Annotated in this window: 112 protein-coding genes (2 of these 112 only partly in view); 106 read left to right on the top strand and 6 right to left on the bottom strand. The window is 44.2% G+C overall.

The window, feature by feature from the left end; genetic code table 11:
* From GON05_RS19950 to GON05_RS19545, 82 genes are all read left to right on the top strand, one after another.
* Positions 1 to 273, top strand: partial view of a flagellar basal body-associated FliL family protein gene (locus tag GON05_RS19950; RefSeq protein ID WP_157321239.1) — the 3' portion only. Its footprint begins 213 nt before the window's first position; 273 of the gene's 486 nt are visible here — the last part of the coding sequence; the start codon falls outside the window, past its left edge; its stop codon occupies positions 271 to 273.
* Between the two features lie 36 nt (positions 274 to 309).
* The gene (gene fliM, locus GON05_RS19945) at positions 310 to 1308 is read left to right on the top strand and encodes a flagellar motor switch protein FliM (RefSeq protein WP_127451064.1); all 999 of its coding nucleotides are present in this window, start codon (positions 310 to 312) and stop codon (positions 1306 to 1308) included.
* Positions 1298 to 2578: a flagellar motor switch phosphatase FliY gene (fliY, locus tag GON05_RS19940; protein WP_157321236.1), complete on the top strand. Its 1281-nt coding sequence runs from the start codon at positions 1298 to 1300 to the stop codon at positions 2576 to 2578. Before fliM ends, fliY begins: the two co-directional genes overlap by 11 nt.
* A 24-nt stretch (positions 2579 to 2602) precedes the next feature.
* The gene (locus tag GON05_RS19935; RefSeq protein ID WP_127451060.1) at positions 2603 to 2965 is read left to right on the top strand and encodes a response regulator; all 363 of its coding nucleotides are present in this window, start codon (positions 2603 to 2605) and stop codon (positions 2963 to 2965) included.
* A gap of 102 nt (positions 2966 to 3067) precedes the next feature.
* On the top strand, positions 3068 to 3643 hold the full coding sequence (locus GON05_RS19930; protein WP_185157232.1) for a flagellar biosynthetic protein FliO: 576 nt from the start codon (positions 3068 to 3070) through the stop codon (positions 3641 to 3643).
* Entirely contained in the window at positions 3640 to 4413 is a 774-nt protein-coding gene (fliP, locus tag GON05_RS19925; protein ID WP_157321232.1) for a flagellar type III secretion system pore protein FliP, read from the top strand. The genes GON05_RS19930 and fliP overlap by 4 nt, the downstream gene beginning before the upstream one ends.
* A gap of 26 nt (positions 4414 to 4439) precedes the next feature.
* Positions 4440 to 4709, top strand: a complete 270-nt coding sequence (fliQ, locus tag GON05_RS19920; protein WP_157321230.1) for a flagellar biosynthesis protein FliQ — start codon at positions 4440 to 4442, stop codon at positions 4707 to 4709.
* A gap of 12 nt (positions 4710 to 4721) precedes the next feature.
* A complete protein-coding gene (gene fliR, locus GON05_RS19915; protein WP_157321228.1) occupies positions 4722 to 5519 on the top strand; it encodes a flagellar biosynthetic protein FliR in 798 nt (265 codons plus the stop codon).
* Between the two features lie 14 nt (positions 5520 to 5533).
* Complete coding sequence (gene flhB, locus GON05_RS19910) at positions 5534 to 6628, top strand: flagellar biosynthesis protein FlhB (RefSeq protein ID WP_181646152.1); 1095 nt, start codon at positions 5534 to 5536, stop codon at positions 6626 to 6628.
* Between the two features lie 21 nt (positions 6629 to 6649).
* Complete coding sequence (gene flhA, locus GON05_RS19905) at positions 6650 to 8683, top strand: flagellar biosynthesis protein FlhA (protein ID WP_157321226.1); 2034 nt, start codon at positions 6650 to 6652, stop codon at positions 8681 to 8683.
* Positions 8680 to 9996 (top strand): flagellar biosynthesis GTPase FlhF, encoded by a 1317-nt coding sequence (gene flhF, locus GON05_RS19900; protein ID WP_157321223.1) that lies wholly within the window; start codon positions 8680 to 8682, stop codon positions 9994 to 9996. The genes flhA and flhF overlap by 4 nt, the downstream gene beginning before the upstream one ends.
* The gene (locus GON05_RS19895; RefSeq protein WP_157321221.1) at positions 9993 to 10862 is read left to right on the top strand and encodes a MinD/ParA family protein; all 870 of its coding nucleotides are present in this window, start codon (positions 9993 to 9995) and stop codon (positions 10860 to 10862) included. The genes flhF and GON05_RS19895 overlap by 4 nt, the downstream gene beginning before the upstream one ends.
* 48 nt (positions 10863 to 10910) lie before the next feature.
* A complete protein-coding gene (locus GON05_RS19890; protein ID WP_157321219.1) occupies positions 10911 to 12023 on the top strand; it encodes a protein-glutamate methylesterase/protein-glutamine glutaminase in 1113 nt (370 codons plus the stop codon).
* A gap of 54 nt (positions 12024 to 12077) precedes the next feature.
* Complete coding sequence (locus GON05_RS19885) at positions 12078 to 14150, top strand: chemotaxis protein CheA (RefSeq protein WP_157321217.1); 2073 nt, start codon at positions 12078 to 12080, stop codon at positions 14148 to 14150.
* 27 nt (positions 14151 to 14177) lie between these two features.
* On the top strand, positions 14178 to 14639 hold the full coding sequence (locus GON05_RS19880; RefSeq protein WP_157321214.1) for a chemotaxis protein CheW: 462 nt from the start codon (positions 14178 to 14180) through the stop codon (positions 14637 to 14639).
* Between the two features lie 36 nt (positions 14640 to 14675).
* A complete protein-coding gene (locus GON05_RS19875) occupies positions 14676 to 15263 on the top strand; it encodes a chemotaxis protein CheC (RefSeq protein WP_157322246.1) in 588 nt (195 codons plus the stop codon).
* The gene (locus GON05_RS19870; RefSeq protein ID WP_127451035.1) at positions 15260 to 15754 is read left to right on the top strand and encodes a chemotaxis protein CheD; all 495 of its coding nucleotides are present in this window, start codon (positions 15260 to 15262) and stop codon (positions 15752 to 15754) included. Before GON05_RS19875 ends, GON05_RS19870 begins: the two co-directional genes overlap by 4 nt.
* Entirely contained in the window at positions 15754 to 16188 is a 435-nt protein-coding gene (locus tag GON05_RS19865) for a hypothetical protein (protein ID WP_157321212.1), read from the top strand. Before GON05_RS19870 ends, GON05_RS19865 begins: the two co-directional genes overlap by 1 nt.
* Positions 16189 to 16207: 19 nt before the next feature.
* Complete coding sequence (locus GON05_RS19860; protein ID WP_157321209.1) at positions 16208 to 16996, top strand: FliA/WhiG family RNA polymerase sigma factor; 789 nt, start codon at positions 16208 to 16210, stop codon at positions 16994 to 16996.
* Positions 16997 to 17029: 33 nt separating this feature from the next.
* Positions 17030 to 18439 carry a DUF342 domain-containing protein gene (locus GON05_RS19855; protein ID WP_157321206.1) on the top strand — a complete coding sequence of 470 codons (1410 nt, stop codon included), beginning with the start codon at positions 17030 to 17032 and terminating at the stop codon, positions 18437 to 18439.
* A 19-nt stretch (positions 18440 to 18458) separates the two neighbouring features.
* Positions 18459 to 18782 carry a hypothetical protein gene (locus tag GON05_RS19850; RefSeq protein WP_157321203.1) on the top strand — a complete coding sequence of 108 codons (324 nt, stop codon included), beginning with the start codon at positions 18459 to 18461 and terminating at the stop codon, positions 18780 to 18782.
* A 41-nt stretch (positions 18783 to 18823) separates the two neighbouring features.
* Positions 18824 to 19393, top strand: a complete 570-nt coding sequence (locus GON05_RS19845; RefSeq protein WP_157322244.1) for a hypothetical protein — start codon at positions 18824 to 18826, stop codon at positions 19391 to 19393.
* Positions 19386 to 19895, top strand: a complete 510-nt coding sequence (locus GON05_RS19840) for an MltG/YceG/YrrL family protein (RefSeq protein WP_157321201.1) — start codon at positions 19386 to 19388, stop codon at positions 19893 to 19895. The genes GON05_RS19845 and GON05_RS19840 overlap by 8 nt, the downstream gene beginning before the upstream one ends.
* Before the next feature lie 235 nt (positions 19896 to 20130).
* Complete coding sequence (gene rpsB, locus GON05_RS19835; RefSeq protein WP_127451023.1) at positions 20131 to 20829, top strand: 30S ribosomal protein S2; 699 nt, start codon at positions 20131 to 20133, stop codon at positions 20827 to 20829.
* 111 nt (positions 20830 to 20940) lie between these two features.
* Complete coding sequence (gene tsf / locus GON05_RS19830; protein WP_157321198.1) at positions 20941 to 21591, top strand: translation elongation factor Ts; 651 nt, start codon at positions 20941 to 20943, stop codon at positions 21589 to 21591.
* Positions 21592 to 21678: 87 nt separating this feature from the next.
* The gene (gene pyrH / locus GON05_RS19825) at positions 21679 to 22404 is read left to right on the top strand and encodes a UMP kinase (RefSeq protein ID WP_127451020.1); all 726 of its coding nucleotides are present in this window, start codon (positions 21679 to 21681) and stop codon (positions 22402 to 22404) included.
* 3 nt (positions 22405 to 22407) lie between these two features.
* On the top strand, positions 22408 to 22962 hold the full coding sequence (gene frr / locus GON05_RS19820; RefSeq protein ID WP_157321196.1) for a ribosome recycling factor: 555 nt from the start codon (positions 22408 to 22410) through the stop codon (positions 22960 to 22962).
* Positions 22963 to 23056: 94 nt separating this feature from the next.
* Positions 23057 to 23800, top strand: coding sequence for an isoprenyl transferase (locus GON05_RS19815; RefSeq protein ID WP_157322242.1), 744 nt, complete (start codon positions 23057 to 23059; stop codon positions 23798 to 23800).
* A gap of 86 nt (positions 23801 to 23886) precedes the next feature.
* Positions 23887 to 24681: a phosphatidate cytidylyltransferase gene (locus GON05_RS19810; RefSeq protein ID WP_157321193.1), complete on the top strand. Its 795-nt coding sequence runs from the start codon at positions 23887 to 23889 to the stop codon at positions 24679 to 24681.
* 24 nt (positions 24682 to 24705) lie between these two features.
* Positions 24706 to 25851 (top strand): 1-deoxy-D-xylulose-5-phosphate reductoisomerase, encoded by a 1146-nt coding sequence (locus GON05_RS19805; protein ID WP_157321191.1) that lies wholly within the window; start codon positions 24706 to 24708, stop codon positions 25849 to 25851.
* A 172-nt stretch (positions 25852 to 26023) separates the two neighbouring features.
* The gene (gene rseP / locus GON05_RS19800; protein ID WP_127451012.1) at positions 26024 to 27283 is read left to right on the top strand and encodes an RIP metalloprotease RseP; all 1260 of its coding nucleotides are present in this window, start codon (positions 26024 to 26026) and stop codon (positions 27281 to 27283) included.
* 22 nt (positions 27284 to 27305) lie between these two features.
* The gene (gene proS, locus GON05_RS19795; RefSeq protein ID WP_157321188.1) at positions 27306 to 28754 is read left to right on the top strand and encodes a proline--tRNA ligase; all 1449 of its coding nucleotides are present in this window, start codon (positions 27306 to 27308) and stop codon (positions 28752 to 28754) included.
* 68 nt (positions 28755 to 28822) lie between these two features.
* Positions 28823 to 33133 carry a PolC-type DNA polymerase III gene (locus GON05_RS19790; protein ID WP_157321185.1) on the top strand — a complete coding sequence of 1437 codons (4311 nt, stop codon included), beginning with the start codon at positions 28823 to 28825 and terminating at the stop codon, positions 33131 to 33133.
* Between the two features lie 219 nt (positions 33134 to 33352).
* Positions 33353 to 33817: a ribosome maturation factor RimP gene (gene rimP, locus GON05_RS19785; RefSeq protein ID WP_309491758.1), complete on the top strand. Its 465-nt coding sequence runs from the start codon at positions 33353 to 33355 to the stop codon at positions 33815 to 33817.
* A 36-nt stretch (positions 33818 to 33853) separates the two neighbouring features.
* Positions 33854 to 34951, top strand: a complete 1098-nt coding sequence (nusA, locus tag GON05_RS19780; RefSeq protein ID WP_157321183.1) for a transcription termination factor NusA — start codon at positions 33854 to 33856, stop codon at positions 34949 to 34951.
* A 30-nt stretch (positions 34952 to 34981) separates the two neighbouring features.
* Positions 34982 to 35296 (top strand): RNase P modulator RnpM, encoded by a 315-nt coding sequence (gene rnpM, locus GON05_RS19775; RefSeq protein WP_127451004.1) that lies wholly within the window; start codon positions 34982 to 34984, stop codon positions 35294 to 35296.
* Entirely contained in the window at positions 35286 to 35615 is a 330-nt protein-coding gene (locus GON05_RS19770; RefSeq protein ID WP_157321181.1) for a L7Ae/L30e/S12e/Gadd45 family ribosomal protein, read from the top strand. Before rnpM ends, GON05_RS19770 begins: the two co-directional genes overlap by 11 nt.
* Entirely contained in the window at positions 35605 to 38547 is a 2943-nt protein-coding gene (infB, locus tag GON05_RS19765; RefSeq protein ID WP_157321178.1) for a translation initiation factor IF-2, read from the top strand. Before GON05_RS19770 ends, infB begins: the two co-directional genes overlap by 11 nt.
* Before the next feature lie 6 nt (positions 38548 to 38553).
* A complete protein-coding gene (rbfA, locus tag GON05_RS19760; RefSeq protein WP_157321176.1) occupies positions 38554 to 38913 on the top strand; it encodes a 30S ribosome-binding factor RbfA in 360 nt (119 codons plus the stop codon).
* Positions 38910 to 39911 carry a DHH family phosphoesterase gene (locus GON05_RS19755; protein WP_246239263.1) on the top strand — a complete coding sequence of 334 codons (1002 nt, stop codon included), beginning with the start codon at positions 38910 to 38912 and terminating at the stop codon, positions 39909 to 39911. The genes rbfA and GON05_RS19755 overlap by 4 nt, the downstream gene beginning before the upstream one ends.
* Positions 39908 to 40825 (top strand): tRNA pseudouridine(55) synthase TruB, encoded by a 918-nt coding sequence (truB, locus tag GON05_RS19750; protein ID WP_157321173.1) that lies wholly within the window; start codon positions 39908 to 39910, stop codon positions 40823 to 40825. Before GON05_RS19755 ends, truB begins: the two co-directional genes overlap by 4 nt.
* Positions 40826 to 40874: 49 nt before the next feature.
* Positions 40875 to 41813: a bifunctional riboflavin kinase/FAD synthetase gene (locus tag GON05_RS19745; RefSeq protein WP_157321171.1), complete on the top strand. Its 939-nt coding sequence runs from the start codon at positions 40875 to 40877 to the stop codon at positions 41811 to 41813.
* Positions 41814 to 41976: 163 nt separating this feature from the next.
* Positions 41977 to 42246, top strand: coding sequence for a 30S ribosomal protein S15 (rpsO, locus tag GON05_RS19740; protein ID WP_029195252.1), 270 nt, complete (start codon positions 41977 to 41979; stop codon positions 42244 to 42246).
* A 264-nt stretch (positions 42247 to 42510) separates the two neighbouring features.
* The gene (gene pnp / locus GON05_RS19735) at positions 42511 to 44613 is read left to right on the top strand and encodes a polyribonucleotide nucleotidyltransferase (RefSeq protein ID WP_157321169.1); all 2103 of its coding nucleotides are present in this window, start codon (positions 42511 to 42513) and stop codon (positions 44611 to 44613) included.
* A gap of 162 nt (positions 44614 to 44775) precedes the next feature.
* Entirely contained in the window at positions 44776 to 45831 is a 1056-nt protein-coding gene (locus tag GON05_RS19730; RefSeq protein ID WP_246239261.1) for a polysaccharide deacetylase family protein, read from the top strand.
* Between the two features lie 106 nt (positions 45832 to 45937).
* Positions 45938 to 47194 carry a M16 family metallopeptidase gene (locus GON05_RS19725; protein WP_181646151.1) on the top strand — a complete coding sequence of 419 codons (1257 nt, stop codon included), beginning with the start codon at positions 45938 to 45940 and terminating at the stop codon, positions 47192 to 47194.
* Positions 47181 to 47636 (top strand): dUTP diphosphatase, encoded by a 456-nt coding sequence (gene dut / locus GON05_RS19720; protein ID WP_258567515.1) that lies wholly within the window; start codon positions 47181 to 47183, stop codon positions 47634 to 47636. Before GON05_RS19725 ends, dut begins: the two co-directional genes overlap by 14 nt.
* 126 nt (positions 47637 to 47762) lie before the next feature.
* Positions 47763 to 48662 (top strand): dipicolinate synthase subunit DpsA, encoded by a 900-nt coding sequence (gene dpsA, locus GON05_RS19715; protein WP_157321166.1) that lies wholly within the window; start codon positions 47763 to 47765, stop codon positions 48660 to 48662.
* On the top strand, positions 48659 to 49252 hold the full coding sequence (locus tag GON05_RS19710; protein ID WP_127450986.1) for a dipicolinate synthase subunit B: 594 nt from the start codon (positions 48659 to 48661) through the stop codon (positions 49250 to 49252). The genes dpsA and GON05_RS19710 overlap by 4 nt, the downstream gene beginning before the upstream one ends.
* Before the next feature lie 36 nt (positions 49253 to 49288).
* Positions 49289 to 50326 (top strand): aspartate-semialdehyde dehydrogenase, encoded by a 1038-nt coding sequence (locus tag GON05_RS19705; RefSeq protein WP_127450984.1) that lies wholly within the window; start codon positions 49289 to 49291, stop codon positions 50324 to 50326.
* Between the two features lie 44 nt (positions 50327 to 50370).
* Positions 50371 to 51588 (top strand): aspartate kinase, encoded by a 1218-nt coding sequence (gene dapG / locus GON05_RS19700; RefSeq protein WP_157321164.1) that lies wholly within the window; start codon positions 50371 to 50373, stop codon positions 51586 to 51588.
* Between the two features lie 25 nt (positions 51589 to 51613).
* Positions 51614 to 52477 (top strand): 4-hydroxy-tetrahydrodipicolinate synthase, encoded by an 864-nt coding sequence (gene dapA / locus GON05_RS19695; protein ID WP_181646150.1) that lies wholly within the window; start codon positions 51614 to 51616, stop codon positions 52475 to 52477.
* A gap of 168 nt (positions 52478 to 52645) precedes the next feature.
* Positions 52646 to 54322, top strand: coding sequence for a ribonuclease J (locus GON05_RS19690; protein ID WP_157321162.1), 1677 nt, complete (start codon positions 52646 to 52648; stop codon positions 54320 to 54322).
* Between the two features lie 177 nt (positions 54323 to 54499).
* Entirely contained in the window at positions 54500 to 55240 is a 741-nt protein-coding gene (locus tag GON05_RS19685) for a ClpP family protease (RefSeq protein ID WP_127451156.1), read from the top strand.
* Positions 55237 to 55473 (top strand): YlzJ-like family protein, encoded by a 237-nt coding sequence (locus tag GON05_RS19680; protein WP_157321158.1) that lies wholly within the window; start codon positions 55237 to 55239, stop codon positions 55471 to 55473. Before GON05_RS19685 ends, GON05_RS19680 begins: the two co-directional genes overlap by 4 nt.
* Positions 55474 to 55537: 64 nt before the next feature.
* Complete coding sequence (locus GON05_RS19675; RefSeq protein WP_309491757.1) at positions 55538 to 58102, top strand: FtsK/SpoIIIE family DNA translocase; 2565 nt, start codon at positions 55538 to 55540, stop codon at positions 58100 to 58102.
* Between the two features lie 139 nt (positions 58103 to 58241).
* Positions 58242 to 59048, top strand: coding sequence for a spore cortex-lytic enzyme (gene sleB, locus GON05_RS19670; RefSeq protein WP_157321154.1), 807 nt, complete (start codon positions 58242 to 58244; stop codon positions 59046 to 59048).
* A 99-nt stretch (positions 59049 to 59147) separates the two neighbouring features.
* Positions 59148 to 60428: an EF-P 5-aminopentanol modification-associated protein YfmF gene (gene yfmF, locus GON05_RS19665; RefSeq protein ID WP_157321151.1), complete on the top strand. Its 1281-nt coding sequence runs from the start codon at positions 59148 to 59150 to the stop codon at positions 60426 to 60428.
* Between the two features lie 3 nt (positions 60429 to 60431).
* Positions 60432 to 61721, top strand: coding sequence for an EF-P 5-aminopentanol modification-associated protein YfmH (yfmH, locus tag GON05_RS19660; protein WP_157321149.1), 1290 nt, complete (start codon positions 60432 to 60434; stop codon positions 61719 to 61721).
* Positions 61718 to 62473, top strand: a complete 756-nt coding sequence (ymfI, locus tag GON05_RS19655) for an elongation factor P 5-aminopentanone reductase (protein WP_127450966.1) — start codon at positions 61718 to 61720, stop codon at positions 62471 to 62473. The genes yfmH and ymfI overlap by 4 nt, the downstream gene beginning before the upstream one ends.
* A 93-nt stretch (positions 62474 to 62566) precedes the next feature.
* Complete coding sequence (locus tag GON05_RS19650; protein WP_127450964.1) at positions 62567 to 62818, top strand: DUF3243 domain-containing protein; 252 nt, start codon at positions 62567 to 62569, stop codon at positions 62816 to 62818.
* A gap of 92 nt (positions 62819 to 62910) precedes the next feature.
* Positions 62911 to 63762, top strand: coding sequence for a hypothetical protein (locus GON05_RS19645; RefSeq protein ID WP_157321147.1), 852 nt, complete (start codon positions 62911 to 62913; stop codon positions 63760 to 63762).
* A 120-nt stretch (positions 63763 to 63882) separates the two neighbouring features.
* Entirely contained in the window at positions 63883 to 64626 is a 744-nt protein-coding gene (locus GON05_RS19640) for a DUF3388 domain-containing protein (protein ID WP_379171917.1), read from the top strand.
* Between the two features lie 49 nt (positions 64627 to 64675).
* Positions 64676 to 65554, top strand: a complete 879-nt coding sequence (locus GON05_RS19635) for a helix-turn-helix domain-containing protein (RefSeq protein ID WP_127450958.1) — start codon at positions 64676 to 64678, stop codon at positions 65552 to 65554.
* A gap of 146 nt (positions 65555 to 65700) precedes the next feature.
* Positions 65701 to 66192 carry a YajQ family cyclic di-GMP-binding protein gene (locus GON05_RS19630; RefSeq protein ID WP_127450956.1) on the top strand — a complete coding sequence of 164 codons (492 nt, stop codon included), beginning with the start codon at positions 65701 to 65703 and terminating at the stop codon, positions 66190 to 66192.
* Positions 66193 to 66319: 127 nt separating this feature from the next.
* On the top strand, positions 66320 to 67648 hold the full coding sequence (rimO, locus tag GON05_RS19625; RefSeq protein ID WP_157321144.1) for a 30S ribosomal protein S12 methylthiotransferase RimO: 1329 nt from the start codon (positions 66320 to 66322) through the stop codon (positions 67646 to 67648).
* Positions 67645 to 68232 carry a CDP-diacylglycerol--glycerol-3-phosphate 3-phosphatidyltransferase gene (gene pgsA / locus GON05_RS19620; RefSeq protein ID WP_127450952.1) on the top strand — a complete coding sequence of 196 codons (588 nt, stop codon included), beginning with the start codon at positions 67645 to 67647 and terminating at the stop codon, positions 68230 to 68232. The genes rimO and pgsA overlap by 4 nt, the downstream gene beginning before the upstream one ends.
* A 41-nt stretch (positions 68233 to 68273) precedes the next feature.
* Positions 68274 to 69524 (top strand): competence/damage-inducible protein A, encoded by a 1251-nt coding sequence (locus tag GON05_RS19615; RefSeq protein WP_157321142.1) that lies wholly within the window; start codon positions 68274 to 68276, stop codon positions 69522 to 69524.
* 172 nt (positions 69525 to 69696) lie between these two features.
* Positions 69697 to 70740: a recombinase RecA gene (recA, locus tag GON05_RS19610; protein ID WP_157321140.1), complete on the top strand. Its 1044-nt coding sequence runs from the start codon at positions 69697 to 69699 to the stop codon at positions 70738 to 70740.
* 79 nt (positions 70741 to 70819) lie between these two features.
* Positions 70820 to 71509, top strand: a complete 690-nt coding sequence (locus tag GON05_RS19605) for a regulatory protein RecX (RefSeq protein WP_157321137.1) — start codon at positions 70820 to 70822, stop codon at positions 71507 to 71509.
* Between the two features lie 387 nt (positions 71510 to 71896).
* On the top strand, positions 71897 to 73435 hold the full coding sequence (gene rny / locus GON05_RS19600; protein WP_145656332.1) for a ribonuclease Y: 1539 nt from the start codon (positions 71897 to 71899) through the stop codon (positions 73433 to 73435).
* A 117-nt stretch (positions 73436 to 73552) separates the two neighbouring features.
* Positions 73553 to 74347: a TIGR00282 family metallophosphoesterase gene (locus GON05_RS19595; protein WP_127450942.1), complete on the top strand. Its 795-nt coding sequence runs from the start codon at positions 73553 to 73555 to the stop codon at positions 74345 to 74347.
* A 113-nt stretch (positions 74348 to 74460) separates the two neighbouring features.
* Positions 74461 to 74721, top strand: a complete 261-nt coding sequence (locus GON05_RS19590) for a stage V sporulation protein S (protein WP_028558349.1) — start codon at positions 74461 to 74463, stop codon at positions 74719 to 74721.
* A gap of 125 nt (positions 74722 to 74846) precedes the next feature.
* Positions 74847 to 75788: a dipeptidase gene (locus tag GON05_RS19585; protein WP_157321135.1), complete on the top strand. Its 942-nt coding sequence runs from the start codon at positions 74847 to 74849 to the stop codon at positions 75786 to 75788.
* Positions 75789 to 75993: 205 nt separating this feature from the next.
* Complete coding sequence (locus GON05_RS19580; RefSeq protein ID WP_181646149.1) at positions 75994 to 77742, top strand: 2-oxoacid:acceptor oxidoreductase subunit alpha; 1749 nt, start codon at positions 75994 to 75996, stop codon at positions 77740 to 77742.
* Positions 77730 to 78596, top strand: coding sequence for a 2-oxoacid:ferredoxin oxidoreductase subunit beta (locus GON05_RS19575; RefSeq protein WP_127450936.1), 867 nt, complete (start codon positions 77730 to 77732; stop codon positions 78594 to 78596). Before GON05_RS19580 ends, GON05_RS19575 begins: the two co-directional genes overlap by 13 nt.
* A 95-nt stretch (positions 78597 to 78691) precedes the next feature.
* Entirely contained in the window at positions 78692 to 79261 is a 570-nt protein-coding gene (pduL, locus tag GON05_RS19570; protein WP_157321132.1) for a phosphate propanoyltransferase, read from the top strand.
* Between the two features lie 147 nt (positions 79262 to 79408).
* Complete coding sequence (gene miaB / locus GON05_RS19565) at positions 79409 to 80878, top strand: tRNA (N6-isopentenyl adenosine(37)-C2)-methylthiotransferase MiaB (protein ID WP_397369245.1); 1470 nt, start codon at positions 79409 to 79411, stop codon at positions 80876 to 80878.
* A gap of 29 nt (positions 80879 to 80907) precedes the next feature.
* Positions 80908 to 81375 carry a YlbF/YmcA family competence regulator gene (locus GON05_RS19560; RefSeq protein ID WP_127450930.1) on the top strand — a complete coding sequence of 156 codons (468 nt, stop codon included), beginning with the start codon at positions 80908 to 80910 and terminating at the stop codon, positions 81373 to 81375.
* A 116-nt stretch (positions 81376 to 81491) separates the two neighbouring features.
* Positions 81492 to 82226, top strand: coding sequence for a phosphonate ABC transporter ATP-binding protein (locus tag GON05_RS19555; protein ID WP_157321130.1), 735 nt, complete (start codon positions 81492 to 81494; stop codon positions 82224 to 82226).
* Positions 82223 to 82708 carry a low molecular weight protein-tyrosine-phosphatase gene (locus GON05_RS19550; RefSeq protein WP_157321127.1) on the top strand — a complete coding sequence of 162 codons (486 nt, stop codon included), beginning with the start codon at positions 82223 to 82225 and terminating at the stop codon, positions 82706 to 82708. The genes GON05_RS19555 and GON05_RS19550 overlap by 4 nt, the downstream gene beginning before the upstream one ends.
* Positions 82709 to 82905: 197 nt before the next feature.
* Positions 82906 to 87852 carry a family 43 glycosylhydrolase gene (locus tag GON05_RS19545; protein ID WP_157321125.1) on the top strand — a complete coding sequence of 1649 codons (4947 nt, stop codon included), beginning with the start codon at positions 82906 to 82908 and terminating at the stop codon, positions 87850 to 87852.
* A 50-nt stretch (positions 87853 to 87902) separates the two neighbouring features.
* Here GON05_RS19545 and GON05_RS19540 read toward each other — a convergent pair whose 3' ends face one another.
* Entirely contained in the window at positions 87903 to 88301 is a 399-nt protein-coding gene (locus GON05_RS19540; RefSeq protein ID WP_157321123.1) for a hypothetical protein, read from the bottom strand.
* A 90-nt stretch (positions 88302 to 88391) separates the two neighbouring features.
* Complete coding sequence (locus tag GON05_RS19535) at positions 88392 to 89591, bottom strand: sensor histidine kinase (protein WP_185157231.1); 1200 nt, start codon at positions 89589 to 89591, stop codon at positions 88392 to 88394.
* A gap of 273 nt (positions 89592 to 89864) precedes the next feature.
* Between GON05_RS19535 and GON05_RS19530 the strand changes: the two genes are divergently transcribed.
* The 9 genes from GON05_RS19530 (at position 89865) to mgrA (ending at position 98930) form a co-directional block, all read left to right on the top strand.
* Positions 89865 to 90044, top strand: a complete 180-nt coding sequence (locus GON05_RS19530; RefSeq protein WP_157321118.1) for a hypothetical protein — start codon at positions 89865 to 89867, stop codon at positions 90042 to 90044.
* A 115-nt stretch (positions 90045 to 90159) separates the two neighbouring features.
* Positions 90160 to 91170, top strand: coding sequence for a 2-oxoacid:acceptor oxidoreductase family protein (locus GON05_RS19525; RefSeq protein WP_127450910.1), 1011 nt, complete (start codon positions 90160 to 90162; stop codon positions 91168 to 91170).
* 35 nt (positions 91171 to 91205) lie between these two features.
* Positions 91206 to 93509 carry a thiamine pyrophosphate-dependent enzyme gene (locus GON05_RS19520; RefSeq protein WP_127450909.1) on the top strand — a complete coding sequence of 768 codons (2304 nt, stop codon included), beginning with the start codon at positions 91206 to 91208 and terminating at the stop codon, positions 93507 to 93509.
* A gap of 70 nt (positions 93510 to 93579) precedes the next feature.
* Positions 93580 to 93873, top strand: coding sequence for a hypothetical protein (locus GON05_RS19515; RefSeq protein WP_157321116.1), 294 nt, complete (start codon positions 93580 to 93582; stop codon positions 93871 to 93873).
* 148 nt (positions 93874 to 94021) lie between these two features.
* A complete protein-coding gene (locus tag GON05_RS19510; protein ID WP_157321114.1) occupies positions 94022 to 94975 on the top strand; it encodes a C40 family peptidase in 954 nt (317 codons plus the stop codon).
* A 108-nt stretch (positions 94976 to 95083) separates the two neighbouring features.
* Entirely contained in the window at positions 95084 to 95677 is a 594-nt protein-coding gene (locus tag GON05_RS19505; RefSeq protein WP_246239259.1) for a ribonuclease H-like YkuK family protein, read from the top strand.
* A 170-nt stretch (positions 95678 to 95847) separates the two neighbouring features.
* The gene (locus tag GON05_RS19500) at positions 95848 to 96354 is read left to right on the top strand and encodes an ADP-heptose synthase (RefSeq protein ID WP_157321112.1); all 507 of its coding nucleotides are present in this window, start codon (positions 95848 to 95850) and stop codon (positions 96352 to 96354) included.
* A 24-nt stretch (positions 96355 to 96378) separates the two neighbouring features.
* Complete coding sequence (locus GON05_RS19495; RefSeq protein ID WP_157321109.1) at positions 96379 to 97419, top strand: phosphotransferase enzyme family protein; 1041 nt, start codon at positions 96379 to 96381, stop codon at positions 97417 to 97419.
* A gap of 521 nt (positions 97420 to 97940) precedes the next feature.
* Complete coding sequence (gene mgrA, locus GON05_RS19490) at positions 97941 to 98930, top strand: L-glyceraldehyde 3-phosphate reductase (RefSeq protein WP_157321107.1); 990 nt, start codon at positions 97941 to 97943, stop codon at positions 98928 to 98930.
* Between the two features lie 3 nt (positions 98931 to 98933).
* Here the strand turns inward: mgrA and xerS are convergent, their stop codons facing one another.
* A complete protein-coding gene (gene xerS / locus GON05_RS19485; protein WP_157321104.1) occupies positions 98934 to 100016 on the bottom strand; it encodes a tyrosine recombinase XerS in 1083 nt (360 codons plus the stop codon).
* Between the two features lie 196 nt (positions 100017 to 100212).
* Between xerS and GON05_RS19480 the strand changes: the two genes are divergently transcribed.
* From GON05_RS19480 to GON05_RS19445, 8 genes are all read left to right on the top strand, one after another.
* Complete coding sequence (locus GON05_RS19480; protein ID WP_157321102.1) at positions 100213 to 100722, top strand: RNA polymerase sigma factor; 510 nt, start codon at positions 100213 to 100215, stop codon at positions 100720 to 100722.
* Position 100723: 1 nt separating this feature from the next.
* A complete protein-coding gene (gene rsiV / locus GON05_RS19475; RefSeq protein ID WP_157321099.1) occupies positions 100724 to 101608 on the top strand; it encodes an anti-sigma-V factor RsiV in 885 nt (294 codons plus the stop codon).
* 87 nt (positions 101609 to 101695) lie between these two features.
* Positions 101696 to 101953 (top strand): hypothetical protein, encoded by a 258-nt coding sequence (locus GON05_RS19470; protein WP_157321097.1) that lies wholly within the window; start codon positions 101696 to 101698, stop codon positions 101951 to 101953.
* Positions 101954 to 102041: 88 nt separating this feature from the next.
* Positions 102042 to 103202: an ABC transporter ATP-binding protein gene (locus GON05_RS19465; protein ID WP_246239258.1), complete on the top strand. Its 1161-nt coding sequence runs from the start codon at positions 102042 to 102044 to the stop codon at positions 103200 to 103202.
* Positions 103177 to 103980 carry an ABC transporter permease gene (locus GON05_RS19460; RefSeq protein ID WP_157321095.1) on the top strand — a complete coding sequence of 268 codons (804 nt, stop codon included), beginning with the start codon at positions 103177 to 103179 and terminating at the stop codon, positions 103978 to 103980. Before GON05_RS19465 ends, GON05_RS19460 begins: the two co-directional genes overlap by 26 nt.
* Positions 103964 to 104809 (top strand): ABC transporter permease, encoded by an 846-nt coding sequence (locus tag GON05_RS19455; RefSeq protein ID WP_157321092.1) that lies wholly within the window; start codon positions 103964 to 103966, stop codon positions 104807 to 104809. Before GON05_RS19460 ends, GON05_RS19455 begins: the two co-directional genes overlap by 17 nt.
* Positions 104810 to 104886: 77 nt before the next feature.
* The gene (locus tag GON05_RS39380) at positions 104887 to 105477 is read left to right on the top strand and encodes a DUF3892 domain-containing protein (RefSeq protein ID WP_246239257.1); all 591 of its coding nucleotides are present in this window, start codon (positions 104887 to 104889) and stop codon (positions 105475 to 105477) included.
* 233 nt (positions 105478 to 105710) lie between these two features.
* On the top strand, positions 105711 to 106607 hold the full coding sequence (locus GON05_RS19445; protein WP_157321090.1) for an RNA polymerase sigma-70 factor: 897 nt from the start codon (positions 105711 to 105713) through the stop codon (positions 106605 to 106607).
* Positions 106608 to 106650: 43 nt separating this feature from the next.
* On the opposite strand, the gene GON05_RS19440 is transcribed toward GON05_RS19445, so the two are convergent.
* The 3 genes from GON05_RS19440 to GON05_RS19430 are packed head-to-tail and all read right to left on the bottom strand — an operon-like array spanning position 106651 to position 110382.
* Complete coding sequence (locus GON05_RS19440) at positions 106651 to 107748, bottom strand: GerAB/ArcD/ProY family transporter (RefSeq protein ID WP_157321088.1); 1098 nt, start codon at positions 107746 to 107748, stop codon at positions 106651 to 106653.
* 16 nt (positions 107749 to 107764) lie between these two features.
* On the bottom strand, positions 107765 to 108937 hold the full coding sequence (locus tag GON05_RS19435) for a Ger(x)C family spore germination protein (RefSeq protein ID WP_157321086.1): 1173 nt from the start codon (positions 108935 to 108937) through the stop codon (positions 107765 to 107767).
* The gene (locus GON05_RS19430) at positions 108934 to 110382 is read right to left on the bottom strand and encodes a spore germination protein (protein WP_157321084.1); all 1449 of its coding nucleotides are present in this window, start codon (positions 110380 to 110382) and stop codon (positions 108934 to 108936) included. Before GON05_RS19430 ends, GON05_RS19435 begins: the two co-directional genes overlap by 4 nt.
* A 145-nt stretch (positions 110383 to 110527) precedes the next feature.
* Between GON05_RS19430 and GON05_RS19425 the strand changes: the two genes are divergently transcribed.
* From GON05_RS19425 to GON05_RS19395, 7 genes are all read left to right on the top strand, one after another.
* Entirely contained in the window at positions 110528 to 111007 is a 480-nt protein-coding gene (locus GON05_RS19425; RefSeq protein WP_157321082.1) for a carboxymuconolactone decarboxylase family protein, read from the top strand.
* Positions 111008 to 111079: 72 nt separating this feature from the next.
* Positions 111080 to 111829, top strand: a complete 750-nt coding sequence (locus tag GON05_RS19420; protein WP_157321080.1) for an SDR family oxidoreductase — start codon at positions 111080 to 111082, stop codon at positions 111827 to 111829.
* A 162-nt stretch (positions 111830 to 111991) separates the two neighbouring features.
* Positions 111992 to 112135 carry a hypothetical protein gene (locus GON05_RS19415; RefSeq protein WP_157321078.1) on the top strand — a complete coding sequence of 48 codons (144 nt, stop codon included), beginning with the start codon at positions 111992 to 111994 and terminating at the stop codon, positions 112133 to 112135.
* A gap of 189 nt (positions 112136 to 112324) precedes the next feature.
* Entirely contained in the window at positions 112325 to 113074 is a 750-nt protein-coding gene (locus GON05_RS19410; protein WP_157321076.1) for an SDR family oxidoreductase, read from the top strand.
* Between the two features lie 190 nt (positions 113075 to 113264).
* Positions 113265 to 114260, top strand: a complete 996-nt coding sequence (locus GON05_RS19405; RefSeq protein WP_157321073.1) for an oxidoreductase — start codon at positions 113265 to 113267, stop codon at positions 114258 to 114260.
* A 163-nt stretch (positions 114261 to 114423) separates the two neighbouring features.
* A complete protein-coding gene (locus GON05_RS19400) occupies positions 114424 to 115095 on the top strand; it encodes a succinate dehydrogenase cytochrome b558 subunit (RefSeq protein ID WP_157321070.1) in 672 nt (223 codons plus the stop codon).
* 173 nt (positions 115096 to 115268) lie between these two features.
* On the top strand, positions 115269 to 115343 hold the beginning of the coding sequence (locus tag GON05_RS19395; RefSeq protein WP_157321068.1) for a hypothetical protein. It continues 423 nt past the right edge of the window; the window shows 75 of its 498 coding nt (coding positions 1–75); it begins with the start codon at positions 115269 to 115271; the stop codon falls past the right edge of the window.

Genomic DNA, 115343 nt, shown 5'->3' with positions numbered 1-115343 from the left:
ATTTTGACCAATTTATCAGGCAGCCAAAATTTCATTAAAATTAGTTTCGCATTTGAATTGGAAAACTCAAAAGGCAAGACGGAATTTGACAGTTTGTTAGACTCAGCGGTGAAAGGGACGATCGTTCAAACACTGGGAGATTTAACTAAGGATCAAATCGAAGGAAGCAAAGGGTCAGATAGTTTAACGGCTACGTTAATGAACAAATTAAACCCACTGCTGCACGACGGTAAAATAAAGCAAATTTGGATAACTGATAAAGTGCTTCAATAAATCTGCTATTGATTTTGCTAAAAGGAGGTGACTCTAATGGTTGATGTTTTGTCGCAAAATGAGATCGATGCCTTGTTGGCGGCATTGTCCTCTGGCGAAATGGATGCGGATGAACTTAAAAAAGAAGAGACGCAGAAGAAAGTAAGGGCTTATGATTTTAAAAGAGCTGTACGCTTCTCCAAGGACCATATTCGAAGTTTGACTCGAATTCACGAAAACTTTGCGCGGTTCCTAACCACTTATTTCTCAGCGCAGCTACGTACGTTTGTACAAATTAGTGTAGTTCAGGTTGAACAATTGCCTTACGATGAATTTATTCGTTCGATCCCGAAAATGACCATTTTGAACATCTTTGAAGCGGAGCCTTTAGAGGGTCGGATGGTACTTGAAGTGCATCCCAATGTTGCTTTTGCGATGTTAGATCGTTTGTTAGGCGGTGCAGGTACAACGCCTACGAAGATTAATGCTTTAACTGAGATTGAAACTATTGTAATGGAACGTATTTTTAGCCGGGCTTTCGACAGCCTGCAGGAAGCATGGAAAACTGTTATTGATATTCAGCCTAGATTAGAGGCACTTGAAACAAATCCACAGTTTATGCAGATTGTTTCGCCCAATGAAACGATCGCATTGATCTCATTGAGTACCAAAATTGGTGATACAACAGGGATGATCAATTTATGCATACCGCATGTGGTCATCGAACCAATTATGCCTCGACTTTCTGTGCATCACTGGTTTGTTTCACAGAAGAAGACGAGAGCACCTGAAGAAGTGGAAGCACTTCAATCCCGCTTGGAAAAAACCAAGCTACCCCTCATTGCAGAATTGGGTTCGTCCGAAATTTCCATTCGAGATTTCTTGGGCTTAACGGTCGGCGATGTGATCCCGCTGCAAAAATCCGTCGAAGAATCGCTTCAAGTCAAAGTGGGCGAGAAGCTGAAATATCTCGGTAGCCCTGGTACCTTAAAAGGAAAGATGGCTGTTCAAATTACAGATATCGTAAATGAAGGAGAAGAAGATTATGACGAATAATAGAGATTATTTGTCCCAGGAAGAGATCGATGCTTTGTTGAGACAGTCTTCGGACGATAGTTCAGCCTCTTCTTTTCATGGGTCTCCTCAAGTGGAAGATTTTTTATCTTCCTTAGAACAAGACGCACTAGGTGAAATTGGTAACATCACATTTGGCAGCGCAGCTACAGCTCTTTCTACCTTGCTTGGTAAAAAAGTCGACATCACGACGCCAAAGGTATCGATTATCAGTAAAGATGAATTGCAAGAGCAATTCCCGAAACCACATGTGGCTGTACATGTAAACTATGTGGATGGCTTTGATGGCATTAACCTGTTAGTGATCAAAACGCGCGATGCCCAAGTTATTGCTGACTTAATGATGGGTGGAGACGGTACTGGCGGAGATGAACATCTAAGCGAAATTCATATAAGTGCCGTGCAAGAAGCGATGAATCAAATGATGGGATCTTCTGCAACATCGATGTCTACCATATTTAATCGATTTGTCAATATCTCACCTCCAGGAATCGACATATTAAATTTGTCGAAAGGAGAAGGAAAACTACCCGACGAGGACGTATTTATAAAGATATCGTTCCGACTTATCATTGGCGACCTTATTGATTCTAATATCATGCAATTATTACCTGTTCCTTTCGCCAAAGAAATGGTATCGATCCTCATGGGTGGCGATTCTGATGCTTCGATGGAAGTTGCACCTGCTGCACAAACACCGGCGCCTACACCAGCACCTATGCAGGAAGTACATACACCGCCCCCTGCAGCTGCTCAACCTGTGTATGAGCAACCTATGTATCAACAACAGCAGCCTGTGTATGAACAACCTATGTACCAGCAGCCTATGCAACCACCCATGCAGCCACCAATGGGGCAGCCGATGTATCCGCCGCAGCAACCTATGTACCAGCAGCCACCTGCTTCTTATGGCGGGATGCCAAATCGCAATGTCAATGTCCAACCTGTTCAGTTTGGAAATTTGCAATCAGGTGGATTAGGGCAAACGGATGATACGAACCTGAATTTACTACTGGATATACCGCTCAAGGTAACTGTAGAATTAGGCAGAACACACAAGGTGATTAAAGACATCTTGGAACTCTCCCAGGGATCGATTATCGAATTGGATAAGCTAGCAGGTGAACCGGTAGACATCTTAGTTAACAATAAGCTGATTGCCAAGGGCGAAGTCGTTGTCATCGATGAAAACTTCGGAGTTCGTGTAACCGACATTGTGAACCAGTGGGAACGAATTCAAAAGTTACAATAATTTAATCTTAGGGGGACTTTATTCATGGCTAACCGTATTCTAATTGTAGATGATGCAGCTTTTATGAGAATGATGATTCGTGATATTTTGACAAAAAATGGTTACGAGGTTTGTGGAGAAGCGAATGATGGTGCACAAGCTATCGAAAAATACAAAGAGTTGAAACCGGATCTGATTACAATGGATATTACAATGCCAGAGATGGATGGTATTCAAGCTTTGAAAGAAATTAAAAAGATTGAACCTAGCGCGAAAGTAATTATGTGCTCAGCAATGGGACAACAAGCAATGGTCATTGATGCCATTCAAGCTGGTGCGAAGGACTTTATCGTGAAGCCTTTCCAAGCAGACCGTGTTATTGAAGCTATTAAAAAGACTCTAGGTTAAGCCGTCTTCGTTCGGTCGAGTCTTACATACACCGAAAGGATTGTGGATATGAAAAGACTCTGCTCGAAAAGACTGCTAACAGGCATACTCGGTTTCACCGCAATGTTGTATACAAGGTCCGTCGGTTTTGCTGAAACAGAACCCGGACAAGGACTTCCAACAACGGATTATCCGAGTACCGATCCAACGGGGACGTTTGGTATGATTTTTAAGGTCATATTCTTCTTAATTTTAATTATTCTCCTTTTCTATGTGTTAATTAGATACGTAGCGAAGAAAAATAGAGGAACAATGTTTGGGAACTCAATTCGATCTTTAGGTGGAGTTCCCCTAGGCCAAAATAAATCCATACAAATCGTTGAAATTGGACATTCGCTCTTCGTAGTTGGCGTCGGAGATAACATCCAGCTGTTGGATAAAATCAATGACGCCGATGAAGTAGCATACATCACTGAGCTTCTGATCTCTTCTCAGGATGATCGAATGGGATTCGCATCTGTTAGCAAGTGGATTAGTAAACTGCCAACTAGAAAAAAAGACATCGAAGAAGAAGTAGAAATTAACTCTGCCTTTCAGCAAGTATTTCATGACAAGCTCCAACGTGTAACTAATCGTAATCGAAATGTAGAAGAATGGCTTTCTGATCAAAAACAAAAAGATCGGTTGAATGATGAATGAAACGAAATAAACTAGTTTTTACACTTCTCATTGTGTTGATTTCTGTGTTTCTACTCTCTTTGACAGCATCTGCTGCGGAGACCGATCCTAACAATCCAATTCCAGGTTTAAACGTAAACATTGGGACTGGAGGGACTGCCGGAGGGTCATCTAACACAGTCACACTATTGCTGCTGTTAACCGTTTTGAGTCTTGCACCATCTTTTCTCATTCTAATGACTAGTTTTACACGAATCGTCATTGTGCTCGGTTTCGTCCGTACTTCACTAGGAACCCAGCAGATGCCACCTAACCAGGTTCTAATCGGACTCGCTCTGTTTTTAACCTTCTTTATCATGTCTCCAACTTTGGGAGAAGTGAATCAAGTAGCTCTTCAACCTTATATGAAGGGTGAAATTAATCAAACCCAGGCTTTCGAGAAGGCTTCATTGCCAATGAAGAAGTTTATGTTCAAGCATACGCGTCAGAAGGATTTAAAGTTATTTCTAGATTACACCAAGGCAAAGGCACCTACAGGTGTGGAAGATATTCCGCTAACATCATTAGTTCCAGCTTATGCAATTAGCGAGTTGAAGTCTGCTTTCCAAATGGGATTCATGATATTCATTCCGTTCCTGGTCATTGATATGGTCGTTTCCAGTACCTTGATGGCAATGGGGATGATGATGCTGCCACCTGTTATGATTTCATTGCCGTTTAAGATTCTACTTTTTATCTTGGTAGATGGCTGGTATCTTGTGGTGAGATCATTACTCCTAAGCTATAGTTGAGGATCAAGATATCGGAGGTTTCTGAAATGGGTTCGGAATTTGTAATACGAATTGCTGGTGAAGCTGTTTATACGGTGCTTAAAGCGAGTGCCCCCATGCTTGTCATTGGGCTTGTCGTGGGTCTGATCATAAGTGTTTTTCAGGCGACGACCCAGATTCAAGAGCAGACGCTAGCTTTTGTTCCCAAAATCGTCGCTGTACTGCTGTCAATCCTCATCTTTGGGCCTTGGATCATGAACACACTGGTTGATTTTACGTTCAATTTACTCAACAACCTTTACAAATTCGTTGGATAGGTTGTGAGCGCGATGACATTAGTTTTTCAGGCAATCCCTATTTTTTTGCTTATCTTTTGTCGAATTACATCATTCTTTGTCGTGGTACCGATTTTATCTTCTAGAAACGTGCCGATGATGTTCAAAATCGGTCTTTCCGTATTCATCTCATTTCTAATTTTTGCGAGCATGGGGTTGGATAAGCCCATTCCTATGGATGGTGAATATGTTCTATTGATTATTCGTGAAATGCTGATCGGCATTTTACTTGGTTTTCTTGCCTATCTCTTTTTTTCGGTTATTCAAACCGCCGGTTCTCTGATGGATATGCAAATTGGTTTCAGTATGGCCAGCGTAATAGACCCGCTAACAGGGGCTTCAACGCCAATGTTAGGTAACCTCAAGTATATGATTGCCGTGCTGTTATTCCTTTCATTTGACGGCCATCATTACCTACTTCGAGCGATCATGGATAGTTATAAGTGGGTTCCGTTGGACAACGAGTTGTTTGCTCGAATCTACAGCGGTGGAATTTCTGAATTCCTGTTCCAATCTTTGACCAAAATGTTATATCTTTCGTTTCAGCTTGCTGCGCCAATTATTGCCGCACTTTTTCTAACAGATTTAGGATTAGGGTTGTTAACGAGGGTTGCTCCACAATTTAACATTTTTGTTATCGGAGCGCCGCTTAAAATGATTTTAGGGTTTTTCTTATTAGTTGTTTTATTCCCGGAGTTAATTTCACAATTCCAATCTTTGTTCTCAACTATTTTCGAAAACATGGAGAAGCTGCTTGGGCTCATCAGTGGAACACAGCAACCATCTCCCTAGGCAGGAGGAAAGCCGTGTCCCAACAACGTCGTTTGCAGCTTGATTTACAATGGTTTGCTGGGGAAAAGACGGAGCCAGCTACGGCGAAGAAAAGGCAAGATGCACGCAAGAAAGGGCAAGTTGCGAAAAGTATGGACTTACCCGCAGCACTGATTTTGCTCTTTTCTTTCTTGTCGTTTCTAATGTTTGGCGGATACATGAAAGAGAAGATAATTAACATCTTTCGCAATGTTTATGAGAATGAACTGACGATGGATATTACGGCTAGCAATGTTCACGCACTTTTCGCCGATTTGGTCAAGCAAGGATTTTTTATCTTAGGTCCTATTTTTCTGCTTGCTGTGATTATCGCTTTTATTGCGAATTATGCGCAAGTCGGATTCATGTTTATCGGTGACCCCCTGATGATGAAATTCAACAAGATTAATCCTTTAGAAGGATTTAAACGGATCTTCTCTTTACGAACAGTGATGGAATTTTTAAAGTCTATGTTGAAAATGACCATTATCGGTTATGTTGTTTATACGACGTTAATGGGGGAAAAAGCTAAACTGTTGGGGTTGGGACATGCTCCATTGGAAAGCACATTCTCGTTTATCGCCGCGGTTACCTTAAAGCTAGGTATAAAGATCGGAGCAGTTCTCATTGTGCTTGCCATTTTTGACTATATTTATCAAAAATATGAACATGAGAAAAGTCTTAGAATGTCCAAACAGGACATCAAAGATGAATATAAGAAAAGTGAGGGGGATCCCCTCATCAAAGGAAAGATCCGTTCAAAACAGCGTCAGATGGCTATGCAGAGAATGATGCAGGAAGTTCCCAAAGCGGATGTTATTATTACGAATCCAACTCACTTTGCAGTTGCTCTTAAGTATGATTCCACCAATATGCAAGCCCCTACCGTTATTGCAAAAGGCGCCGATTACGTTGCATTGAAAATCAAAGAAGTTGCCAAAAACAACGGTATTATTACGATGGAAAACAAACCGCTTGCTCGTGCGATCTTTGCACAGGTGGAAATAGGAGACTCAATTCCGGCTGAGCTGTTCCAAGCTGTCGCAGAAGTGTTGGCGTATGTATATAAAATGAAGGGCAAAACGAATTAATAAGAAGGGGGGTACAATCTAATGAGAGTCAAGGATTTGTTCGTTCTTATAGGCATTATTGGTATTGTTTTAATGATGATTGTACCAGTTCCAATCCCTTTGTTGGATTTTCTTCTTATAATTAATATCTCAATTGCTTTAATGATTATCTTGGTTGCCATGAACACGCAAGAAGCCTTGCAGTTTTCTATTTTTCCTTCTCTGCTTTTGATCACTACGTTGTTTCGGTTAGCGCTCAACGTGTCTACAACACGAAATATTTTGTCTCATGCAGAAGCAGGCGACGTGGTCAGAACTTTTGGTTCTTTCGTAGCGCAAGGAAATATCGTCGTAGGATTTGTAGTATTCCTTATCCTTGTCTTGGTTCAATTCATCGTAATTACCAAAGGTTCTGAGCGCGTTGCCGAGGTTGCGGCTAGATTTACGCTCGATGCGATGCCGGGGAAACAAATGAGTATCGACGCGGATTTAAATGCCGGGTTAATTAATGAGGTTCAAGCCAGGGAACGTAGGCAGAAAATTGAGCGAGAAGCTGATTTCTACGGAGCTATGGATGGTGCCAGCAAATTCGTAAAAGGGGATGCTATTGCTGGTATTGTCATTTTGGTCATCAATTTGATTGGTGGCTTTATCATTGGGATGACGATGAAAGGCATGGATTTCTCCGAAGCACTTCAAACCTTCTCAATTCTAACGATTGGGGATGGACTCGTTTCACAAATTCCAGCACTACTGATTTCAACAGCTGCTGGTATCATCGTGACAAGAGCGTCTTCAGAAGGAAACCTAGGTCATGATGTGACCAAGCAGCTAACTTCACAACCTAAACTACTTTATATTGTTGCAGGAACGCTAGTGATGCTGGGGATTTTTACACCGATTCATTGGTTTACGACTTTTCCGATCGCCGGATTGTTGGTTTTCGCCGGATACAAAATGCAAAAGAACTTGGAACGAGAAGCCATCAAAGAAGAACAATTGGTGGAAGAGCAGCAAATCGAGGAAGTGCGAAGTCCTGAAAGTGTTATTTCCTTACTGCAAGTCGATCCGATTGAATTTGAATTTGGTTACGGCTTAATTCCACTGGCAGATACACAGCAAGGTGGAGATTTACTTGACCGGATTATATTAATTCGTAGGCAATGTGCACTTGAATTAGGGGTAGTCGTACCTGTCATTCGCATACGCGATAATATTCAACTGCGCCCGAACGAGTATATCATCAAAATTAAAGGCAATACAGTGGCACGCGGCGAACTACTCCTTAATCACTATCTGGCCATGAGCCCAGGAATAGATGATGATTCAATTTCCGGTATTGAAACAACCGAGCCTGCTTTTGGATTGCCTGCCATCTGGATTGATGAAGTGACGAAAGAGCGAGCCGAGTTATCAGGATACACGGTTGTTGATCCTCCTTCTGTAGTAGCTACTCATCTTACAGAAGTTATTAAGAAACATACACATGAGCTTCTTGGACGCCAAGAAACGAAAGCGCTCATCGACAATGTTCGCGAATCTTATCCTGCGCTTGTGGATGATCTTATCCCTTCCGTATTGTCGATTGGTGATGTTCAGAAAGTGTTGGCTAAGCTGCTTAAGGAGAAAATCTCCGTTCGCGACTTGGTTACTATTCTAGAGACACTTGCCGATTATGGCTCTTATACGAAAGACCCTGAGATCTTGACGGAATATGTCAGACAATCATTATCCAGACAGATTACGCAGCAATTCACGTCATTAGGGGATTCGCTGAAAGTCATTACAGTAGGTCCGTCAGTAGAAAAGAAAATTGCTGATTCTGTACAGCAGTCCGATCAGGGAAGTTATTTGGCGCTTGACCCGTCCTCATCACAAATTATTTATCATCGCGTAAGCGAGCAAGTAAGTAAATTAATTCAATCCGGGCAACAGCCTGTTATTTTAACCTCTCCAACGATTCGTATGTACTTGAGACAACTGCTTGAAAGAACGCTGCAAGATATTCCCGTTTTATCATACAGCGAATTAGAGCCTAGCGTAGAGATTCAGAGCATGGGGGTAGTCAATTTATGAGAGTAAAAAGATATGTCGTTGATTCCATGCCTGATGCGTTACAGAAAATCCGCACTGATTTAGGGAAGGATGCAGTAATTCTTAACACCAAAGAAATTCGCACAGGCGGATTTCTTGGTATGTTTGGCAAGAAAAAGATTGAAGTGATAGCTGCAATTGATAATACGAATTCGAATGCAGTACCGATTGCACCCAAGGTGACACCACAACTTCAGCAACAGAAGCAGCAGCCAGTAATTTCTCAAGTGTATGCGGCAAAGTCACAGCCTCATCAGTCGGATTTTCCGGAAGTTCCGGATGTACTCGTGAATGTTTCAGCAGTAAATGAATCTATTACTGCAAAATTTAGTGCTAATGCACCATCAAATTTTACTCAAACGCCGCAACAAACCTATACACCGGCATCAGTTAATGCGCCTAATAAGATCAGCTACCAAAAAGATGAGCAGCTTATTGAGGAACTTAAACAGATGAAAGAAATGATGAAGAAGTTAACACAAGCTTCGGATGTGTTCGCGCTCCCTGAGCCTCTTCAAAAACTTGAACAGCGATTAAGTGATCAAGAAGTTGACCCGAAGCTAATACGCCAAATTATGGATGAGACTGTCGCTGATTTTCAACTTGCAGATGAGCCGGTGACAGAAGAAAGTGCGTTACAACTGGTGAAAGCTAAGCTGGGGCAAGTTTTTCAGTCCGACCATGGCAAGAAAATTTCACCGAATACGCGTGTTGTTCATTTTGTGGGGCCGACCGGAGTCGGTAAGACGACGACCATTGCGAAATTGGCTGCTGAGCAAGTGCTCAAATATCAACGCAAGGTTGGTTTTATTACTTCAGACACTTACCGTATTGCGGCTATCGAACAATTAAAAACATATGCCACCATTTTGAACGTTCCATTAGAAGTTGTGTTTTCCCCGCAAGATTTAGTAAAAGCATTTCAAAACTTAGAGGACTGTGATGTTATTTTCATGGATACAGCCGGTCGCAATTTTCGTAATGAAATGTATGTCTCGGAGCTTAATTCATTGCTCAAAACTCAAGGCAGCAGCGAGACGATCCTCGTGCTTAGCTTAACAACGAAATACAGAGATATGAGGGCAATTACGAACAACTTTAACAAATTTAAGCTGGATAAAGTCATTTTCACCAAAATGGATGAAACGGATTCTTACGGAGCTATTGTTAATATTGTTCATGAGTTCTCCCTTCAAATCTCGTATGTGACCAATGGTCAGAGCGTACCGGATGACATTACGGAATTGGATGAGCGGCAAATCATTGATTTTTTATTGGAGGAACCTAGAGCATGAAGGATCAAGCAGAAGGGTTACGGAACCTGGTTCAAATTCAGAATGATAAAGGCACAAAAACGACCAGGATTATTACCGTGACTAGCGGAAAGGGCGGCGTAGGGAAATCGAATGTTACGCTGAACTTTGCTTTAGCGCTTCAGTCCCAAGGTTATAAGGTTCTTGTTTTTGATGCCGACTTAGGGCTTGCCAATATTGATGTGCTGATGGGCATTTCCTCTAAGTACAATTTGTATCATTTGTTGAAAAAGGAAAAAACCATTTGGGAAATCATCCAAAAAGGTTCGAATGATTTAGATTTCATCGCAGGCGGCTCTGGTTTTAACGATCTGCTTCGTTTAACGGAAGACGAGCTTGATTACTTTGCTGAGCAAGTTATGCAGCTTAACGGTTATGTGGATTTCATCATTTTTGACACGGGTGCAGGTTTGTCAAAAGAAACATTGAAATTCATTTTGGCGGCTGAGGAAACTTTCGTGGTGACGACCCCAGAACCAACTTCCATTACTGATGCTTATGCCATCATCAAAATGGTTAATTCAATGGGACACGATGTGTCCTTTAAGTTAATTATAAACCGGGTTACGGATCGAAAAGAAGGCAAGCAAACAGCGGACAAAATCGCTTTGGTAGCCAAACAATTCTTAGGCATCCAGGTTCCTACACTAGGTTTTGTGGAAGATGATGTGTCCGTGTCAAAAGCTGTCAAAAAGCAAGTTCCCTTTACCATTGCTTTTCCAAACTCGCTCGCTGCTAGAAGCTTACAGTCGCTTGTAGTCGATTATATCAAAGGTTATCACGTCGTTGATACTTCTTCACCTGGTGTCAAGGGGTTTTTGAATAAAATGATGCGACTTTTGAAATAGGAATTTAGCGAGTTATGTCGAATTAGCACATAAAGGGAGGGGAACACCATGGCACAATATAACATACTAGTTGTAGATGACTCCGTCTTTATGCGAAAAATAATTAGCGATCTGATTTCAGATAATCCTCAGTATAACATCATTGGAACAGCCAAAAACGGACAAGAAGCGATTGACCAAGTGAAGCTTTTACGACCTGATGCCGTCACAATGGATGTAGAAATGCCTGTGATGAACGGGTTGGATGCCCTGCAGCGCATTATGGCAGAGCAGCCAACTCCGGTTATCATGATAAGCTCTTTAACTGAGGAAGGGGCCGCAGAAACGATTAAAGCGCTTGAATGGGGTGCTGTCGACTTTATTCGAAAGCCATCGGGTTCGATCTCATTGGACTTATATAAAGTGAAGCAGCTGCTGCACGAAAAGCTGCAAATGGCTGTTCGAACCAAGTTGAGATCATTTCAGCCTATTCAGCAGCCAACCGTGGCACCTAAAAGTAATTTAACACCACCTCAAGTTAATAAAGTCAGTACGTTGAAGCAGTTAGAAGCAAAAAAAACGAATACAGAGAGTTCACCGAAATTTGAGCATCTTGTTGCAATTGGAACTTCTACGGGTGGACCACGAGCCTTGCACCAAGTGATCTCCAATATCCCGGCAGGGTTTCCTGCTCCAATCCTGATTGTCCAACATATGCCGCCTAATTTCACGAAGTCATTAGCTCAGCGTTTGAACGACATCTCTCAGATTCAAGTTGTAGAAGCAGCAGAGGGGGATGTTCTCAAAACGGCAACGGCTTATGTTGCTCCGGGAGGTTGGCATATGATTGTATACAAAGATTTTAATCATACATACAAAATTAAATTAACAAAAGAAGATCCTCGTTCTGGCCACCGTCCTTCGGTGGATGCCCTCTTTGAGTCCTTGCTTGGCCTGAATGAGTTGAAGAGGCACATCGTCCTGATGACGGGGATGGGTAGCGATGGCGCCAGGGGAATGCTTTCCTTAAGGCAATCGGGTGCAGAAACAACCATTGCGGAGTCTGAAGAAACGTGTGTAGTTTATGGCATGCCTCGGGCTGCCGTAGAGATGCAAGCGGCGATGCATGTACTTCCGCAGCACGGTATTGCTGCCCGCTTGACGCAATGTGTACTTCCTTGATTGATGGAACAATGCAAGCAAGTTACTTAAAGATCCTATTGGAGGTGTGTGGTTTTGGAACTTAGTCAATATTTATCCATGTTTATCGATGAGTCGAAAGAACACTTGCAATCTTTGAATGAGAACTTACTAAGTTTAGAAAGCACCCCTCAAGATATTAGTATTGTACATAATATTTTTCGTTCTGCACATACGTTGAAGGGCATGTCTGCAACAATGGGATTTGAGGACATTGCATCTCTCACACATGAAATGGAAAACGTTCTGGACATGGTCCGAAACAGTAAAATCGAAATGAATGATTTCATTTTTGACTGTATTTTTAAAAGTTTAGATTCCTTAGAATCAATGGTAGAAGACATTATTCAAGGTGGCACAGGAAAAGCGGATGTTACTCCGATTGTCGTATCTCTGCGGTCCATTGTGACTGGAGAATACAAAATAGCTTCAACAACGGTTGTTGCGGCAGTTAAGGAACCTGCTAAAGGCATTGAAGTAGACGAATTTCAATTTTCCATTCTTCAGCAATCCATTGATGCGGGTTTTCTTGTTTTCTACGTAGAAGTTAACGTCAATGAGAACTGTGTACTAAAAGCCGCGCGTGCTTATATGGTATTTGATGCATTGGAAAGAATGGGTGAGATCGTCAAAGCGACGCCATCCGTGCAAGAGATCGAGCAAGAGAAATTCGATCGCTCATTCTCGCTCTATTTTATATCGAAAGTTGATCACGCGACTCTAGAAAAAGAAATTCTTAATGTTTCAGAGATTGAATCTGCTGTAATTATTACGGTTGATTCCGAGTCATTGGTAGAATTATCACGTCCTCGCAGTGAAGTTGAGGCGGCAAGGCAAGAAATCGCTGCTGCAGTAGCAGCTGTAGAGGCGCCAACTCCAGTTGCTGCTGTAGCGAGTACTCCGATTGTGGCGGAACCAGTGGCAGCAGCTAAACCGGCAGCTGGCGGAGCACCTGTTGCAAGCCGTACAATTCGCGTTGATATTGAGCGTCTTGACGCATTAATGAATCTTTTTAGCGAGTTGCTGATTGACCGTGTCCGTTTGGAACAGCTGGCGAGTGAAGTTAAGCGCAATGATTTAACAGAAACCGTCGAACACATGTCTAGAGTAAGCAGCGACTTGCAAAATATTGTGCTTAAACTTCGCATGGTGCCTGTAGACTCTGTATTCAACCGTTTCCCGCGGATGATCAGAGATCTGGCGAAATCACTTGATAAGAAAGTAGATTTAGTGATTACAGGTGCGGAAACGGAGTTAGACCGTACGGTTATCGATGAGATTGGTGACCCGCTGGTCCACTTGCTGCGTAACGCGGTTGATCATGGTATTGAGTCAATCAGTGACCGTTTAGCTGTAGGGAAAAGCGAACATGGAACGATCCAACTTCGTGCCTTCCATAGCGGCAATCATGTATTTATCGAAATTGAAGAAGATGGAAGAGGCATTTATAGAGAGAAAGTATTAAAAACAGCTCTGAAAAATGGACTTGTTACTGCTGAGCAAGCTGCAAAGCTGACGGATAAAGAAGTTTACAACTTACTGTTCGCCTCTGGCTTCAGTACTGCAGAAAAAATTTCAGATATTTCTGGTCGCGGCGTAGGACTTGATGTCGTGAAAACCAAAATCCAAATGCTAGGCGGACATGTGCAAGTGGACTCGAAGCCTGGTGTAGGAAGTAAATTCTCTGTTCAGCTTCCGCTTACACTTTCTATTATTTCGGCTATGTTAGTACGGCTTGGCAGCGAGAAATATGCGATTCCGTTATCCTCTATCGTGGAAACTTCTGCGATTCAGAAGAGTCAAATTCGCAACATCCATGGCAACAAAATGGTGGATTACCGCAAATCCGTTATTCCTCTCGTATCTTTGAGCACATTGTTTGAAGTGCCGGATTTCAATGAGGATCTGGAAGAGGAAACTGAAATTGTGGTTGTTCGCAAAGGGGACAAGCAAGTTGCCTTGATGGTGGATGAATTTATCGGCCAGCAAGAGATTGTTCTCAAAACATTAGGTAAGTATTTAACAGGACTATTTGCGATCTCTGGCGCGACGATTCTTGGAGATGGGCAAGTGGCTTTGATTATTGATCCAAACGCATTGATTAAATAACTACATAATTCTAAGGAGGATCTTACAATGGGAGAAGAAAAAAAAGTAATCGTCTTCGCACTTGGATCGGAAGAGTATGGCGTGGAAGTCGAGAAAGTCAGAACGATTGAAAGAATGCAGCCAATGACACGTGTCCCAAAAGCACCTGAATTCGTTAAAGGTGTGATTAATCTTCGTGGTGTAGTTATTCCGATTATCAATCTGCGCTCACGTTTTGGACTTGAAGAGCAAGCGATTTCTGATGCTTCTCGGATTATCATTGTGTCAGCAGGCGAGTTTGAAGTGGGATTAATCGTAGATTCAGCTAATGACGTGATTGACCTGGATACGGATAACATTGATACTCCACCAGAAATTGTTGGCGGAATCAAAGCGAAATATCTGGATGGAATAGCTCGTGTCGGCGAGGAAAGATTGCTAGTGCTGCTTAATTTAGAGCAGGTTTTAAACCGCGACGAAATTTTACAGTTAGAAAGATTAGGGGACTAACTTGTGGACGTTTTTAGTCAGTTGGCAGATTTTCAAATGGATGTTCTCAAGGAAGTTGGCAATATAGGTGCGGGGCATGCGGCTACCGCCCTATCTACACTATTGGACAAACCGATCGATATGCTTGTACCCAAAGTCAGGATGCTTCCTTTTGAAGAAATTTGTGAAAGTGTTGGCGGGGCTGAGACGGTTGTTCTGGCCATTTTCTTAAGAGTAGAAGGAGACGCTCCAGGAAATATGTTCTTTATCCTCAATTTAGATGCCGCCAAGAATATACTACGGGATCTTATCGGTTTGAAAATTGAAGATCAAGAAGAGTATTCTGAGCTGGAGTTATCTGCTTTAAATGAAATAGGCAATATCCTTGCCGGATCCTATCTTTCTTCTCTTGCTGATTTTACTAACTTGAACATGCAGCCTACAGTCCCAGCATTAGCGATTGATATGGCAGGTGCCATATTAAGTTATGGTTTATTGCAATTTGGTCAAATGGGAGATCAGGCTCTCCTAATCGACACCAAATTTTTGGAAGGGGAAAGTGAAGTACAAGGGCATTTCTTCCTAATTCCTGATCCGGAATCGTTTGGCAAAATATTTTCGGCATTAGGAGTAGATTCTTCATGACCCAAGATAATTTGATTAAAGTAGGCATGGCTGACTTGAATGTTGCTCACCTGACAGGTGTGTTGAAAACAACGGGTCTAGGCTCATGTGTAGGGGTTACGCTTTATGATAGCCGCGCGAAAGTAGCGGGAATGGCACATGTCATGTTGCCATCCTCAGAAATCGCCCGGGAAGGTTCGTTAAACATTGCGAAATATGCGGACACCGCCATTCCTGAGTTAATCTCCCGAATGGAGCAGCTCGGAGCTAGCGTTAATAAACTTGAGGCTAAGCTTGCCGGCGGTGCCCAAATGTTTGCATTCGCAGGAAATAATGATACGATGAGAATTGGCCCGAGAAATGTAGAATCCTGTAAGGAAATGTTGAATAAATACAGAATTCCAATTCGTGCGGAGGATACGGGAGCGAATTACGGTCGAACGATAGAATTTAATAGTGAAACCGGCATTCTAGTCATTCGAAGCGTCCAATTAGGAGTGAAAGAAATTTAATGATGATTGGTACTATTCGACTAAATTTCATAGTAGCAGGCTTGGCGGGTTTATTAACTTTTTGTTTATCGATTGGCAATAATTTATTGCTAACTTCCTGTCTGAAAACGGTATACAGTTTTCTAATATTATTTATTCTTACTTTTGGATTTCGCTGGGTGTTAGGTCTGATGCTTGGGGCTGAACACGCGGCAGGACACGCTCAGCATGCGAATATGACGACAGACTCATCCGTTGGTCAAACTTTGGATTTGACAACCCCAGAAGAAGATGAGGAAACACGTGAACTATTGAAAGCTAATATGGGTAATAAACATTCGCCTTCATCAGCTGACATGCAATTTTCACCACTGAATCCACCTAAGTTAGTCACCAAGAATAATCTGGACCCTGAACAACTGGCTGGTGCCTTAAGGCGAATGTCAGAAGACTAAGGATGGTGAAACGTAAATCATGATCGAACAAAAGCAATCACAACTAGCGAATTTCGACTTATGGAAGCAGTGGAAAGAGGAAGGCTGGGTTCCCGCTAAGCAGGCATTGATTGAGAGTTACTTGCCTTTAGTCGATTATGTTTCAGGACGTCTCGCCATAGGACTACCTAAAAGCGTCTCGAAAGAGGACCTGTCCAGCTATGGCGTGATGGGTCTTATTGATGCCGTGGAGAAATTTGATTATGCCCGCGGTCTTCAGTTTGAAACTTACGCATCCTGGCGAATCCGTGGCTCGATCATAGATGGCCTCAGGCAAGGAGATTGGGTCCCGCGCTCTGTTCGAGAAAAGGCCAAAAAGGTTGAAGATGCTTACCAAAAGCTCGAACAACAGTATCTTCGTTCTGTAACAGATGCCGAAATTAGTGCATATTTACAGGTTAGTGAGCAAGATTTTCAACAGATGCTTCAAGATATTTCAATTACGACGGTGTGTTCGATCGATGATCCAATTCGAGAAGAAGATTCGGAAACGCGGCTTTCATTACTTGTCGATGAGAAAGCGAAGAATCCGGAGTTTCAAGTAAATGAATTTTATTTGAAAGATTCGCTCGCCAAAGCTATTGAACGTTTGACAGAGAAGGAACGTACTGTGGTTTCGTTATTTTATTTTGAGGAACTCTCTTTAAGTGAAATCGCCGAAGTGATGAGCTTATCTCCTTCGCGCATTTCGCAACTACATTCGAAAGCGATTCTTCGTTTAAAGGGCGTACTTAGCCGGTTTAAGAATCAGCTATTCCAGGATACATAACATAAACTTGCTAAAGTTGAAGGGTGGAATTCCATGCTTGAGAGGAACATGCCTTTAGATTATTACATCAGTATTTCCATCTCGGATGATAAATTGTCAGCATTTTTACTTATTAATAATATCGATGATACTTTAAAGTTAACAATTGCTGAGTTGGAAGAATTAACTCGAAAAAACCGTATTGTACATGGCTTGAATCAACCGCTGCTAGCTCAAATAGCTGCTAATCCTAAAGCTTTTTATCAACAAAAAGTTACTATCGCTGTTGGGACGAAGGCAGAGCCAGGCGCTAACGGCTATATTTCTTATACGTTTGATTTGGATGGGAATGACAAAAAACCTCAAGAGCTGGATGACGGCAGGGTAAACTATAAAGAAGTAGTATCTTTAAATAATGTGAAAAAAGGGCAGCTAATTGGACAGCGTTTCTTAGCTACCGAAGGCACCCCGGGACGTGCAGTAACCGGCGAGACGATTTTTACGAAAGCTGGGAAAGAAGCTCGTTTCAAAATCGGTAAGAATGTGATCACAGACGCCGAACAAAAAGCGCTATATGCCTTGATTGACGGGATGGTTGTAAAAACAGATCGAGATAAAATTAATGTATTTCCTGTGTATGAAGTGAATGGGGATGTAGACTATCATATTGGAAATATTGATTTTATCGGTACTGTAGTTGTCCGCGGCAATGTGCTTCCAGGGTTTAAAATCCGTGCTTCCGGCGATATTCGTGTCACTGGGGGCGTAGAAGCCGCAGAGCTTGAAGCGGATGGTTCTATTGAGATAAATGCCGGTATTGTAGGTCAAAACAAAGCTTTTGTTAAAGCCGGGAAAAATGTAAAGAGCTCTTTTATTCAAGATGCGACAGTTGAACTATTAGGGGAATTAAAAGTTTCTCAGAGTATTATGCATTCAACCATTCGAGCTGGTAAAGCTGTAAATTGTAATGGAGCTAAGGGACTCATTGTTGGGGGAACCATACAGGCAGGAGAGCGTGTGACAGCACGTACAATCGGAAACTCGATGTCAACCACAACGGTCATTGAAGTAGGTGTATTGCCGGAACTTCGTAATGAAATGATTCATTTGCGAAATCAGTTGAAGGTTCTTATGGAGAATATGGACAAAACAGATAAAGCCCTCTTATTGCTGGATTCATTGGCTGCTGCCGGTCAACTTACTCCGGACAAACTAGCGATGCGCGTTAAATTGAACCATACGAAGAAGCAAGGTATTGAAGAGCAAAATACGATTAAGGAACGTATCCTTGAGATCGAAAAATCATTAGAAGATTCCGAACAAGCTAAGGTTGAAGTTTTGTCGACCGTTTACGGGGGAACTAAGATTGTTATTGGGCGTTATACGAAATTTATCAAAGATACAACGAATCGAATGACGTTCCGTTTGCATGAGGGAGATATTTCAATGAGTGCTTACGTGTGAGTGAAGGAGTGGGTAAGCGATGAGTTTTAAAGCCATCGATTTACAGTTCGCTGTACACAAGAACGATGAGGCGGGAATTCGTCAAAATCAACTGATGCAGAAACCGCGCCAAGATGAAACGATCTTAGAAAATCAGGCGGCACAGTCAACTGAAAAAGATCGTCAACGCAGCAGTAAGCTTGAAGAAAGCGCCAGGACGGATATCAATGGTCAAGGCGGGCAGAAGCAGCAGATGGCAGAGAGAAAGCCTAGGAACAAAAAAACTTCGTCATCGGCAACTACTGGACAGGAGCATCAATCAAATCATCCATACAAAGGGCATCATATTGATTTATCCTTATAAGGCGTTATTTCATTTAAAGAAAAAGGTGAACATAAGTGGCTATGCAGCCGTGGATGTATGTCGTACTTCTAGGATTGGTCGTGATCGTTTATGCACGTTTTCTGCCTAAGGAACAAATGGCAGCTTCCGGCAAGATGACAGTCGTTCAAGAGATTGAGGAAACGATAGAACACTTTGCCGCAGAGATGGACGAGCAAAATCAATCGCTGTTGGATCTTTTTTCGAAGACGAAACAAGATTATGAGGTTGAACTCGCGAAGCTGGCGGGCAGGCTTGAAACCCTGGAGAAGCAGAAACATGAGCTTTCTCAAGAGTTGACCAAAGTGCATTTCAAAGATCAAGGAAATTCAGTTGCAATTTCTACGATTGGTTTAGAACTCGGTCAACAGGTAGCCGCGGGAGAACCCCAAACTTTGGTTGAAGAATCCATTGTTGCTGAAGATGAGCCAGTCTACGCAGGCTTGAGTATGAAAAGCCGATATGCGGAGCTATTTTCTCTACACGATCAAGGAAAAGGCGTTGAAGCTATCGCGAAGAAATTAGGGATGAATAAAGGTGAGGTTAGTTTGATCTTACAGCTTTCCCGACAGGAGGAGATGACCCGTGCTTAAAAATCGTTCGTATCTTTTAGGAATTGGGACTGGGATCATCGTCGGGGCCTTATTGCTGCAAGTGATGTCTGTTCGGGCAAGCGCACCGGGTAAATCTGGTTTAGCTCTTGACGAAATGGATCCTCAGAAGTTGAAAGAGGAAGCGGCTAAATACTATCAAGTTTTTGATTTAGGCACTAAAATGTATACGCAAGCGGAAGTGGATGCTTCTGTTCAAAAAAAGGTGAAAGAAGAAGCGGACAAACTAGCAGCAGCTAAGCCTCAAGATCAGCCTAAAACAGAGACCGTTGTTAGAACGGTTGTTTATGTACAGCCAAATCTTGATGCAACCGCTGTTAGCGAGCTTCTCGTCAAATCTGGACTGATTACGGACCGCAAAGCATTTGCCACTGAACTCCAAAAGCAAGGCGGAAACACCAAATTGCAAGTCGGCTTCCATGTGTTTGAAGGGCAATTGGATATGCAGCAGGTTGTGTCGAATCTCATAACATCTCAGCAGTAGACGCTCAAATTGATCTTTATTTTGAGGTCTTTTTTTATTGAAACATGCCTATTGTCGCGGGAAAATACGAAATCGACAAAAGGTTGCATAGGGATTTGAGTTGTGGTATATTTATTCACGGTGTTAAAAACTCACGTCAGTCAATTTGTATATTGGTGCTTACATTGGTAAGTTTTATACAAAGATGCGACAGGCGGCGGATACCAAATAAACCATTTTAGAGGAGGGATTGGGGATGGCAGTTATCTCCATGAAACAGCTTTTAGAAGCTGGCGTACATTTCGGTCACCAAACACGTCGTTGGAACCCGAAAATGGACAAGTACATTTTCACAGAAAGAAACGGAATTTACATTATCGATCTACAAAAAACGGTTAAAAAAGTTGAGGAAGCTTACAACTTCGTTAAATCCGTATCTGAAGATAATGGTACAATCCTTTTCGTAGGAACTAAAAAACAAGCCCAAGATTCCGTTGCTGAAGAAGCAGAACGTTGCGGAATGTACTTCATCAACCAACGTTGGTTGGGTGGTACGCTTACTAACTTCCAAACGATTCAAAAACGTATTGACCGTTTGAAAACTCTTGAAAGATGGGAAGAGGACGGTACATTCGAAGTTCTACCTAAGAAAGAAGTTATCATTCTCCGTAAAGAGAAAGAGCGTCTTGAGAAATTCTTGGGCGGAATCAAAAACATGAAATCCCTGCCTAGCGCACTATTCATTATCGATCCACGTAAAGAGCGTATTGCTGTTGCAGAAGCTCGTAAATTGGGTATCCCAATCGTTGGTATCGTTGATACAAACTGTGATCCGGACGAGATCGACTATGTGATCCCAGGTAACGATGATGCGATTCGTGCAGTAAAATTGCTTACAGCGAAAATTGCTGACGCAGTAATCGAAGCACACCAAGGCGAACAAACAACAGCTTAATTTATAGGAATGGGAAAAGGGTGGTTGGAAGGTGTAACAGCCTGTCACCACCCTTTTTTTAAAGTAAGCAAAGGCGTTACATATCAAACCACAAACGGGAGGTTTCTTTCAATGGCAGTTACAGCAGCACAAGTGAAAGAATTACGTGAAAAAACAGGCGCAGGTATGTTGGATTGCAAAAAAGCGCTTGAAGAAGCAAATGGTGATATCACAAAAGCTGGTGAATTGCTTCGCGAGAAAGGTCTTTCCGCGGCAGCTAACAAAGCAGGTCGTATCGCTACTGAAGGCGCAGTAGAGTCTTACATTCACGCTGGAGGTAAAGTTGGTGTTCTGGTTGAGATCAACTGTGAAACTGACTTCGTAGGTAAAACAGAGCAATTCAGAACTTTCTGCAAAGATATCGCAATGCACATTGCAGCGGCTAACCCTTCTTATGTTCGTCGTGAAGAAGTGCCAACAGAAGCTTTGGAGAAAGAAAAAGAAATTCTTCGCAACCAAGCGCTTAACGAAGGCAAACCAGAGAAAATCATTGAAAAAATGGTTGAAGGCCGTATTGGCAAATACTACGAAGAGTTCTGCTTAATGGAGCAACAATTCGTTAAAGATCCAGACAAAACAATCGATCAATTGCTGAACGAGAAAATCGCTGCAATCGGCGAAAACATCTCGATTCGTCGTTTCGTACGTTTTGGTCTTGGTGAAGGCCTTGAGAAAAAACAAGAAAACTTCGCTGAAGAAGTTATGTCCCAAGTTAAACTATAATAGCTCTTTCAAAAAGATGGAACACTTGGTGTTCCTTCTTTTTTAGCCAATAAGTTTGTTTATGCATGGAAACGGAGGTTATACAAGTTGGGTCAACCTTTTTATAAAAGAATAGTGCTCAAATTGAGCGGCGAAGCTCTGGCAGGACAGCAAGGGTACGGCATTGATTCAGAAGTCATTACCTCCATCGCCCAGCAAGTGAAAGACGTTGTTGAATTGAACGTGGAAGTCGCTATCGTAGTAGGTGGCGGTAACATATGGCGTGGAATCGCCGGCAGTGAAAAAGGCATGGATCGTGCAACAGCGGACTATATGGGGATGCTTGCGACCGTCATGAATTCTTTAGCACTACAGGATGCTTTGGAAAATATTGATGTACCAACAAGAGTTCAGTCCTCCATCACGATGCAGCAAGTGGCTGAACCTTATATTCGTAGAAAAGCAATTCGTCACTTGGAAAAGGCGAGAGTTGTTATTTTCGCAGCAGGTACAGGGAATCCATACTTCTCAACAGATACGACAGCAGCTTTGAGAGCAGCTGAAATTGAAGCGGAAGTCATTCTCATGGCCAAAAATAAAGTGGATGGCGTTTACTCCGCAGATCCATTCAAAGATCCAACAGCTAAGAAATTCGAAACGTTGACGTATATGGAAGTTATCAGTAATAATTTAGGTGTCATGGACTCCACCGCTTCTTCCCTATGTATGGATAACAACATCCCGTTGGTGGTGTTCAACATTACAGAAAAAGGGAATATTAAACGAGTGGTCCTTGGCGAGAAAATTGGGACTACAGTTAAAGGGAGTGTCTAATCGATGCCACAAGCAGTGAAAAAGAACGCTGAAGACCGGATGGATAAAGCCATCGGCGCACTTAAAAGAGACTTGACTTCTCTACGTGCTGGTCGTGCTACGCCTTCTTTATTGGATCGTATTCAAGTGGAATATTACGGAGCAATGACACCGGTGAATCAACTTGCGAATTTAACAACACCTGATTCACGTACTTTGCTTATTCAACCATGGGACAAAAGCTCCATGTCCTCTATAGAGAAAGCAATTATGAAGTCTGATTTGGGTTTAACACCATCCAATGATGGTATCGTAATTCGCATTGTGATCCCGGCACTGACAGAAGAGCGCCGTACGGATCTCGTTAAAATGACGAAAAAATTCGGCGAAGAAGCCAAAGTGGCGATTCGCAATATTCGCCGCGATGCGAACGATGAGATCAAAAAGCTTGAAAAAGCTGGGATCTCTGAAGATGAGTCGCGTAAACATCAGGAAGACATCCAGAAGTTTACGGATAAATTCGTAGCCGAAGTTGAAAAAGTTTTGGCTGCTAAAGAAAAAGAAATCATGGAAGTATAAGATAGATATGCCCCCGGGTAGTCGCTGGGGGTTTTTCATCTTTCCCTAGTTGGGAGGAACAACAGTGCTCAAGCGATTTAAGCAATGGTTTGGAATGAAAGATCAGCAAGCATCTACAGCTAGACCAGAAATTGAATTGGACAAAGTGCCAGCGCATGTCGCTATCATTATGGACGGAAATGGCCGCTGGGCAAAACAAAGAGGTTTGCCACGTGTAGCCGGGCATCATTCCGGCATGAAAAATGTTAAGAAAATTACGATGGCAGCTAATGAGATCGGTGTTAAAGTATTGACGATGTATGCTTTTTCAACAGAAAATTGGAAGAGACCCAAGGAAGAAGTGGAGTTTCTAATGAAGCTTCCCCAAGAGTTTTTTCCTTTGGAAATTGAAGAGCTAATCGAGAATAATGTCCGTATCCGCATGACGGGTTGGAAAGATGGTTTGCCTGACTATACGCTAAACGCGATAGAGGGCGCTATCGAACGGACGAAAAATAATACAGGACTCATTTTGAACTTTGCCTTAAACTATGGTGGACGTAAAGAAATGATTGCTGGTGTGCAGGATATGATTCGTGATGTTCAAAGCGGCAAGCTGCAGACCGAAGAACTGGACGAAACTCGTTTTTCATCGTATATGCTTACTTCAGATCTACCAGATCCCGATTTGTTAATTCGCACGAGCGGTGAGTTGAGACTTAGCAATTTTCTGTTGTGGCAATTGGCTTATTCAGAACTTTGGTTTACTGAGGCTTATTGGCCGGAGTTTACAGAATCTTTATTTTTGCAGGCCATCGCGGAATACCAACGCCGTGGGAGAAGATACGGAGGACTGTAAGACATCCTTTCGATTTCTCCTAAACGGTGACGGTTGTTTAACGAATTGCTGCCGGATTTGAAGTTGTTCATCTAGGAGGATTCAACTTGAAACAAAGGATCGTCACAGGCGTTATTGCTGGGCTCGTTTTTATTACGTTATTAGTTTTAGGTGGATACTGGTATGCCGGATTAATCGTATTGCTCTCGATTCTTGGCTACCGGGAATATTTGCAGATGAATGGCTACATGAAGTATAAGTTAACAAGCGCTGTTGGATTAATTGCACTGTTGTACATAACAATACCTTGGAAATTTGTCGGAATCACTTCTCCAATTTCTACAAGTGCGATCATCTGGTTTGCTATGTTTATACTTCTATTTATAACGGTAGCTTCGAAAAATAAAATTACCATTGATCAAGTTTCGGTCATTTTGTTAGGCGTTGTCTATATTGCTTTTGGCTTCTATTATATGATTGCAGCACGTTTAGCGGAGCATGGCTTGTTTTGGACAATCCTTGTTTTCGTTTGTATATGGGCCTCGGATTCAGGCGCCTATTTCGTTGGCTCCAAACTGGGCAAAAACCTTCTGTGGCCGCAAATTAGTCCTAAGAAATCAATTGAAGGCGCAATAGGCGGCGTTGTCATCTCGATGATCGCGGCGTTCATATTCGCTTGGTTTGCTCCGGATTTACTCGGTTTTGGCAAAGCGCTGGCTCTTGGTTTTATTATTGCTGTTGTTGGACAAGTAGGAGACTTGATTCAGTCTGCATATAAGCGTGTTAAGGGAATCAAAGATACGGGAACATTACTCCCCGGTCACGGCGGTGTGCTGGATCGGATGGATAGTTGGCTAATTGTGTTTCCATTTGTTTATTTGATCGGAATAATACCTATGTAATTGTCATGGGCGAGGTGCTTAGTCATGAAACGGATTGCCATTTTAGGATCAACGGGGTCTATCGGTACACAGACCTTGGACATCATTCAACACGCCCCAGAGAAATTTCAAGTTGAAGCTATATCTGGTGGATATAATACAAAGTTATTGATCGAGCAAGTGAACCAGTTTAAACCGAAACTCGTTTCCGTTGCAACGAAGGAGTTGGCACATGAGGTTCAGCTGAGCGTGCCGGCAGGGACGAAGGTTGTACATGGTGAAGAAGGTCTAATTGAAGTAGCCGCGGCGACAGACGCTGATTTAGTTGTTACTGCACTGGTAGGAAGTCAAGGTTTAAAACCCACACTTGCTGCCATAGATGCTGGTAAACACATCGGTCTTGCCAACAAGGAAACTTTAGTGAGTGCAGGGCACATTGTAACCGAAGCTGTACGTAAAAAAGGTGTTGCTGTATTGCCTATTGATAGTGAGCATTCAGCGATTTATCAATGTTTAAATGGCGAGAACATTGCGCAGGTTTCCAAGATTACGATAACTGCATCCGGTGGTTCATTCCGTGACCGTACTCGCGCAGAGTTAGAAGGCGTTACAGTTGAACAAGCTCTACAGCATCCGAATTGGTCGATGGGAGCAAAGATTACAATCGATTCAGCCACGATGGTGAATAAAGGCTTTGAGGTCATTGAGGCGCACTGGTTATTCGACCTTTCCTATGATCAAATTGATGTGTTGATTCATCCGGAAAGCGTCATTCACTCCTACGTTGAGTTTGTTGACAACAGCATTATTGCTCAGCTAGGCAATCCGGACATGCGCGTGCCGATTCAATATGCCTTAACGTATCCTGACAGATTCGTGACACCGACCAAGAAGCTTGATCTGGCTGCAATTGGCAAACTGAACTTCCGCGAAATGGATTATACCAGGTATCCGTGTTTGCGGATGGCATATGAGAGCGGAAGACAAGGTGGAACGACACCGACGGTTTTCAACGCTGCCAATGAGATTGCAGTAGCTCGTTTCCTCAAAGGGGAAATTACGTTTTTACAAATCGAGCAAGTTATTGAAGCAGCTCTTCAGAAGCATGAGTCATATGCCAATCCTGCACTGGAGCTCATACATGAACAGGACCTGTGGGCTAGAGCGTATGCGGAGTCTATTCAATTTTAATGTGTTAAGAGCTTAAGTCAGTGAGTGTGGCTCGGCTCTTTTTTTCTCTGGTTGCAGGTACGTCTAATTCATTCTCCATTGCCGTATACTGTGCTAAACAGGCATAGCTTGTATTCAGCGGTTCAATAATGGTAATCTAAGAACATGCTGTCCATGAAGGAGGAAATACGACTTGTCAGCCATAGAAGTTGGATTGAAAGTTATTTTGATGTTTTTCATTCTTGTATCGATTCATGAATGGGGTCATTTTTACTTTGCAAAACGCGCAGGCATCTTAGTTAGAGAGTTTGCCATCGGTTTTGGACCCAAGATTTTCTCATATAAAAAAGGGGAAACTCGGTATACGCTTCGCTTACTGCCCATCGGTGGTTTTGTTCGTATGGCCGGAGAAGATCCGGAAATTGTTCAAGTGAATCCTGGACAAACCATTGCTATTAAATTGAATAAACAAAATGAAGTCTCCTCCCTTTTTCTCGATCAATTAGACCGCCGATCCAATGTCATTTTGGGTGTTGTGGAACATATCGATCTTGAAAGAACACTTCAAGTTTCACTCGATGTGGATGGAGAAAGAGTAACCTATCCCGTCGACCGAGAAGCGATGATGGTTACCAAGGGAGTTGAAACACAGATTGCACCGTATGATCGGCAATTCGGATCGAAAACCGTTGGTAAGCGAGCGATTGCGATTGTAATGGGACCTGTGATGAACTTTCTTTTGGCGATCGTGTTATTCCTAATCGTTGTCATCATGTCCGGTGTCTTTACGAATGTAAAGCTGGATTCCGTGCTTGCGGGCAAGGCAGGAGAGAAGGCCGGGTTGCAAAAAGGCGACATTATCATTTCGATTGATAATCAGCCGATTGGCAGTGACCGCGAGAAGCTGGTAACGACGATTCAATCATCTGCTGGGAAGCCAATGACTTGGGTCATTGACCGCGCCGGGAATCCGCTCACTTTGCAAGTAACACCAGAAACGGAAGCAGGATCAGGCAAACTAGGTGTTGTGATCTCAGGAGACCGGAGAAGTGCTTCATTCAGTGAAGTAATAACTGGAACCTATGAGCAAGTTGTTGGGACAACAATCGGAATCGTAACGGGTTTGCAGAAGCTAGTGATGCTGCAATTTAAACTTGATGATTTAGGCGGTCCGGTTAGAACAGCTCAAGTATCTGCCCAATTTGCCCAAATGGGAATCACTGTTTTCCTCTCGTGGATGGCTACATTAAGTTTATATCTCGGGATATTTAATCTTCTGCCGATCCCTGCTTTGGATGGAAGCAGATTATTGTTCATGGGACTAGAGGCGCTTCGCGGCAAGCCAATTGATCCGAATCGTGAGAGTATGGTTCACTTTGTTGGGTTTGCGCTGCTTATGCTGCTTATGGTAGCTGTAACGTATAATGATATTTTACGTTTAATTAAGGGATAGTTCTAATGATCTAGGAGGGTTTATGTCAAACGATAAGCAGTTTGTTAAAGAGATTACACCACAGGGAGAAGATTTCTCCCGTTGGTACATAGATGTGATCAAAAAAGCGGATCTGATGAGCTACTCTCCAGTACGCGGATGTATCGTGTTTAAGCCGGACGGCTACGAAATTTGGGAAAACATTCAACGCGAGTTGGACAGCAAATTCAAAGAAACAGGACATCGGAACGCCTATTTCCCTTTATTTATCCCAGAAAGCTTTTTCCAAAAGGAAAAAGAGCATGTAGAGGGCTTTAATCCGGAACTGCCATGGGTTACAGAAGCAGGCGGGGAGAAACTGGAAGAACGCTTGGCGATTCGCCCTACTTCCGAAACGATGATTGGACATATGTACTCCGAGTGGATCAATTCCTATCGTGATTTGCCTTTGCTGATCAATCAATGGGCGAATGTGGTTCGTTGGGAGAAACGTACGTTGCCATTCCTGCGTACAACGGAATTCCTATGGCAGGAAGGGCACACGGCACATGAGGATGAGCAGGATGCACGTCGTGAAACAATGCAAATGTTAGACGTGTATCGTCAATTTGCAGAAGATTTCTTGGCGATTCCGGTCATTGTTGGCCAGAAAACGCCTTCTGAGAAATTCGCTGGCGCAATTGATACTTTCTCGATTGAAGCGATGATGAAAGACGGAAAAGCTGTACAAGCGGGTACCTCTCACTACCTAGGTACGAATTTCGCTGTTGCATTTGATATCAAATTCCTGGATCGTGAGAATCAGCATCAATTTGCACACACCACATCATGGGGCGTAAGTACGCGTCTAATCGGGGCGTTAATCATGGTTCATGGAGATGACAGAGGTTTGGTTCTTCCGCCAAAAGTCGCTCCAACGCAAGTTATCATGATTCCAATCGGTCCTCCAAAAACGCGGGATCAAGTTATCGCACGGGTAGACGAGCTATACGCTGATCTTAAAAAAGAAGGTGTCCGTGTGAAAGTGGACGATCGCGCTGATCAAAGCCCTGGCTGGAAATTCAATGAATATGAAATGCGCGGCGTACCGATTCGTGTTGAATTGGGACCACGCGATATGGAGAACGGACAGGTTGTTCTTGTGTCCCGAGTAAGTGGAGAGAAGAAAACCGTGCAACAAGCGAATTTTGTCGAAGAAGTTCAAAATTTACTTGCTGAGATTCATCAGCAGATGTATGATAAAGCCAAGCAGTTCCGTGACGAGCACTACATTGCCGTGGATTCTATCGATGAATTCAAAACATTCCTGGAAACAAAACGTGGTTTTGCTTTAGCTGGATGGTGCGGTTCCAATGCATGCGAGGAACAAGTGAAGCAAGAAACAGGTGCGACAAGCCGCAATATTCCTTTCACACCTACAGAAACGAAGTCAACATGTTTGGTTTGCGGCGATGCTGCGAAACATACGGTCGTATTTGGCCGCAGTTACTAATTACTACAATAAGGGCAAATGGAGGCAAGTCATCCATTGCCCTTCGTATTTTTATGGGGAGGCTGTTCATGAGTAATTTGGCGGATAAACGGAATCGCTTTGAGCTTTTGATGCAGCAAGCTGAGATTCCTGCCGATATCGTGCGATCATTTTTTACAGAAGGCTATATCGATCAAGTAGAGATTAGTCGGAAGAACCGCGACTGGACTTTTTATTTGGTGAAAAATGACTTAGTGCCTCAGAACATTTACCGCTCTTTTTGTAAAATGATTCAAGAAAAATTCGCGCAAATCGCGAAGATTCGTTTTATTTGGAAGTTTGAAGGGGCGGAGCCGGCTGCTTTGGTAGATGAATACTGGAGCTTATTTATGGAATGGCTGCAGCGCGAAGTGCCGTCCATTAATGGCTGGATGGCTAAAGCTAAATTTGAAGTGCAAGGGCAAGCCCTATCCCTCATTATGCTGGATGCGATTGGTCTGGAGCTTGCGAAGAAAAAGAATATTGATACCTTCATCCGAGACTTTTTCCATAACTATTTCCAAACGGAATTGACGGTTAAATATGCGATCAGCGATTCAGCCGCTGTCGAAACGGAATATGAAAAGTTTGCCAAGCAGCGTGAGCAAAGCGAAAAGACGATTACACAAGAAATCATGATGTCGATTGACATGGAAGAAGAAGAAGAATCTTCTTTACCGGATGATTTGAAGCTTGTAATGGGGTATGAGATCAAGGAAGTACCGACTCCCCTGAAGGATATTAAAGAAGAAGAGAAGAAAATCACGGTTCAAGGAACGGTATTCGGCTTAGAGGTTAAGGAATTAAGAAACGGTAACACGTTGTATAGTTTTAACGTAACGGATTTTACAGATTCAATGGCGATGAAAGTTTTCGCGAAAACCAAAGATGACGTGAAGATTATGAGTTTACTTCAGAACGGAACATGGATCAGAGCCAGAGGCAAAGTTGAATATGACCGATTCATGCAAATCCCTGAGCTCGTAATGATTCCAAACGATTTGACTGAAGTGATGGCGCCGAAAGATCGCATGGATGATGCCGCTGAGAAGCGTGTTGAGTTCCACTTGCATACGACGATGAGTACGATGGATGCTTTAACGCCTATTGATCAATATGTGAAAATGGCAGCTAAATGGGGTCACAAAGCCATTGCCGTTACAGACCACAGCAATATTCAATGTTTCCCTGATGCGGGGAAAGCCGCTAAAAAACACGGAATTAAAGTGATTTACGGCGTTGAAGCTAATGTAGTCAATGACTCTGTGCCAATCGTCATGAATGGCAGGGATTTGGACATGAAGCAGGCGACATATGTCATTTTCGACGTCGAGACCACCGGTTTATCCGTTACGAATAACCGTATCATCGAGCTTGCCGGAGTTAAAATGCAGGATGGCAAGGAAATCGACCGTTTTGCAACGTTCATTAACCCACATGAGAAAATCCCTTATAACATTCAGCAATTAACGAATATTACAGATGACATGGTGGTAGGAGCTCCTGATATTGAGGTGGAGCTTCCGAAATTTATAGATTTTATCGGCGATTCCGTGCTTGTAGCTCATAACGCGCGCTTTGATATGGGTTTCCTTCAAGCCAATTTGCAACGGATGGGTTTGCCGGAGGTGACCAACACTGTAGTAGACACATTGGAACTGGCGAGATTTTTGTTCCCATCCATGAAGAATCACCGATTGAATACCTTATCCGATAAATTTAAGGTGGGCTTAGATAATCATCACCGTGCGATTGATGACTCCATTGCCTTAGGATTTGTGCTCTATCACTTAATTAATGAAGCTAATGATCGACAAATAACGAGTCTCGCTAAGCTAAATGATTACGTCGGCAAAGATTTGTCGAATCAGCGACCTTTCCATTGCTGCATCTATGCGCTTAACGCGATTGGCAAAAAGAACTTATTTAAACTTATCTCTTTATCTCATACAACGTATTTACAAAGAGGCGCTACGATTCCGAAGAGCGTGTTAGTCGAATTTAGAGAAGGGCTTCTTATCACTTCCGGTTGTGAAAAAGGCGAGTTTTTTGAGGCTGTTCTTAATAAAACAATTGAAGAAGCTGAACAAGTTTCAGAGTTCTATGATATTTTGGAAATCCAGCCGGTCAGTTACAATATGCATTTAGTTGAAAAAGGGCTTGTCGGCAGTGTTGAGGACCTTGAGAATGCAGTACGCCGCGTCTGTGAAATTGGTTATAAAACAGGTAAGCCGGTCATTGCGACAGGCAATGTGCATTACCTGCATCCTCGGGAGAAAGTATGCCGGGACATTACGATTAACGGGATTACTGGGTTTAGTCCGCTGAAATCGATGAAGAAGCCGGATGCTCACTTCCGCACCACCAAAGAGATGCTGGAAGAGTTTAAGTTTTTGGGCGAAGAAAAAGCCTTTGAGGTTGTTGTTCGCAGCACGAATGAACTGGCAGATCGGTTCGAAGCGATTGAGCTCTTCCCGGATAAATTGTTTACACCAATTATTGAAGGTGCGGACGATGAAATTCGAGACACCTGTTACTCTACGGCGAAAAGTATTTATGGCGATGAGCTTCCAGAGGTGATCGTTGCCCGGTTGGAAAAAGAGCTTGTTCCAATTATTAAATTCGGTTTCTCTGCGAACTATTTGATCTCCGAACGGTTGGTTAAAAAGTCGAATAAAGACGGCTACCTCGTAGGTTCAAGGGGATCTGTCGGATCTTCCGTAGTTGCCATGATGCTTGGGATTTCTGAGGTTAATCCGCTGCCTCCGCATTATATTTGTGCTTCTTGTCAGCACAGTGAATGGTTCCTGGACGGTAGCGTTCCGAGTGGGTTCGATCTCCCTAACAAGATATGCCCCGATTGTGGTGGGAACCTTAGAGGAGACGGACACGACATTCCTTTTGAAACATTCCTAGGCTTTAAAGGGGATAAAGTCCCCGATATCGATTTGAACTTCTCTGGCGAATATCAGCCGGTTGCCCATAATTACACGAAAGAAATTTTCGGTGAGCGATGTGTTTTCCGTGCGGGCACCATTGGTACAGTTGCGGAGAAGACAGCCTTCGGATTTGTGAAAAAATATGAAGAAGAGCAGGGCCAGAAGTGGCGGGGCGCTGAGCTGAATAGGTTGGCTGCCGGTTGTACTGGGGTTAAGCGCAGCACAGGGCAGCATCCAGGGGGAATTGTTGTAGTCCCTGATTACATGGAAGTTGATGACATTACGCCAGTCCAATACCCGGCAGATGATAAGAATTCAGAATGGAAAACAACTCATTTTGACTACCACGCCTTCGACGCTAATTTGCTCAAACTAGATATTCTGGGACACGACGACCCGACGATGATGAGGATGCTGCAGGATTTGACTGGGATTGATCCGACGACCATTCCGATGAATGATCCTAAAGCGATGAGTATTTTTAACTCCACAGAAGCGCTTAACGTAACTCCGGATCAGATTCGTTCTCCGGTTGCGACATATGGCGTTCCGGAAATGGGAACGAAATTCGTGCGCCAGATGCTCCAGGAAACGCAACCGAGTTCGTTTGCCGACTTACTGCAAATTTCCGGACTCTCGCACGGAACGGGTGTTTGGTTAGGGAATGCACAAGAGCTGATTAAAAAAGGAATATGCAATATTAAGACCGTTATTGGATGTCGGGATGATATCATGCTATTCTTAATTTATAAAGCAGGAATGGATGCGGGTTTAGCCTTTAAAATTACCGAGAGTGTGCGTAAAGGTAAAGGTCTGACGGACGAGTGGAAAGAAGAGATGAAGCGGTGCAATGTGCCTGCATGGTATATTGAGTCCTGTGAACGGATTGAATATATGTTTCCAAAAGCGCATGCTGCTGCTTACGTTATTTCCGCTGTTCGTACAGCATTCTTCAAGGTATATCATCCAATTGCTTACTACGCTACTTACTTTAGTGTTCGTGCGGCCGACTTCGATCTCGAATTGCTTTGCCAAGGGTATGACGCTATCTTGAAACGATTGATTGAAATTGAAGAAAAAGGTTTCCAGGCGCTACCAAAGGAAAAGGCCATGGTCTCTATCCTGGAGATGTCGCTAGAGATGACGTCTCGTGGCTTCAGCTTCAAGCCAATTGATATCTACCGTTCGGATGCAACGCGATTTACGATTGATGGCAACACATTGATTCCTCCATTTGCCGCAATGTCAGGTATCGGTGAGAACGCAGCGAAAAATATTGCGGCTGCCAAAGACGAAGGCGATTTCCTCTCTATCGAGGATTTCCAGAATCGTTCGAAAGCTTCCAAAACCGTGATCGAGCTGTTATCGTCGATGGGATGTTTCCGAGGTATGCCGGAATCGAATCAGTTGTCACTATTCTAAATTTCATTGCATAGTGTAATAGAGAAGTTAGCTGTCAAGTGAAAATCATTAACAAGTTTGCTATTGTAATGCAAAGATTGGTTATGGTATAATTTTTATTGGCAATAATGAGGATATCATCTTGTGATTAAAGAGTGGGGAAACCCACTCTTTACATTTTGATATAGGACTTTTCGGGTTATGACTAGGGGAAAGTCAATTTAGGAGGTACATTTATCTGTGGTTACACAAGCACACATCAAATCCGTCATAGAGGACATGCTGAAGGATTTCATTGAACAAAATGGATTTGAACTCGTGGATATTGAATATGTCAAAGAGGGCAGCAATTGGTTCCTTCGTGTCTACGCTGACAAAGAAGGCGGAATTGATATAGATGATTGCGGCCGTATCAGTGAATACCTTAGTGTTCAATTGGATGAGAAAGATCCGATTGCTGATGCTTATTTCTTGGAGGTTTCTTCACCAGGGGCTGAACGTCCATTGAAGAAGACGCAAGATTATTACAAGGCCGTGAACAGTCACGTATTTGTTACGACCTACGAGCAGATCGAGGGCTCCAAGGAGTTTGAAGGATTGCTGGTATCCTTTGACGAACAAGATCTCATCATTGAAATTGGCAAAAAGAAAGTTACTATTCCGTTCACTAAGGTAGCAAGCGCTCGTTTGGCTATCGTTTTTTAGTGACCGTTACTTATTGAAAGGGGGGACTCAGTTCAAATGAACACGGATTTCATCGAAGCGCTGTCGGAAATTGAACGTGAGAAGGGTATCTCTAAAGAGTTACTTATCGATGCAATTGAAGCAGCGATGATTTCAAGTTATAAGCGTAATTTCAACACCGCGCAAAATGTGCGCGTAGATATCAATCGTCATACGGGTCTCATTAAGGTATTTGCACGCAAAACCGTAACTGAGGAAGTACTCGATCCAAGATTGGAAATTTCGCTCCACGCTTCGCGTGAAATTAATCCAAATTATCAACTGGAAGATATTGTTGAAATTGAAGTTACGCCTCGCGATTTTGGTAGAATTGCTGCTCAAACAGCCAAACAGGTCGTAACACAGCGTATTCGTGAAGCTGAGCGAGGACTTATTTACAACGCTTTTATTGACAAAGAGGAAGATATTGTTACGGGTATTCTTCAGCGTCAAGACCAACGCAACATTTATGTTGATTTAGGTAAAGTAGAAGCTGTGCTGCCTTTAACAGAACTTATGCCAACAGACAAATTTAAGCAAGGCGATCGGATTAAAGCGTATATCACCAAAGTGGAGAATACGACTAAGGGGCCGCAAATTATTTTGTCCCGTACACATCCCGGTTTGCTTAAACGTCTGTTTGAACTCGAAGTTCCTGAAATTTTTGACGGTGTCGTCGAAATTCGTTCCGTGGCCCGTGAAGCAGGATTCCGTTCCAAAATCGCTGTTCACTCACGCAATGCTGAGGTAGATCCGGTAGGTTCCTGTGTTGGACCCAAAGGGTTACGTGTTCAGACGATTGTTACTGAACTGCGCGGCGAGAAAATCGACATCGTTCGTTGGATGGAAAGCGTGGAAGAGTATGTGGCCAATGCGCTAAGTCCTTCCAAAGTTCTTGAAGTTCAAATTCATGAAAATGAAAAGATGGCACGCGTCATTGTTCCAGACTATCAACTATCATTAGCCATTGGTATCAAAGGGCAAAATGCTCGCCTAGCAGCTAAATTGACAGGCTGGAAAATCGACATTAAGAGTGAAACACAAGCGGAACAAGAATTTGGCCGAGTGAAAACTTATACAGAAGAAATGCATCAAGATTCAGTCAGTATCGATTAAGTTTTTGTTTGGAAGCAAGGGGTGATCGGAATGAAGCAGAGAAAAGTCCCTCTGAGAAAATGCGTGGCCTGCCAGGAGATGATGCCGAAGAGGGAATTGATCCGCGTCGTCAAAACGCCTGAAGATGACATTCTCATTGATCTCAAAGGGAAAAAATCCGGGCGCGGTGCCTACTTATGCGGTAAAGTTTCTTGTTTTAAATTGGCAAAGAAAAGCAAAGCCTTGGATCGAGCACTTAAGCATGCCGTAAGCGCAGATATTTATGACCAACTGGAACAAGATTTTATTCGGGTTGAAGATGAATTCCTCTCCTCCAAAGAGGAGGACTCAGAAGATGAATCCTAAATTTTTTAACCAGTTGGGTCTGGCGATGCGGGCAGGAAAGCTTGTTACCGGCGATGAAGGCGTCTTTAAAGCCATTCGTTCGGGAGAAGCCAAACTTGTCATTATGGCGGAGGATGCTTCGGCTAATACACGGAAGAAATTTCAGGATAAATGCCAATTTTATGGGGTGACTCTTATGGAAATTGGAACGAAGTATGAATTGGGCCGCAGCATTGGTAAAGAGATGCGTGTCACCATAGGTGTATTGGACGGAGGCTTCGCGCAGATGCTGCAGAAAAGTCAAGAAAATCCTGCGGAGGTGGAACATATTGACCAATAAACAACAAGATAATAAAGATAAAACCCGCGTATACGAATACGCCAAACAGCTCAATATGAGCAGTAAAGAAATTATCACCATTCTCAAACGTTTAAATATACCTGTTAACAATCATATGAGTGTAATGGAAAATGACGCGGTTAGTTCCGTGGAGAAATTTTTCCGTGATATAAAAGCTAATGCGGCTGCCAAACGAGCAGCTACGGACGGAGGAAATGTGAGTTCATCGACGACGAATCAGAATCCTGCATCGCAGGCTCCAGCACAAGAGAATAAAGGTGCAGCAACGGGGGCTTCCAAGCCTGTTGCTTCTTCAGAACAATCAGCCAATCAAACAACTAGTGGTGCAGTGACTCCACAGCCATCAACAACGACAACGCAAGCTACACCTGGTGCGACAAGTCGCCCTTCCCAACCCCAACGTGATGGTCGCCCAAGTGGTCAAGGATCTTCGCAAGGCGGACGTCCAAGCGGTCAAGGCCAAGGTGGACAACGTACGGGTTACCAAGGCCAAGGCGGACAACGTCCAAGCGGCCAAGGTTCATCACAAGGCGGGCAACGTTCCGGCTATCAAGGATCTTCGCAAGGCGGACAACGTCCAAGTGGCCAAGGCTATCAAGGACAGGGTCAAGGTCAACGCTCTGGTGACAGACCTCCATTCCGTTCCAACGATGGACGTCCAAGTGGTGGATCATCAGGCGGATATAACAGCCAACGTCCGAGCGGTCAAGGTTCCTACCAGGGGCAAGGCCAAGGCGGAGCTCCTCGCACAAATAGCAACTATGCGGGATCCCGTCCGAATCAAGGTGCTGGCGCATCTGCTGGTGGCGGACAAAGCGCAAACAGCGGCCGTCCGCAAGGTGGAAGTCCTAACCGCAGTACAGGACCGAATCGTCAAAACAAACCTTTTGACAACCGTAACAATAACCAAAGCGGAAGACCTGTTATTCAAGAAGCTAAGCCGCAGTTCCATGTTGGAGCAACAGCAGCTGAATTGGATGATGCAGCAGCGAAGGCTGGCGTAATTACTACTAAGAAATCCAAACCAACACCAAAACGTTTTGATGATAACCGCTCTGGCGGTAACCGCGGGCCATCCGGCAACAACCGTGGCAACCAACGTGGTAACAACCGTGGCAGATATCAACAAGAAACGGTTAAGAAAGAAAAAATTGATAACACACCTAAGAAAATCATCGTTCGCGGCAGCATGACGGTTGGTGAAACTGCCAAATTGCTCCACAAAGATGCTTCTGAAGTTATCAAAAAACTGTTGTTCCTAGGAACAATGGCGACAATCAACCAAGAACTTGATTTGGACGCTATTCAATTGATTGCAACTGAATTCGGCGTTGAAGTTGAGATTAAAATTAAAGTCGAAGAAGACAACTTCGAGACGATTGAAGAAGTGGATGATGAGGCAGATCTGCTTGAGCGTCCACCGGTTGTTACCATTATGGGTCACGTTGACCATGGTAAAACAACGCTTCTTGATGCTATTCGTAAAACAAGCGTTACAGAAGGCGAAGCAGGCGGAATTACGCAGCACATCGGTGCGTACCAAGTTGAAGTTAACCATAAGAAAATCACGTTCTTGGATACACCTGGTCACGAAGCATTTACAACGATGCGTGCCCGCGGTGCACAAGTAACGGATATTACGATTATTGTCGTAGCTGCAGATGACGGCGTAATGCCTCAAACCGTAGAAGCGATTAGCCATGCTAAAGCGGCAGGCGTTCCAATCATTGTTGCTGTGAACAAAATTGATAAAGAAGGCGCTAATCCTGACCAAATCAAACAGGCTCTTACAGCTTATGAACTGGTTCCGGAAGAGTGGGGCGGCGATACAATTTTCTGCGAAATTTCTGCGAAACAACGTATCGGACTTGAAAATCTCTTAGAGATGATCCTGCTCGTAGCGGAAGTACAAGAGTACAAAGCTAACCCGAACAAACGTGCAAGAGGAACAGTTATTGAAGCTGAGTTGGATAAAGGAAGAGGCCCAGTGGCTCGTGTCCTGATTCAACATGGTACGCTTAAAGTGGGAGATAGCTTCGTTGCTGGCGTTCACTTCGGCCGTATCAGAGCGATGGTGAATGATAAGGGCAAACGCTTGAAAGAAGCAGGTCCATCTACGCCAGTCGAAATCACGGGTCTAACCGATGTTCCTCAAGCTGGAGATCCATTCTTGGTGTATGAAGATGAGCGTAAAGCGAGAGATATCGCGGACCGTCGTTCCATCGCACTGCGTCAATCCGAGATGACGGCTAATTCACGCGTGACATTGGATGATCTCTTCAAGCATATCAAAGATGGCGAAATCAAGGATTTGAATGTCATTATCAAAGGTGACGTTCAAGGATCTGTTGAAGCGCTGAAAAGCTCGCTTGAGAAGATCGAAGTGGAAGGCGTTCGCGTCAAAATCCTGCATAACGGTGTAGGGGCGATTACGGAGTCTGATATTATTCTTGCTTCGGCATCTAATGCGATCATTATCGGGTTCAACGTTCGTCCAGAGCCTGCTGCGAAATCTACAGCAGAACAAGAGAAAGTTGATATTCGTCTGCACAATATCATTTACAACGTTATTGAAGAAATCGAGCAAGCAATGAAAGGCATGCTGGATCCAATCTTCAAAGAAGTTGTTCTTGGTCAAGCAGAAGTACGTAACGTGTTCAAAATTACGGGTTCAGGAACAATTGCCGGCTGTATGGTCATTTCGGGTAAAATTGCTCGTAATGCTCAAACTCGCTTGATCCGCAGCGGTATTGTCGTTCATGAAGGCAAAATTGATTCCTTGAAACGATTTAAAGATGACCAAAAAGAAGTAGCACAAGGTTATGAATGTGGTATATCTCTGGAGCGTTATCATGATATTAAAGAGGGCGACATTATTGAAGCCTTCATCATGGAGTCCGTTGAGAGGTGATAACAAATGGCTAGAGTGCGTGTAGGTCGAGTAAGCGAGCAAATCAAGAAAGAATTGAGCCAAATCGTTCAATCCGAATTAAAAGACCCGCGAATTGGTTTCCTAACCGTTACGGGTGTTGAAGTAACAAATGATCTTTCCTTAGCGCGTGTGTTTCTAAGTGTGATGGGTACGGACGAACAGAAAGAAGCCACACTAAAGGCTCTTTCTGCAGGTTCCGGTTACATCCGTTCTGAACTTGGCAAACGAATTCGGTTACGGAAAATCCCGGAATTACAGTTCAAGTTCGATGCGTCTATCGATTATGGCAGTCATATCGAGAACTTGCTTCATAAGCTAAACCAGGAAGGAAATACAAGTGTATGAGTAATGGAATGATGCATGCCACCGAATACAGCCAGCAGCTGGAAGCAGCAGCTAAGTTTATCGAGCAGCATGATGATTTCCTGGTGGTATCTCACATCCAGCCGGATGGGGATGCCGCCAGCTCTACATACGCGATGGGTTGGCTTCTGGACCAGCTAGGAAAGACCTTTACCATGATCAACGAAGGTCCTATGCCTTCTAAATTCTCCTATCTATGGGGAAGCGATCAGGTCCTTGATTTTAGTAAAGAAGTACCGAGTAGACGTTACAAGACCATAATAAGTGTTGATTGTGCTGATTTCTCCAGAATAGGTAGGGTCAGCACTCTTTTTGATGAACAAGCTCAGCTGCTCAATGTTGATCATCATCCAACCAATGATAGATTTGGTTCGTGTCATTTGATTAAACATGATGCGGCCGCGACTGTTCAAATTTTGTATGATTTAGCCATACATATGAACATGAGTTTGAACTTGGCTATTGGTGACTGTATTTACACAGGTTTGCTTACGGATACAGGCGGCTTTCGTTATTCGAATACTTCGCCGGAAGTTATGCAAATTGGAGCGTCTCTACTTGCTTTGGGCGTGCAGGGCTCCGAAATTGCCGAGCAAGTTTTGGAGAGAGTGACCTATTCGCAAATCGTTCTTCTTCAAAAGGCGTTATCTACCCTTTCGTTTGCCCATGACCGCAAACTGGCGTGGCTCGCAGTCTCTTTAGCTGATTTGGAGTCTACTGGGGCTTCCAGTGAAGATTTAGATGGACTGGTGAACTATCCTCGTAACGTGGAAGGCGTCGAAGTGGGTATGCTATTTAAGGAGAAAGCGCCCGGGGTAATTAAAGTAAGTCTTCGCTCCTCAGGACTTGTCGACGTTGCAGCGATCGCTCAATCCCTTGGTGGAGGCGGTCATGTGCGTGCATCAGGCTGCACAATCCAAGGAGCAATTGAAGAAGCGATAGCAAGAATGGTTCAGGAAGTAGGGAGCAAGCTGATATGACGCTAGAAGGCATCTTGCCTGTTTGGAAACCGGAAGGCTTCACATCACATGATGTAGTAGCCAAAGTCAGAGGTATACTTGGAATTAGACGTATTGGCCACACCGGAACGTTAGATCCGCAAGTGACAGGGGTTCTGCCACTTTGCATTGGTCGAGCCACCCGGATGGTTGAATATATACAGGACTTACCGAAGGAATATGAAGCCGTTCTTCGAATTGGCCTTTCAACAGATACAGAAGATATGACTGGCAATGTGCTCGAAGAAGTTTCTCTTGTACAATTGGACGAAACGGATGTTCGCGAGGCTTTGCTTCGCTTTGTCGGAGAAATCGAACAGATTCCTCCTATGTTCTCGGCTGTTAAGATCGATGGGAAACGCCTGTATGAGCTGGCCCGCGAAGGCAAGGAAGTTGAGCGCAAATCTCGCAAAGTAACGATCCATCAATTAGACATACTTCGTATGGATTTGCAGCAAAAACATCCGGAAATACATTTCCGTGTTTCTTGCTCGAAAGGAACCTATATTCGAACACTATGTGTTGATATTGGGAAAGCTTTAGGGTATCCTGCGGTTATGAGCAGCTTGATCAGGACTTCCACAGGCAATATCCGTCAGGAACAGTGTCTAACCTTTGAACAAATCAAAGAATTGAAAGATCAAGGTATGTTACAGGAGCGTATGATTCCTATGGATCAAGCGATCTCTCATATACCTTCGGTTGAGCTTTCCGACCAAGAAGCCACTCATGCGCAGCAAGGAAAACGCATTTCTGTGGCTAAAAGTCGCATTACAGGTGCAGCGGCGGGTTCTCCAACCTTGCTTCGTGCCTATTCTCCGGATAAAAGGTTCCTAGGGCTTTATGAATGGAAAAGCGCTGGCCAAATCCTGATCCCTTCAAAAGTATTTCTTTAACCCATTACAAGCAGGGACAGGTTGAAATGGATAGGTGAATTGAACTTATATGCAAATAATACCAATATCATATCCCATTGATTTTGATACTCCGAGCGTTTTTGTCGGAGAGCAGGTAGTAGCTATAGGTGATTTTGATGGTGTTCATTTGGGGCACCGAGAGGTCATTGGACGAGCCTTGCTTACTGCTAAAAAGCTGAATCTTCCGACAGCCATCATGACTTTCCACCCGCATCCCAGATCGGTAATGGGGCAGGATAAATACATTGATCTTTTGACACCGATGAAAGAGAAGATGGAGATATTTGCCTCGCTGGGCGTCAATCATACTTATATTGTGACCTTCGACGCTTCGCTAATGCGATTGTCCCCGGAACTATTCGTGGATCAAGTCTTGGATCGGCTAGGTGTGAACAGCGTCATTTGCGGTTTTGATTTTACTTTCGGCTATCAAGGCAAAGGCAACCCGGATTCACTTTGCGAATTGAGTCACGGGAAATTTTCTGTAGAAGTGGTGAGACCTTTTCAAATGGACGGCGAAAAAGTTAGTTCTACACTCATTCGGGAATCGTTGCAACAAGGGGATATTAACACAGTTACTAGACTTCTTGGCCGTCCCTACAGCATTAGCGGCATCGTGATAGATGGAGAGAAGCGAGGAAGACAACTAGGGTTTCCAACAGCTAATCTTCAATTGGACGAGACCTATGTTGTTCCTACAAATGGCGTGTATGCGATTAAAGCTTCAATCAAAGGGGAAACCTATAAAGGCGTCATGAACATAGGTGTAAAGCCGACTTTTGCTACTGGAGAGTTGAAGCCATCGTTTGAAGCTCATTTATTTGACTTCTCGCAGCAAATTTATGGCGAACAAATGAAGGTTGAACTCATTGCTTTCCTTCGTCCCGAGCGTAAATTCTCTTCGATTGACGAGCTGATTACGCAGATTAAGGCGGATGCGGAAGCTGCAAAAAATAAATTAGAATAGATCCTGTCGAATCAAACATTTACTTCTACTATGTGATTATGGTATACTGATTAACGTTGCCCAAAGGACAATTCCCTTGGCATGAACCTAAGCTTGGATAGACGCTATCATCGGCGATTTCTAGGCTTATGGGGATACAATAGAATTTAGGAGATGAACAATCATGGCATTAACACAAGAGCGCAAAACACAACTGATTCAAACTCACAAGGTACACGATACCGACACAGGTTCACCTGAAGTACAAGTAGCAATCCTTACTGAGAACATTGTAAACCTTACGAACCACCTTCGTACACACAAGAAAGATCACCACTCCCGTCGTGGTTTGCTTAAAATGGTTGGACAACGCCGTAAGCTTCTTGCTTATGTGAAGAACAAAGATGTAAGCCGTTATAGTGCTTTGATCGAGAAGCTTGGTTTGCGTCGATAAAACCGACAATGAGAAGCAACCTGTTGCTCCTTTGCTGGGCTTGATAAAGCTTGCGCAGAGAGTGGCAACGAGGTTGCTTTTTCTTGTATTTTTAAAACGGAAAAAGAAGGAAATACTAGACACTACGCAGAATTAGAGGATGACTCAGGTGCTAGGCAGGTTTTTGGATACATACGGAGTCAAAGGTTTGAGGTATTTAACCTCCTTTTCTGTGAATGCGTATCAAGACACATAATGAATAAGAAATTTCCTTAGGAGGATTTTATGGAGAAAAGGGTACAAATGGAACTTGGCGGTAAACCGTTCATTCTTGAAACGGGCCGACTTGCCAAACAAGCCAATGCAGCAGTTACCGTTCGCTATGGTGACACGGTTGTGCTAAGTACAGTTACAGCATCCAGCGGACCGAAAGACCTGGATTTTTTCCCGTTGACTGTCAATTATGAAGAAAGACTATATTCCGTAGGTAAGATTCCAGGCGGATTTATTAAGCGTGAAGGTCGCCCAAGTGAAAAAGCAATTCTTGCGAGCCGTTTGACGGATCGTCCGATTCGTCCGCTTTTCCCGGAAGGCTTCCGTAACGATGTTCAAATCGTGTCCATGGTGATGAGCGTGGATCAAGAGTGTCCACCGGAAATCGCGGCAATGATCGGTACTTCCGCAGCGCTGGCAATTTCGGATGTTCCTTTCAACGGTCCTGTTGGCGGTGTCATTGTTGGACGTGTGGATGGTCAATTCGTAATCAACCCAACGGGTGAAATTGCGGAGAAAAGTGATCTTCATTTAACTGTTGCAGGAACAAAAGACGCAATCATGATGGTTGAAGCAGGCGCCAACGAAGTATCCGAGGACGTTGTGCTCGAAGCGATCATGTACGGTCATGATGAAATCCGCAAAATTGTTGCTGTTATTGAAGAATTGGTTGAAATCGCAGGCAAGCCGAAAATGGAAGTGAAACTCCACGCGGTTGATGCTGATGTAAGCAAAGCAGTTCGTGACTTCGCGCAGGCTAGATTAGTCGATGCCATCAAAATTTCCGAGAAACATGCAAGACAAGAAGCAATTGACGTTGTGAACGCTGAAGCGGTAGAACATTTTACAGCTTTGTATGCGGAAACACCTGAGTTGTTAGGCGATGTGAAAGAAACTCTTTATGATATCGTCAAAGAAGAAGTTCGTCGTTTGATTACGCACGATAAAGTTAGACCGGATGGACGCAAATTGGAAGAAATTCGCGCGATTGACTGCGATATTGACTTGCTGCCGCGCACGCACGGATCAGGCTTGTTCACACGTGGACAAACGCAAGCATTAAGTATTTGTACATTGGGCGCATTAGGCGATGTTCAAATTCTAGACGGCTTGGATCTTACAGAAACGAAACGATTCATGCATCACTATAATTTCCCTCCGTTCTCCGTAGGTGAAGCAAGACCGCTTCGTCCACCGGGTCGTCGTGAAATCGGACATGGTGCGCTAGGGGAGAGAGCTTTAGAGCCGATCATTCCTAACGAAACCGATTTCCCTTACACGATTCGTCTTGTATCTGAGGTACTTGAATCCAACGGATCTACATCCCAAGCAAGTATCTGCGCAAGTACTTTAGCGCTTATGGACGCTGGGGTTCCAATTAAAGCACCGGTTGCTGGTATTGCGATGGGTCTGATTAAAGACGGAGACCATTTCTCCATTTTGTCCGATATTCAAGGGATGGAAGATCATCTTGGCGATATGGACTTCAAAGTTGCGGGTACAGCTGAAGGGATTACAGCGCTTCAAATGGATATCAAAATCGATGGTATCGATCGCAGCATCCTGCAGCAGTCTTTGCAGCAAGCCAAAGAAGGTCGTATGCACATTTTAGGCAAAATGGTTTCACGTATTTCGGAACCGAAGAAAACTCTTTCCGAATATGCGCCGAAAATCTTGACTATGAACATCAACCCTGACAAAATCCGTGATGTCATCGGAGCAGGCGGTAAAATCATCAACAAGATTATCGAAGAAACTGGCGTGAAAATTGATATCGAGCAAGATGGCCGTGTGTTCATTGCTTCCTCGAATCAAGCCATGAACGAAAAAGCACGTTCCATTATTGAAGGTATTGTGCGTGAGGTTATCGTCGGTGAAACGTATCTTGGTACTGTAAAACGCGTTGAGAAATTCGGAGCTTTCGTTGAGATCCTGCCAGGTAAAGAAGGTCTGGTTCATATTTCTCAAATCTCCACAGAACGCGTTGCGAAAGTGGAAGATGTCGTTAACGTTGGCGATCAAATCACAGTCAAAGTAACGGAAATTGACCAGCAAGGAAGAGTAAACCTTTCTCGCAAAGCTACATTAACTTCGCAAGTCCCGGCTCAAACCTAGAGCCGAGTGACTTGTGAAGTCCCTTTTTCATAGATGAAGTTATGGATAAAGAGTCAGATGAATCTGTCTCTTTTTTGCTATTTCGTTAGACCGGACATGCCCGGTTCTACTCTTGTCCCTTTCTGCATACACTCAGGACATGAGGAGAAGGGGGACCGGTCTATGCGCTACAAGAAGTGGCTTCTACTTGGAAGTTTTTTTGCTATGATTATGCTTGCCTTAGATACTATCCCTAATGTGGGTGCTTATATTCAGTCCGTGAAAAGTGGACAAAGTCCCTATGTATTCGGGACCGATTGGGAGGACGAAGAAGCGCTTCCGGTTTTTGCAATGCAGCCGGCTGCTGGTCCAATTCAATCGACTCCGCCTAAAAGCAATAATTTATTAGATACAATCACCCAAGAGGCGGAAAAACGTAAAATTGCTCCGATCAATGCGAAATTAGATTCAGTGTGGAAAGCAATTCCTGGCTATAACGGTCTGGAAGTCGATATTCCTGAAACGCTTAAACTGGCTCAGCACAAGTTGACGCCTGGCAAAATCAATTACATCATGAAAGAAGTTCCTCCTAGTATCCAGTTGGATGATCTGGGACCAAACCCCATCTATAAAGGCAATCCAAAAAAGCCAATGGTCTCATTTATGATCAATGTTGCTTGGGGAAATGAGTATCTGCCGAGCATTTTAGAGACGCTGCGCAAAGAAAACGTGCACGCCACATTTTTCCTCGATGGCTCTTGGTTGAATAAAAATGTTGAGATGGCGAAAACGATTCAGAATGCAGGTCATGAATTGTCCAATCATGCTTATTCCCATAAGGATATGAGGAACGTCAGCCGAAGTAAGGCTGTGGAGGAAATCTCCAAAACGGAGCAGCTGCTTAAGCAGCAGTTAGGTGTGAATAACACGCTATTTGCCCCGCCTTCGGGGTATTTTAACCAAGAAACGGTTCAAGTAGCGGCCGAGTTTAAACTAAAGACGGTATTATGGACTTTTGATACGATTGATTGGAAAAATCCCGGAGCAGATCGCATTCTGCAGCGGCTTTCCACCAGTGTTGAGCCTGGCACGCTTATTCTGATGCATCCAACGCCTTCTTCCAGAGACGCACTGCCAGGGATGATCCGAATGATTAAAAATAAGGGATTAACCATGGGTACGGTAACGGAATTGCTTTCCTCCAAACGGGTCGAAGATCCGAACCAAATAGTCAACTGAGTGGCGGCCAACTTGCAAAGTTGAGTCGCTCGCACATTTTTGTTAGACTGAGGAAGTATAACTTGGAAATGGGACTTTACGGGCTTCATTTTGAGGAGGAAACTTAGTGATCAAATATCGCTTACATAATGGCTTGAGAGTGGTTATGGAACAAATCCCTACTTTTCGATCGGTCACGTTCGGAATTTGGGTAAAGACTGGCTCGCGTAATGAGTCTCAAGAACAAAACGGCATTTCACACTTTATTGAACACATGTTGTTCAAGGGGACGGAGCGCCATTCAGCAAAAGATATTGCCGAGATATTTGACGGAATTGGCGGGAATGTCAACGCATTTACCTCCAAAGAGTACACTTGCTATTATGCCAAAGTACTCGATGAGCATTTGCCGCTAGCTATGGATGTACTTTCCGACATGTTCTTCCATTCTTCCTTTGATGAAGGGGAGCTGGAGAAAGAAAAGGGAGTCATTTATGAAGAGATCTCGATGTATGAAGATACACCTGACGACTTGGTCCATGATTTATTAGCGAAAGCTTCTTATGGGACTCATCCATTAGGTTATACGATTCTCGGGACGGCAGAAAATTTATCCAAAATGAAGTCCGATGATCTTCGTAATTATATGAAGAAACATTATAATACGGAGAATACTGTGCTTAGCATTGCCGGCAATATTGATGACAGTGTTCGTGAATTGATTGAGAAGCATTTTGGTGGATTCGCACTCACAGGAGCAGAAACGAGCTATGATGCACCGGATTTCCTTGGAGAATTGATTTTCCATGCCAAAAAAACAGAGCAAAATCATATCTGTCTCTCACTGCCAGGTCTCTCCTTACAAGAGGAAAACCTGTACCCTATGGTGCTGCTCAATAACGCGATCGGCGGGGGCATGAGCTCCAGACTGTTTCAAGAAATCCGTGAGAAGCGCGGCTTAGCTTACTCGGTGTATTCGTACCATTCTTCCCATATCGATAGCGGTATGTTTACGATCTATACAGGCACAGCACCTAAACAAACAGAAGAAGTCTTGAAGGTAACGATGGAACTGCTGCATGATATAGCGGTAAAAGGGATGCTGGAATCCGAGTTGAAAAAAGGGAAAGAACAGTTGAAGGGCAGCCTGATTCTTAGTCTTGAGAGTACGAGCAGCCGTATGAACCGTTTTGGGAAAAATGAGTTGATGACGGGCAAACACTACAGCCTGGACGAAATGCTTCAACGCATTGACAGCGTTCAAATGGAGCACATTCAAGCTTTAACCAAAACATTATTCTCTACGCCGTTCGCTCTGTCTATGGTAGGGAATTCCGATGATGTCATTAGCAGCTTCAGGAGGGATCAGCTTGTCTCTCTCTAAGTTTGATGTCCAAATAAAACGTGTTTCCGGGCAGGAAGATATCCTCTTGCCTCAGAAAATGTCTGCAGCAGCAAGCGGATTTGACCTTCATGCTGCTGTAAGCGAACCTGTTATTCTTGCTCCGGGAGAGCGTCGGCTTATTCCCACTGGATTCGCGCTGAGCATGCCACCTGAACTTGAAGCACAGATCCGGCCAAGAAGCGGATTGGCTTTCAAATATGGTATTACGACACTGAATTCTCCAGGAACAATCGATGCTGATTATCGTGGTGAAGTGAAGGTACTGCTGATCAATCTTGGACAGGAAGCATTCACAATCGGGCGCAATGAGCGCATTGCCCAGATGGTATTTCAGCTGGTACCACAGATTGATTTAGTGGAAGTTAATGAGTTGACGGAAACGGAGCGGGGCTCCGGCGGGTTTGGTCACACAGGACGATAGTAAGTAGTAGGAAGAACCTCTGTATAGGGGTTCTTTTTTTTGTTTCAAAAAGCAGTGGCACCCATCTTTAGGCGAACGCATACTATAACGTATCGAAACGGACCGAGAAAGGGGTGTAAGCAAAGAATGCTTACTGGGATTTCGGTTGCTTTCATGGGTGGAGACGCCCGGCAGCTAGAAGTAATTCAGAAATTTACCGAGCTTGACGCATCAGTAACATTATTCGGTTTTGACAATCTCGGGAGGCAATTCAGCAGTGTTTCCAATGCGAAACTAGATCCCGTGCTGCTTCAAACGATTGATGTTCTAATTTTGCCGGCTGTAGGTACGGATGATTCGGGACAAGTGGAATCTATCTTTTCAAGCGAAGAGTTGAGATTGACGGACGTTCATATTTCTTCGCTGCCGAAGCATGCCAAGGTATACACGGGAATGGCCAAAAGTTATTTGAAAAATCTTTGTGCCGCACATGGAATAGGTGTTGTGGAATTATTTGATCGAGACGATGTCGCGATATACAACTCCATTCCAACAGCTGAAGGCGCGCTGATGATGGCAATACAGAACACGGATATTACGATTCATGGTTCTGTATGTATGGTTTTGGGTTTTGGTCGTACGGGTTTCACCATGGCCAAAACACTGCAAGGTTTAGGGGCTACCGTTAAGGTAGGGGTAAGGAAACCAGAGCATTTCGCAAGGGCGTGGGAGATGGGTTTTCAGCCTTTTTACACGAAAGATCTGTATCCGGAAGTGGGGAATATTGACTTGCTTTTTAACACAATTCCGACTATGATAGTCACAGCGCAAGTTATTACTAATATCCCACATCGCGCGCTGATCATCGATTTGGCTTCTAAACCCGGTGGAACGGACTTCCGATTTGCCGAGAGAAGAGGTGTCAAAGCGATGCTTGCGCCCGGATTACCTGGCATCGTCGCCCCCAAAACAGCTGGCCGCATCATGGCGAACACATTAAGTCAGCTGATCGAGGAAGACTTCAGAGACAGGAGCGATGTGGAATGAATTGGCAAGGGAAAACAGTCGGTTACGCGTTAACCGGTTCTCACTGTACGCTGGAAGAGGTAATGCCTCAAATTCAGAGATTTGTAGATGCTGGTGCACGCGTCATTCCGATTGTATCCAATACGATCATGACAACTGACACACGTTTCGGTAAATCGGCAGATTGGCAGCAGCAGTTAAAGGACATAACAGGCAACAACATCATTTCGACAATTGTAGATGCAGAACCACTAGGTCCATCCAAGCTGCTTGATGTGATGGTTATTGCGCCGTGCACAGGAAATACAACTAGTAAGCTAGCAAATGCGATGACAGAAAGTCCTGTACTTATGGCTGCCAAAGCGCAAATGCGGAACTTACGTCCGCTTGTATTAGCTATTTCTACCAACGACGGACTAGGTTTGAATGCGATGAATATCGCTAAGCTTCTGATTACGAAGAACATTTATTTTGTTCCTTTTGGTCAAGATGCACCTGGAGCTAAGCCAAATTCGTTGGTGGCTCGCATGGATTTGATTATGGAAGCTTGTGAGTCTGCGTTGGATGGCAAGCAATTGCAACCCATGATTATTGAGAGATTTCAGTACTAATTTCATATATAAATCTTGAAGGGGAGAGACCAGCTCATGTCCAACCAGAAGCTTTTCAACATTGCAGTCGTCGGAGCAACAGGCGCAGTAGGTGAACAAATCATCCGTCTATTAGAACAACGGAATTTCCCCATCAAGGAATTAAAATTGCTTTCTTCCGCTCGCTCAGCGGGTGTCAAGATTTCTTTCAAAGGCCAAGATGTAACGGTTCAAGAAGCTACCCCTGATAGCTTTGAGGGTGTAGATATTGCCTTGTTTAGCGCTGGCGGCGACGTGACTAAAGCGTTAGCTCCGCACGCGGTGAATGCAGGTGCAATTTGCATTGATAACACAAGTGCCTACCGTATGGATCCTGACACACCTCTGGTTGTCCCAGAAGTGAATGTTGACAAGATCAACGAGCACAAAGGTATCATTGCAAATCCGAACTGTTCCACGATTCAGATGGTTGCAACCCTGAAGCCTTTATACGATCGTTACGGCATTTCCCGCATCATCGTATCGACGTATCAAGCTGTTTCTGGAGCGGGCGCGAAAGCGATTCATGAAATGTTGAGACAATCGCAAGAGGTACTTGCAGGTAATGATGCGAATCCGGACATTTTGCCAGTGGGCTCTTTGCCGGTGAAACACCAAATCGCGTTTAATGCAATTCCTCAAATCGACAAGTTTCTCGACAATGGATTTACCAATGAAGAGATGAAAATGATTCTTGAAACGAAAAAAATTATGGGTGACGAGTCCATTGAAGTGACTGCCACTTGTGTGCGTATTCCTGTTGTGTATGGACATTCAGAGTCCGTTTACGTGGAATTGAAGGAAGATTTCGACGTAGAAGAAGTGAAAACATTGCTTGCGAACGCTCCTGGTATCGTGTTAGTTGACAACCCGGCTGAGCAGCAATATCCACTAGCAACAGATGCAGCGGGCAAGCTAGAAACTTTTGTTGGACGCGTGCGCCGCGATTTGAGCAACCCAAAAGCACTGAATATGTGGATTGTTTCTGACAACCTGCTCAAAGGCGCTGCTTGGAATGCTGTGCAAATTGCTGAATATATTGCTATAGAACAATAATCAGCATTACTGCGATTAAGTTGCAGTGAATATGGGGGAAACTCATGCGAATCCTTGTACAGAAATTCGGAGGTACCTCGCTTTCCACCGCACAAGCTAGAGAACATGTTATTGGACATATTCAAGATGCACTAATCGATGATTACAAACTAGTCGTTGTTGTTTCTGCGATGGGACGTAAAGGGGAACCCTATGCGACTGACACGCTCTTAGATCTTGTTCGTAAGAACGGAGAGGGGTTGCCGGCGCGGGAACTCGACATGCTAATGGGCTGCGGAGAGTTAATTTCTGCGGTACATTTGTGCAGTTTATTGCAGTCTAGAGGCATCCGCTCAACAGTTTTGACGGGTGGGCAAGCTGGCATTTTAACCAATGACGATCACGGCAACGCTAAGATCGTTGCTATGCAGCCTAACCGTATTCTAGAATTACTGGAACAAGATATGGTTGTTATTGTTACAGGTTTTCAAGGTAAAACAAGCGAGGATGAACTGACTACGCTGGGACGCGGAGGTAGCGATACATCAGCGACTGCGTTAGGAGCAGCACTGAAAGCCGAGATTGTTGATATTTTCACTGACGTGAATGGGATAATGACAGCGGATCCAAGAATCGTGGAGGACGCCAAACCGCTCATTCGAGTCAGCTTTGCCGAAATTTGCAATATGGCGCACAATGGCGCCAAAGTGATTCATCCGCGTGCCGTAGAAGTCGCTATGCACGCTAATATTCCGATCCGGGTGCGATCCACGTTCACGAAGGAATTAGGCACTTTGGTTACAGCTTCAGACAGTATCCCGCATGACATGAACCAAGTGAAAGACCGCTTTGTTACAGGGATTGCCCATTTTACGAACATTACGCAAATCTATGTGGCCGCCGTTGAGGGGCAATTTGATCTGCAGCTTCGTGTATTCAAAACGATGGCGCAGAACCAGATCAGTGTTGATTTTATCAGTGTGAATCCATCGGCAGTTGTTTATACCGTTTTCGATCACGAAGCTGAACGCGCAGTTAAGCTGCTTAGGAGCCATGGATACGAACCTCATGCTTTAAGTGGATGTGCGAAGGTATCCGTGATTGGCGGGGGGATGAACGGTGTGCCGGGAATTATGGCGCAAATTGTAGAGGCTTTAACGATAGAAGACATACGGATCTTGCAATCAGCCGATTCGAATACGACGATCTGGGTGCTTGTACAAGGGGAAGATATGATCAAATCGGTTAAAGCATTACATCATAAATTTGGTTTAAATAAATGAATATGAGATTCAGGAGGTGCAAACGGTGGATTTTGGAAGATTAATCACAGCCATGGTCACTCCGTTTGACGAGCAATTACAAGTCAACTGGGACCAAGTAGAACCGCTAATCAATTATTTGATCGAAGAGCAGCAGTCTGATAGCCTCGTAATTTGTGGGACCACTGGTGAGGCGCCTACATTAACTGACGAGGAGAAGCTGAAGCTGATCGAGCTATCCGTTCGTTATGCACGAGGTCGTTGCAAGATCATTGCAGGCACTGGAAGCAATGATACGGCACACACCATTCATTTCTCCCAAAAGGTCGAGAAACTTGGAGTCGATGCTTTGCTTATCGTAGCTCCTTACTATAACCGCCCGTCGCAAGAGGGGTTGTACCAGCATTTTAAAGCCGTTGCTGAATCCGTTAACGTCAGTATCATGCTCTATAATGTACCGGGCCGTACAGGTGTTAATTTGGATGCAGAGACAACCATTCGTCTTTCACACATTTCGAATATTGTGGCAACCAAGGATTGTGCGAACACGGATCAATTAACCCGTATTCTGAACGATGCAGCCCCTGGTTTTCTAGTATACAGCGGGGATGACAGCAATGCCCTGCCAGCATTGTCCGTAGGTTGTCATGGAATTATTAGTGTTGCGAGCCATGTGATTGGAAAAGAAATGCAATCTATGGTAAAGTATTATTTAGAAGGTAACATTCAGCAAGCGGCAGAACTTCATCGTAAGCTGCACCCTGTGTTTATTGGCATTTTCCGTGTTCCCAGTCCTGCTCCAATCAAGCATGCTCTGGCACTGAAAGGAATCCAAACAGGGGGCGTGAGACTTCCGTTAGTTCGCGTATCCGAGCAAGAAGGACAATTCATCCAATCACTTTTTGTATGATAACGCCTAATGAATCGGTGCTCCGGCATCGGTTTTCTTTTTTTGGGGAAGCTATTGTAATCGGTATTAACTTGTATTTGTTGTTTTTTTTCATGTATAATGGTTGCAAGTGACTAGTTCGGTTTTTCATCTAAAATTCGTCGTCCAATCTTAGAAGGAGGTATATTCTTGTCCAAAAAAAATATTGATAAACTTTTGATCTTCGCTCTTGGCGGCGTGGGCGAAATCGGAAAAAATATGTATTGCGTTCAGTATGCGAACGATATCATCGTCATTGATAGTGGTTTGAAATTTCCTGAGCAGGACATGCTCGGAATTGATATTGTCATTCCAGATATCGGATACTTAACGGAGAATCGGGATAAAGTACGCGGCATTATCATTACTCACGGCCATGAAGATCATATCGGCGGCTTACCTTATGTGCTTAAGCATCTTAATGTTCCACTGTATGCTACTAAACTTACAATGGGTCTCATTGAAGCGAAGCTGAAGGAAGCGAACTTGCTCGGTACAACGAACCGGATCCTAATTAACGCGGATTCCGTGCTTTCTTTAGGCACTCTTACAGCAACATTCTTCAAAACGAATCACAGTATCCCTGATTCTGTAGGTGTCGCTCTGGATACACCGGAAGGTGTAGTTGTTCATACAGGAGACTTCAAATTTGATCAAACTCCTGTGAACGATCAATATGCCGATTTGCACCGCATGGCAGAGATCGGGAAGAAAGGCGTTCTTGCCTTGCTTTCTGACAGTACCAATGCAGAACGACCTGGTTACACAGGGTCGGAGCGCAGTGTAGGTATTGAGATTGAAGAAGTGTTCCGTAAAGCTAAACAGAGAGTGGTTATTGCAACATTTGCATCTAACATTCATCGTGTACAACAGGTGTTTGATGCAGCGGCTGCAACGAATCGTAAAGTTACCGTTATTGGTCGAAGCATGGTTAATGTGGTATCGATTGCAAGTGAATTAGGTTACTTGAACATTCCGGATGGCATGTTGATTGAGCCAGAGGAAGTGAACAAGCTTGCTGCTGACCGCGTTGTCATTCTTTCCACAGGAAGCCAAGGCGAGCCGATGTCTGCACTTACAAGAATGGCACGTTCCACCCACCGTAAAGTTGATATTTTACCAGGGGACACGGTCATTATTGCAGCTACGCCGATTCCAGGAAATGAACGTGATGTAGGACGTACCGTAGATGAATTGTTCCGTATCGGTGCTAATGTTATTTACGGACCAGGTTCAGTAACCGGTGTACACGTTTCAGGTCACGGCAGTCAAGAAGAATTGAAGCTTATGCTCAATTTGATGAAGCCGAAATACTTTATTCCTATTCACGGTGAATATCGCATGCTCCGTCAGCATGGACTCCTTGCTGAGTCTGTAGGTATGGCGAAAGAAGATATTTTCATGTGTGATATCGGTGACACGGTAGAAATTCAAAATGGAGTTGCACGCAAAGGATCCAAAGTTCAAAGCGGCAACATTCTGATTGATGGACTGGGCGTCGGAGATGTAGGCAACATTGTGTTGCGTGACCGTAAGTTACTGTCTCAGGACGGTATTCTTGTAGTCGTTGTTACTCTCAGTAAACAAGATGGCAAAATTTTATCCGGACCGGATATCATTTCTCGCGGATTCGTGTATGTACGTGAATCAGAGGGCCTCTTGGAAGAAGCCAATCGCATTGTTACCAATACATTAACGAAGTTAATGAACGAAAATGTAAATGAATGGGCATCTTTAAAAACTAATGTAAAAGATGTTCTCGGACGCTTTTTATATGAACAAACCAGAAGAAGACCAATGATCCTTCCAATTATCATGGAAGTCTAGGCTCGAACAGTCACTTGAACCTATGCAAATAGCAAAGCTCTCTCCATCACTGGAGGGAGCTTTTTTCAGTCGGCCCATCAGAAGAAATGATGCATGAAAGGTACCAAGATTATTCATACTATGGGAGATTATGATCCATGTCTGTAAGGATTGTTAGTCAAACATGAAGGGGGACTTATTGTGGCATCATCTACAGAACCGACAAAGCAGCAGGAACCAGTGACAGAGGAAGGAAAGAAAAATCCTGTCCTCGAAAATATTCAGCAATTAGGCCAAACCAATACGATTTCAGGTGAGTCAAACATTTTTTGTCTTACGATCATTGGACAAGTGGAAGGCCATATCGTGCTTCCGCCGCAGAATAAAACAACGAAATATGAGCATATCATCCCACAATTGGTCGCTGCGGAGCAAAATCCAAAGATTGAAGGCGTCATGATCATTTTAAATACGGTGGGCGGAGATGTTGAAGCAGGGTTAGCGATAGCTGAGATGGTGTCAACCCTTTCAAAGCCTTCGATCGCTCTAGTTCTAGGGGGAGGACACAGCATCGGTGTTCCTATCGCGGTTTCTGCAGATTACTCCATCATTGCGGAGACTGCGACGATGACGATTCACCCAATCCGATTAAATGGCTTAATTATCGGGGTACCGCAAACTTTTGAGTATCTGGATAAAATGCAAGAACGCGTCGTTCGATTCGTAACGAAACATTCCAATGTAACGGAACAAAAGTTTAAAGAGTTGATGTTTAAGACGGGGGAGTTAACCAGAGATATCGGGACAACGGTCATTGGCGAGGATGCTGTGAAATACGGCTTAATCAACCAGGTCGGCGGGATCGGCGATGCTATTCGGGAGCTTAACAAGCGTATTGAGTCGAAGAAGGCAGCTATGGGTGGTGGCATGGTACAATGATTCACTACTCGGTAGTGCCGATGGATGTGATTTTTGAAGGGGCAGATACGTATGAGCCCAAGTTCATGGAGATTGAACAAGGCGGAATCAAGATGCAGATTGAGCCAATTAGCGGCTTTCAAGCTCGTATTGTCAGACTGTACAGCTGTAACCCGCAGGATTATTTAAAAGAGCAATATGCCCCTGGAACTATAATTTCTTTCAGTCCAATTGTGGAGACTTCACTCATATAAAGCGCTGTTCCTGTATCATCCCTCAAGCCAAATATGGTATAATGTGGACTTGGGGGTGACAAGCGTGGCGAAACGCAAGAAGAAGGGTAAGGCTTTAAAAACTAGCTTGTTATTCGAATTGTACGGGATTCTCATTTTGATTTTTTCCGTCATTGCCCTTGCCCATCAAGGACATGTCGGAAACTCATTGATTTACCTTTTCCGTTTTTTTGTTGGAACGTGGTATTCGTTAGTGCCTCTCATTTTCATATATGTGGCCTTATATGCCATGATCAAACGAGCCTGGCCACAGATGGTGACGCCTAAGAAAGCAGGCATTTTGCTGTTTATTCTTGGACTGTTGATAAAAAATCACATTGATTTATTTGCTCAATTGTACCCGGATGGCGGATTTACGTCTGGCAAAATCATTTCGTCGACATGGAACGCCATGTTGGAAGGGCTGCATCCGACGGAAGCAGGACAGGCTGCGCTTGAGCACGGGATTGGCGGCGGCATGATTGGCGCTGTGCTGTATAGTATCTTGTACTTCTTATTTGACTACTTAGGTGCAAGATTAATCCAGTACGCCTTATTTGTAATTGGTTTTATTCTGGCTACTGGCATCTCTTATGTGGACATCGGGAACGTAATCCGCGGACGGTTCAGCAATGTCGGGCAAAATTTCAAAGACAGAATGAAAGAATGGCTGCAGGATCGAGAAGGGCGACAACCCGCGCAAGTTGCCACGGCCACGGCCTCAGGTGCCAACGACAAGAAAGTAAAAAGGCAGGCTTATGTCCCTGTTGACGATGAGTTCGATGAAGAAGTATTCCGGCCTGTGAAACGGAAGAAATCACCGCTTATCATGGAGTTGCTGCGTCCTATTAAAGAAGGGCGGAAGAAAGCAACTGCAGCGGCAAGCGATGAGAATGATGATGAATTTGTACATAATGCAGAAGAAACAGAAGCTTCTGAGGAAGTGGTTTATAAATCGAATGAAGTGCGATCGGCTGTCGAGATTCCATCAGAAGATCAGCCTGTCACACCGATTATCCGCGATTTTCAGGAGCAAGTCTTTCAAGAAGCCCAACAATCGGTTAAACCTGTTTCGGCTGCATCAACAACGGCGATACCTAAGACAAAACCAGCTTCAGCGAGTGATGCAACTGGGGATGATGAACCTGTTACTTTAGAGTTTCAAGATCATGTACCGGCCGTTCAAACCCGTCCTTATGAGATGCCTGCACTCGACCTGCTGGCGAAGCCGGCTGTCGGCAAAGGCAGTGAGATGTCGGACTACAAAGCGAATGCCCGAAAGCTGGAGGCCACCTTGGAAAGCTTCGGTGTGCGTGCCAAAGTGCTCGAGGTCGTCAGGGGACCTGCTGTTACACGGTATGAGATTCAACCTGATGTCGGGGTGAAGGTAAGCCGAATTGTTTCTTTAACGGACGATATTGCGTTAGCGCTTGCCGCTAAGGATATTCGGATGGAAGCTCCGATTCCCGGTAAATCGGCAATTGGGATTGAGGTTCCGAATCTTGAGGTTTCCGTTGTAACGATGCGAGAAGTGATGGAAACATCTGCTTTTCAAGAATCGAGTTCTCGTCTGTCTGTTGTACTCGGGAGGGATATCTCCGGACAACCTATCGTGGGGAATTTGGCTCGAATGCCTCACTTACTTGTAGCCGGTGCTACAGGTTCAGGTAAATCCGTTTGTATTAACGGGATCATTACGAGTATCTTGTACAAAGCTAAACCGAATGAAGTCAAGTTTTTGATGATTGACCCCAAGATGGTTGAGTTAAATGTCTACAATGGAATACCGCATCTTCTTGCGCCGGTTGTAACCGATCCACGAAGAGCATCTCTGGCTCTTAAGAAAATCGTAGTCGAGATGGAGAAACGCTACGAGTTATTTTCGAAGAGCGGAACGCGAAATATTGAAGGTTACAATGCTATGTTGACGGAAAGCGGCACAGCGGCTCCATTGCCTTACTACGTAGTCATTGTAGACGAGTTGGCGGATTTAATGATGGTCGCAGCTAATGACGTAGAAGATTCGATCTGCCGATTAGCGCAGATGGCTCGCGCAGCAGGTATTCACTTGATTATTGCTACGCAAAGGCCATCCGTTGATGTCATTACGGGTGTTATCAAAGCCAATATCCCTTCACGTATTGCATTTGGAGTTTCTTCCCAAGTCGATTCACGGACCATTTTGGATATGGTTGGCGCCGAGAAACTGCTAGGCCGAGGCGATATGCTTTATTTACCTGTTGGCGCATCCAAGCCGGTACGTGTACAAGGGGCCTTTTTATCTGACCAAGAGGTCGAGCATGTCGTAACTTTCGTCCGTACGCAAGAACAAGCCAATTACCAAGAAGAATTGGTACCGCAAGTGGAAGAAATGCCGGAACAACAAAATGAATTCGAGGACGAGCTGTATGATCAAGCTGTTCAAATCGTTTTAGAAGCAAAACAAGCTTCCGTTTCATTGCTTCAAAGACGCATGAGAGTTGGCTATACTCGTGCAGCAAGGCTTGTTGACGCCATGGAAGCCAAAGGCGTTGTCGGCCCTTATGAGGGAAGCAAACCCCGCGAAGTGCTGATGTCAATTGAGCAATACCAGCACAATCGAATTAGTTGATAACGGATGCAGGATGATTAGATGGACACTCTCTTTCTAGAGAGTGTTTTTGTTTGCATAAACCAAGACCCCCTTTCTCATAATAAGCTAAGAAAAGTAAGAAAAGGCTCTTATTTGAAAAGTGAGGTTGAGAAGGGGAATGAATAAACGATTAATTGTATTAACCTTTTGCATTGTTTTCGTATTGGTTGTTGCCTTCCAATTGAAAGGAAAGTTCAACCCGCCGGCGGAAGAAACGTTCAGCAAAAATGAGATACGTTATGGAGCTACGGGTGCAGACGTCAATGAACTGCAAGGACGTTTGAAATTCATCGGTTTTTATGGCGGCAATATAGACGGTGATTATGGGTATAAGACATTAACGGCTGTGAAACGTTTCCAAGGCGAATTTGGGATGACCGTAGATGGTATTGTAGGGCCAAAAACAAAACTTAAACTATGGGAAGCTACGAAGAATTGGAAACCAACTGCACCAGCGACTGGAGGAAACACAGGTGGTGGTGGAGGTGGCGGTGGAACTGCTGGTGGCACGGAGAATGCTGCTTCGGATCAAAAGCCGGCCAATCTTACTCCATCTAATAACCTCGGCCTCTCGGAGCAGGATATTAACTTGATGGCGAATGCTGTGAATGGTGAAGCACGCGGAGAGCCTTATGTTGGACAAGTAGCAGTAGCCGCAGTCATTTTGAATCGCGTCAAAAACCCGAGCTTTCCCAATACGGTTTCGGGCGTTATCTTTCAGCCAGGAGCGTTCACTGCTGTAGCAGATGGTCAAATTTGGCTTACACCTAGCGAATCAACGAAAAAAGCGGTTAAGGATGCATTAAGCGGCTGGGATCCTACAGGCGGGTGTATCTATTATTTTAACCCGGAAACCGCAACATCCAAGTGGATTTGGAGTCGACCACAAGTTAAGAATATTGGCAAGCATATTTTTTGTAAATAATTTCGAAATGGACAAGGAGAAGGAACCGGCATTGGTTGCTTCTCCTCTTCGTATAGGAATATAATGGAACTATTACGATCTTAGAAGGGAGACAGACCTTTGAAGCATATACAATTTGAGCGCAGTACATTAAATCATATTCGTTTGCATGTGCTGCCGACAGATCGGTTCAAAACGTTTGCAATTTCCGTGTACATAGGCCGTCCCTTAGATGAAGATACGGTCACGAATACCGCCCTTACTCCTTTTGTATTACGCAGAGGAACAGAATTACGTCCTGAAACGAAGCAATTTAGAGAGTATTTGGATGATCTGTACGGTGCAGGTTTTGGTTTTGATATTTACAAAAGAGGCGATTATCAAATTGTACAGTTGCGAATGGATATCATTAATGACCGTTTCGTAAAGTCGGCGCAATCACTCTTGAAGCAAGGGCTTGATTTTGTTGGAGAAACATTGACACGGCCTGCTCTGGAAGGTAATCATTTTCGCAGCAAATATGTAGATTCCGAGAAGCAAACGCTTCAGAAGCGTATTGAATCCGTAATTAATGATAAAATCCGCTATGCCGCTGAGCGCTGTATCGAAGAAATGTGCAGTGACGATCCGTATCGTCTTCACCCATTGGGTAAAATAGCGGATCTTGACCGCATTAATTCCGAGCAGCTTTACGAACAGTATAGACAGTGGCTTCAATCACAGCCGATAGATATTTATGTGGTTGGCAACACAACGCTCGCTGAAGTTGAAGGAATTGTCGCTTCCGCCTTCAAGATTGAACGCAAGCAAGATGTTGGTTACGTAACTTCGGCTCCGCGGGGCGCTTCAGGTGAAGTGAAAACGGTTGTCGAGCGATTAGACGTTAATCAAGGTAAATTGAACATGGGACTGCGCACGAATATTTCCTATGGGGATGAGCTTTATCCTGTAGCTCTTATGTATAATGGAGTTCTTGGCGGATACCCGCATTCCAAGTTGTTTATTAACGTCCGTGAGAAGGCAAGTCTAGCTTATTATGCATCATCTCGATTTGATGGGCACAAAGGCATATTAACGATCCAATCCGGAATTGAAATGGCTAATTATGAAAAAGCGGTTGATATTATCCGGAAGCAGCTAACGGCGATGGAGCAGGGAGATATTAATGATATCGAACTAAGCCAGACGCGAGCGATGATTGCGAATCAGCTCCGCGAAATTCAGGATTCCGCTTTTGAATTAATTTCTTTTGATTTTAATGCGATTTTGTCTGGTAAAGAGCGCACAGTAGCGGGGTTAATCGAGTCCGTGGAACAAATCGACATTCCGGCGATTGCTGAAGCTGCTAAGCGAGTTCAACTGGATACGATTTACTTTTTACGGGATCGGGAGGGAGAGTAGGCCATGAAAGTTATTCCTTATCCACACCTGGGTGAAACGATTTACCACGAAGTGCTCGATAATGGGCTTCATGTGTTTGTTCTGCCCAAAGAAGGTTTCCAGAAAACCTATGCGACGTTCACGACGCAGTATGGTTCTATCGATAACGATTTTCAAGTTGAAGGGAAAGCGGCTGTTCAAGTTCCGGACGGTATTGCCCATTTCCTGGAGCACAAAATGTTTGAGGAGCCTGAGGGTGATATTTTCGCAACTTTTGCTTCGAACGGGGCATCAGCGAACGCTTTCACAAGTTTTGACCGGACCGCGTATTTGTTCTCGTCAACGGACAACTATTTAACCAATTTAACGACATTAATTAATTTCGTGCAAAATCCTTATTTTACAGATGAAAATGTGGAAAAAGAAAAAGGGATTATCGGCCAAGAGATTAAAATGTACGAAGATAATGCGGACTGGAGAAGCTATTACGGTTTAATTGAATCCTTATACGCCAAGCATCCCATTCATATCGATATCGCGGGGACTGTAGCTTCGATTTCCAAAATTACAAAGGAGACTTTGTATGAGTGCTACAACACCTTCTACCACCCGAGCAATATGAGTTTGTTTGTTGTTGGTGGGGTGAATGCGGAAGAGGTAATCAAACTAGTCAAGGAGAACCAAGCTGCCAAAACATTTCCACCGCAAGGAGAAATCAAAAGGTTTTTCCCGGAAGAGCCGGTGGAGGTGAAGGAAGCACGTAGAGTTACCTTGCTTCCAGTATCAATGCCGAAGTGTTTAATTGGCTTCAAGGAGCAAGCACCGGCTGTGAATGGCAAAGATTTGCTTGTTAGAGAACTGACAACGAAATTAATGCTGGATGTCTTGTTCAGCTCAAGCTCGGATATTTATCAAGCGCTTTATGATGAACAGCTCATCTCTGATAATTTTGGACATGAATATAATTGCAGTGATGGATATGCCTTCTCTATCCTTGGCGGTGATACCAAAGATCCTGATCAGCTTATTGCCCGTATCCGTGAAGAAGTTGAAAAAAGGAAGAGTTCAGGGCTTGATGAGGTTACCTTTGAACGCAGCCGGAAGAAAAAAATCGGCAATTTCTTGCGGATGATGAATTCCCCGGAATCGATTGCAAATGAGTTTACGAAATATCGGTTTAAAGGCATTGATTTGTTTGACATTTTGCCTGTATATGAGCAGATTACGCTTGAGGATGTTAATTCACGCTTCAGAGAGCATTTCGATTGGAGTAAGCTTGCTATTTCGATTGTCCAAAGTCGTGAGAAGTCGTGACCTTTTCCAAGCCATTTAGTGAGCAAACGGTTCTTATTACGGGCGCCAGCCGAGGGATTGGAGCAGCGATTGCTGAGCGCTTTGCCGCGGTAGGGATGAAAGTGGTCATCCACTACCGCGATTCTCATGAAGCGGCGAACGAAGTTGCGAGAACTTGCATGAAGCATGGTGCGAAGGTGCTGACCGTGTCTGCGGATGTCAAATCCCGAGAACAAATTCTTTTGATGAAGGAAAAGCTGGAGCAAAAAGATATGGTTCCTGATATCATCGTGAACAATGCCGGCATCGCTCATTACGGGCTGTTGTCAGATGTTAGCGAAGAAGAATGGGATTCTGTCATGGACGTTAATTTAAAGGGCGCATTTCTTTGTTCGCAAACCTTTATGCAAGCGATGATTTCCCAGAAGTATGGTCGAATCATTAATGTATCCTCAATCTGGGGGATCTCAGGGGCATCCTGTGAAGTGGTGTATTCCACGGCAAAAGGTGGGCTGAATGCGTTCACTAAGGCATTAGCTAAAGAACTTGCTCCATCCGGCGTTACAGTAAACGCCGTTGCACCGGGCGCTGTTGAAACCGACATGATGTCCGGGTTTCAAACGGAGGAGCGGGATGCGATTGCCAGTGAAATTCCGGCAGGCCGCTTTGCAATGCCTTATGAAGTGGCTTCGCTCGTTTATTTTCTGGCATTGCCTGAGTCCGGCTATATCACGGGTCAAATCATAAGCCCTAACGGTGGATGGTTAACTTAATGTCATTGTAAGAAGCACGCATAATTCTAGTGGGAGAAGCGAATATTACTTATGTAATGACCATCTCTCATAACTCAAAGGAGGCTTCTTACAATGGCTACAGTACTTAAAGTATTTGACAAGTGGAAAGAGTTTCTGGCTGAACGCGTTAGTCAAGCTGGACATGCGGGGATGAGTGATGAAACCATCTCGAAGCTCGCTTTTCAAATTGGCGAATTCCTAGCTGATAAAGTTGATCCGGAAAATGAGCAGGAACGTGTGCTCAAAGAGCTGTGGGATGCCGGGGATGAGCAGGATAAACGTACGCTTGCCCGCCTCATGGTAAAATTAGTAGACAAAGGTTAATAACCGTTTTACAATTCAATAGGGTACTATGTGAAAGCCTCCTCTTTCGGAGGCTTTTGCACGCTTTCTTAAGTAGAAAGGAATCGAATTTCATGATGATCAAACGTTCTATGCTTATGATTTTGCTCTTATCTTTTATTGTTGCAGGGTGTGGAAATCGAGGTATTCCTGTTATCAAACAGGGGTTATTGGATAAGAAATTGTCTGTCTTGATGCTTTCCAGCGTTAATTTATCTCAAACCGCTAAGGACTCCATTGGGAGTGCGCTTCAAAAGTGGAGAGACGCCAATTTTATCGCCTATGATTGGATTAACGATTTGAGCGCAGTGGATGATCGTGCGCTCACGAAATTGAAAGCAAGCTCGTACGATTACATATATGTTATCGGCAACGATTTGTTCCCATCGGCAAATGGGGTGATTCAGCAAGGGTTAAATCCGGGTAAATGGACATTATTACAGAGCCAGTTGGATGTTAACGGGAGTGCGAGCACAACCCTTGAGCAAGCTGCGTTACTGCAAATTGATTCTCAACAAATTGATAACTTGAAGAATCAGTGGATTGAAAATCTCATGGCTCAGAATGTTACGGTGGAATGGGTAACGAGAAGCGATCGCCCGATTCCTTCTGCGTGGGCACCTTCGGAAGAAGCGGACCACATTGTTTTGTTTGATAATAATGAGCAATGGTTTCAGCAATTAGCTTTCCAAACGAGACAGCACTATGCGACTTGGATTATTTTCTATTCTCCAGCGACAGAAGCGCAGCTGCAAAAAGCAAAAACGCTAGGAACCTCTGTCATTGATGTTTCAAATTCATTATCAGCTGAATTGAACTGGCCGCAAATTCTCGATGACCGACTTCTTGCAATGACAAGTAAGGCATGGCAGAAAGGCGCTTTGAATTACAATGAAAAAGAGCTTACTGAACTCAAAATGAAATAAATTCGTGCCTCTTAATAGAAGGAAATTGGCGAAAATTGTAGAATTTATTTGAAGAGCTAACAAAAGGAACGTTACAGATATAGCGATGAGGTGGAAGGATTGGACGTTAAAGAATGGTATATGGAGTATAAGATTCACAAAAACCGTCCCGGGTTATTAGGGGATATCGCTTCCTTAATGGGGATGTTGGATATTAATATTGTAACCATTAATGGGGTTGAAGATCGTACGCGTGGTATGCTTCTTCAAACTAACGATGAAGAAAAAATTGACTTAATGGGTAAAATGCTGAAAAAAGTAGATAATATTACTATTACGGCATTACGTCCACCTAAGCTCGTGGATATTTTGGCTGTGCGTCATGGTCGTTATATCGAACGCGATTCGGATGATCGCAAAACATTCCGCTTTACCCGTGATGAGTTAGGGTTATTGGTTGACTTCCTTGGCGAGGTTTTCAAACGTGAAGGTAATCATGTGATCGGGCTTCGCGGTATGCCGCGGGTCGGCAAGACGGAATCGATTATTGCAGGAAGTGTATGTGCAAATAAACGCTGGACTTTCGTTTCTTCCACGTTGCTTCGTCAGACGGTTCGCAGCCAATTATCCGAAGACGAAATGACTCCTAACAATGTGTTCATAATTGACGGAATTGTTTCCACGATTCGTTCAAATGAGAAGCACCATAGTCTTTTACAGGATATCATGGCCATGCCATCTACGAAGGTAATCGAGCATCCGGATATATTTATTCGTGAATCTGAATACACTTATAATCACTTTGATTATATTATTGAGCTTCGTAACAGCCCGGATGAAGAAATCAATTATGATTCGTTTACGTATACGTCCGAACCATTTTAAGGTTTGTAACGTCATTAACTAATGAGATTCCCGTGGGGAGGTGACCATTATGTCTGATCTTGGATACATTTTACGCAAGACACGATTGGAAAGAAAGATTTCGCTAGATGATTTGCAGGAAGTTACAAAAATTCGTAAACGCTACCTTGAAGCCATTGAAGAAGGAAACTATAAAGTGCTGCCAGGAAGCTTTTATGTACGAGCTTTCATCAAAAGCTATGCCGAAGCGGTAGGTTTGGATCCAACTGAAGTGTTGAATATGTACGAGACAACGAATCCTTCACCAGTCGTGGAAAAACCGGTAGTAGAAACAATTCGTAAAAATCGAACGAGTGTTCGTAATACGGAGAAAATGAGCCGTTGGGCGTCAAGCGTGATGTTTATATGTTTCATTTTGCTCATTTTCGGAATTGTGTACTATTATACATATAAGAACTATAAGGGAACACCGGCAGGGGAAAAGCCTTCTCAAACGCAGTCTCCGCGAATTACGGATACCACGAATCCCGGGGCAGGAACGACTCCGACAACTTCAACGAATGCCTCCAGTGAAGGTAAAGTGGAGCCTCTTCCGACCCCAACACCGGCACCAACACCAACGCCTCCAGCGGTACAAGTTAAATTTAGCAGCAACGAAAAGGGTGTAGATAACTACACGATTACCGGTACTGCGAATTTAAACATACAAATGAAAATAAACGGTTCCTGCTGGATTCGAATTGATGCCCTTACAGAGGGTGGCGGTAAAGACATGTTAAGACAAAAGCTTTACAAAGCAGGCGATACCGACGCCTTTGATTTGACAAGTTCCGCCTATCTGAATGTAGGAGCAGCAAGTGCGTTAGAGCTTACTGTGAACGGCACCGTGGTACCTGTTGGTGATACGCCTAATCCAAAGCGTGTACAGCTGAACTTGCAAAAAAACTAGCATTTTGGCATTTCCTGCGCTTTCCCGGGTAATGAAATGATTTCCTCAAGAGACATCCTAGGCCGTGGGGCTGCGGGATGTTTCTTTTTATTAGACTTCTTGCTATAATGCTATTGTAATTTGATGGAAAGGGTGTTTGGTCTAAGATGAGTTCAGAAAGTTCGTTCGATATTGTATCCAAGGTGGATATGCAGGAGTTAAATAACGCCATTCAACAGGCTGAAAAAGAGATTGCAACCCGTTTTGATTTTAAGGGCAGCAAAAGCAGCATTAAATTAGAAAAAGATCAATTAGTCGTTACTTCGGATGACGAGTTCAAGCTTCAGAATGTTCTAGATATCCTGCATGCCAAAATGACAAAACGCGGGATTTCGATCAAAAATCTCGATTACAGCAAGGTAGAACCAGCGGCCAGCTCGACCGTAAGACAGAAAATCAGCATGAAACAAGGTGTCGATCAAGAAAATTCGAAAAAGATCAACGTCCTGATTCGTGATTCGAAACTTAAGGTGAAAACGCAAGTACAAGGCGATCAAATTCGGGTAACGGGCAAGAGCCGTGATGATTTGCAGGCTGTTATCGCTCTGCTTCGCAAGGCGGATATTCCTCTTGATCTACAATTTGTAAACTTAAAATAGGCATACATACCCTGTTATTGAAAGAGAAGCCCCCTGCTGCGAGGGGGTTTTTACATTTTGACACCCTATAGGGCTTGTATTATACTTGTAGGGAGCGTTTTTAGGACTATTGGAGGTTGTTTCTTTCATGACAGAAAAGGTTAAAGTAGTAACCCTCGGATGCGAGAAGAATATGGTCGATTCCGAGATTATGGCTGGATTAATACATGGGCGTGGTTTTCAGCTTGTAGATAACAAGGAAGATGCCACTGTCATTATCGTGAACACTTGCGGGTTCATTGATGCAGCGAAAGAAGAATCCGTAAATACAATTTTGGATATGGCAGAACTCAAAGAAACAGCGAATCTTAAGGCGCTTATCGTTTCAGGTTGCTTAACCCAACGTTACAAAAAGCAGCTCCTCGATGAAATGCCGGAGATTGACGGAATCGTGGGAACGGGAGATTTTGACAAAATCAATGATATCGTTGATGAGGCTCTGCGCGGGAAAAGACCGATTCTTGTTGGGAATCCGGTATTTAACTATGATGCGGACCTGCCGAGGCTTGTTACAACGCCTAGATATACAGCGTATGTAAAAATCGCCGAAGGCTGCGATAATGCCTGCACATTCTGCAGTATTCCGATCATGCGCGGCAGCTTCAAGAGCAGAAGCATGGAGTCCATTGTTGCAGAAGTAGCTAACTTGGCTTCCCAAGGCGTGAAAGAAATTAGCTTAATTGCACAGGATTCTACGAACTACGGGACAGATTTGTATGATAGCTTCATGCTGCCTACGCTTCTGAATAAAGTGAGTGAGGTAGAAGGCATTGAGTGGGTACGTCTGCACTATGCATATCCTGGTTTCTTTAGCGATGAATTAATTGAAGTGATGGCGACAAACCCGAAAGTGTGTAAATACATCGATATGCCGCTTCAACACAGCGAAGATTCCATTCTTAAACGTATGCGTAGACCTGGCCGTCAAAAGGATACCCGTGAACTGGTTCGCAAAATTCGTGAATCAATCCCGGATGTTGCGCTTCGGACTTCCCTTATTGTAGGGTTCCCAGGAGAAACGGAAGAAGATTTCCAGAACTTGAAACAATTTGTTCGTGATGTACAGTTCGATCGCCTTGGCGTTTTTGCCTATTCCAAAGAAGATGATACGCCGGCGGCGCGTTTGCCGAATCAAGTGCCTGATGATGTGAAAGAGTATCGTGCGAATGCGATCATGGAAATTCAGAGAGAAATTTCGAATATCCGCGGCGGACGCCGTATCGGTCAAGAAATTGATGTATTGATTGAGCGGTACGATGGCAGAAGTGATGTGTATATTGGACGTTCTCAATTTGATGCTCCCGAGATCGATGGGGAAGTATTCGTTTCGAATGGTAAACTGACGATCGGTGAACTTGCCAAAGTTCGTATTACCCACTCTTATGAGTTTGACTTATCTGGGGAGGTAATTGCATGAACCTGGCCAACCGCATCACCGTGGCGAGGATTTTACTAGTACCGATCATCATGTTTTTTCTGTTGATTAAGGTAAAATTCCCTCATATACGGATTGAGGAATTTAGCATTACGTATAACCAAATTATTGCTGCTACTATTTTCATTATTGCAGCGAGCACAGATAGTTTAGATGGTTATATTGCCAGAAAACGCAATTTAGTAACCAATTTAGGCAAGCTGCTTGATCCCTTGGCGGATAAGCTGCTTGTTACGGCTGTGCTCGTTTCACTAGTGGAAATGGGTAAAGTAGATGCTTGGATCGTCATTGTTATTATCAGTAGAGAATGGGCTGTAACTGGTCTTCGCCAGATTGCTCTGCTGGAAGGCACAGTGATGGCGGCTAGTAAGTGGGGGAAAGCAAAGACGGCAGCTCAGATTACAGCCATCATAGCGCTACTTATCAATAATTTTCCGTTTACGTTTGTGGATTTCCCTTTTGATGTTATAGCAAGTTGGGCAGCGGCCATCATTACGGTCTACTCAGGTATCGAGTATTTTGTGAAAAATAAACATGTCATAGACTTTTCAGAAAAGACACAATAGGGCTTCCTATTGGTTTTTTTCTATTCTAGGAGGATGCTGGGATGAAAGCAGAAATCGTTGCTGTTGGAACAGAGCTCTTGCTTGGACAAATTGTTAATACGAACGCTCAATTTCTTTCCAGGGAGTGCGCCGCAATTGGTGTGGACATCTATTTCCAGACCGTAGTGGGCGATAATGAGCAGAGATTGCTGGAAAGCCTCACATTAGCCGCCTCCAGAGCCGACGTGGTCATCTGCACAGGTGGTTTGGGTCCAACACAGGATGACCTTACAAAAGATGTCCTAGCGGCTTACGTAGGCCGTCAGTTAATCATTCATGAGCCGTCGATGAACGCAATCACCCAGATGTTTCAATCACGCGGGATACATATGGTAGAAAGCAACAGGCGCCAAGCGTTAATGCTTGAGGGCAGTGATCCATTACATAACGAAACAGGATTGGCCGTAGGTGTTGCCTTCACGTTTGAAGGAACTCATTTCATTCTTCTGCCTGGACCGCCCAAAGAAATGAAGCCCATGTTTACCAACTATGCGATTCCTTGGCTGCGTGCGGTTATGCATGATGAAGTTCCGCTTTATTCCAAAATGCTCAAATTTGCCGGCATCGGAGAATCTAATTTAGAGCATCAATTAATTGATTTGATTCAAGCACAATCGGACCCAACCATTGCTCCATATGCCAAAGAAGGCGAAGTGACGATTCGTCTGACGACTCGTGCACAAACGGCGGAAGAGGGCGAACGCAAGCTGTTTGCGACGGAACAAGAAATTAGAAGCCGTTTAGGCCAGCATATTTACGCGGATCAAGACGTACCGATTGAAACAACGGTTTTGAAAATGCTGGATGAACGCAAGCTGTCGCTTGCAGTTGCTGAGAGCTGCACAGGCGGTTTGCTCAGTGATTTAATAACTTCAATACCCGGGAGTTCGAACTCGTTCCTAGGGGGCATTATCTGTTATTCCAATGCGCTTAAACATAAGCTTCTCGGTGTTCCAATGGAGGTGTTGGAAGGCGAGGGTGCGCCAGGTGCTGTTAGCAGCGAAACAGCGGTTATCTTAGCAGAGAGTTTGCTCACGACTACGGGAAGTGACTTTGGCATTTCCGTAACCGGTGTAGCCGGTCCTGGCTCGTCTGAAGGCAAACCTGTCGGGCTTGTATATATTGGATTTGCGCAAAAAAACGCGGAGACACAAGTCATTACGCTGCAGCTTTCCGGCAACCGGGAATCGATTAAACATAGATCCGCGAAGAGCGCGCTCTACCACCTTTGGAAACAGTTGAAAGAAAGCTAGAGTTCGCATATAATCAAAGAAGTGTTAACGGAAGAACCGTAACAAAGCGATAACTTTGTTACGGTTTTTTGTTTGTTCGCGAAAAAAAACGAATGTATGTTCGAAAAAGTACTTGGCAAACACCCCGAAACAAGTTATCATATACCTATAATGATAGAAGGAAGTGAGTGTTTTGACAGACCGTCGCGCAGCACTTGATAATGCATTACGACAAATTGAGAAACAGTTCGGTAAAGGCTCCATTATGAAGCTTGGAGAATCAACGCATATGCAAGTTGAAACAATTTCAAGTGGAGCGTTAGCCCTTGATATTGCTCTAGGAATAGGTGGATTCCCACGCGGAAGAATTATTGAAGTATACGGACCTGAATCTTCAGGTAAAACAACAGTAGCGTTACATGCGATCGCTGAAGTTCAAAAGGTTGGCGGACAAGCTGCATTTATCGATGCAGAGCACGCGTTGGATCCTTCTTATGCAAGTAAGCTCGGCATTAACATAGATGAGTTGTTACTCTCTCAACCTGATACGGGTGAGCAAGCACTAGAGATCGCAGAAGCGCTTGTAAGAAGCGGCGCGGTAGATATTATCGTTATCGACTCTGTAGCGGCGCTAGTACCTAAAGCAGAGATCGAAGGCGAAATGGGAGACTCTCACGTGGGTCTGCAAGCACGTTTGATGTCTCAAGCACTTCGTAAGCTTTCTGGTGCGATCAACAAATCGAAGGTTATTGCGATTTTCATTAACCAATTGCGTGAGAAAGTCGGCGTTATGTTCGGAAACCCGGAGACAACTCCTGGTGGCCGTGCACTGAAGTTCTATTCCTCCGTTCGACTGGATGTTCGTCGTATAGAAACAATTAAGCAAGGTAATGACATGGTCGGTAACCGGACGAGAATTAAGGTCGTTAAGAATAAAGTAGCTCCTCCGTTCAAACAAGCGGAAGTAGATATTATGTACGGTGAAGGCATTTCACGTGAAGGCAGTATCATTGATATCGGAACTGAGATGGATATCGTGAATAAGAGCGGAGCCTGGTATTCTTATGAGGGCGAACGTTTAGGCCAAGGTCGTGAAAATGCTAAACAATTCTTGAAAGATAACAAGGCAATCTCCGAAACGATTGAACAAAAAATCCGTGAAAACAGCAATTTAATTATTGCTGTCGGACCAAATGTAGACGAGGAAGACGATGAGTTAGAAGCGGCTTTCGAGTAAGATTCGATTATATATCATAACGTGAAGCACCTTAAACCTTAGGTTAGGGTGCTTTCGTGCATGAAAGGGGCTAGAAAGCTTGGAGCAGGAAGAACAACAGATTTCTATCATCACATTAGTGGAGAAACAGAAGCGGGGGAAGCACCGCTATAACATATTTTTGAATGAGGAGTACGCGTTTTCCGTTCACGAAGACATTCTGATTAAGCATCGACTAGTCAAAGGAGAGAGCGTAGATCTCCAAGATATTGAGAGAATCATTCAAGATGAAGAACGGAATAATGCGTACATGAAAGCTTTGCGAGCGATTGGCCGGAGACCGCACTCATCGAGCGAGTTGAAACGCAAGCTCAAAGAATCAGGTTATGAACCACCCATTATCGAATGGGTGATTGAGAAGTTAGCTTCGCAAAATTATCTGAATGATGAAGAATTTGCCAAAATGTGGACGGACAGCCGGATTATTTCTCAAAAGAAAGGCCGTAACCTCGTTCGTCAAGAGCTGCAGCAAAAAGGCATCGATAAAGAGTTGGTTAAACATGCAATGGAGAACATCAATCAAGAAGATGAAATAGCTGGAGCCATGAAGCTTGCTCAAACGAAATGGAAGCAAACCTCTGGCGAGGCTTTTGATAAGAAGAGAAAGACGGCAGCTTTTCTAATGCGCAGAGGGTACACGGGCGCCGTAGTGACGAAAGTACTTAGTCAGTTGAGCAGCGAGCCGAGTGAAGATGATTTCGAAATCCATGATGATACCTTCGATGATTAATGTTGTTAAATAATAACTGAAATTACTTAACAATATGAATGAATAAAAGGGCATGCAGTTGGGCATGATGATCTTCTCATGGACAATCGCTTGACAAGCTTCTTCGACAAAAGATAAAATAACAGTGTATATTTTCATAATGTATTCAAAATCATACTTATTTCATTGATTTTGAGGGGACAGATGTAAAAACCGCCAATTTTTACTCTGTTGATTATGGATTATTAGCACTATAGTGCCTCTTACGCACAGTGCGCATTCATTTAAAAGCCATACTCTTTTTAATTTAGGGTATGTATGACTAGTTAAACAATTAAAAATCGGATTAAAAAACCGAACGGAATCCCAGGCTAACACCTTGGAGAAACCAACGAGGAGGTGAACAAGATGACTGTCATCTGGATCGCAATCATTCTCATTGTTGGAGCTGCATGCTTAGGGATTGGTTATTTTATCCGTAAATCTCTTGCAGAAGCGAAAATTTCCAGTGCTGAAACAGCCGCTGAGCAGATTAGAGAAGCTGCTAAGAAAGAAGCAGAAGCACTGAAAAAAGAAACGGTTCTGGAAGCAAAGGACGAAGTGCATAAACTTAGGTCCGAAGCTGAAAAAGACATTCGTGAGCGTCGGAATGAAATTCAACGACAAGAAAGACGATTGTTGCAAAAAGAGGAATCGCTGGATAAAAAATTAGAATCTCTCGAGCGTAAAGAAGAGCAAGTTGCCAACAAAGAGAAGCGGATCGAGGATACCCAAAATCAAATTGATCAGCTTTATAAAAGCCAGGTTTCGGAGTTAGAGCGTATCTCAGGACTTACAATGGAAGAAGCGAAAAGCATCATTCTTACCAATGTAGAGCAGGAAGTACGACACGAGACCGCACAGCTTATTAAAGAAATCGAACAACAGGCCAAAGAAGACGGCGATAAGAAAGCCCGTGAGATCATCACGCTCGCCATTCAACGTTGTGCCGCAGATCATGTTGCTGAAACGACCGTTTCAGTTGTTTCATTGCCAAATGAAGAAATGAAAGGCCGGATTATCGGTCGTGAGGGACGTAATATCCGTGCACTGGAAACATTAACGGGTATTGACCTTATTATTGATGACACGCCAGAAGCAGTTATTTTATCTGGATTTGATCCAATTCGTCGCGAAATTGCTCGTACATCCCTAGAGAAGCTTGTTGCCGATGGACGTATTCATCCAGCACGTATTGAAGAGATGGTTGAGAAATCCCGTAAAGAAGTGGATGAACGCATCCGCGAATATGGGGAGCAAGCCACGTTTGAAGTTGGAGTTCACGGATTGCATCCTGACTTGATCAAGATTTTGGGTCGACTGAAATTTAGAACAAGTTATGGTCAGAACGTATTGAAGCATTCCATGGAGGTAGCTTATCTGGCTGGTCTGATGGCCGGGGAGCTCGGGGTAGACGTAACTTTGGCGAAACGTGCCGGGCTGCTTCATGACATCGGTAAGGCGCTTGACCACGAGGTTGAAGGATCTCATGTCGAGATTGGTGTTGAGATTGGTAAGAAGTACAAAGAGCATCCAGTCGTCATTAACAGTATTGCATCACATCACGGTGATGTAGAGGCAACTTCCGTTATTGCGATGTTAGTCGGAGCAGCAGATGCCTTATCCGCGGCGAGACCTGGAGCACGCAGAGAAACGCTCGAAACATATATTAAGCGTCTAGAGAAGCTCGAAGAAATTTCGGAATCTTTTGAAGGTGTTGAGAAATCATATGCCATTCAAGCAGGCCGTGAAGTACGTGTTATGGTTCAACCTGAGAAAGTGGATGACACCGAAGCGTTCCGTCTGGCCCGCGATATTACCAAAAAAATCGAGGGTGAACTCGATTATCCAGGACATATTAAGGTTACCGTCATTCGTGAAACACGAGCTGTTGAATACGCTAAATAAGAGTAACCAATGCGAAAAGTGGCTGATACAGCCACTTTTCCTTATTTTATAGGGGGACGCTTCATTGTATGACTACCCTCCATGCATCTATGTTAATAAAGGAGCTACAAAATTGTTATGAAAATTGTATTTATTGGAGATATTGTTGGATCCGTTGGACGCAAAGCACTAAAAAATATTATGCCTCGTTTAAAACAAGCGCACCCTCACGCCGTGTTCATCGCTAACGGAGAGAACGCTGCTGCGGGGAAAGGGATTACTTCAGCCATCGCGAAAGAAATCTATGAGATGGGCATTCAGGCGCTTACAATGGGCAATCATACATGGGATCAAAAAGAAATTTTCGATTTTATCGATCGGGATGAGAAAATGGTTCGTCCAGCCAACTTTCCGCCGGGTACGCCGGGTAGGGGACATACTGTCATTAAAGTGAAAGATCAGGAGCTGCTGATTATCAATTTACAAGGGCGCACATTCTTGCCGCCAATTGATTGTCCATTCCGGAAAGTGGATGAGATCCTTGAAGCAGATAAGAAAAAGCACAAATTTATATTTGTTGACTTCCATGCCGAAGCGACATCCGAGAAAATTGCAATGGGTTGGCATTTGGACGGGAGAGTATCGGCAGTTGTCGGCACGCATACTCATGTGCAAACAAATGATAACCGCGTATTGCCGCAGGGCACAGCTTATGTGACAGATGTGGGAATGGTTGGTCCGCGTGATGGCATTCTTGGTGTGGAGCGAAATGCTGTGCTTCAGAAATTCAAAACACAATTGCCTGTGAGATTCGTAACAGATGAAGGGAAATGGCACTTCCACGCTGTCGTAATCGAGTTGAATGATCAAACAGGTCAAGCGAAAGCCATACAGCTTATTCGGTACGATGAAGACCAAGTTTTCATGGATTAATCGTTATTTCAGAAAATTTAGAGAATTAGAATGAAACAGAAAGTCATGTTTGTGCTGCCTTGGGAATATGATGATTAATGGAACTATCCATCATTCCCGAGGAGGTACTATTCATGGATGTATTAAAAGTTTCAGCAAAATCCAATCCAAACTCCGTTGCAGGTGCTTTGGCAGGTGTGTTGCGTGAGCGCGGGGCAGCTGAGCTCCAAGCAATCGGTGCAGGCGCCTTGAACCAAGCCATCAAAGCAGTAGCGATCGCAAGAGGATTTGTGGCGCCCAGCGGAGTTGACTTAATTTGTGTACCAGCCTTCACAGATATCGTGATTGACGGGGAAGATCGGACGGCCATTAAATTAATTGTTGAGCCGAGGTAATGAACGTCACCATACATAGGAATACTTGCAGCCTGTTTACCATGTAGACAGGTTTTTTATTCTACGCCAAAACCTCTGTTAAGGGGTTTTTGTCTTGTTTAGCGATAAATAAGGAGGCTGGCTGGATGAAGATCATGGATGGCCATTGCGACGCGTTAACGAAGTTGTATGTGAACCCAAAGCTCGATTTTGGGATGGAAGATCAGGAACTGGATGTCAATTATCCGAGACTAAAGCATGCGGGCGTTAAGGTGCAGTGTTTTGCCATTTATTTATCCGACTCTATCCAACAGCCGACATTTGAGCATATTTTGCAGATGGTTGATATTTTTCATCGGAAAATTGTGAGTCATTCGGGTATGAAATTCATTCATACTGTGCAGGACTGGCACGAAGTAGAAGCAGGAGATCAAATTGGCGCAATTCTGACACTTGAAGGTGTGGATGCTTTAGCAGGCAATTTGACCCACCTAAGGATCCTGTACCACCTCGGTGTACGAAGCATAGGGCTAACTTGGAACTACGCGAATTGGGCCGCAGACGGTGTAATGGAGCCTAGAAAAGGCGGTTTCACAAGAAAAGGCAAACTCATGTTAAGAGAATTAGAAACTATGGGTATAATAGCAGATGTGTCACACTTATCGACTGCGGCATTTTGGGAAATGGTCGAAGGGTATAACAAACCTTTTATTGCTTCCCACTCCAATGCTCAGAAAATATGTCCCCATCCAAGAAATTTATCAGACGATCAAATCAAAGCTATCATTCAATGTCAGGGACAAATCGGCCTTACATTTGTTCCTTATTTCGTTGATAGCGTGAATCTGGCTGTTCCTATTGCAGGTTTACTTAAACACATTGATCACGTTTGCTCGTTGGGGGGAGAGAAGCAGATTGGCTTTGGATCGGATTTTGACGGCATTGAACAATGGATCAAAGGATTAAGGCATGCAGGCCAATACGAAAATTTAATAGAGGCTCTTTGTAAAAACTATCAGGAAACACAAGTAGAGGCATTTTTGTTTGGAAATTGGCGCAATTTCATGTTGACGAATCTTCCGAAATGAAAATTAAAAATCGATCTAAAATTGATATGGATTCGATCTAAAAACTCTATCTTTTAGAATCGTTGGTACCCCTTGCATTTTGCTTCATAAAGGCATAGAATTTGGTTGACAGTGAAAGGTTTTTTTTATTGCATTATCTTATCTTACTAAACAATTGAGCTTTTAATGTCTTCGAGCAGCTACAATCAAAAGGAGTGGACGTACGGTGATTAGTCAGTTATCTTGGAAAATCGGAGGTCAACAGGGTGAAGGGGTCGAAAGTACAGACCGTATCTTCTCTACTGCATTGAACCGTCTCGGTTACTATTTGTATGGGTACCGTCATTTCTCTTCACGGATTAAGGGGGGACATACAAATAACAAGATTCGCATCAGCACCAAGCCGATTCGCGCAATTTCAGATGATTTGGACATTCTGGTTGCATTTGACCAAGAAAGTATCGATTTCAACGCTCACGAGCTTCGTGACAATGGAGTCATCGTTGCAGATGCCAAATTTAACCCTGTTTTACCTGAAGGAATTAAAGCACGTTTGTTTCCAGTTCCAATTACTGCAATTGCAGAAGAACTAGGAACATCCCTATTTAAGAACATGGCCGCATCGGGAGCTTCTTGGGCATTGCTCGGTTTGCCGCTTGATGTGTTTAATAAAGCTGTTGAAGAAGAGTTCGGTCGTAAAGGCGCAGCTGTCGTTGAGAAAAACATCGAAGCTGTTCGCAAAGGTGCTGAATCCGTACTTGAATTGGCTGGCGGCCCAATCGCTGACTTCCAATTAGAGCCGGCTGACGGCAAGCAAAAATTGTTCATGATCGGTAACGATGCAATCGCTCTGGGAGCTGTAGCTGCTGGCTGCCGTTTCATGCCTGCATACCCGATTACACCTGCTTCCGAGGTTATGGAATACTTGATTAAAGCTCTTCCTAAATTCGGCGGTACAGTTATCCAAACAGAAGATGAGATCGCAGCTTGCACAATGGCAATCGGCGCTAACTACGCGGGTGCACGTGCACTGACAGCTTCCGCTGGTCCTGGTCTTTCCCTGATGATGGAAGCTATTGGCCTCGCTGGTATGACGGAAACACCAGTTGTTATCGTTGATACACAACGCGGCGGTCCAAGTACAGGTCTTCCAACGAAACAAGAGCAATCTGACTTGAACGCAATGGTCTACGGAACACACGGTGAAATCCCGAAAATCGTTCTGTCCCCAAGCACAATTGAAGAGTGCTTCTATGATACAATCGAAGCTTTCAACTTGGCTGAGAAGTACCAATGCCCAGTTATTCTGATGACGGATCTTCAGCTTTCCTTGGGTAAACAATCCGCTGAAATGCTGGACTACAACCGTATCGTCATCGATCGCGGTGCTCTGGTAACAGAAGCTCCTGAGCTGGAAGCAAATCAATTGTTCAAACGTTATGAGTTCACTGAAAATGGCGTTTCCCCTCGTGTAATTCCAGGCGTTAAACATGGTCTTCACCATGTAACTGGGGTAGAGCATGACCAAACAGGTCGTCCTTCTGAGAGCACAGAGAACCGTCAAAGAATGATGGATAAACGTCTTGAGAAGTTGAAACACATTCAAGTAACAGATGCGATCAAAGCAGATGCTCCTCATGAGAACCCGGATCTATTGATCATCGGTATGGGCTCCACTGGTGGAACAATTGATGAAGCAAGACGCCGCGTTGAACAAGAAGGCATCAAAACGAACCACGCGACTGTACGCTTGATTCATCCGTTCCCAGCTGAACAGCTGAGACCGCTTGTTGAGAAAGCAAAAACAGTTATCGTTGTTGAGAACAACGCGACTGGTCAATTGGCTGATCAAATTAAACTGCATGTTGGTCATGCAGATAAAATTAAAAACGTTCTGAAGTACAACGGTAACCCGTTCCTTCCAGCAGAAATCGAACAAAAATGTAAGGAGTTGACTTTAGCATGGCAACATTAAAAGACTTTCGTAACAATGTAAAGCCAAACTGGTGTCCAGGATGCGGAGACTTCTCCGTACAAGCAGCCATTCAACGTGCAGCGGCTAATGTTGGTTTGGAGCCTGAAGGTTTAGCAATCGTATCCGGTATCGGTTGTTCCGGACGTATCTCCGGTTACATCAATGCCTATGGTTTCCACGGTATTCATGGTAGATCTTTGCCAATCGCACAAGGTGTGAAAATGGCTAACCGCGACCTCACAGTTATCGCTTCCGGCGGTGACGGAGACGGCTTCGCAATCGGTATGGGTCACACGGTTCACGCGATTCGTCGTAACATCGATGTTACTTATATCGTTATGGATAACCAAATCTACGGTTTGACAAAAGGTCAAGCATCTCCACGTAGTGCGGAAGGCTTCAAAACGAAAAGTACACCACTAGGTACAATCGAGTCAGCTATTTCTCCGTTAGAAGTAGCGATGGCTGCTGGTGCAACATTCGTAGCACAATCTTTCTCCAGCAACTTGAAACAGTTAACTGCTGTTATCGAAGCTGGTTTGAATCACAAAGGGTTCTCCTTGATCAACGTATTCAGCCCATGCGTAACTTTCAACAAAGTAAACACGTATGATTGGTTCAAAGAAAACATTGTTGATCTGGATGAAATTCCGGATTACGATTACACCAACCGCGTAATGGCAATGACCAAAATCATGGAAACTAACTCCATGTTGACGGGTATCATTTACCAAAACAAAGACAAAAAGAGCTATGAAGATTCCATCCCTAGCTTCGCAAAAGAAGGACTTTCGAAACAAGATCTTCAAATTTCAGAAGCAGATTTCAACAAAATGCTCACTGAATTCAAATAATGGCTTGACCTTGAGGGCATATGGAGATAATCCGTATGCCCTTTTTGCTGAGCGGCAATACTGACAACTATACTAAATTAAAGGATGATACCCTAATGAAAACAGTTCCCGTTGGCGTTTCGGCTAGACATATTCACTTATCAGAGGCGCATATTGCCATTTTATTTGGAGAAGGGTATGAGCTCAAAGTATTTAAAGATCTTTCACAGCCAGGACAATTTGCAGCTCAAGAAACAGTGTCCATCGTCGGACCGAAATCCAGGATGGATAAAGTGAGAATTCTGGGCCCAGCACGCCCATTTACGCAAATCGAAATTTCACGCACGGATGCATTTTCTTTGGGAGTTAATCCGCCAGTACGCGAGTCAGGCCATATCGATCAAACACCAGGTTTGAAGGTGATAGGTCCGGTAGGCGAAGTAGAGCTTGATCAAGGTGTGATTGTAGCAGCCAGACATATTCATTTTCACACGTCAGATGCAGATCAATGGGGCATTCAGGATAAACAATTGCTCCGTGTCAAAGTAAATGGCGAAAGACCGTTGATTTTTGAAAATGTGATTGCACGAGTATCCGAACAATTTGCTTTGGACATGCATATTGACACCGATGAGGGGAACGCGGCTGGAGTTAAAACAGGGGATATGGCCGAGATTCTTGACTAGCTTAAAAAGAGTAATTTTCACCGTTATACCAATTTCTTTTTGTACTAAATAGGCATGTGATGTTATAATAAAAGTTGCGTAATTATTTGTGAATTACGTAAGTTTTACCAACGTAAACACGTAGGAGGAACGAAAGTGGCTAACCAAGTGAAATCCGATAAGGATTATTCTCAATATTTTCAGCCTCCTTCACTGTCAGATGCTAAGAAGCGCGGAAAAGAAGAAATCGCCGTTCACTATGATTTCCATATCCCTGAAGACATGCAGGGGTTCGGCAAAGATAAATATTATTTGATTCGCACTTACGGATGTCAGATGAATGAGCATGATACAGAAGTAATGAGGGGCTTGCTTGAACAAATGGGTTATCAGTCGACGGAAGACAAGTACCAAGCAGATGTCATTCTGTTGAATACTTGTGCAATCCGTGAAAATGCGGAGGATAAAGTGTTCGGTGAGCTTGGACACCTGAAGGCGCTTAAAGCACAGAAGCCAGGACTTGTTCTTGGGGTTTGTGGCTGCATGTCACAGGAAGAAGCCGTCGTCAATCGGATTATGCAAAAGCATGCTTTTGTTGATTTGATTTTTGGAACACACAACATTCATCGTTTGCCTGGTTTGTTGAAGGATGCTTTTTATAACAAAGAAATGGTTGTTGAAGTATGGTCCAAAGAAGGCGACATTGTTGAGAATTTACCGAAGAAGCGGGAAGGTATCCGCGCTTGGGTGAACATCATGTTCGGATGCGATAAATTCTGTACATACTGCATCGTTCCGTATACGCGCGGCAAAGAGAGAAGCCGTAGACCGCAGGATGTGCTTGCTGAAGTAAGAGACCTGGCACGGCAAGGGTTTCAAGAAATTACGCTGCTTGGACAAAACGTCAATGCTTATGGCAAAGACTTTGAAGATATTACTTATTCTTTCGCTAATTTGATGGATGATATCCGTAAAATTGACGTTCCGAGGATTCGTTTCACAACCTCGCATCCACGGGATTTTGATGACGACTTGATTGAAGTTTTAGGCAAACGCGGTAATTTGGTTGAGCATATTCATCTGCCCGTACAAGCGGGGAATACCGAAGTGCTGAAACGGATGAGCAGGAAATATTCCAGAGAACATTATTTGGAACTTGCCCGCAAAATTAAAGCTACCATGCCGGATGTTGTGCTAACGACGGATATTATCGTTGGTTTCCCAGGTGAGACAGACGAGCAATTCGATGAAACGATGTCTTTATACGAGGAAGTAGGATTCGATTTCGCGTTTACATTCATTTATTCGCCGCGCGAAGGTACACCTGCTGCTGGAATGGAAGACAATGTTCCGATGGAAGTGAAGAAACAGCGCTTATATCGTTTGAATGAGCTTGTGAATGCTCACAGTAAAGCGAGTAACGAGAAATTGCTGGGTCAAACGGTCGAAGTACTCGTTGAAGGCGAAAGTAAAAATAACGCCGATGTACTTGCCGGGCGCACACGAACGAATAAGCTGATCCATTTTACCGGCTCTAAAGAGCTAATCGGTCAAATGATCGACGTCAAAGTGACGCATGCGCAAACATGGATTTTGAAGGGCGAAATTGTTCAGGAACCCTTGAAAGTATCCATTTAATCCGCTTGTTATTATAGATAGGAGTGTGAATGAAAGTGTCCCAATGTGATCACCAACATGATAACCAGCCTCACGCTTTTAAAGTGGAGGAATTTACGAATACGGAAATGATCGTTCGCGAAGATATTTTAGACAAAGCCAAAGAACTGGCGAATTTGCTGACGACTTCGAATGAAGTGCAATTTTACCAAAAAGCAGAGAAGCAAATTGCTACAAACCCGGATATTCAAGTATTAATTAACTCCATTAAAAAGAAGCAAAAAGAAATTGTTGCGTTCCAGACATTTAAGAACGAGAAAATGGTTCAGAAGATTGAGAATGAAATCGAAGTTCTGCAAGATGAATTAGACGGAATTCCCATTGTAAGTGAGTTTAAACAAACACAAGACGATATCAACTATTTGCTACAACTGGTGATGTCGGTCATTCGTGATACGATTTCCGATAAAATCAATGTAGAAGCAGGAACTTCAGAAGCACCGACATCTTGTGACTAAGATGAAAGATGACTTCCCGTGGGTTAGCGAGAATCGCCCTCTATTCAGGCCATAGCTTGATGTGAGTGGCGATTTTTTCCAAAGGGACCAATAGGAAACATGAAGGAGAGATTGTCATGCTTACCGTACGTAATCTAAGTAAAGTATATCCGCCAGACAATCAAGTACTTTCTCAAGTTAGCTTTCAAGTGGATCAAGGCGAATTTATCGCCGTAATAGGGAGTAGCGGGAGTGGGAAAACAACATTACTGCGCTGCATAAGCCATCAAGAAAAGTGGACAAGCGGCCAGCTAATTTATAACTCCAATGATATTTCTCAGCCGGGACCTTGGGAGCGCTTTAAATTAGGCAAGGATTTCGCTTACTTAGAAGAGAAACCTGCGCTGAATCGAAATAAAAGCGCTGTCAAGAATGTCATGATGGGCAGAGTATTTCAAGCGCCACTACGAGTTCTTACAGGCATGACGTCCAGGGATGAGCATGTAGATAGCATGGATTATTTGGAAAAGGTAGGCCTGCTGGATAAAGGGGACAAGAAAGTTGGCCAGCTTAGTGGCGGTGAGCAGCAGCGTGTAGCCATCGCGAAAGCTTTAATCCTTGGACCTAAAGTGCTTGTGGCCGATGAGCCTGTGTCTGGTCTTGATCCGAAATCCACGGAGTATATTCTTCAGGATTTGAAGTCATTATGCAAAGATAGGAATATGAGTGTAATCGCTACCTTGCATAAGGTGGAATTAGCAGAGCGATTCGCAACACGTATTTGGGGTCTTTCAGAGGGCAGAATTGTGCTCGACATCCCCGCTAGACAGTTAACGATGCGTGAGAAAAAGCTTGTATTTGGTGAAGTATGATCCAGGTCTTATTCGTTTGTTTAGGTAATATTTGTCGCTCTCCCATGGCAGAGGCAGTTTTCCGTCATCAGGTCAAACAAGCCGGTCTTGATCCTGTCATTGCCATTGATTCCGCAGGCACAGGTGATTGGCATATCGGTCATCCGCCGCACCAAGGAACACGGGACATTTTAGATAAAAATCAGATTGATTACAAAGGCATGCTAGCTAGACAGGTAACCTCCAATGATTTCGTGCAATTTACTTACATCATCGCGATGGATGAGAGTAATGTACAGAATCTAGCTGGGTTCGCTCCTGAACCGGCAGATGGTGAGAAGCGCGCATCTATTCATAAATTATTGGATTTTGCCCCTGGGCGCAAGGATAAAAATGTGCCGGATCCGTATTATACGGGGAATTTCCAAGAAGTTTACGAGATGGTTGAAGAGAGCTGCGCAAGATTATTGACGTATATCAGGGATAAGGAACAACTTACATAAAACGTTATTAGAAAACGGAGCTCGCAAACCCGCGAGGCTCCGTTTTTGACGTTGAAATGCCTAATTGTGTACGCAATTGCACGAATAAATTGTAAAAACAAACAAAAAGACGGGAAAACGCAAATACAATTCCGCTTTTTTGCTACATAATGTATCTTGTGCTTGAAGAAATATATGTAGTGACTGGAGGAAGAAACTTGAAGAAAAGGTTAAATTGCATATCCCACAAGATTCAAACGATCGTATCTTCTGCCTTGATTGCCAGCATGGTTTTAACATTCACAGCAACCGCGCAGGATGGCGGAGCTACGGCATCTGAGGATGTGACGGTTCAAGAAACCACTTCTTTTAAAAACCCGATCGTTCCTGTTTCCAACAGCAGCGGGGGTTCAGCGGATCCGAGCATTGTATTTAGAGATGGCTATTACTACTATGTAAAATCCAACAGAGATGCATCTATCTCGATTTCGAAGGCTAAAAGATTGCAGGATATCGGCTCAGTCCCCAGAGTGACTGTTTATTCGCCGCCAAGCGGCCAAGCCTATTCCAAGGAACTATGGGCGCCTGAGCTACAGTACCTGGATGGCAAGTGGTACATCTATTTTGCTGCTGATGACGGGGCGAATGAAAATCACAGGATGTATGTACTGGAAGGGGACTCGCAGGATCCACAAGGATCATATACGTTGAAAGGAAAAATTTCGGACAGCACTAACAAATGGGCAATTGACGGAACCGTTCTGGTTAAAGATGACAACTCCAAATATTTCGTATGGTCGGGTTGGGAGGGCGATGTCAATGTGAAGCAAAGCATTTATATCGCTCCAATGAGCAATCCTTGGACGATCAGCGGACCGAGAGTTCAAATCTCTACGCCGGACCAAGACTGGGAGCGTAAAGGTACGCCTTATATCAACGAAGGACCGGAGATTTTGAAGAAAAACGGTAAAATATTTGTGGTTTATTCGGCAAGCGGAAGTTGGACGGACGATTATACGCTTGGGATGTTAAGCAATACGGATGGCAATGTATTGAATCCTGCTTCCTGGAGCAAATCCGGTCCTGTTTTCAGCAAAGTACCTACCGCTTACGGTCCAGGCCATAATACGTTTACCACTTCTCCAGACGGAAAAGAGGACTGGATCGTGTATCACGCCGATCAATTCTCAGGCGGAAGCTGGGGAAATCGCAGTATCCGGGCGCAAAAATTCACGTGGAATGAGGATGGTACCCCGAATTTCGGAACACCTGCCGCTTACGGCGCTTCTTTGGAGGAGCCCTCAGGCACTCCGAATGTAATAAGATACAAATATGAAGCTGAAAGCGCTTTTATCAGCGGCACAGCGGCCATCACTTCATCTGATAATGCATCGGGAGATAAAGTAGTCGGTCATTTGGATCAGCCAGGAAAAGATTATGTAGAGTTCACAGTTGACGTTAAGGAAGCGGGCGAGTACTCACTCCTTGCCATGGCTGACAACGGAACTGCCGGTGGTGCTTCTGCGCAGCAAGAAGTTTCCGTAAATGGCGGTGCAGGCCAGTCGATCACTTATAAAAACTTTGGCTGGAAAGGATTTAACCCCGTATCGATGGATGTTAGCCTGAATGCCGGGATCAACAAGATTCGTTTTACCAGCAAACTGAATTTCGCTCAACTAGATTACATTGTTCTTGAGCCACTAGAGAAGAGTAACGTTTCAACGCCGGTTGATAGTATTGCATTGGATAATCAAACTATGTCATTGGCGGCTGGAGAATCTGCATCCTTAATTGCCTCTGTGAAACCGCTGGTCGGAACAAACAAGAACGTCGTCGTAACTTCATCGGCGCCTGAAGTGGCGACGGTGACCCAAGACAGCAAGGATACAGCTACAGGAAGCACGATGTTGACGGTTAAGGGACTGAAAGCGGGCAGCGCAACAATTCGAGTTGCAAGTGCCGATAATGGCGCAGTCATTAGTGAATGCATCGTCACCGTCCGTCAAACGCCTGGAGAGCCGGACTTATCGAAGTTCACCGTTGATTCCTTTGATAGCGAGGTGCTCGACCCGGCATGGTCCATTTTCCAGGAAAGCAAAGGCAATTGGAGCTTGACTCAAACGCCGGGTTCAATGACCATTCACACGACGCCCACGGATGTTTATCAGGATAACAATAGCCAAAACAATGTGTTTTTGAGAAATGTGCCTGCCAACGGTGATTTTGAAATTGTCACGAAAGTTACGGCACCTGTGACGTTAAATCACCAGCAAGGCGGTCTGTTCGTCTGGCAGGATGCGGATAATTTCGTAAAGCTCGGGCATGTATATGCGAACGGAAAAATTATCGAAACCGCTTATGAACTTGGCGGCAGTTATAAGAAACCAGGCAATGAGGTGGCTCATCCTGGCGGCGATACACTGACACTCAAAATCAAGAAGATGGGGAATGTATATACAACCTATTATTGGGATGGATATGCGTGGATACAAGCGTCGAACCCCGTCACTGCGAATTTGAAAAATATCAAAGTCGGTTTCTACGCTAACAATATCGTTGCTACAAACAATCGGATTGATGCCCGATTCGATTATTTCGCTGTCAGATCCATTCAAGGCGGGGTTGAGCTTGATCAGAAGAAGCTGACACTTGAAGCAGAGAAGACAGCTCAGCTTCACAACGTGGGAGCAAGCGGAGATGAAGTGACTTGGGTTTCCAGCAATCCGGAGATCGCTACGGTCAACAGCAGCGGATTAGTCACGGCATTAGCGCCAGGCAGAGCTGTCATTGAAGCGGTATCTACGAGCGGTGATTTCCGTTCGCAAGCAACAATCACCGTTCCGAATTCCGCCCCTGTGCCGGAGATCTTGTACACGAACGACTTTAGCGGCACATCTGCGGAAGGATGGTCTACGTACGAAGGAAATTGGACCGTGTCGAACGGGCAATATGCGGTTAACAGCGGTCCCGGCTATAAAGCGGTGCTTAACAGCACAAGCTTCACAGACTTCGTGCTTGAGGGCGATGTGCAAATAACGAGCGGGAACGAAGCTGGGTTTATTTTCAGGGCATCGAATGTTGCGAGTGGCGCCGATAATTTAGACGGATATTACGTAGGCATTAACGCTTCGGCACAATCGGCCGTTCTCGGCCATATGTCGAAAGGCCAGTGGCAAGAGCTTGCTTCCAAAAAATTGCCGATTCTGGTAAATGAGCGATACCATATTAAGGTCGTTGCGAATGAAGATCACATTCAGGTTTACGTGAACGATAATCCGCTTAATGTCAATGGATATCCAAAATTCGATTTGTTGGATGCATCGCATATGGCGACCGGAGCAATCGGATTGCGCACATGGAATGCTGATGCCAAATTCGACAACATCAAAGTATCTTCGTACCGTGATCCGATAACGGGGCCAACTTATACCAACTCGGTGCTGCCAAACATTGCGGATCCATTCGTACTGCAGCATGACGGCACATATTATCTGTACGGGACGAATACGGATCCCAATAAAACGTCATTGGGATTCAAGGTATACACTTCAACGGATTTGGTGACTTGGTCGGAACAAAATGAACTAGCGTTAAAGCAGTCCGACTCTTGGGGGACTAGCGGTTTCTGGGCACCGGAGGTTGTGGAAAAGGACGGAACCTTCTACATGTACTATGTCGTCAACGAGCGGCTTGCGGTTGCAACAAGCAGTTCTCCATTAGGGCCGTTCGTTCAAGACGTCATGCAGCCGATGCATCTGAATACGCCGGAAATCGATGCGCATATTTTTAAAGACGATAACGGCAAAAGGTACATTTACTTCGTCAGATTCAATCAAGGCAATGAACTTTGGATGGCCGAGTTGAATGACGACATGAAGACCATGAAGGAAGATACGGTGCAATTCGTGTTCCGGGCCACCCAAGAATGGGAACGCAGTCAAAAGCAGCCGGTTGCAAGTATTAACGAGGGGCCGTTTATGATCAAGCATAAGGGTACTTACTACTTGACCTATTCTGGCAACCACTTCGAAAGCCCGGATTATGGCGTGGGCTATGCCACGGCTCCGACGCCAATGGGGCCTTGGACGAAATACACGTATAATCCGATTATGAAATCCAACACGATTGTGCCCGGAGCGGGACATCATTCCTTAATTTACTCACCGGATGGTACAGAATTGTTCATGGTGTACCATACTCATTACAAAGCAGGTACAACTGAACCGCGCAAGCTTGCGATTGATCGTGTTCATTTTGTGCCGCAAGCCAGCGGTATCGATGCGATGGAAGTGTGGGGCCCGACGATTACTCCTCAACCTAAGCCTTCGGCTGAGCAGTCGACAGAACCGACGGCTACATTAAATGGAGCGAGCAGGGTGCAAGCCGGACAGTCCTTCGAGCTTTTGTACGGCCTCAACCATCTTAGTGTTACACAAAGTATTTATGCACAAGACATTACGGTCACGTTCGATCCAGCACAAATAGAGTTTGTTGATGTAGAGCCTGTTCAGAAGGGACTAACCATCGCTGGTAAAAACGTAATGGCCGGGCGCGTGCGCATCCTGCTGGCAAGTATAGGAGCAGACAATGCCGTTCATACGAACGGCGATCAGCTGACGCTTCATTTTAAAGCGAAATCTTCCTCTCAACCGGCCGTAGTCGGGCTAGCTAATGTGGTGATTTCCAATGGGCTAGGAGAAGAAACCGCACTTGGCAATGTGTCCAAGAGCGTAGAAATCCAAACAGGTGATCGAGCTAATCTTAGCGCCGCTATAGCATCAGCCCAAGCGAAGTATGATAGCGCAGTGGAAGGAACGGAAGTGAATCAATATCCGTTGGGATCCAAGGCCGTATTGCTGTCAGCGATCGAGAAAGCAAAATCGGTGCTGAACAATTTGAATGCTTCCCAACAACAGATCGACCAATCAGCAATAGAGCTTAACCTGGCGCTTCAAGCGTTCATCGATTCGGTCAACACAGCGCATTCCACGGATGTCAACAGCGATGGACACGTTACAATCGGTGATCTAGCTATTGTAGCTGCTGCTTATGGAAAAACCTTCAATGATCCAAATTGGAGCGAGTACAAAAAGGCAGATATGAATGGTGACGGGACAGTTGATATTAAAGACTTGGCAGCGGTAGCTCGGATGATCTTGAATTAAAATAAAAAAGCGTGCAATTGGATAACCCAATTGCACGCCTTTTTACAATTTTATAAAGAGGTCAACCCTGTACGCGTAAGGCATTCGGAGATAGCGCCGAGCATGACTGGATAAATAGGAATAACGATGTTAGTAGGGCCAAGTTCAAACAATCCGCTTCTGTTATGGACCGTTGCTCCTTGCACATAAATGCGGAAGTGATCGGAGCCCGAAGATAAATGTGTGGTTTCCTGATTACCCGATCGAGCATTGACGAAAGACATGGTTTTCAGTGAAGAAATCTCATAGGGAACAATGCTGATGATGTTCTCCAATTTAAAATAATAATTCATATGTGGCTTGTGAAGAATCAGTTCTTTGGTCGTGATGGTTAAACCATAATCCTTCTTCTTATGAGACATCTTCAAGTCGCCTTCCAGCGATTTTATCTGAATGAAATCTGAACTCATGGCAAAGCCCTCCTTCACGAGTCATGATGATCGCTTGTCTTAACAGAATAACACAGATCATCATCCTTGTTAAATGGAGGGACTTGGTTTCTATTTTTGCTGGAAAAGGATCGAGCATTGTGTCCCCTGGTTTAAAACGCTGCTGAAGGAAATTTTCCCGTTCATCATTTTGATGATGCTCATAACGACGACTAGCCCAAGTCCGGTTCCTTGTTCTTTGGTTGTATAAAACGGCATCCCCAGTGAATCTAATTGTGATTGGCTCATCCCAACCCCTGTATCGGTAATGGAAATTTGAACACCGTCCGGCAGCTTGCAGGTGCGCAGTACAATGTGACCGCCGTCAGGCATGGACTCAATGGCATTTTTGACCAAATTCATTAAGCACTGCCGAAGCTTCTTGGACTCACCCAGGATGAACAGGGGATCATCGGTTTCATGAATAATTTCGATGTTAACCTGATGATCGGTAGCAAGTGGAGTAATGAATCGAAGTGTGGCTTCCAATTCCTCCTTAATATCCAATTGTTCCTGCAACCCGTTGGAAGGCTTGGCATAGTTCAAATAGTCATTGATGATGGTATTCGCCTGGTCTACACCGGATAGCGCTAGCTCAATATATCTCTTCTGATCATGGAGCGGCAGCTCCTTCTGATCTAACAACTGCAGGAACCCCCGAATGGAGGTTAATGGATTGCGAATTTCATGAGAGATCGTAGCAGCCAATTGTCCAATCATACGGTCTTTTTCAATAGCGATAATGCGTTGTCTATGTAATTCATGTTTCTTCATATGGAAAATTAAAAAAGTAATGAGCAGTAGTGAAATAAAAGTAAACAATATGGTGTATAGAACATACATAGAAAAGTAAGATTGTATGTAAGACGCAAGCAGTGCATACAATACTTCGTACACAACCAGTAAGGCCAATGCGTATGTTAATTTGTACTTAAGATTAAGCTGATTAACTTTTTTTCTAATATAATAACTGCCAAGCAAGATAAAAGCACTGCTTAGCAATGCCGGCTGCCAATAGTAATGAAGCACGAAGATACAGCCTATATTAAAACTGATCCAAGTCATTGCAGCAGGAATAAATCCAGCAAATAGAATGACCGTTGTTAGACTTAAAGGGAGAAAGTGAAGCGAATAGATGAAGGGATCAATATCTTCATAATTCCAATAAAAGATAAGTAGAATGATGAGCAGGATACCAAATAACAGATTGCGGTGCTGCTCTTTGTAGATGAATAAAGGTGTGAGAACCTGATGGATTAATGTAGCGCTCATGAGGTAGAAGAGACCATGCAGTTCATGGGAAATGATTGAATGGAGCAAACGATTGCCATCCTTTCCATGTGTACGACATTATCTTAGCTATTTCTACATTATCTCACAGAATTAGACCTTATCAAGAGAAAGGGTCTATTTTGGATGCTAAAGATTTGCTAAAGATTTAATAAAGACTTATGGTGTTTACGCTATTAGCCGCTGTATAATAGGAGTTAACATCAATGCAAGCGTTTACAAATTCATGGGATTTGAAAACGAGGAGAGATGAGGATGCGGGCGTGCTCACAGGTTTGCGGTGTTGTCTTTAATCCGATTGACGAAGATTATTTGAACGTTTGTGACGAGTGTGAGCATGTCGGGAAGCTTGAATCTGAAACAGAGAGTGAGAGGCTAGAAGAAACAAGTTACTATTTGGGAAAATGCGGCCTTATTATCGATTATTTGCTCTAAAAAGGCGTTGTCTAAAAAAAGGTTGATTACCAGCAATTTCTTGTTACAATGTAAGTAGATTTACTATTCATACTATTTATTCTTTATGCTGTTCATTTTTGAAAGGAGACCTTGCATGGTAACTTTACCTAAATTGAACGATCTCGGATTTTTCGAGATAAGACTGGAATCCATCGGCGGTCTCGGCGCTAATCTGGCTGGCAAAATGCTGGCGGAAGCAGGCGTAGTCGGGGTGGGATTGAACGGGGTTAGTTTTTCTTCTTATGGTTCTGAGAAGAAAGGATCAGCAGTGAAAGCGCACATCAGGTTTTGTGACATGGATACGAAAATACGGGATACTTCACCTGTAGAACGACCGCATGTTGTAGGTGTTTTTCACGAATCGCTTTCCAAAACTGTAAACGTTATCAGTGGCATTTATGAAGACAGTACAGTATTAGTAAACTCAACGAAAACGCCTGATGAACTCAAGGAAAAGATGAAGCTAAGAGGCGGCACGATTGCGGTTATTGATGCCATCGGAATTTCGCTGGAGGAGAAAAATCGTGTAAACATGGCAATGCTTGGCGCCTTGTTCCGGTTATGTGATTTCCTTGATCCGGATGTAATGAGAGGTGTTATCCGGAAATCATTGGAGAAGAAGTATCCGCAGGCTGTTGCACCAGCCTTACGCACGTTTGACCGCGGATACAACGAAGTTAAGTTCCAAACGTATGCGCTTCCAGAAGGAGAGACAATGCCTGATTTCGTGCGCTTCGATACCCCTGTACTCGGATACGAAACGCAGACGATCGGCGGAGTAATATCAAATCCTGGAAACAGTATTCTAAAGGATTTAAGCATCTCACGCGCGGGCATGATGCCGCATTTCCATGAAGATAAATGTATTCACTGTGCTTCTTGCGATAATGCATGTCCGGATTTCTGTTTTGTATGGGATGAGCTCCCTGATAAAAAAGGGCGTCCGCAGATGTTTTTGCAGGGCATTGATTATCAATACTGTAAAGGTTGCCTTAAATGTGTACAGGCTTGTCCGACCGAAGCGCTCACTGATGAGCGCGAAGAAGACGGTTATGCCGATATTCACCGTATGCCACATCGCTTCAATCTAGCTATAAACTCTTAGAGAGTATTTATGGGAGAAGGGTGGAACTACTCGTTATGTCCATTGATATTAAGAAGGAATTAGGGCAGGCCAAGGTTGAACAACGCATTGTATATGAATCAGGCAACGAGATGGCGGCGTATGCAGCCCATCAAATTAATTATCACATTATGGGATATTTTCCGATTTCTCCATCGACGGAAGTAGCCCAATTCCTGGATTTGATGAAGTCCAATGGACAACATGATATTGTGCTCATTCCGGCAGACGGAGAGCATGGATCTGCAGGTATATGTTATGGAGCCTCAACTGCTGGCGGCCGCGTATTTAACGCGACAAGCGCCAACGGTTATTTGTATATGTTGGAACAAATGCCGGTTCAGTCCGGCACACGCTTTCCCATGGTGATGAACTTGGTATGTAGATCTGTCTCCGGTCCCTTGAACATCCATGGGGATCATTCGGATCTGTATTATGCCTTAAATACGGGATGGCCGATTGTGATGTGCCGTGATCCGCAAGCGGTTTACGATATGAATATCCTCGCTTTGAAATTGGCTGAAGATCCAGCGGTGCGCTTGCCTGTTCTGGTAGCCTCGGACGGATATTTCACGTCCCATCAGAAACGCAGAGTGCAAACGTTTGCAAATCGGGAAGACGTGCATGCATTTATCGGCGAGAAGCCGCAAGGTTTCCCTGATACGTTAGATCGGAATAACCCGATCACGGTTGGCCCTTATATGAATGAACCGGATTACATTAATAACTGTTACCAGCAATCTATGGCGATGTACAATGCCGAAGAGGTGTATGATCGCATTCGGCAGGAATATGCCGAATTGACGGGCCGTGACTATCCGATTCTTGAGCTGTATCGGATGGAGGACGCGGAAGTCGCGGTGTTCCTGATGAATTCGGCTTCCGAAATCATCAAGGACGTCGTCGACCAGCTCCGCGAAAAGGGCATTAAAGCCGGATCGATCGCACCGAATATGATCCGTCCTTTCCCTGCCAAGCAAATTGCCGAAGCTTTGCAGCATGTGAAGGCGATCACGGTCGGCGATCGCGCGGATTCCTATGGCGGCCATGGCGGCAATATGGTCAACGAAATTAAAGCGGCGCTGTTCACACACGGGAACAGAGATACGCTTGTCATAAGCCGCATATACGGCTTAGGTGGCAAGGACTTTTATGCCGAAGACGGGCATAACCTGTTCCAATTTGCCATTGACGCTGTGCAAAACGGCAAGGTGGAAGTGCCCTTCGATTACTACGGTCACACGCCAGGTGATCCGGCGAAAGCGCCGAAGCGGGTACTGACACCGATGAAATATGAGGATTTGAAGACGGGCCTCATCACTGTTACACCGGATGAGGCTTCCGGCAAGCTGAATGTTCGGATCCCGCCACTGCGTGCTCTAACCAAGAAGCCGAAGCGGATTGCTCCAGGCCATGGCGCATGTCCGGGCTGCGGCATTTTCTCGGGCTTAGAGCTGTTCTTCAAGGGAATCGAAGGCGATATCGTTTCGATCTTCCACACAGGCTGTGCGATGGTTGTTACGACAGGTTATCCATACTCGGCTCATAAAGCGACGTATATTCATAACCTGTTCCAGAACGGCGCTGCAACGCTGTCAGGGGTTGTAGAGATGTTCTGGGAGCGCAAGCGCCGTGGAGAACTCGATCATTTGGGATTAAAGGACGATTTCACCTTCGTCATGATTACAGGCGATGGCGGCATGGATATCGGCATGGGGCCGGCCATTGGCGCTGCACTGCGCAATCATAAAATGATTATCCTCGAGTATGATAACGAGGGTTACATGAATACAGGCGCGCAGCTGTCCTATTCAACGCCGATGGGGCATCGCACATCGACATCGAACGTTGGGAAGCACCAAGGCGGGAAAGTGTTCCACCATAAAGATACGGCGCAAATTATGGCGGCTACGCATATTCCATATGTCTTCACAGGATCAGAAGCGTATCCGCAGGATCTCGTGAAAAAGGCAGCGAAAGCACAATGGTACGCTCAGAATGAAGGCCTTGTGTATGGGAAGATCCTGATTGCTTGCCCGCTCAACTGGCTGTCTGACGACCAGGAGGGATCCAACATTGTAGGCGCTGCGGTAGATTCCTGTTTCTTCCCGCTGTATGAAGTGGAACACGGCATTACGAGCATTACGTATAACCCCGAAGATAAAAACAAGAAAATTCCTTTATCGGATTGGCTTAAGACGATGGGGAAAACGAAACATATGACGAAGCCGGAATATGAAGGCTCGCTCAAATCTTTCGAAGTTGAAGTTGAACGCCGATGGAATCGTTTAAAAGCAAAACACGAGAACGCTTATTTGTAATAGCAATCATATGAACGAGGCACGTTCACCCTGTTGCGGTGAATGTGCCTTTTTAATGGAGGAAGATCAAATGCCGTATGTACTACAAAATAAAAACACAGAGCAGCTCTTCACCTGCATGCTGGTCAATCATTATGGACTTGCTTACTATGGTGTGAAATTTTGGCCGGAGCAGGAGGAGGCGAATGAGCTTTCGCGAGATTTTCTCCTTTCCATAACGGGAATTGTACCGGAAGATTGGCAGGTGATCGAGCTTGAAGAAGGGGAAATGAAACTCTGCAACGTGAAATTGAAAAATGATCCTAACCTCTCGATCTGCTGGCTTCCAACAAGAAAATCCGAGGTTCGAAAGTTGGAAAATTAAACCTTGCCGTCAATAGGTATGCAGCCATGCGACGTTTACATAAAAACGACAAAAATCGCAACCTTTCGCCTATATTCGCTCTTCAGCCCCTGAAACTATAATAAGGGTATGTAAGCAAAATATGACATCATGAAGTGAGGTTGAGGCGATGAAAAAATGGTCGTTGGTTGTGAGCTTGATTGTTTTGGCGCTTACTTTTGTTTTACCGGCAGCGATTTCAGCGGATGTAGGTGCTTCGACGAAAGCACAGATCGTATCGGGGGTAAGTTTTCGAGATCAGCCGAACACGTCAAGCAATGTAATGCGGTTGCTGAAAACGAACGAAATCGTCACGGTAACGGATTATGTGACAACCAATTGGTACAAAGTTAAGGATGCTCAAGGCGTGAGCGGCTATGTATCGACAAACAGCAAGTACATAAAAATTGTCAGCAATGCAGCAATCATTTATGGCGTTAACTTTCGTACGCTTCCTTCATCAGATAGTGGCTCCAAAGTGATTCGCATGCTTAATAAAGGTGAAGAAGTTTTAATTACGGATAAGGTTAATGACAGCTGGTACAAAATTGTGGATGCGAACGGCACAAGCGGCTACGTAAGCACAGGCAGCAAATATATGGTCACTGATTTCTCCGTGATCGTTCCTAATATGCCACTTACGGATGAGATTGAAGCGGTGATTTCAGCAGGCAATGCCTACTTAGGCACACCTTATGAGTTTGGTTCCGTGCGAAATGATCCTACTACGTTTGACTGCTCTGATTTTGTACAAACGATGTTCTGGGATGCGCTTCGCTTCTCGGTTCCAAGTGATTCCGCTGCACAAGGCACTTTCGTGCGATCTTTAGGACCTGTTAGTACGGATTGGACGAAATTAAAGCGTGGAGATTTGATGTTCTTCAGCTCCTATAAAGGAAGCAAACCTTCTGATTATGAAGGTGTCGATCCTTTCAAAGAGCCGATTACCCATGTAGGGCTTTACCTGGGGAATGGATCTATCCTGCATACGTACTCCGTTGAATCCGGTGGTGTTCGTGTCGATACGATCGATGGCAAGCAGTGGGAGAACCGCTTTTTGTATGGTGGAAGTGTTTTACGATAAGTGATGGTTCGATCATTGGAGTTTTGCTATATACTATAGATAGGGGCGGATGCAGCTGGCCAGCATCCGCTTCTTCCTGATTCTAAGGAGAAAGGAAGAACCTTATCTTTGAAACCTTCGAGAGCAAATCACCCACTGGAATTTCGGAACACGACGGAAAGAGGACTGAACTTGGATACGGTTCATGAGAGGATCCTGCATTTCATGCGTCTTGAGCCGGCAGGTACCTACAAGTTCATCATTGGAACGGATTGTCAGGTGCACTCAGGCCACACCAAATTCATCACAGGTGTAGTGATTCAGCGGCTTGGAAAAGGAGCGTGGGCATGCTATCGTCAAGTGATTGTCCATCGGGCTTTGCATTCAATTAAGGAAAAGCTTTCGATGGAAACGGCACTCAGTGAAGAGATCGCGACGTACTTTGACGAGGCTAAACGAGAGGATATGGAAAATATTGTTCTTCCTCATCTGTACCAAGGAGCCTCTTTCGATATGTACATCCATATTGATGCAGGTGATGATGAGAATAAGAACAGGACGGCCAAATACGTCCAAGAGATGGTGCGGCGAGTGGAGTCTGTCGGCATGGTGCCTGTCATTAAACCAGATTGTTATGTGGCATCGGCCTATGCGAACCGGTTCTCTAAGAAACCTTATCTTCCCTTGTATGAAGATCGTGAGGTAAAGGATGGCAGTTTATAAGAGAAGATTGAACCGTTAGTTCTATATGATCACTGTGATCATTTGAGCCGGCGGTTTTTTGTTGTCTCATCTTGATCTCCGGGTTAAAATGTCCAGTGAAAAAAGGGTTTTCAAAGCTTATTAGCGAAATAAATGCTGATACACCCTTAGAGAGAGGAGACGGATAAGTTATGAGCAAAACATTTATCATAGAAGCCGTTATGCTCGCTGTGCATGGTCAGTTAATGCTGCCAGGCCAGCCGGTTACCTATATAATCCCTTATACAAGCATTCAAGAGTTATATGAATTACAGGCTGGCAGCGAGCCGATCATGCTGGAGGAAGAGGATGATGGGTTCGTCAAACAAATGATTGGCGAGCTGATTGCGTTCTTCGAGGAATCATTTAATAAGAAAAAAATTGAAAAAGCACTTGTTGCACCATGGCGTAAAAGCCCGCCGCTGCCGATCAATGAGCACGTCACCTTAATGGTTGTGTTAGCCATCGATACAGAGGCTTATGGCGAGCAGTTTGATCCGATTGAAACGGAGTTAATCCTTAGTTCCATGAAGGAGCAAGCACCCATTTTAACAGATCAATTCGATCTGATCGAGAGGCTGATTCAAGCCGAAATTCCTGTCCAAGCGTTTGATGTAGAAGACTTTGAATTCGCGGTGGAAGGCGACAATCTGGTTTAGTGAAAGGAGCTGGTGAATACAATTATGCGAGTTAAAGATTTTGAGGAGCAATTGGCCTTATTGCCTGCATACTGGTTTCCTGGTCAAGCGTGGACGATCCGTGTAGGTGCGGGCGGCATGAATAATACAACAAGATTTGTTGATGTAGCAGGCACTTCCTATGTCCTGCGGTTGTACGAAACTCATCGCGATATCGATAAAATCATTTTTGAGCATCGCATTCTGCTTGCTTTGAACAAACGAAAAAATCAACTGCCTTACCGAATTCCAGTGCCAATCGAACTTCCGGACGGTGGAACGGTTGTACAGCTGGATGATAGCCAAGGAAAACTCGCGGCGTTATTTACCTTTACGGATGGGATAAATCCCACGTGGGTGAATGCTCAACAATTGCTGCATTATGGAGAGGCTGTTGGTCAGTTATCTGCTGTTTTGGGAACGATAGCTGTCGATTTGAAGCCTGTTTACCCACCTTACTACGAGATTGAAAATATTCATCCCCGCTGCACGCCGGATGCGATTCGCGAATTCTGCCTGTATCCACCGGAACCGTTTTTCGCGCAGCGTGAGGAGCTCCTATATATTTTTGAACGATTTTCCGCGTTATATCAAGCGATTCCCTCCTTGCGTAAATTGCCTCATCAACTTGTGCATGGCGATATTAACGGTTCCAACATGCTGGTGGATGAGGAAGGTCACATTACCTCCGTACTGGACTTTGAATTTATCACGCGCGATCTTCGGGTTATGGAAATTGCGGTCTGCTTGTCCGATTTGATTGATCCTGCGCTGCCGAAAGCGGAGTTGAAGCGAAATTGTGCCGCTTTTTATCAAGGCTATCAACAATTCGCCCAGTTAAAAGAAGCGGAAATTCAGGTGCTGCCGTTATTGATTGAGCTGCGGAGGCTGGATGTCTTTATTCACTTCCTGGGACGATATGCAGATGGTGTTGATCCGCAAGGTGTGCTGATTGATATTATTCAAAATACATATGATAAGACAAAATGGCTGCAGGAGCATAGCATGGAACTTGTACGTTCTATACAAAATAAGCAATTAGACTAGAGGAACTGTACAACCGTAAGCATCATTTCGGGAATACCTTATAGTACCAAAGGAAAAGGTGGTGCTGGTGGTATGCCAAAAGGTGCTTATCTGGGAAATGTACGTGCAATACCAAATTGCGGCCGTTTTTGTACGAATGTCTGTACACGTTTGTTTGTAGTTGGCAGGAATCAATGCATTGCGGACTGTTTACGCTGTGCGGGAATTCGAGGAACTGCGAAGTCGAAAGCGTTGCTCATGAACAAAGAAATCTATAAACCAAAAGGCAAAGGGAAATGCGGCTGTGGTTGCGGTAAATGCAAGTAAGTCCTGAAGCTGTCGAGGCGACTCGGCAGTTTTTTTGTTGCCGGGAACGAGTCTGAGAGAGCCTACTAACCTAAAGGTAAGTAAGACACGTTTTTTTCAGTTCTTTTTTTGTTGCCAGCGTTCGCCTATACTGTACTAAGAAACCAAACTTTGGTGAAACTTTAATAGATACTTACAACGTAAGTTTTCTATGGACATTTTGAAGGAGGAAACACATGGTTTATCAAGCAAGCCCAACACGTTATGCAGAAATGAAATATAATCGTTCCGGAAAATCCGGACTTAAACTGCCAGCGATTTCATTAGGTCTATGGCACAATTTCGGGGGATTGGACATTCACGAGAATGGACGAGCTATGCTGCTTCGTTCTTTTGACTTGGGGATTACACACTTCGATTTGGCTAATAACTACGGTCCGCCTCCAGGCTCGGCTGAAGAAATGTTCGGCAAAGTTTTGAAAAGCGACCTTGGCGCGTACCGGGATGAGATGATCATCTCCACAAAAGCTGGTTACCATATGTGGGAAGGACCATACGGGGAGTGGGGTTCCAAGAAGAATCTAATTTCTTCCCTGGATCAAAGCTTGAAACGCATGGGCCTTGATTATGTGGACATTTTCTACTCACACAGACCTGATCCGAACACGCCTTTCGAAGAAACAATGGGCGCTCTTGATCAAATTGTTCGTCAAGGTAAAGCTTTGTACGTTGGTCTTTCCAACTACACAGCAGAACAAACAAGAGAAGCGGTTACCATTCTGAAAGGGCTTGGCACTCCTCTGCTGATCCACCAACCTTCTTACAGCATGCTGAACCGTTGGATCGAAGGTGGCCTGCAGGATGTGCTTGATGAATTTGGAGTGGGCAGCATCGCGTTCTGTCCACTTGCTCAAGGCTTGCTGACGAATAAATATGTGAGCGGAGTACCAAGTGATTCACGCGCAGGCGGGAAAAGCCAATTCCTGAACACGAAGGACATTACGGAAGAGAAGTTGAATCAAATTATTCAGTTGAACGAGCTGGCTGCTAGCCGTGGCCAAAGCTTGGCTCAAATGTCGCTGGCTTGGGTGCTGCGCGGCGGACGTGTTACTTCAGCGTTGATTGGCGCAAGCCGTGTATCCCAGATCGAAGAAAACGTTGCAGCTTTGAAAAATCTGGAGTTCTCTCCGGAAGAGCTGGAACAAATCGAAAAAATCCTGAAGTAAGCTTCAGGATTCCAATCGTTTATCAATCGCTTCGGACATGGTTCGATCGGTCAGATGCGCATAAATTTGCGTCGTTTCCGGCGAAGCGTGTCCAAGCTGCTCTTGTGTTTTGTATAGATCATTTTGCAAGTAGTAATCTGTGGCGAATGAATGCCGCAGCTTATGAACGGACAAATACGGTTTGCCGAAACGCTTCGCATATTTGATAACGAGCTCTTGTATGGCCCGTTTGGTCATACGAACGCCTTCTTTTTTGCCATTCGCAATGGCAAGGAAGAGGGCTTTTTCTTTTTTAAGCGGCTTATATTGGGTTTGCCGAATAGCTAGATAATCCGTTAATGCCTCAATGGCATCTTGACGGAAGTAGACAGGCGTTTTGAACGTATCATCATTTTTACCTTTGCGGTAGACATGTGTTAACTTCTTCTTCAGATCGATATCATCGACATTCAGATTAAAAACTTCGGATACGCGCAAACCGGAATTCAAAATTAACGTAATGATGCAAAGATCTCTAATTTTGTTGCGTTCATAAGAGTAGATAGCCTGTTTGTTGGAGGCTACATCATGCTCGTACCCATTCTGGACATAGTCGATGAACTGGGCAATTTCCTCTTCCTGCAGCAGTTTCCCTTCCAGCTTGGCGGCACTATCCTTGGGCCTGTGAGATCGCTTGATTTCCACTTTCGCCATGACATTTCGCTTCAGCAGCGGGTAGAAATTCTCGTCTTCGGCAATTTGGCTTAAATAATGGAACAGGGATCGGAGTGCGGAAAGCTTCCGGTTCACCGTCGTTTTGACATTCGCGTGTTCTCTCCGAACAGCAAGAAACATACGGAAATTATCGACGCTGTCCATATGTAATACCTCTAAATCTTCGATAGGCACTTGATTGATTGATGGCGCCGTGCTTAATCCTTCGGCCAGCATCCAGGATAAGAAAATTTCATAATCGCGCACGTACTCCAGCAAAGAGGAGGGTGAGAGATCCGGCAGCTTATAATTAATAAATTTCTCTATATACCAAGGCATGGTGGGGATTCTTTTCTCTAATTCTTGGCGGTCTTTGACTTTAATAATGTTCATAGGCTCTAGTCACCTCTTTAACGTATGCATGTTGTAAGTATAGCAGTGAGGGAGGGAAATTGGTAGAAGAAGGATGGCTCTGAGGTTTCACACCCTATGTTATGATAGCTAGATCCAAACTTTATGACGCACTTATACGTCCTACCTCATAGAAGACACATAATACGCGCGTATTAAAAGGAGCGTTTTTACACTCATGAGCCTACAACCCAATCTGGAGAAATTGTTAATTACCTGTATAACGGAACATAAAGATCACGTTTACCGTTTGGCATACAGTTATGTGAAAAATCAGGAAGATGCGCTTGATATTGTTCAAGAAGCGATCCATAAAGCGTTTGCCTCGGCTGAATCGCTGAAAAACACAACGTCGATGAAGAGTTGGTTTTATCGTATTGTTGTGAACACTTCGCTGGATTTCTTACGGAAGCACAAGAAGATGCAGGTCGTGGACGAAACGATGCTGGAAGCCATGGACTCTGGCAGTGAAGACGTGTATACCAATATGGATCTGGAGATAGCGCTGGATGAACTGCCGACCATGTATCGCAGCGTGATTACCCTTAGATATTTTGAGGATTTGAAAATCGATGAAATTGCCGAAGTGCTGAGTGAAAATATTTCGACAATTAAAACCCGATTATATCAAGCCCTGAGGCTGCTTCGTATTCGTATGACCGATGAAAATCCAGAGGAGGCACTCTAAGATGGATAGGAAATTAGATGAGATGAAACAACAATATATGGATGTCCCGATCCCCAAAGAGCTTGATTTTATCGTAACGAAAGCCATCCAACGTCATACGAAGAAAAAGAGAAGTCTCAAATGGTTGTCAGCTGCTGCAGCTGCGGTGATTATTTTTGTCGCTGGTATCAATACAAGTCCTGCTTTTGCTCATGCATTGTCGGAAGTGCCGCTGGTGGGGAATTTGATCAAGGTGCTCACGTTTAGAGAATATATGTTTAAAGACCAGACTTATGAAGCCAAATTGGAAGTGCCAGTGATTACGGACATGAAAAATAAGGAACTTCAGGAATCGCTGAATCAAAAATATCAGGAAGAAGCGAAAAAGCAGTATCAAGACTTCATGGCGGAAATGGATAGCATGAAAGCAGCTGGCAGCGGAGGGCATTTGGGCGTAAACAGCGGTTATGTCGTGAAGACCGATAACGATCGCATTTTGTCCGTAGGAAGATACGTGGTAAACATGGTAGGATCGTCTTCGACCACGTTTCAATTTGACACGATTGATAAGAAGAAAGAGATTCTCATTACGCTGCCCAGCTTGTTCACGGATGAGCGGTATATCGAGGTGATCAGCGAGAACATTAAGTCACAGATGATGGAACAGATGAAATCGGATCAGGGAAAAGTGTATTGGGTGGAAGGCTCCCCGGCACCGGTACAGATGAGCGAAGTCTTCAAGTCCATTAAAAAAGATCAAAACTTTTATATCAATTCGGACGGTCAACTTGTGATTTCGTTTCAAAAGTATGAGGTTGCGCCAGGTTATATGGGCGTTCCTGAATTCGTCATTCCGACCGGTGTGATATCCGATCTTCTGGTCAGCAAGGACGAATATCTTCGATAATTTAAGCTGCTATGGCTGAGAGGAATAAGATCGGCTCATTTTACTAAAATTAATCGTGTATGGAAAATTCGAGCTGGGGGTTCTTTTATGCCACAACAAAACCAACAAGATCAGGATGACAATAAGCAAAACATTGAACAAATTAAACAGTTTGCCCAGAAAGCGGAGCAAGCTGCTGAACAAACCCTGCAGGTAGCTCAGGAGCTTCACTCCCAGGCTACCGCGGCTGCGCTCTCGGAGGCGGAGCAGGAGATTCAGCAGCTGCAGTCTCAAATCAAGGATGCGCAGCAGAAATCGGCTACCCTCAAACAGGAGCTTGATTCCCTTGAACAATCTGGAAATTAATTGAAAAAGGGTATTGTCTGTACATGACATGATGTGTTAAGATGTGGAAAATAAACGGAAGGGCTTCTAGGGATCCGAATCCACGCGGATGGCGAACCAAGCGAAGCCGACACGGATGAAGACGTGTTACACCGTAAGGGATAAAAGACCTTCGGAAAGTTCCGCCTGCATAGGCGAAACGGACCGAGAGGTCTTTTTTGCTTTAGCGAATGAAAGGACGGTGGACTTGATGGAGTCGATTCGTGTTCAGCAGTTAGGGAAGTCATTTCAAATGAAGAAGAAAGAGGAAGGATTCATCGGCAGTGTTAAGGCGCTCATTAGGCCGCAATACACCGAGAAAGTAGCTGTTGAAGGCATTACGTTCTCTGCGGCTGGAGGAGAAACGCTAGCCTTCCTCGGCCCGAACGGAGCGGGGAAGTCAACGACGATCAAGATGCTGACCGGGATCCTGCATCCCTCCACAGGTGAGGCGGAAGTACTGGGCTGTTGTCCTTGGAAGGAGCGAAACAAGCTTAGTTATCAGATCGGCTCTGTGTTCGGCCAAAAATCGCAGCTCTGGTACCATCTGCCGCCGATCGATACCTTTGAGCTGATGAGCCGTATTTATGAGCTGCGGCGAAGTGATTATATCAAACGGCGTGACGATCTCATCGAGCGGTTCGAGCTTGGTCCCTACTTGCAGACCACCGTTCGAAAGCTGTCACTAGGCGAGAGGATGCGTTGTGAAATCGCAGCTTCCTTGCTGCATCGTCCCCAAGTTCTCTTCCTGGATGAACCGACTATCGGATTAGACGTGGTTGTAAAGCAGCGCATCCGAGAGCTTATTCTGGAGTTGAAGCGGGAAGAGGGGACAACGATTTTTCTAACCTCTCACGATGCCGGCGACATTGAACGGCTATGCGATAGAGCCATTGTGATCAATCATGGGCGAATTGTGTTCGATGATCGCGTTCAAGTGATGAAGCAGCGCTTCATGACTCACAAGACAGTACGCCTTGTGCTGGAGGACGAACCAGGCGAGATGGAACTCGAAGGCGTGACGTTGTTGGAAAAAAACGGCGTAGGACTTTCCCTCTCGGTGGATATGGGGCTAACAACGATTGAAACAGCCTTGTCTCAGATCATGGCGGCTCATAGAATTGTTGACGTCACGGTAGAAGATCCGCCTATGGAGGATATCATCACTCGCATGTACGGGGACTATGGCAAGGGAGGGACGGAAGATGAACTCCTGGAGCAAATCGGTTAAGTATGTTTTTATCGGCAAAATCACACTGCGTAATCAATTTGCTTATATGATTGATTTTCTCATTCGATCGATCTTCTTGCTTTTGATCTTATATATTTTCCTTCAGTTGTGGCAGACGACATTCCATGGAGAAGGCACAGATACCATTGCCGGCTATAGTTTCAAACAGATTATGTGGTATCTGGTCATTACGGAATCGATGATTTTGGCTAGCCCCAGCTTGTGCACGCGTGTTGAAGAAGAAGTGAAAAGCGGCGATATTGTGTTTAAATTCGTTCGTCCGGTCAATTTTGTCGTGTTCCACTTTGTCGAATACATGAGCGAAGCCGCCATTCGTTTTATCGTAAACGCTATTCTTGGCACCATTTTGGGGCTATTAATCATTGGACCGCCGCATTTCGGGTATGGGTTGTTATGGCTTCCGCTTATTGCGCTTTGCGGTTTCACGGTCAATTTTTTACTGAATATGGTATTAGCCCTTTGCGCTTTCTGGGTGGAAGAGACTCGGGGCTTGGAATTTGTGTACAATAAATTTCTATTTACCATCGGCGGCATGCTGATGCCTCTTGAATTATTTCCTGATGCGCTGCAGCAGGTAGGCCGCTGGCTCCCCTTTCAAACGATTGTGTATCTACCCGCTAAAACAACGGTGGCTTTCGATGCCTCCAATCTAGCCGGAACGATTTGCACACAGCTAATTTGGATGCTGGTGATTGGTTTTATCGTCTTCCTCGTGTATCGGAAAGGAGTGACAAAACTCAATGTTAACGGTGGATAGCAAGCGTTTGCCAACAATCAGCGAATACCGGCAGCCCGGGAAATTCAAGCGATTACTTCGATTTGTTTGGGCATGCTGGAAGCTTAATCTGGCGGGAGCCATGGAATTTCGTTTGAGTTTTCTGCTTACCGCCGGCATGATGATTATCAATAATGTGGTTTGGATCGTATTCTGGGGGATTTATTTTGGCCGATTCCATGTGTTGAATGGATGGGAGATGCAGGATGTGATGATGCTGTGGGCCGTTGCAGCCGGAGGTTTTGGGGTAATGGCCACATTCTTTGGCAATGCGACCCGGATATCGAATCTGATTGCAACCGGACAGCTTGATATTTATTTAACACAGCCAAAGCCCGTACTGCTGCATGTTCTCATTAGCCGGATGTCGGTTAGCGCCATTGGTGACGTCTTATTTGCCCTTTTGATTTACGCCGCTTATGGAGATAAGTCAGGGCTTGGTTTACTTAAATTTACACTGGCGATGGTATTGTCGACGCTGATTTTTATATTTTTCACGGTCATTGTAAATTGTCTCGCTTTCTGGTTGGGCAGCACGGAGGGACTTAGTTTGCAGTTGTATAATGCACTTTTAACTTTTACAACTTATCCGACCAGCATTTTTAAAGGTCTAGGTAAAATCGTTTTATTCACCGTACTGCCAGCGGGATTTATTAGTTACTTGCCGATTGGATTGTTACGCGAAATTGATTTGCCGTTTATTTTAGCAGCCATTGGTATTACTCTATTCCTTTGCGTTGTCGCCATAAGCCTATTTTATGGAGGGTTAAAAAGGTATTCATCCGGCAACATGATGGGGCTGAGACGTTAATAGGCATAGCATCCTTATGAGCTGCGCATACTACTCAGGTGGCAGACATATTACGTAAAACAAAGGAGTCGATAGGAATGTCAAGACGCCGGCGCGGTCCAGTACCGAATCCGAATATGCAAAGCCAGCCTAACGGTATGATGCAGCCAACGTTTCAAGCAACTTCATCGTATCAACCAAGCATGCAGCAAAATTTTATGCCGCAAGCCCGTAATGATCAATATCAGTACCAGACCTATCAGGGCGGAATGCCCGTTCCGGGATCTTCCGGCGACATGAGCGCCCCATACGGTCAACGAAATACTGGTATTAATCACGCGGACGCGCGCAATGTGGGGTTCCAAGGCGGATATACAGGGTATGGAGCGAATGGTCAACCTACACAATACGGTACGTTTATGAGAGATGGAACGCAGTACGGGGCAGGACCTCATACGATCGATCCGAATAAAGCGATTATTCAAGCCGTTCATTATGGAGACGGCGGCATTAGCAGCGTGCAATTTCAAGATGGCCGAATTGTGGATATTGCCGATGCAATAGCGATGACGGAAGCTGGATTAATTGAAGATGTGAATACGGGGCGAAATCGTGAAGGGGAAAAGACACTAAGGTCGTACCCGGATGGAGATCCAAGCAACAACTTATCGAATTTACCCCGGTTTTAAAAAGGGATGACATCAAGCAGTTTGCTGCCAAGCAAGCTGCTTTTTACTTTTTTGAGATTTTTCTAGAAAAATATCATTTCTGATGTCACACAATCTCAATGCCAGTTGTCTTATTAATGGATGGTTCTCGGCAGTTTTTTCATAGAGAATGGTTTATTTGGATTTGTTTCATAATACTTAGAACAGATTGAATTTTAAATCAAAGAGAAGAGGCTATTATGCAAAGTTATACCATGGAACCACAACTTCATAACATCGAAGATTTGTATAAAACCTATAAGTCTCATTTGTTTGCAATAGCTTACCGTATGCTTGGTTCTAGTTCCGATGCTGAGGATATGGTGCAAGATTTGTTCATCGGCATGCACGGTTATCTAAATGATAATATTAACAATATGAAATCATATTTAAGCAAAATGATGATCAATCGGTGTTTGAATGAATTGAAATCGGCGCGAAAAAAACGCATAAGTTACGTAGGCAATTGGCTTCCGGAACCATTGGTCCAATTGAGTGAGGATAATCCGCTCGATAGCATTGAGCGTCATGACACGATTTCCTATGCCTTTCTTGTACTGATGGAGAAACTAACCCCACTAGAGCGAGCTGTATTTATTTTAAGAGAAGTTTTTGCTTATGAGCATAGTGAAATTGCCGAAATGTTTAATAAAACCGAAGTGAATTGCCGTAAAATTTATAGCCGGGTCAAGAAAAAAGTTGATTTATCTACAGAAAAAAATGACTATTTAATGATGCATCCCGTCGAGGAAAAGGAACTGGTGACGCGATTTATCTCTGCGCTTTCGAACGGCAACGTGCAATCCCTCGTGGACTTATTGACCGAGGATGTCATCTTGGTTGCGGATGGTGGCGGGAAAGTGTCGGCTGCAGCTGTGCCTGTTTACATGAAAGAACGTGTGCTTAAAATATTGCAGGCTCTTTCGTCAAAATTTCCGGAAACGGACGCTCATCTCGTCGAGGTTAATGATCAGCAAGGAATTTTGTTAACAAAAGATGGCGTGCCATCTGGCGTCATTTCTTTTGAATGGGATGCCTATAAGCTGGCTGTGCAGCGAATTTTCATTATTCTGAATCCAGATAAGTTAAAACATTTATCCAGTTCCATGTAAAAAAACTCCGGTCCCTGCCTTGAAGCGGGGGTCGGAGTTTTGTCTATGGCACGGACACCTTGCGCCGATTTTTTATACTGCCAATCATCCACAAAAGCAAAGGAATGGCAATATAGGCGAGAGGATAAAAGACACTAATAAGAAACTTATTTTTCAGCGTATAAGAAATTCGAATATTGTAAGAGCTATAGACGACAAATGCGAGTAAAATAAGCGCAATGCTGCATGCAATGTATTTCCAATTCTTGATGCCTGTCCACTCGGACAACCCGTAACTCATAATAAATAAGCAGATCGATAACTTAATAAAAGCCCCGAATAACCATAGCGGAATGTAGAAAGCATCGATATTCTGAACGAAATTGAGAATGGATACAAGTTTTGTTAGTGAATAGACAGGAACTAATAATTGGGAGGCTATGTCGGGACCGGCGACGAATAAAAGAACCAGAGCGGCTAAAACACCCCATATCATCGAGATACCTGTTCCCCATAGGATTGCTCGCCCAGCCGTTTGTTTGTTTTCTGCGAAAAAGAATAACATCAATATGATTGAAGGATCAACCATATAGGAATATGAGTAGAATGTACCTTTTAGAATACGCAACCAACCTGAATCCACGTAGGCTGGAAATATTCTTGTTGGATCCAGATCTTGCGGATTGAGAAACAACTGCAAAAAAAGCATGAAGACGAAGATGGGACCAATGACCTCTGCGCATCGACTGATCGTCGTTATCCCTCCTTTATACACGGCATACGAAATCAGAAATAACATAAAAAGTAAGATAATGATCGTCGGTGTATTATGCAGCAAAACTAAGTTTACAAATTCCGCATTCCCTTTGGCAATCGTGGACATTTGCAAAAACCAAAGCAAAAAATACACGATGACAATTATTTTGCCAAGAAAAGTGCCCAATAGGTCTTTTATAAAGGTCACTAATGTTTTTTCTTTGTTTTGCATACAAACACGGAGCATGACCCACGTTATTCCCATCATTAGCAAACCTCCAAGCAGAATAGAAATCCAACAGTCCTGGCGAGCTTGCTCCGCGGCCAAATGGAGAGGAAGGTAGGAAAGAACGATGATCGAAGAGATACTTACCATCCAAAACATTTGATAACTACTTACTTTCATATCGCGTTCTCCCTTTCTACTTTCTTCGTTTTATTTGCCCCCCGGTTGCTCCGACGGAACGCAGCCCGACGTTGGCTTGAATCGTCACATTAATTTGCTTAAAGTTTGCATCCCAATCCTCTTTATGCGTTCTCCACCAGGATGGATAATGACGGTGCAGGTAAGCACCGATTCCGAAAACGTCAGGACCCCAATTTTGAACTTTTTTCAATGTTGGCTGTAACTCTTCTCTTAGCTGATCATTCAAATGTTTCTGTACTTCAAGCAGGTTGCTTACTTCGGACATGTCCAGTTGAGTGGTGTTTTCAAGTAAGTAGGCTTGCGCTTTTACTGTTATAACAATTTGCCCGGGATCCTTGCTGCTGACAGAAGAAATTTCACGTTTTAGATGGGTTAATCGGAAGGACAAGTTCCCCTTGCCGTCCTTCCACGGAATGGTTAGAACTCGGATACCATCTTTCCCTGACATCCAGGCTGTTTGGCTGCCCTCGATATCGTCCAGTATTCCACCTATTTTAAGCTTGTTGTTTAGAACAGCATATCCGGATAGTACAGCCATGGGATCCTTTTTATTTCTACTTACTTGTGTATTCTGAATTTGCAGGACTGGAACGAATGCTCTGTGTTCTTCCGCGATACTGTCGATAATGAATTGCCTTGTCGAGTAACTCTTCATCCCATTAATATGCAGTTCTTTTCCAGCAGCAATGCTAGAGAGATGTTCCAAAGGATGTTTGGTCATTAGAAAATCTTTCGCGCTTTTTCCTTTAATCATAACGGTAATATCTCTTTGATTATTTGCTGGATCTCTTCCGAGTTCGTCAAATAGTTTGTCCACTTCGTTCTTGCTGAAAAATTCTTCACTAATCGCGATAATGATACGATGATTTGTCAGTAGTCTCCGCGACAACTTTTTTTGTATTTTTTGACTGGCTTCAAGAACATCCCTGCCTTTGGCGGACATGACAATATAGCCGTCTGATTCTCCGGATCCACTTCCTTTAGATGAACTATTGATCTGGGAAGGGATACTAATCTGATGGCTGATTTCAATTTGCCCGTCCTCGTCATGATCAAATGCAGTACCCAGCACGAATGCCAATTGATTGGGTTCTACAAAATCGGTGCAGCCTGAGGCGAAAAAAATAAGGAGGAGGGATGCGCTTATGGCGATAACGGAACGGATCATGTTTGGCGCCCCTTCTTATTCTGGATATTCTTGAATCTAAAAGGGAAGCGCATAATCACATCTTTAAACCTTTTGGCATCAAACGGCGCGAGCGGGCTCAAGAAAGGCGTTCCAAAGGATTCAAGTGATACCAGATGAATCAGCAGAAAGATAACGCCAAAGGCGAAGCCGACGAAACCAAGCCACCCGGATATAAAGAGTAAGAGGTATCTAATGAAACGGAAGGGTAACGTGGCGCTGTACCTCGGTATGGTGTATGCCGCGACACCGGTCAATGAAATCACGATGATAATCGGGGTTGAAATAATTCCGGCTTCTACCGCCGCTTGTCCGATGACCAACGCACCAATAATGCTGACAACGGGCCCGAGTTGATTGGGCAGATGTACACCTGCTTCTTGCAAGCCGTCAAATATAAACATCATCAGGAATATTTCGATGACGGTAGGAAAAGGGCTGTTCTCCCTTGCCGTTGCAATACCGATCATAAGCGAGCTTGGGATCATTTCGGGGTGAAATGTTGACAAGGCGACGTATATCGCGGGCAAAGCAAAGGAGGTGAAGGTCAATATATATCGGATCATACGTGTCAGTAAAACAAAGATGAACCTCTCGAAATAGTCATCAGCCGATTGAAGACCTGACCATAGTGTAATAGGAAGGATTAGGACAAAAGGAGTTCCATTCGTTATAATCGCGACTTTTCCTTCCAGAAGACTGGCCGCCACAATATCAGGTCGTTCCGTATTCTGAATCTGTGAGAAGATAGAGAAAGAGTTATGCTCAAGACACTCCTCGAGATAAGCGGAATCGAGAACACCTTCAAGCTGTATGGCATTCAACTTATCTCGCAGCTCGGTTAGTACCTTCTCATCTGCTAATCCCTTCAAATAGGTTAGGACAACTTCAGTCTGCGTATAAGTCCCAACTGTAAAAGATTCCATTTTCAAATGAGAGTGAACAATTCTTCTCCGAATCAACGTTGTATTCGTGCGAATATTTTCGACGAAGCCCTCTTTTGATCCTCGTAATGTTGCTTCTTTCCTTGGCTCTTGGATACTTCTTGTCTCAAATCCTTGCACCTGTGCAATTAGCGCGGTTGCCGCATCATCTGCTAATATTCCTAAGCTGCCTTGCAGGATGTGCTGGACAAGATCTTCGAGCGTACAATCCGTCTTGACGTCCGTTAAAGGAATCCATTCCTGGCTAAGCATGTCGGCGAGAGATTGAATCCGATCCATGCCTTGGGGAAGACCGTTGAAAATCAGCGGTTTGAGTACGTTATCTTCGACACTTTGCATACGAGTCATCCCATCTAAATAGACGAAGATGAGTTTGGTTTCATCTTTTAACATAAAAGATCGTATAACGATATCTGAGCAATCACGGAACTGATCTCTAAGAAAGGCTTCGTTCACTTCGATTGACCTGCTTATTTCGCTCATCGAGGATCACCTCTCCATGCATCATAGATGATGGATATTATTAACAAAGTGTTATTTCGTTATGCAGGGTGTATAGGATGTCACACTTTGAAGACGCCAATTGTCTTAATAGTGTTATGAAATCAAAACAGTGGAGGTAACAAAAATGACACAACGTATAAATTACATGCAGCAATCACCGGAATTCACCAAAAAAATGATGGACTTCAGCAACGCTGAGAAGGATAGCTCAATAGAGGAAACAATCCTGCATCTGGTTCACATCAGAGCTTCACAAATGAATGGCTGTGGATTCTGCGTGGATATGCACGTCAAACAAGCCAAAATTCATGGTGAGAGCGAGCTTCGTCTCTATCACCTTCCAATTTGGCGAGAATCCACATTGTTCTCACCGCGCGAACGCGCTGCACTAGCATGGACTGAAATCCTGACCAAGCTTCCTGAGCATGGTGTACCTGATGAAGTGTATGACCGAGTTCGCGGCCAGTTGTCGGAGAAAGAATTGTCAGATTTGAGCTTCTCTATCATGGCGATCAATGCTTGGAACCGAATCAACGTCGGGTTCAAAACCGTTCCAGGTTCGGCTGACGCTGCATTTGGTTTATCGAAAGCTGGACTGAAGTAATTCGTTCATACTTTCATTTATTTGGAGCATACAGATTAGATCATTTCAATCAAAATACTAGGAGGAATTCATATGAAAATCGTTGTTATTGGTGGTAGCGGACTTATCGGAAAAAAACTTGTAAATAACCTGCGTGAACTTGGCCATGAAGTTGTGGCGGCATCACCTTCCTTAGGCATCAACTCCGTTACGGGTGAGGGACTTGCTGCAGCAATCAGCGGTGCACAAGTTGTCGTTGACGTTACGAACGCTCCTTCATGGGAAGATCAAGCTGTATTAGACTTCTTTAAAACGTCAACACGAAATCTTCTTGATGCAGAAGCTGCTGCAGGCGTGCAACATCACGTTGCTTTGTCGGTCGTTGGTACGGATGGCTTGCTTGAGAGTGGATATTTCCGTGCGAAAATGGCGCAAGAAGAGATGATTAAAGATTCTAAAGTGCCATATACAATTGTTCGCGCGACGCAGTTCTTCGAGTTCGTTGAAAGTATTGCTCAATTCTCGACGGAAGGGGAAACCGTTCGGATGCCGTCTGCCTTTATTCAACCGATTGTTTCCGACGATGTGGCTGCCGCGCTTGTGGACTATGCACTCGAGGCTCCAGTGAATGGCACTGTTGATCTGGCTGGTCCAGAGCGCATGGGTCTTAATGAACTTGTGCGTCGTTTCCTGGAAGCCAAAAAGGACGCAAGACAGCTTATCACAGACGAAAATTCACGCTACTATGGCGTGTTGTTGAAGCAGCATTCCCTCGTTCCACTAGGAGAAGCGCGTATTGCTCCAACACATTTTGAAGAGTGGTTAAATCGCTCTACGAATTAAGAAGAATAGACTGCAATGCCGAAAAGGGGATCTGCTTGAGTGCAGGTCTCCTTTTTTTTCATCCAATAAATAGCTCCTCGGAAGATGTCACGTATTGTTGCCGCCAGTTGCCTTATTAGTGTCGATCCGAATAGCTCATACCATACCCCAGGAGGAATCATAATGTCGATCATGTTCCGTTCTATTTTTGTGGAGACGGCTGTGAGGGGAAGGGAGAGCTTGCAGAAAGAGCTTTCTCCAGCGCTCGAAGTGTGGCTTTGTCCATTGTTAATGAAGTTCATGAAGCTTTACAAACGGTTTGAATAATTTGGTACTCGAACGCTGCAAAATGTATGTCACACTTCAAAGCAGCCAATTGTCTTAATTGTGTAAAGAAAAACAATCAAAGAGCAGCACAATTGAGGTATATAAAAATGGCACAACGTGTAAATTATATGCAGCAATCACCGGATCTTTTTAATAACATTACAGACATAAAACCAGGAGGAATACATCATGAAAATCGTCGTTATTGGTGGTAGTGGACTTATTGGGAAAAAACTCGTAAACAACCTGCGTGAGCTTGGTCATGACGTAGTGGCTGCATCACCTTCCTTAGGTATCAACTCCGTTACAGGTGAAGGACTAGGTGAAGCCATTAGCGGTGCGGAAGTTGTCGTCGATGTTTCGAACGCTCCTTCATGGGAAGACCAAGCCGTATTAGAGTTCTTTGAAACATCAACTCGTAATCTTCTTGCAGCTGAAGCTGCTGCCGGCGTGAAACATCACGTTGCTCTATCCGTCGTTGGTACGGACGGCCTTCTGGAAAGTGGCTATTTCCGGGCAAAAATGGCGCAAGAAGAAATGATTAAAGCATCCAAAGTTCCTTACACAATCGTTCGCGCGACACAGTTCTTCGAGTTCGTTGAAAGCATTGCTCAATTCTCTACGGAAGGGCAAACCGTCCGGATGCCGTCCGCCTATATTCAACCGATTGTATCCGACGATGTCGCTGCCGCGGTTGCGGACTATGCGCTTGCGGCGCCGGTGAATGGTATTGTGGACCTGGCTGGTCCAGAACGTATGGGTCTTGACGAACTCGTTCGTCGCTTCATGACCGCTAGAAAGGACACTCGGCAGGTAGTGACAGACGAAAACTCACGTTACTACGGCGTGCTATTGAACCAACATTCCCTTGTTCCATTAGGGGAAGCACGTATCGCAACGACGCGTTTTGAGGATTGGTTAAAGCGCACTTCAAATTAAAAGGCTGCGAACTGTTTTAGTAGGAGGAGACCCGTATTCAGAGGGTCTTCTTTTTGTATAAAAATCGGAGCTAATATTTGTATGAAATTTTAAAATTGACATCGAGTATACTCCAGGTACTATTCTTGGAACTAGGCGGAGTGACATCAGCCTATGCCCAAAAATTCAATGACTATGGAGGAATATTCAGATGCAAAAAAATAGTAACGAATTAACGATACAAGCTCCGATTCAATCCGGATTTGGTCCAAGAACGACGGCGCAGGAAGCACTTGGGGGAGAAGATTTGAGCGGTAAAGTCGCGATTGTAACAGGTGGCTACTCAGGTCTAGGTCTCGAAACCGCACGTGTGCTTGCGAATGCCGGCGCGACGGTTATTGTACCCGCGCGTACGCCGGGGAAAGCTGAAGCATCCGTATCCCATATCCCTGGGGTTGAACTGGAATCTTTGGATCTTCTAGATCCTGATTCCATTGATGCATTCGCCGAACGCTTCCTCGCTTCGAATCGTCCGTTGCATATCCTAGTTGATAGCGCCGGGATCATGGCATCGCCACTGACGCGTGATCACCGCAGGTATGAAGCTCAGTTTGCAACAAACCACTTGGGGCATTTTCAACTTGCAGCAAGACTGTGGCCAGCTTTAGTGAAGGCTGGGGGAGCTAGAGTTGTATCGGTTTCATCACGTGGTCATGCAATTAGCGGGATGGACTTCAACGATCCGCATTTTGAAACTCGCCCATATGAGAAATGGACAGCTTATGGACAATCCAAAACTGCAAATGCCTTATTTGCCGTCGAGTTGGATAAGCGAGGTAAATCCTACGGTGTTCGTGCTTTTTCCGTTCATCCAGGTTCGATTGTGACCGATTTGTCACGTAATCTGTCAGATGATGAAATGCATGCGATGGGAGCTTTGGACGAACAAGGGCAGCGGGTTTTCACTGAGTATAACGATGAGTTTAAAACAATTTCAGAAGGTGCGGCTACGATTGTCTGGTGTGCTGTGAATAAACAATTGGATGGCAAGGGAGGCGTCTATTGTGAAAATGTAGATATTTCACAGGCCGTTCCAGCCGATAACCCTCGCGGACCAGGCGTCAAACCATGGGCGACGAATCCGGAATTCGCAGAGCAACTCTGGCACCTTAGTGAAGATCTGACCGGTATCAAGTTTCCAGTATAAGTAAGAATTAGCTATCAACCGTCCTCAGGTTTTCGAACCGTGTGGACGGTTTTTTGTCACACTTTGACACTCTCAGTTGTCTTATTAATATCAAGATAACGTATTATTGCCCGATCGAAACAAAGAGACGGATCGGGAAAAAATCATCTTAGAGAGGTGTCACATGAAAGGAAATTCCTATTACTGGCGCAAACTGCATTCGCTACTTGGAGTCATTCCACTCGGAGGCTTTATTCTAGTCCATCTATTGATTAACTTTCAATCGTTTGAGCGCGGACCAGAGGGGTTCAGCAGTGGTGTGCATTTGGTCAACAGCCTGCCGCTTAAACCTTTACTCGAAATCTTTGGAATCTATATTCCGATCCTGTTCCATGGCGTATATGGACTTTATATGGCTTATCAATCCAATTTGAACTCAGGACAATATGCGTACGGTCGCAATTGGGCGTTTACCTTACAACGTATAACGGGGGTAATTACGTTTATTTTCGTTTTCTGGCATTTTTTTAATACGCGCCTTCAAGTCTACCTTGGGACTATCACCCATGATGATCTTGGTTCTACGATGCATCAAATTGCTACGAATCCAACTTACTTCGTCCTCTATGTGATCGGGGTATTGTCAGCGGTATTCCATTTCAGCAATGGGTTATGGGCTTTTATGATTAGTTGGGGGATTACGATCTCACCGCGTGCACAAAAAGTTTCTTCTAAAATTTGTATGGGAGTATTTGTTCTTGTTTCACTGCTGTTCCTTCTTTCGCTCATTGCGTTCACTGGCGAGGAATTTAAAGGAGCGGCGATCGGCATAGATTTGGCGGTTGGCACCATCTGACGGTCGAATAACCTCATAACGGGATAAAGTTGTTGTCGCGGCTTTTGACAGCAAACTTTATCCCGTTTTTGTTTCATATTCTCAGTTTATTAATTTTTAATATGTGGTTTAGATCTAGTTTATTTCCATTTATTATCTTATAGATACGACGATGACAGGGGGATTGCGGGACAATGAAAGTGTTAAATATGACACAGAAGAAGTGGCTTTTAAGCTTGCACATCCTTTTTTCAGCCATTATGCTCGGG

The organism is Paenibacillus anseongensis (assembly GCF_009757995.1).
GTDB classification, from domain to species: domain Bacteria; phylum Bacillota; class Bacilli; order Paenibacillales; family NBRC-103111; genus Paenibacillus_E; species Paenibacillus_E chondroitinus.
This window is presented reverse-complemented; position numbering and strand designations above follow the sequence as displayed.

Bases quoted from the DNA above. Each gene is read 5' to 3' on its own strand.
- fliM (WP_127451064.1), top strand. From the start codon at position 310: ATGGTTGATGTTTTGTCGCAAAATGAGATCGATGCCTTGTTGGCGGCA.
- fliY (WP_157321236.1), top strand. From the start codon at position 1,298: ATGACGAATAATAGAGATTATTTGTCCCAGGAAGAGATCGATGCTTTG.
- GON05_RS19935 (WP_127451060.1), top strand. From the start codon at position 2,603: ATGGCTAACCGTATTCTAATTGTAGATGATGCAGCTTTTATGAGAATG.
- GON05_RS19930 (WP_185157232.1), top strand. From the start codon at position 3,068: ATGTTGTATACAAGGTCCGTCGGTTTTGCTGAAACAGAACCCGGACAA.
- fliP (WP_157321232.1), top strand. From the start codon at position 3,640: ATGAAACGAAATAAACTAGTTTTTACACTTCTCATTGTGTTGATTTCT.
- fliQ (WP_157321230.1), top strand. From the start codon at position 4,440: ATGGGTTCGGAATTTGTAATACGAATTGCTGGTGAAGCTGTTTATACG.
- fliR (WP_157321228.1), top strand. From the start codon at position 4,722: ATGACATTAGTTTTTCAGGCAATCCCTATTTTTTTGCTTATCTTTTGT.
- flhA (WP_157321226.1), top strand. From the start codon at position 6,650: ATGAGAGTCAAGGATTTGTTCGTTCTTATAGGCATTATTGGTATTGTT.
- flhF (WP_157321223.1), top strand. From the start codon at position 8,680: ATGAGAGTAAAAAGATATGTCGTTGATTCCATGCCTGATGCGTTACAG.
- GON05_RS19895 (WP_157321221.1), top strand. From the start codon at position 9,993: ATGAAGGATCAAGCAGAAGGGTTACGGAACCTGGTTCAAATTCAGAAT.
- GON05_RS19890 (WP_157321219.1), top strand. From the start codon at position 10,911: ATGGCACAATATAACATACTAGTTGTAGATGACTCCGTCTTTATGCGA.
- GON05_RS19880 (WP_157321214.1), top strand. From the start codon at position 14,178: ATGGGAGAAGAAAAAAAAGTAATCGTCTTCGCACTTGGATCGGAAGAG.
- GON05_RS19875 (WP_157322246.1), top strand. From the start codon at position 14,676: ATGGATGTTCTCAAGGAAGTTGGCAATATAGGTGCGGGGCATGCGGCT.
- GON05_RS19870 (WP_127451035.1), top strand. From the start codon at position 15,260: ATGACCCAAGATAATTTGATTAAAGTAGGCATGGCTGACTTGAATGTT.
- GON05_RS19865 (WP_157321212.1), top strand. From the start codon at position 15,754: ATGATGATTGGTACTATTCGACTAAATTTCATAGTAGCAGGCTTGGCG.
- GON05_RS19860 (WP_157321209.1), top strand. From the start codon at position 16,208: ATGATCGAACAAAAGCAATCACAACTAGCGAATTTCGACTTATGGAAG.
- GON05_RS19855 (WP_157321206.1), top strand. From the start codon at position 17,030: ATGCTTGAGAGGAACATGCCTTTAGATTATTACATCAGTATTTCCATC.
- GON05_RS19850 (WP_157321203.1), top strand. From the start codon at position 18,459: ATGAGTTTTAAAGCCATCGATTTACAGTTCGCTGTACACAAGAACGAT.
- GON05_RS19845 (WP_157322244.1), top strand. From the start codon at position 18,824: ATGCAGCCGTGGATGTATGTCGTACTTCTAGGATTGGTCGTGATCGTT.
- rpsB (WP_127451023.1), top strand. From the start codon at position 20,131: ATGGCAGTTATCTCCATGAAACAGCTTTTAGAAGCTGGCGTACATTTC.
- tsf (WP_157321198.1), top strand. From the start codon at position 20,941: ATGGCAGTTACAGCAGCACAAGTGAAAGAATTACGTGAAAAAACAGGC.
- frr (WP_157321196.1), top strand. From the start codon at position 22,408: ATGCCACAAGCAGTGAAAAAGAACGCTGAAGACCGGATGGATAAAGCC.
- GON05_RS19815 (WP_157322242.1), top strand. From the start codon at position 23,057: ATGAAAGATCAGCAAGCATCTACAGCTAGACCAGAAATTGAATTGGAC.
- GON05_RS19805 (WP_157321191.1), top strand. From the start codon at position 24,706: ATGAAACGGATTGCCATTTTAGGATCAACGGGGTCTATCGGTACACAG.
- proS (WP_157321188.1), top strand. From the start codon at position 27,306: ATGTCAAACGATAAGCAGTTTGTTAAAGAGATTACACCACAGGGAGAA.
- GON05_RS19790 (WP_157321185.1), top strand. From the start codon at position 28,823: ATGAGTAATTTGGCGGATAAACGGAATCGCTTTGAGCTTTTGATGCAG.
- nusA (WP_157321183.1), top strand. From the start codon at position 33,854: ATGAACACGGATTTCATCGAAGCGCTGTCGGAAATTGAACGTGAGAAG.
- rnpM (WP_127451004.1), top strand. From the start codon at position 34,982: ATGAAGCAGAGAAAAGTCCCTCTGAGAAAATGCGTGGCCTGCCAGGAG.
- GON05_RS19770 (WP_157321181.1), top strand. From the start codon at position 35,286: ATGAATCCTAAATTTTTTAACCAGTTGGGTCTGGCGATGCGGGCAGGA.
- rbfA (WP_157321176.1), top strand. From the start codon at position 38,554: ATGGCTAGAGTGCGTGTAGGTCGAGTAAGCGAGCAAATCAAGAAAGAA.
- GON05_RS19755 (WP_246239263.1), top strand. From the start codon at position 38,910: ATGAGTAATGGAATGATGCATGCCACCGAATACAGCCAGCAGCTGGAA.
- truB (WP_157321173.1), top strand. From the start codon at position 39,908: ATGACGCTAGAAGGCATCTTGCCTGTTTGGAAACCGGAAGGCTTCACA.
- GON05_RS19745 (WP_157321171.1), top strand. From the start codon at position 40,875: ATGCAAATAATACCAATATCATATCCCATTGATTTTGATACTCCGAGC.
- rpsO (WP_029195252.1), top strand. From the start codon at position 41,977: ATGGCATTAACACAAGAGCGCAAAACACAACTGATTCAAACTCACAAG.
- pnp (WP_157321169.1), top strand. From the start codon at position 42,511: ATGGAGAAAAGGGTACAAATGGAACTTGGCGGTAAACCGTTCATTCTT.
- GON05_RS19730 (WP_246239261.1), top strand. From the start codon at position 44,776: ATGCGCTACAAGAAGTGGCTTCTACTTGGAAGTTTTTTTGCTATGATT.
- dpsA (WP_157321166.1), top strand. From the start codon at position 47,763: ATGCTTACTGGGATTTCGGTTGCTTTCATGGGTGGAGACGCCCGGCAG.
- GON05_RS19710 (WP_127450986.1), top strand. From the start codon at position 48,659: ATGAATTGGCAAGGGAAAACAGTCGGTTACGCGTTAACCGGTTCTCAC.
- GON05_RS19705 (WP_127450984.1), top strand. From the start codon at position 49,289: ATGTCCAACCAGAAGCTTTTCAACATTGCAGTCGTCGGAGCAACAGGC.
- dapG (WP_157321164.1), top strand. From the start codon at position 50,371: ATGCGAATCCTTGTACAGAAATTCGGAGGTACCTCGCTTTCCACCGCA.
- GON05_RS19680 (WP_157321158.1), top strand. From the start codon at position 55,237: ATGATTCACTACTCGGTAGTGCCGATGGATGTGATTTTTGAAGGGGCA.
- sleB (WP_157321154.1), top strand. From the start codon at position 58,242: ATGAATAAACGATTAATTGTATTAACCTTTTGCATTGTTTTCGTATTG.
- yfmH (WP_157321149.1), top strand. From the start codon at position 60,432: ATGAAAGTTATTCCTTATCCACACCTGGGTGAAACGATTTACCACGAA.
- GON05_RS19650 (WP_127450964.1), top strand. From the start codon at position 62,567: ATGGCTACAGTACTTAAAGTATTTGACAAGTGGAAAGAGTTTCTGGCT.
- GON05_RS19645 (WP_157321147.1), top strand. From the start codon at position 62,911: ATGATGATCAAACGTTCTATGCTTATGATTTTGCTCTTATCTTTTATT.
- GON05_RS19640 (WP_379171917.1), top strand. From the start codon at position 63,883: ATGGAGTATAAGATTCACAAAAACCGTCCCGGGTTATTAGGGGATATC.
- GON05_RS19635 (WP_127450958.1), top strand. From the start codon at position 64,676: ATGTCTGATCTTGGATACATTTTACGCAAGACACGATTGGAAAGAAAG.
- GON05_RS19630 (WP_127450956.1), top strand. From the start codon at position 65,701: ATGAGTTCAGAAAGTTCGTTCGATATTGTATCCAAGGTGGATATGCAG.
- rimO (WP_157321144.1), top strand. From the start codon at position 66,320: ATGACAGAAAAGGTTAAAGTAGTAACCCTCGGATGCGAGAAGAATATG.
- pgsA (WP_127450952.1), top strand. From the start codon at position 67,645: ATGAACCTGGCCAACCGCATCACCGTGGCGAGGATTTTACTAGTACCG.
- GON05_RS19615 (WP_157321142.1), top strand. From the start codon at position 68,274: ATGAAAGCAGAAATCGTTGCTGTTGGAACAGAGCTCTTGCTTGGACAA.
- rny (WP_145656332.1), top strand. From the start codon at position 71,897: ATGACTGTCATCTGGATCGCAATCATTCTCATTGTTGGAGCTGCATGC.
- GON05_RS19595 (WP_127450942.1), top strand. From the start codon at position 73,553: ATGAAAATTGTATTTATTGGAGATATTGTTGGATCCGTTGGACGCAAA.
- GON05_RS19590 (WP_028558349.1), top strand. From the start codon at position 74,461: ATGGATGTATTAAAAGTTTCAGCAAAATCCAATCCAAACTCCGTTGCA.
- GON05_RS19585 (WP_157321135.1), top strand. From the start codon at position 74,847: ATGAAGATCATGGATGGCCATTGCGACGCGTTAACGAAGTTGTATGTG.
- GON05_RS19575 (WP_127450936.1), top strand. From the start codon at position 77,730: ATGGCAACATTAAAAGACTTTCGTAACAATGTAAAGCCAAACTGGTGT.
- pduL (WP_157321132.1), top strand. From the start codon at position 78,692: ATGAAAACAGTTCCCGTTGGCGTTTCGGCTAGACATATTCACTTATCA.
- GON05_RS19560 (WP_127450930.1), top strand. From the start codon at position 80,908: ATGAAAGTGTCCCAATGTGATCACCAACATGATAACCAGCCTCACGCT.
- GON05_RS19555 (WP_157321130.1), top strand. From the start codon at position 81,492: ATGCTTACCGTACGTAATCTAAGTAAAGTATATCCGCCAGACAATCAA.
- GON05_RS19550 (WP_157321127.1), top strand. From the start codon at position 82,223: ATGATCCAGGTCTTATTCGTTTGTTTAGGTAATATTTGTCGCTCTCCC.
- GON05_RS19540 (WP_157321123.1), bottom strand. From the start codon at position 88,301: ATGAGTTCAGATTTCATTCAGATAAAATCGCTGGAAGGCGACTTGAAG.
- GON05_RS19535 (WP_185157231.1), bottom strand. From the start codon at position 89,591: ATGAGCGCTACATTAATCCATCAGGTTCTCACACCTTTATTCATCTAC.
- GON05_RS19530 (WP_157321118.1), top strand. From the start codon at position 89,865: ATGCGGGCGTGCTCACAGGTTTGCGGTGTTGTCTTTAATCCGATTGAC.
- GON05_RS19525 (WP_127450910.1), top strand. From the start codon at position 90,160: ATGGTAACTTTACCTAAATTGAACGATCTCGGATTTTTCGAGATAAGA.
- GON05_RS19520 (WP_127450909.1), top strand. From the start codon at position 91,206: ATGTCCATTGATATTAAGAAGGAATTAGGGCAGGCCAAGGTTGAACAA.
- GON05_RS19515 (WP_157321116.1), top strand. From the start codon at position 93,580: ATGCCGTATGTACTACAAAATAAAAACACAGAGCAGCTCTTCACCTGC.
- GON05_RS19510 (WP_157321114.1), top strand. From the start codon at position 94,022: ATGAAAAAATGGTCGTTGGTTGTGAGCTTGATTGTTTTGGCGCTTACT.
- GON05_RS19500 (WP_157321112.1), top strand. From the start codon at position 95,848: ATGAGCAAAACATTTATCATAGAAGCCGTTATGCTCGCTGTGCATGGT.
- GON05_RS19495 (WP_157321109.1), top strand. From the start codon at position 96,379: ATGCGAGTTAAAGATTTTGAGGAGCAATTGGCCTTATTGCCTGCATAC.
- mgrA (WP_157321107.1), top strand. From the start codon at position 97,941: ATGGTTTATCAAGCAAGCCCAACACGTTATGCAGAAATGAAATATAAT.
- xerS (WP_157321104.1), bottom strand. From the start codon at position 100,016: ATGAACATTATTAAAGTCAAAGACCGCCAAGAATTAGAGAAAAGAATC.
- GON05_RS19480 (WP_157321102.1), top strand. From the start codon at position 100,213: ATGAGCCTACAACCCAATCTGGAGAAATTGTTAATTACCTGTATAACG.
- rsiV (WP_157321099.1), top strand. From the start codon at position 100,724: ATGGATAGGAAATTAGATGAGATGAAACAACAATATATGGATGTCCCG.
- GON05_RS19470 (WP_157321097.1), top strand. From the start codon at position 101,696: ATGCCACAACAAAACCAACAAGATCAGGATGACAATAAGCAAAACATT.
- GON05_RS19465 (WP_246239258.1), top strand. From the start codon at position 102,042: ATGGCGAACCAAGCGAAGCCGACACGGATGAAGACGTGTTACACCGTA.
- GON05_RS19460 (WP_157321095.1), top strand. From the start codon at position 103,177: ATGAACTCCTGGAGCAAATCGGTTAAGTATGTTTTTATCGGCAAAATC.
- GON05_RS19455 (WP_157321092.1), top strand. From the start codon at position 103,964: ATGTTAACGGTGGATAGCAAGCGTTTGCCAACAATCAGCGAATACCGG.
- GON05_RS39380 (WP_246239257.1), top strand. From the start codon at position 104,887: ATGTCAAGACGCCGGCGCGGTCCAGTACCGAATCCGAATATGCAAAGC.
- GON05_RS19445 (WP_157321090.1), top strand. From the start codon at position 105,711: ATGGAACCACAACTTCATAACATCGAAGATTTGTATAAAACCTATAAG.
- GON05_RS19440 (WP_157321088.1), bottom strand. From the start codon at position 107,748: ATGAAAGTAAGTAGTTATCAAATGTTTTGGATGGTAAGTATCTCTTCG.
- GON05_RS19435 (WP_157321086.1), bottom strand. From the start codon at position 108,937: ATGATCCGTTCCGTTATCGCCATAAGCGCATCCCTCCTCCTTATTTTT.
- GON05_RS19430 (WP_157321084.1), bottom strand. From the start codon at position 110,382: ATGAGCGAAATAAGCAGGTCAATCGAAGTGAACGAAGCCTTTCTTAGA.
- GON05_RS19425 (WP_157321082.1), top strand. From the start codon at position 110,528: ATGACACAACGTATAAATTACATGCAGCAATCACCGGAATTCACCAAA.
- GON05_RS19420 (WP_157321080.1), top strand. From the start codon at position 111,080: ATGAAAATCGTTGTTATTGGTGGTAGCGGACTTATCGGAAAAAAACTT.
- GON05_RS19415 (WP_157321078.1), top strand. From the start codon at position 111,992: ATGTCGATCATGTTCCGTTCTATTTTTGTGGAGACGGCTGTGAGGGGA.
- GON05_RS19410 (WP_157321076.1), top strand. From the start codon at position 112,325: ATGAAAATCGTCGTTATTGGTGGTAGTGGACTTATTGGGAAAAAACTC.
- GON05_RS19405 (WP_157321073.1), top strand. From the start codon at position 113,265: ATGCAAAAAAATAGTAACGAATTAACGATACAAGCTCCGATTCAATCC.
- GON05_RS19400 (WP_157321070.1), top strand. From the start codon at position 114,424: ATGAAAGGAAATTCCTATTACTGGCGCAAACTGCATTCGCTACTTGGA.